Source organism: Aquaticitalea lipolytica (assembly GCF_014641635.1).
GTDB lineage: Bacteria > Bacteroidota > Bacteroidia > Flavobacteriales > Flavobacteriaceae > Aquaticitalea > Aquaticitalea lipolytica.
In genome coordinates this window covers 57,672-162,572 of record NZ_BMIC01000006.1, presented here as the reverse complement: position 1 = coordinate 162,572, position 104,901 = coordinate 57,672, and the positions used below count along the sequence as shown (strand labels likewise).

103 protein-coding genes and 1 tRNA gene are annotated in these 104,901 nt (G+C 32.3%); 69 read left to right on the top strand and 35 right to left on the bottom strand.

The features are described from left to right. Positions 1 to 116: 116 nt before the first annotated feature. Positions 117 to 1,259 carry an acyl-CoA dehydrogenase gene (locus tag IEW41_RS12735; RefSeq protein WP_188606753.1) on the bottom strand — a complete coding sequence of 381 codons (1,143 nt, stop codon included), beginning with the start codon at positions 1,257 to 1,259 and terminating at the stop codon, positions 117 to 119. Between the two features lie 91 nt (positions 1,260 to 1,350). Between IEW41_RS12735 and IEW41_RS12730 the strand changes: the two genes are divergently transcribed. The 8 genes from IEW41_RS12730 to IEW41_RS12695 all read left to right on the top strand — a co-directional run bounded on the left by IEW41_RS12730 (position 1,351) and on the right by IEW41_RS12695 (position 8,509). Beyond that, positions 1,351 to 2,415: an anhydro-N-acetylmuramic acid kinase gene (locus IEW41_RS12730; protein ID WP_188606752.1), complete on the top strand. Its 1,065-nt coding sequence runs from the start codon at positions 1,351 to 1,353 to the stop codon at positions 2,413 to 2,415. 66 nt (positions 2,416 to 2,481) lie between these two features. Then, complete coding sequence (locus IEW41_RS12725; protein ID WP_188606751.1) at positions 2,482 to 3,708, top strand: Glu/Leu/Phe/Val dehydrogenase dimerization domain-containing protein; 1,227 nt, start codon at positions 2,482 to 2,484, stop codon at positions 3,706 to 3,708. Between the two features lie 11 nt (positions 3,709 to 3,719). Beyond that, positions 3,720 to 5,114: a sodium:proton antiporter NhaD gene (gene nhaD, locus IEW41_RS12720; RefSeq protein WP_188606750.1), complete on the top strand. Its 1,395-nt coding sequence runs from the start codon at positions 3,720 to 3,722 to the stop codon at positions 5,112 to 5,114. Positions 5,115 to 5,171: 57 nt separating this feature from the next. Next, positions 5,172 to 5,867 carry a MotA/TolQ/ExbB proton channel family protein gene (locus IEW41_RS12715; RefSeq protein ID WP_188606749.1) on the top strand — a complete coding sequence of 232 codons (696 nt, stop codon included), beginning with the start codon at positions 5,172 to 5,174 and terminating at the stop codon, positions 5,865 to 5,867. Further along, positions 5,867 to 6,262 carry an ExbD/TolR family protein gene (locus IEW41_RS12710; RefSeq protein WP_188606748.1) on the top strand — a complete coding sequence of 132 codons (396 nt, stop codon included), beginning with the start codon at positions 5,867 to 5,869 and terminating at the stop codon, positions 6,260 to 6,262. The genes IEW41_RS12715 and IEW41_RS12710 overlap by 1 nt, the downstream gene beginning before the upstream one ends. 3 nt (positions 6,263 to 6,265) lie before the next feature. Continuing rightward, positions 6,266 to 7,153: an energy transducer TonB gene (locus IEW41_RS12705; protein ID WP_188606747.1), complete on the top strand. Its 888-nt coding sequence runs from the start codon at positions 6,266 to 6,268 to the stop codon at positions 7,151 to 7,153. After that, the gene (locus IEW41_RS12700) at positions 7,154 to 8,371 is read left to right on the top strand and encodes a bifunctional folylpolyglutamate synthase/dihydrofolate synthase (RefSeq protein WP_188606746.1); all 1,218 of its coding nucleotides are present in this window, start codon (positions 7,154 to 7,156) and stop codon (positions 8,369 to 8,371) included. Positions 8,372 to 8,434: 63 nt separating this feature from the next. Further along, positions 8,435 to 8,509, top strand: a tRNA-Val gene (locus tag IEW41_RS12695). Positions 8,510 to 8,579: 70 nt separating this feature from the next. Here the strand turns inward: IEW41_RS12695 and IEW41_RS12690 are convergent. Both IEW41_RS12690 and gldJ read right to left on the bottom strand, forming a co-directional pair. Further along, entirely contained in the window at positions 8,580 to 9,863 is a 1,284-nt protein-coding gene (locus IEW41_RS12690; RefSeq protein WP_188606745.1) for a UDP-N-acetylmuramoyl-tripeptide--D-alanyl-D-alanine ligase, read from the bottom strand. Between the two features lie 70 nt (positions 9,864 to 9,933). After that, positions 9,934 to 11,613, bottom strand: coding sequence for a gliding motility lipoprotein GldJ (gldJ, locus tag IEW41_RS12685; protein ID WP_188606744.1), 1,680 nt, complete (start codon positions 11,611 to 11,613; stop codon positions 9,934 to 9,936). 317 nt (positions 11,614 to 11,930) lie between these two features. Between gldJ and porU the strand changes: the two genes are divergently transcribed. The 7 genes from porU to IEW41_RS12650 all read left to right on the top strand — a co-directional run bounded on the left by porU (position 11,931) and on the right by IEW41_RS12650 (position 22,095). Next, on the top strand, positions 11,931 to 15,773 hold the full coding sequence (gene porU / locus IEW41_RS12680) for a type IX secretion system sortase PorU (RefSeq protein WP_188606743.1): 3,843 nt from the start codon (positions 11,931 to 11,933) through the stop codon (positions 15,771 to 15,773). Positions 15,774 to 15,837: 64 nt separating this feature from the next. Then, positions 15,838 to 17,037, top strand: a complete 1,200-nt coding sequence (porV, locus tag IEW41_RS12675) for a type IX secretion system outer membrane channel protein PorV (protein ID WP_188606742.1) — start codon at positions 15,838 to 15,840, stop codon at positions 17,035 to 17,037. 78 nt (positions 17,038 to 17,115) lie between these two features. Further along, positions 17,116 to 17,598, top strand: coding sequence for a cytidine deaminase (gene cdd / locus IEW41_RS12670; protein ID WP_188606741.1), 483 nt, complete (start codon positions 17,116 to 17,118; stop codon positions 17,596 to 17,598). An 89-nt stretch (positions 17,599 to 17,687) separates the two neighbouring features. Continuing rightward, positions 17,688 to 18,686: a pyruvate dehydrogenase (acetyl-transferring) E1 component subunit alpha gene (gene pdhA, locus IEW41_RS12665; protein ID WP_188606740.1), complete on the top strand. Its 999-nt coding sequence runs from the start codon at positions 17,688 to 17,690 to the stop codon at positions 18,684 to 18,686. Positions 18,687 to 18,689: 3 nt separating this feature from the next. Continuing rightward, positions 18,690 to 20,285 carry a pyruvate dehydrogenase complex dihydrolipoamide acetyltransferase gene (locus IEW41_RS12660; protein WP_188606739.1) on the top strand — a complete coding sequence of 532 codons (1,596 nt, stop codon included), beginning with the start codon at positions 18,690 to 18,692 and terminating at the stop codon, positions 20,283 to 20,285. Positions 20,286 to 20,393: 108 nt separating this feature from the next. Beyond that, positions 20,394 to 21,419, top strand: a complete 1,026-nt coding sequence (locus IEW41_RS12655) for a M28 family metallopeptidase (protein ID WP_229660222.1) — start codon at positions 20,394 to 20,396, stop codon at positions 21,417 to 21,419. Beyond that, positions 21,412 to 22,095, top strand: coding sequence for an SDR family NAD(P)-dependent oxidoreductase (locus IEW41_RS12650; RefSeq protein WP_188606738.1), 684 nt, complete (start codon positions 21,412 to 21,414; stop codon positions 22,093 to 22,095). Before IEW41_RS12655 ends, IEW41_RS12650 begins: the two co-directional genes overlap by 8 nt. A gap of 2 nt (positions 22,096 to 22,097) precedes the next feature. On the opposite strand, the gene IEW41_RS12645 is transcribed toward IEW41_RS12650, so the two are convergent. The 3 genes from IEW41_RS12645 to IEW41_RS12635 form a co-directional block, all read right to left on the bottom strand. Beyond that, positions 22,098 to 22,838 carry a class I SAM-dependent methyltransferase gene (locus tag IEW41_RS12645; protein WP_188606737.1) on the bottom strand — a complete coding sequence of 247 codons (741 nt, stop codon included), beginning with the start codon at positions 22,836 to 22,838 and terminating at the stop codon, positions 22,098 to 22,100. 9 nt (positions 22,839 to 22,847) lie between these two features. Next, positions 22,848 to 23,357: a DUF3124 domain-containing protein gene (locus IEW41_RS12640; protein ID WP_188606736.1), complete on the bottom strand. Its 510-nt coding sequence runs from the start codon at positions 23,355 to 23,357 to the stop codon at positions 22,848 to 22,850. A gap of 182 nt (positions 23,358 to 23,539) precedes the next feature. Beyond that, positions 23,540 to 24,838: a WG repeat-containing protein gene (locus IEW41_RS12635; protein WP_188606735.1), complete on the bottom strand. Its 1,299-nt coding sequence runs from the start codon at positions 24,836 to 24,838 to the stop codon at positions 23,540 to 23,542. A 162-nt stretch (positions 24,839 to 25,000) separates the two neighbouring features. Here IEW41_RS12635 and IEW41_RS12630 point away from each other — a divergent pair, with 162 nt between their 5' ends. The 3 genes from IEW41_RS12630 to IEW41_RS12620 all read left to right on the top strand — a co-directional run bounded on the left by IEW41_RS12630 (position 25,001) and on the right by IEW41_RS12620 (position 28,273). Continuing rightward, positions 25,001 to 25,600 (top strand): SprT-like domain-containing protein, encoded by a 600-nt coding sequence (locus IEW41_RS12630; RefSeq protein WP_188606734.1) that lies wholly within the window; start codon positions 25,001 to 25,003, stop codon positions 25,598 to 25,600. 124 nt (positions 25,601 to 25,724) lie between these two features. Beyond that, complete coding sequence (locus tag IEW41_RS12625) at positions 25,725 to 26,807, top strand: mannose-1-phosphate guanylyltransferase (protein ID WP_188606733.1); 1,083 nt, start codon at positions 25,725 to 25,727, stop codon at positions 26,805 to 26,807. Positions 26,808 to 26,809: 2 nt separating this feature from the next. After that, a complete protein-coding gene (locus IEW41_RS12620; protein WP_188606732.1) occupies positions 26,810 to 28,273 on the top strand; it encodes a DUF389 domain-containing protein in 1,464 nt (487 codons plus the stop codon). A 1-nt stretch (position 28,274) separates the two neighbouring features. Here the strand turns inward: IEW41_RS12620 and IEW41_RS12615 are convergent, their stop codons facing one another. Together IEW41_RS12615 and IEW41_RS12610 are read right to left on the bottom strand one after the other, a co-directional pair. Further along, positions 28,275 to 29,042: an ABC transporter ATP-binding protein gene (locus IEW41_RS12615; RefSeq protein ID WP_188606731.1), complete on the bottom strand. Its 768-nt coding sequence runs from the start codon at positions 29,040 to 29,042 to the stop codon at positions 28,275 to 28,277. Beyond that, positions 29,042 to 29,779: an MlaE family ABC transporter permease gene (locus IEW41_RS12610; protein ID WP_188606730.1), complete on the bottom strand. Its 738-nt coding sequence runs from the start codon at positions 29,777 to 29,779 to the stop codon at positions 29,042 to 29,044. The genes IEW41_RS12615 and IEW41_RS12610 overlap by 1 nt, the downstream gene beginning before the upstream one ends. Before the next feature lie 113 nt (positions 29,780 to 29,892). On the opposite strand from IEW41_RS12610, the gene pafA reads away from it, so the two are divergent. Further along, positions 29,893 to 31,575 (top strand): alkaline phosphatase PafA, encoded by a 1,683-nt coding sequence (pafA, locus tag IEW41_RS12605; RefSeq protein ID WP_188606729.1) that lies wholly within the window; start codon positions 29,893 to 29,895, stop codon positions 31,573 to 31,575. A gap of 1 nt (position 31,576) precedes the next feature. Continuing rightward, entirely contained in the window at positions 31,577 to 32,386 is an 810-nt protein-coding gene (locus IEW41_RS12600) for a DNA/RNA non-specific endonuclease (RefSeq protein WP_188606728.1), read from the top strand. On the opposite strand, the gene IEW41_RS12595 is transcribed toward IEW41_RS12600, so the two are convergent. The 4 genes from IEW41_RS12595 to gcvP form a co-directional block, all read right to left on the bottom strand. After that, complete coding sequence (locus IEW41_RS12595; RefSeq protein WP_188606727.1) at positions 32,379 to 33,227, bottom strand: glycosyltransferase family 2 protein; 849 nt, start codon at positions 33,225 to 33,227, stop codon at positions 32,379 to 32,381. The two genes, IEW41_RS12600 and IEW41_RS12595, sit on opposite strands and share 8 nt — an antisense overlap. 24 nt (positions 33,228 to 33,251) lie before the next feature. After that, the gene (locus IEW41_RS12590) at positions 33,252 to 33,773 is read right to left on the bottom strand and encodes a class I SAM-dependent methyltransferase (protein WP_188606756.1); all 522 of its coding nucleotides are present in this window, start codon (positions 33,771 to 33,773) and stop codon (positions 33,252 to 33,254) included. A gap of 2 nt (positions 33,774 to 33,775) precedes the next feature. Further along, entirely contained in the window at positions 33,776 to 34,834 is a 1,059-nt protein-coding gene (locus IEW41_RS12585) for a 3-oxoacyl-ACP synthase III family protein (protein WP_188606726.1), read from the bottom strand. 191 nt (positions 34,835 to 35,025) lie between these two features. After that, complete coding sequence (gcvP, locus tag IEW41_RS12580; protein ID WP_188606725.1) at positions 35,026 to 37,875, bottom strand: aminomethyl-transferring glycine dehydrogenase; 2,850 nt, start codon at positions 37,873 to 37,875, stop codon at positions 35,026 to 35,028. A 119-nt stretch (positions 37,876 to 37,994) separates the two neighbouring features. Here gcvP and IEW41_RS12575 point away from each other — a divergent pair, with 119 nt between their 5' ends. After that, a complete protein-coding gene (locus tag IEW41_RS12575; protein WP_188606724.1) occupies positions 37,995 to 38,825 on the top strand; it encodes a UbiA prenyltransferase family protein in 831 nt (276 codons plus the stop codon). On the opposite strand, the gene IEW41_RS12570 is transcribed toward IEW41_RS12575, so the two are convergent. The 5 genes from IEW41_RS12570 to IEW41_RS12550 all read right to left on the bottom strand — a co-directional run bounded on the left by IEW41_RS12570 (position 38,808) and on the right by IEW41_RS12550 (position 43,540). Then, the gene (locus IEW41_RS12570) at positions 38,808 to 39,065 is read right to left on the bottom strand and encodes a hypothetical protein (protein WP_188606723.1); all 258 of its coding nucleotides are present in this window, start codon (positions 39,063 to 39,065) and stop codon (positions 38,808 to 38,810) included. The two genes, IEW41_RS12575 and IEW41_RS12570, sit on opposite strands and share 18 nt — an antisense overlap. Positions 39,066 to 39,070: 5 nt before the next feature. Further along, positions 39,071 to 39,622: a sigma-70 family RNA polymerase sigma factor gene (locus IEW41_RS12565; protein WP_188606722.1), complete on the bottom strand. Its 552-nt coding sequence runs from the start codon at positions 39,620 to 39,622 to the stop codon at positions 39,071 to 39,073. 41 nt (positions 39,623 to 39,663) lie between these two features. Further along, entirely contained in the window at positions 39,664 to 41,697 is a 2,034-nt protein-coding gene (locus tag IEW41_RS12560) for a M3 family metallopeptidase (protein WP_188606721.1), read from the bottom strand. Between the two features lie 203 nt (positions 41,698 to 41,900). Further along, positions 41,901 to 42,383 carry a 5-(carboxyamino)imidazole ribonucleotide mutase gene (gene purE, locus IEW41_RS12555; protein ID WP_188606720.1) on the bottom strand — a complete coding sequence of 161 codons (483 nt, stop codon included), beginning with the start codon at positions 42,381 to 42,383 and terminating at the stop codon, positions 41,901 to 41,903. A gap of 2 nt (positions 42,384 to 42,385) precedes the next feature. Continuing rightward, positions 42,386 to 43,540, bottom strand: a complete 1,155-nt coding sequence (locus IEW41_RS12550; protein WP_188606719.1) for a 5-(carboxyamino)imidazole ribonucleotide synthase — start codon at positions 43,538 to 43,540, stop codon at positions 42,386 to 42,388. Positions 43,541 to 43,672: 132 nt separating this feature from the next. On the opposite strand from IEW41_RS12550, the gene IEW41_RS12545 reads away from it, so the two are divergent. The 3 genes from IEW41_RS12545 to IEW41_RS12535 all read left to right on the top strand — a co-directional run bounded on the left by IEW41_RS12545 (position 43,673) and on the right by IEW41_RS12535 (position 46,422). Beyond that, positions 43,673 to 44,782, top strand: coding sequence for an adenylate kinase (locus IEW41_RS12545; RefSeq protein WP_188606718.1), 1,110 nt, complete (start codon positions 43,673 to 43,675; stop codon positions 44,780 to 44,782). A 67-nt stretch (positions 44,783 to 44,849) separates the two neighbouring features. After that, positions 44,850 to 45,845, top strand: coding sequence for a GTPase ObgE (gene obgE / locus IEW41_RS12540; RefSeq protein ID WP_188606717.1), 996 nt, complete (start codon positions 44,850 to 44,852; stop codon positions 45,843 to 45,845). 52 nt (positions 45,846 to 45,897) lie between these two features. Beyond that, a complete protein-coding gene (locus IEW41_RS12535) occupies positions 45,898 to 46,422 on the top strand; it encodes a DUF4136 domain-containing protein (RefSeq protein WP_188606716.1) in 525 nt (174 codons plus the stop codon). Between the two features lie 34 nt (positions 46,423 to 46,456). Here IEW41_RS12535 and IEW41_RS12530 read toward each other — a convergent pair whose 3' ends face one another. Beyond that, on the bottom strand, positions 46,457 to 46,831 hold the full coding sequence (locus IEW41_RS12530; protein WP_188606715.1) for a DoxX family membrane protein: 375 nt from the start codon (positions 46,829 to 46,831) through the stop codon (positions 46,457 to 46,459). Between the two features lie 61 nt (positions 46,832 to 46,892). Then, the gene (locus tag IEW41_RS12525) at positions 46,893 to 52,955 is read right to left on the bottom strand and encodes an alpha-2-macroglobulin family protein (protein WP_188606714.1); all 6,063 of its coding nucleotides are present in this window, start codon (positions 52,953 to 52,955) and stop codon (positions 46,893 to 46,895) included. Positions 52,956 to 53,127: 172 nt separating this feature from the next. Here IEW41_RS12525 and IEW41_RS12520 point away from each other — a divergent pair, with 172 nt between their 5' ends. The 6 genes from IEW41_RS12520 (at position 53,128) to IEW41_RS12495 (ending at position 60,823) form a co-directional block, all read left to right on the top strand. Beyond that, positions 53,128 to 54,081, top strand: coding sequence for a tetratricopeptide repeat protein (locus tag IEW41_RS12520; RefSeq protein WP_188606713.1), 954 nt, complete (start codon positions 53,128 to 53,130; stop codon positions 54,079 to 54,081). 105 nt (positions 54,082 to 54,186) lie between these two features. After that, entirely contained in the window at positions 54,187 to 54,858 is a 672-nt protein-coding gene (locus tag IEW41_RS12515; RefSeq protein ID WP_188606712.1) for a TetR/AcrR family transcriptional regulator, read from the top strand. 1 nt (position 54,859) lies between these two features. Then, positions 54,860 to 56,527: a peptidase domain-containing ABC transporter gene (locus IEW41_RS12510; RefSeq protein ID WP_188606711.1), complete on the top strand. Its 1,668-nt coding sequence runs from the start codon at positions 54,860 to 54,862 to the stop codon at positions 56,525 to 56,527. Between the two features lie 2 nt (positions 56,528 to 56,529). Beyond that, positions 56,530 to 57,876 carry an HlyD family secretion protein gene (locus IEW41_RS12505; RefSeq protein WP_188606710.1) on the top strand — a complete coding sequence of 449 codons (1,347 nt, stop codon included), beginning with the start codon at positions 56,530 to 56,532 and terminating at the stop codon, positions 57,874 to 57,876. After that, positions 57,863 to 59,275 carry a TolC family protein gene (locus IEW41_RS12500; protein WP_188606709.1) on the top strand — a complete coding sequence of 471 codons (1,413 nt, stop codon included), beginning with the start codon at positions 57,863 to 57,865 and terminating at the stop codon, positions 59,273 to 59,275. Before IEW41_RS12505 ends, IEW41_RS12500 begins: the two co-directional genes overlap by 14 nt. Positions 59,276 to 59,467: 192 nt before the next feature. Continuing rightward, entirely contained in the window at positions 59,468 to 60,823 is a 1,356-nt protein-coding gene (locus tag IEW41_RS12495; RefSeq protein ID WP_188606708.1) for a UDP-N-acetylmuramate--L-alanine ligase, read from the top strand. A 10-nt stretch (positions 60,824 to 60,833) separates the two neighbouring features. On the opposite strand, the gene IEW41_RS12490 is transcribed toward IEW41_RS12495, so the two are convergent. The 7 genes from IEW41_RS12490 to IEW41_RS12460 form a co-directional block, all read right to left on the bottom strand. Further along, positions 60,834 to 61,196 (bottom strand): VOC family protein, encoded by a 363-nt coding sequence (locus IEW41_RS12490; protein ID WP_188606707.1) that lies wholly within the window; start codon positions 61,194 to 61,196, stop codon positions 60,834 to 60,836. Positions 61,197 to 61,287: 91 nt separating this feature from the next. Continuing rightward, positions 61,288 to 61,665 carry a hypothetical protein gene (locus IEW41_RS12485; protein ID WP_188606706.1) on the bottom strand — a complete coding sequence of 126 codons (378 nt, stop codon included), beginning with the start codon at positions 61,663 to 61,665 and terminating at the stop codon, positions 61,288 to 61,290. A 50-nt stretch (positions 61,666 to 61,715) separates the two neighbouring features. Beyond that, complete coding sequence (locus IEW41_RS12480; protein WP_188606705.1) at positions 61,716 to 62,603, bottom strand: dienelactone hydrolase family protein; 888 nt, start codon at positions 62,601 to 62,603, stop codon at positions 61,716 to 61,718. A 65-nt stretch (positions 62,604 to 62,668) separates the two neighbouring features. Then, positions 62,669 to 63,397 carry a hypothetical protein gene (locus tag IEW41_RS12475; RefSeq protein ID WP_188606704.1) on the bottom strand — a complete coding sequence of 243 codons (729 nt, stop codon included), beginning with the start codon at positions 63,395 to 63,397 and terminating at the stop codon, positions 62,669 to 62,671. Positions 63,398 to 63,577: 180 nt separating this feature from the next. Next, positions 63,578 to 63,787, bottom strand: coding sequence for a putative signal transducing protein (locus IEW41_RS12470; RefSeq protein WP_188606703.1), 210 nt, complete (start codon positions 63,785 to 63,787; stop codon positions 63,578 to 63,580). Positions 63,788 to 63,807: 20 nt separating this feature from the next. Further along, a complete protein-coding gene (locus IEW41_RS12465) occupies positions 63,808 to 64,404 on the bottom strand; it encodes an FMN-binding negative transcriptional regulator (RefSeq protein ID WP_188606702.1) in 597 nt (198 codons plus the stop codon). A 6-nt stretch (positions 64,405 to 64,410) separates the two neighbouring features. Then, positions 64,411 to 64,863, bottom strand: coding sequence for a DUF1569 domain-containing protein (locus tag IEW41_RS12460; RefSeq protein WP_188606701.1), 453 nt, complete (start codon positions 64,861 to 64,863; stop codon positions 64,411 to 64,413). 53 nt (positions 64,864 to 64,916) lie between these two features. On the opposite strand from IEW41_RS12460, the gene radC reads away from it, so the two are divergent. From radC to IEW41_RS12430, 6 genes are read left to right on the top strand one after another with little or no spacing between them, the layout of a single operon-like run. After that, complete coding sequence (gene radC, locus IEW41_RS12455) at positions 64,917 to 65,615, top strand: RadC family protein (RefSeq protein WP_188606700.1); 699 nt, start codon at positions 64,917 to 64,919, stop codon at positions 65,613 to 65,615. After that, complete coding sequence (locus tag IEW41_RS12450) at positions 65,615 to 66,919, top strand: polysaccharide deacetylase family protein (RefSeq protein ID WP_188606699.1); 1,305 nt, start codon at positions 65,615 to 65,617, stop codon at positions 66,917 to 66,919. The genes radC and IEW41_RS12450 overlap by 1 nt, the downstream gene beginning before the upstream one ends. Continuing rightward, on the top strand, positions 66,906 to 67,595 hold the full coding sequence (locus tag IEW41_RS12445) for a YjjG family noncanonical pyrimidine nucleotidase (protein WP_188606698.1): 690 nt from the start codon (positions 66,906 to 66,908) through the stop codon (positions 67,593 to 67,595). The genes IEW41_RS12450 and IEW41_RS12445 overlap by 14 nt, the downstream gene beginning before the upstream one ends. A 44-nt stretch (positions 67,596 to 67,639) precedes the next feature. Then, complete coding sequence (locus IEW41_RS12440; protein ID WP_188606697.1) at positions 67,640 to 68,200, top strand: hypothetical protein; 561 nt, start codon at positions 67,640 to 67,642, stop codon at positions 68,198 to 68,200. Between the two features lie 3 nt (positions 68,201 to 68,203). Beyond that, the gene (locus IEW41_RS12435) at positions 68,204 to 69,619 is read left to right on the top strand and encodes a DUF5723 family protein (protein WP_188606696.1); all 1,416 of its coding nucleotides are present in this window, start codon (positions 68,204 to 68,206) and stop codon (positions 69,617 to 69,619) included. Then, complete coding sequence (locus IEW41_RS12430) at positions 69,612 to 70,445, top strand: hypothetical protein (protein WP_188606695.1); 834 nt, start codon at positions 69,612 to 69,614, stop codon at positions 70,443 to 70,445. Before IEW41_RS12435 ends, IEW41_RS12430 begins: the two co-directional genes overlap by 8 nt. On the opposite strand, the gene IEW41_RS12425 is transcribed toward IEW41_RS12430, so the two are convergent. After that, on the bottom strand, positions 70,442 to 71,722 hold the full coding sequence (locus IEW41_RS12425) for a replication-associated recombination protein A (protein WP_188606694.1): 1,281 nt from the start codon (positions 71,720 to 71,722) through the stop codon (positions 70,442 to 70,444). The genes IEW41_RS12430 and IEW41_RS12425 overlap by 4 nt on opposite strands. An 87-nt stretch (positions 71,723 to 71,809) precedes the next feature. Here IEW41_RS12425 and IEW41_RS12420 point away from each other — a divergent pair, with 87 nt between their 5' ends. Then, entirely contained in the window at positions 71,810 to 72,544 is a 735-nt protein-coding gene (locus IEW41_RS12420; protein ID WP_188606693.1) for a rhomboid family intramembrane serine protease, read from the top strand. On the opposite strand, the gene rlmB is transcribed toward IEW41_RS12420, so the two are convergent. The 8 genes from rlmB to IEW41_RS12380 all read right to left on the bottom strand — a co-directional run bounded on the left by rlmB (position 72,541) and on the right by IEW41_RS12380 (position 87,526). Continuing rightward, positions 72,541 to 73,275 (bottom strand): 23S rRNA (guanosine(2251)-2'-O)-methyltransferase RlmB, encoded by a 735-nt coding sequence (gene rlmB, locus IEW41_RS12415; protein ID WP_188606692.1) that lies wholly within the window; start codon positions 73,273 to 73,275, stop codon positions 72,541 to 72,543. The two genes, IEW41_RS12420 and rlmB, sit on opposite strands and share 4 nt — an antisense overlap. A gap of 64 nt (positions 73,276 to 73,339) precedes the next feature. Then, on the bottom strand, positions 73,340 to 74,977 hold the full coding sequence (locus IEW41_RS12410; RefSeq protein WP_188606691.1) for an aryl-sulfate sulfotransferase: 1,638 nt from the start codon (positions 74,975 to 74,977) through the stop codon (positions 73,340 to 73,342). A 10-nt stretch (positions 74,978 to 74,987) separates the two neighbouring features. Next, positions 74,988 to 75,995, bottom strand: coding sequence for a DUF3179 domain-containing (seleno)protein (locus IEW41_RS12405; RefSeq protein WP_188606690.1), 1,008 nt, complete (start codon positions 75,993 to 75,995; stop codon positions 74,988 to 74,990). 110 nt (positions 75,996 to 76,105) lie between these two features. Continuing rightward, positions 76,106 to 77,539, bottom strand: a complete 1,434-nt coding sequence (locus IEW41_RS12400; protein WP_188606689.1) for a SusD/RagB family nutrient-binding outer membrane lipoprotein — start codon at positions 77,537 to 77,539, stop codon at positions 76,106 to 76,108. 12 nt (positions 77,540 to 77,551) lie between these two features. Continuing rightward, positions 77,552 to 80,809, bottom strand: a complete 3,258-nt coding sequence (locus IEW41_RS12395; RefSeq protein WP_188606688.1) for a SusC/RagA family TonB-linked outer membrane protein — start codon at positions 80,807 to 80,809, stop codon at positions 77,552 to 77,554. Between the two features lie 246 nt (positions 80,810 to 81,055). After that, on the bottom strand, positions 81,056 to 82,624 hold the full coding sequence (locus tag IEW41_RS12390) for a RagB/SusD family nutrient uptake outer membrane protein (RefSeq protein WP_188606687.1): 1,569 nt from the start codon (positions 82,622 to 82,624) through the stop codon (positions 81,056 to 81,058). Positions 82,625 to 82,634: 10 nt separating this feature from the next. Next, on the bottom strand, positions 82,635 to 85,739 hold the full coding sequence (locus tag IEW41_RS12385; RefSeq protein ID WP_188606686.1) for a SusC/RagA family TonB-linked outer membrane protein: 3,105 nt from the start codon (positions 85,737 to 85,739) through the stop codon (positions 82,635 to 82,637). Between the two features lie 98 nt (positions 85,740 to 85,837). Next, positions 85,838 to 87,526 carry a ShlB/FhaC/HecB family hemolysin secretion/activation protein gene (locus IEW41_RS12380; RefSeq protein ID WP_229660221.1) on the bottom strand — a complete coding sequence of 563 codons (1,689 nt, stop codon included), beginning with the start codon at positions 87,524 to 87,526 and terminating at the stop codon, positions 85,838 to 85,840. A gap of 175 nt (positions 87,527 to 87,701) precedes the next feature. Between IEW41_RS12380 and rpsL the strand changes: the two genes are divergently transcribed. The 32 genes from rpsL (at position 87,702) to rplQ (ending at position 104,845) form a co-directional block, all read left to right on the top strand. Next, entirely contained in the window at positions 87,702 to 88,076 is a 375-nt protein-coding gene (rpsL, locus tag IEW41_RS12375) for a 30S ribosomal protein S12 (RefSeq protein WP_188606684.1), read from the top strand. 23 nt (positions 88,077 to 88,099) lie between these two features. Beyond that, positions 88,100 to 88,576: a 30S ribosomal protein S7 gene (gene rpsG, locus IEW41_RS12370; protein ID WP_188606683.1), complete on the top strand. Its 477-nt coding sequence runs from the start codon at positions 88,100 to 88,102 to the stop codon at positions 88,574 to 88,576. 6 nt (positions 88,577 to 88,582) lie between these two features. Then, a complete protein-coding gene (gene fusA, locus IEW41_RS12365) occupies positions 88,583 to 90,709 on the top strand; it encodes an elongation factor G (protein WP_188606682.1) in 2,127 nt (708 codons plus the stop codon). Positions 90,710 to 90,720: 11 nt separating this feature from the next. Then, positions 90,721 to 91,026, top strand: coding sequence for a 30S ribosomal protein S10 (gene rpsJ / locus IEW41_RS12360; protein ID WP_019386266.1), 306 nt, complete (start codon positions 90,721 to 90,723; stop codon positions 91,024 to 91,026). A 122-nt stretch (positions 91,027 to 91,148) separates the two neighbouring features. Further along, positions 91,149 to 91,766: a 50S ribosomal protein L3 gene (gene rplC / locus IEW41_RS12355; RefSeq protein ID WP_188606681.1), complete on the top strand. Its 618-nt coding sequence runs from the start codon at positions 91,149 to 91,151 to the stop codon at positions 91,764 to 91,766. Continuing rightward, a complete protein-coding gene (gene rplD, locus IEW41_RS12350) occupies positions 91,766 to 92,395 on the top strand; it encodes a 50S ribosomal protein L4 (RefSeq protein ID WP_188606680.1) in 630 nt (209 codons plus the stop codon). Before rplC ends, rplD begins: the two co-directional genes overlap by 1 nt. Positions 92,396 to 92,402: 7 nt before the next feature. Next, positions 92,403 to 92,693 (top strand): 50S ribosomal protein L23, encoded by a 291-nt coding sequence (rplW, locus tag IEW41_RS12345; RefSeq protein ID WP_188606679.1) that lies wholly within the window; start codon positions 92,403 to 92,405, stop codon positions 92,691 to 92,693. Positions 92,694 to 92,703: 10 nt separating this feature from the next. Beyond that, on the top strand, positions 92,704 to 93,531 hold the full coding sequence (rplB, locus tag IEW41_RS12340; protein ID WP_188606678.1) for a 50S ribosomal protein L2: 828 nt from the start codon (positions 92,704 to 92,706) through the stop codon (positions 93,529 to 93,531). 10 nt (positions 93,532 to 93,541) lie between these two features. After that, entirely contained in the window at positions 93,542 to 93,820 is a 279-nt protein-coding gene (gene rpsS, locus IEW41_RS12335; protein ID WP_119029668.1) for a 30S ribosomal protein S19, read from the top strand. A gap of 8 nt (positions 93,821 to 93,828) precedes the next feature. Continuing rightward, complete coding sequence (rplV, locus tag IEW41_RS12330; protein WP_188606677.1) at positions 93,829 to 94,236, top strand: 50S ribosomal protein L22; 408 nt, start codon at positions 93,829 to 93,831, stop codon at positions 94,234 to 94,236. An 8-nt stretch (positions 94,237 to 94,244) separates the two neighbouring features. Next, positions 94,245 to 94,979: a 30S ribosomal protein S3 gene (gene rpsC, locus IEW41_RS12325; protein ID WP_188606676.1), complete on the top strand. Its 735-nt coding sequence runs from the start codon at positions 94,245 to 94,247 to the stop codon at positions 94,977 to 94,979. A 19-nt stretch (positions 94,980 to 94,998) separates the two neighbouring features. Next, the gene (gene rplP / locus IEW41_RS12320) at positions 94,999 to 95,424 is read left to right on the top strand and encodes a 50S ribosomal protein L16 (RefSeq protein WP_188606675.1); all 426 of its coding nucleotides are present in this window, start codon (positions 94,999 to 95,001) and stop codon (positions 95,422 to 95,424) included. An 11-nt stretch (positions 95,425 to 95,435) separates the two neighbouring features. Continuing rightward, positions 95,436 to 95,627, top strand: coding sequence for a 50S ribosomal protein L29 (rpmC, locus tag IEW41_RS12315; protein ID WP_188606674.1), 192 nt, complete (start codon positions 95,436 to 95,438; stop codon positions 95,625 to 95,627). Positions 95,628 to 95,644: 17 nt separating this feature from the next. After that, positions 95,645 to 95,902 carry a 30S ribosomal protein S17 gene (gene rpsQ / locus IEW41_RS12310; RefSeq protein ID WP_111659929.1) on the top strand — a complete coding sequence of 86 codons (258 nt, stop codon included), beginning with the start codon at positions 95,645 to 95,647 and terminating at the stop codon, positions 95,900 to 95,902. A 2-nt stretch (positions 95,903 to 95,904) separates the two neighbouring features. Next, the gene (rplN, locus tag IEW41_RS12305; protein WP_188606673.1) at positions 95,905 to 96,273 is read left to right on the top strand and encodes a 50S ribosomal protein L14; all 369 of its coding nucleotides are present in this window, start codon (positions 95,905 to 95,907) and stop codon (positions 96,271 to 96,273) included. 11 nt (positions 96,274 to 96,284) lie between these two features. Next, positions 96,285 to 96,596, top strand: a complete 312-nt coding sequence (gene rplX, locus IEW41_RS12300; RefSeq protein ID WP_188606672.1) for a 50S ribosomal protein L24 — start codon at positions 96,285 to 96,287, stop codon at positions 96,594 to 96,596. Between the two features lie 2 nt (positions 96,597 to 96,598). Then, positions 96,599 to 97,150: a 50S ribosomal protein L5 gene (gene rplE, locus IEW41_RS12295; protein ID WP_188606671.1), complete on the top strand. Its 552-nt coding sequence runs from the start codon at positions 96,599 to 96,601 to the stop codon at positions 97,148 to 97,150. A 3-nt stretch (positions 97,151 to 97,153) separates the two neighbouring features. Next, a complete protein-coding gene (gene rpsN, locus IEW41_RS12290) occupies positions 97,154 to 97,423 on the top strand; it encodes a 30S ribosomal protein S14 (protein ID WP_188606670.1) in 270 nt (89 codons plus the stop codon). A gap of 76 nt (positions 97,424 to 97,499) precedes the next feature. Continuing rightward, a complete protein-coding gene (rpsH, locus tag IEW41_RS12285) occupies positions 97,500 to 97,898 on the top strand; it encodes a 30S ribosomal protein S8 (RefSeq protein WP_188606669.1) in 399 nt (132 codons plus the stop codon). Positions 97,899 to 97,911: 13 nt separating this feature from the next. After that, a complete protein-coding gene (rplF, locus tag IEW41_RS12280; RefSeq protein ID WP_188606668.1) occupies positions 97,912 to 98,454 on the top strand; it encodes a 50S ribosomal protein L6 in 543 nt (180 codons plus the stop codon). A gap of 10 nt (positions 98,455 to 98,464) precedes the next feature. After that, entirely contained in the window at positions 98,465 to 98,821 is a 357-nt protein-coding gene (rplR, locus tag IEW41_RS12275; RefSeq protein ID WP_188606667.1) for a 50S ribosomal protein L18, read from the top strand. A gap of 6 nt (positions 98,822 to 98,827) precedes the next feature. Continuing rightward, a complete protein-coding gene (rpsE, locus tag IEW41_RS12270; RefSeq protein ID WP_188606666.1) occupies positions 98,828 to 99,352 on the top strand; it encodes a 30S ribosomal protein S5 in 525 nt (174 codons plus the stop codon). Positions 99,353 to 99,364: 12 nt separating this feature from the next. Further along, positions 99,365 to 99,547, top strand: coding sequence for a 50S ribosomal protein L30 (gene rpmD, locus IEW41_RS12265; RefSeq protein WP_283637157.1), 183 nt, complete (start codon positions 99,365 to 99,367; stop codon positions 99,545 to 99,547). A gap of 13 nt (positions 99,548 to 99,560) precedes the next feature. Beyond that, positions 99,561 to 100,013 (top strand): 50S ribosomal protein L15, encoded by a 453-nt coding sequence (gene rplO, locus IEW41_RS12260; protein WP_188606665.1) that lies wholly within the window; start codon positions 99,561 to 99,563, stop codon positions 100,011 to 100,013. A 13-nt stretch (positions 100,014 to 100,026) separates the two neighbouring features. Then, a complete protein-coding gene (secY, locus tag IEW41_RS12255; RefSeq protein ID WP_188606664.1) occupies positions 100,027 to 101,373 on the top strand; it encodes a preprotein translocase subunit SecY in 1,347 nt (448 codons plus the stop codon). A 7-nt stretch (positions 101,374 to 101,380) separates the two neighbouring features. Beyond that, positions 101,381 to 101,596 (top strand): translation initiation factor IF-1, encoded by a 216-nt coding sequence (gene infA / locus IEW41_RS12250; protein WP_027126052.1) that lies wholly within the window; start codon positions 101,381 to 101,383, stop codon positions 101,594 to 101,596. A gap of 11 nt (positions 101,597 to 101,607) precedes the next feature. Next, positions 101,608 to 101,724, top strand: a complete 117-nt coding sequence (gene ykgO, locus IEW41_RS12245) for a type B 50S ribosomal protein L36 (protein WP_008269159.1) — start codon at positions 101,608 to 101,610, stop codon at positions 101,722 to 101,724. Positions 101,725 to 101,726: 2 nt separating this feature from the next. Next, a complete protein-coding gene (gene rpsM / locus IEW41_RS12240) occupies positions 101,727 to 102,101 on the top strand; it encodes a 30S ribosomal protein S13 (RefSeq protein ID WP_188606663.1) in 375 nt (124 codons plus the stop codon). An 11-nt stretch (positions 102,102 to 102,112) separates the two neighbouring features. After that, positions 102,113 to 102,502 carry a 30S ribosomal protein S11 gene (gene rpsK, locus IEW41_RS12235; protein ID WP_188606662.1) on the top strand — a complete coding sequence of 130 codons (390 nt, stop codon included), beginning with the start codon at positions 102,113 to 102,115 and terminating at the stop codon, positions 102,500 to 102,502. Positions 102,503 to 102,674: 172 nt separating this feature from the next. Further along, positions 102,675 to 103,280 (top strand): 30S ribosomal protein S4, encoded by a 606-nt coding sequence (gene rpsD / locus IEW41_RS12230; RefSeq protein ID WP_188606661.1) that lies wholly within the window; start codon positions 102,675 to 102,677, stop codon positions 103,278 to 103,280. A 21-nt stretch (positions 103,281 to 103,301) separates the two neighbouring features. Next, a complete protein-coding gene (locus IEW41_RS12225) occupies positions 103,302 to 104,294 on the top strand; it encodes a DNA-directed RNA polymerase subunit alpha (protein ID WP_188606660.1) in 993 nt (330 codons plus the stop codon). 62 nt (positions 104,295 to 104,356) lie between these two features. Then, positions 104,357 to 104,845, top strand: a complete 489-nt coding sequence (gene rplQ / locus IEW41_RS12220; RefSeq protein WP_188606659.1) for a 50S ribosomal protein L17 — start codon at positions 104,357 to 104,359, stop codon at positions 104,843 to 104,845. The last annotated feature ends 56 nt before the right edge of the window (positions 104,846 to 104,901 follow it).

Here is a 104,901-nt window from a genome sequence, read left to right as displayed (position 1 = left end):
GCCCTTCATGTTTCCATGAAGGGCTTTTTGTTTTTAATCACACTCCAAATTTTAAACATAAAAAAATCCAACAATTATTATATTGTTGGATTTTTTTTACTTTATTAGGACTATAATTAGCCTTTAATCAAATTTCTTGAAATTACAATCTTCTGAATTTCAGAAGTACCTTCATAAATCTGTGTAATTTTTGCGTCACGCATTAGTCGCTCTACATGGTATTCTTTAACAAAACCATTACCACCATGAATTTGTACAGCTTCTACTGTATGAGTCATCGCAACTTTTGAAGCAAATAATTTAGCCATTGCACTTGAAACATCATAGTTGTTACCTTGATCTTTATCCCAAGCTGCTTTCATAACTAAATGCCTAGCAGCTTCAATATCAGTGTACATATCAGCTAGCTTAAATGCAATTGCTTGGTGATTGCAAATTTCAGTACCAAACGCTTTCCTTTCTTTACTATACTTTAAAGCAAGTTCATAAGCCCCAGAAGCTATACCTAATGCTTGTGAAGCAATACCAATTCGTCCACCAGAAAGTGTTTTCATTGCAAATTTAAAACCGAATCCATCTTCACCAATTCTATTAGCTTTAGGAACTTTAACATCATTAAATTGTAGTGTATGAGTATCACTTCCTCTAATGCCTAACTTATCTTCTTTTGGGCCGACATGAAAACCTGGAGTTCCTTTTTCTACAATAAATGCATTTATACCTCTGTGACCTTTGTCTTTGTCAGTTTGCGCTATTACTAAATAGACATCAGCTCTTCCTCCACTTGTAATCCAGTTTTTAGTACCATTAATAACATAATGGTCACCCATATCTATTGCAGTAGTTCTTTGAGATGTAGCATCACTACCAGCTTCTGGTTCACTTAAGCAAAATGCTCCAACAAACTCTCCAGTCGCTAATTTAGTTAAGTATTTTTGTTTTTGTTCTTCATTTCCATAGGCTTCAAGTCCATAACAAACTAAAGAGTTATTTACAGATACAATTACCGAAGCTGAAGCATCAACTTTAGATAATTCTTCCATTATTAATACATACGAAATGGCATCCATACCACTTCCTCCATATTTTGGATCGACCATAATACCCATAAAACCAAGATCTCCCATTTTTTTGACGAGTTCTTGTGGAAATTTTTGTTCGTTATCACGTTCTATAACGCCAGGAAGTAATTCTGTTTGTGCAAAATCGCGAGCTGCATCGCGAATCATGATATGTTCTTCTGTAAGACTAAAATCCATAGTTTGATTTTGTTGTTGATTTGATAAAAAATGATAGCAAAGATAGAGGTTTAATGGCATTTTTTCAAAACGAATTGCTATTTTTACTGATATGTTAAAAAATAGCTATAACGTTATAGGTGTCATGTCTGGAACATCGCTTGATGGCATTGATTTGGCGTATATTACCTTTACTCATAATAAAAAATGGGAATTTACTATTCATAAAGCAGAGACAGTTAAATATAGTCAGCAATGGCTTAAAAAACTAAAAAGTTTAGTTGCTTTGTCTATTTCTGAATTAAAAGTTTTAGATGACGATTATACGACTCATTTAAGTGAAATTATCAAAAAATTTATAGCAAAACACAATATTACAACCTTGGATGCAGTATGTTCTCATGGTCATACAGCATTGCATCGACCAGAAAATAGGTTAACTTATCAAATTGGTAACCTACCCAAAATTGCATTGATTACAAAACAAAAGGTTGTTTGTGATTTTAGAGTTGAAGATGTTGAACTTGGAGGTCAAGGTGCTCCATTGGTACCAATAGGAGATAGACTATTGTTTTCTGAATATGATTTTTGCTTGAATTTAGGAGGTTTTGCAAATATTTCCTCAGAGATTGATAATGAAAGGATTGCCTATGATATCTGTCCAGTTAATATTGTTTTAAATCATTATGTAAATAAGTTAGATTTGGATTATGATGACAAGGGCAAAATAGGATCTTCAGGAGAAATTAATATAGAACTATTGAATGATTTAAATTCATTAGAGTTTTATAAAAAGGAGCATCCAAAATCTTTAGGGTTAGAATGGGTTAAAACAGAAATATTTCCATTAGTAAACTCTTATAATCTTCAGGTTAATGATATTTTAAGAACACTAATTGAACACACTTCAATTCAAATAACAAAAGAAATTAATAAAAAAAGTAACGTAACAGTTTTAATAACTGGAGGAGGCGTTTACAACGATTTTTTAATTAAAAGTATTAAGGATAAGACTAAAAATGAGATTGTCATTCCAAATCAATTAATTATTGAGTTTAAAGAAGCATTGATTTTTGGGTTTCTAGGTGTTTTAAAATTACGAGATGAAGTCAACTGTTTAAGTAGTGTTACAGGAGCATTCAAAAATCATAGCTCAGGTAAAATATATATTCATTAAAATTATTAGAAAATTAATATTTAACGATTTTTAGTTTTTTATATTTGTTTCAGAATAACTAACTAGATGAAAGATTTACTTCAAAAGTACGAAGACAAAGAACCTGAAATTATTTTTAATTGGAAAGATCCTGAAACCGAAGCAGAAGGCTGGACAGTAATCAACTCATTACGAGGTGGAGCTGCTGGTGGTGGAACTCGTATGCGTAAAGGGCTTGATATGAATGAAGTTTTATCATTAGCCAAAACGATGGAAGTTAAGTTTACTGTTTCTGGACCTGCAATTGGTGGTGCAAAGTCTGGAATTAATTTTGATCCTCACGATCCAAGAAAAAAAGGCGTGTTAGAACGCTGGTATAAAGCAGTTTCACCATTACTTAAAAGTTATTATGGTACTGGTGGTGATTTGAATGTTGACGAGATTCATGAAGTAATTCCAATTACCGAAGAGAGTGGTGTTTGGCATCCACAAGAAGGTGTTTTCGAAGGTCATTTTAAGCCTACTCAAGCAGATAAAATTAATCGCATTGGTCAATTACGTCATGGTGTTATTAAAGTAATTGAAAACCCAAAATATTCTCCAGATGTTCGCCGAAAATATACAGTAGCCGATATGATTACTGGTTATGGTGTAGCAGAAGCTGCAAGACATTTTTATGACGTTCAAGGAGATTCAATAGTTGGTAAGCGAGCAATAGTTCAAGGTTTTGGTAATGTAGGTGCTGCTGCTGCTTTTTATTTATCGCAAATGGGAGCAAAGGTTGTTGGAATAATTGATATTGTTGGCGGATTAATTAAAGAAGAAGGCTTCACTTTTGAAGAAATCACTAACTTATACCTTAATAAAACCGGAAACACGCTTGTTAGTGATAATTTAATACCTTTTAATGTTATTAATGAAAAAATTTGGTCGTTAGAAACTGAAATATTCGCTCCCTGTGCAGCTTCAAGATTAATAACAAAACAACAAATAGATCAAATGATTGATACTGGTTTGGAAGTTATTTCATGTGGAGCTAATGTCCCTTTTGCAGATAAAGAGATTTTCTTTGGCCCTATAATGGAGTATACAGATAACAAAATCAGTTTAATTCCAGATTTTATTTCTAACTGTGGTATGGCAAGAGTGTTTGCATATTTTATGGAGCAAAAGGTACAAATGACAGATGATGCTATTTTTAGTGATACATCCAATAGAATAAAAGAAGCAATTAAAAAAGTATATAATAAAAATCAAACTAAAACAGGAGTAAGTGAGACAGCGTTTGAAATCGCTTTAAGTCAGCTTATTTAACATAAATATTTATGGAAACAGTAATTATATTAGTATTTGTAATAGGGTATTTAGCCATTACATTAGAGCACAGCATTAAAATTGACAAACTTATTCCTGCCTTAGTAATGATGGCAATAAGTTGGGCTCTTATTTCATTAGGATTAGAAACATTCCCACAATGGTTTGATTCAGCAAAGCATAGTTTATTAGAAGGATTTGGAGTAATGCCTCATGAAGAAAAGATGCATATAATGGAAGAAACATTATTACATCATTTAGGTAAAACTGCTGAAATTTTAGTTTTCCTTCTTGGAGCCATGACAATAGTTGAAATTATTGATTATTTTGATGGTTTTTCAACAATTAAAGGCTTTATAAAGACAAAGAGTAAGAAAAAAATACTTTGGATATTTTCAATTTTAGCATTCATTCTATCAGCAATAATAGATAATCTAACAGCTACAATTGTTTTAATATCTATACTACAAAAAATAGTAAAAGATAGAGATGTTCGTCTTTGGTATGCTGGTTTAATTATAATTGCGGCTAATGCAGGTGGAGCTTGGTCTCCTATAGGAGATGTAACTACAACAATGCTTTGGATAGGTAAAAAAGTATCAACAGATCACTTATTTGTTTACTTATTCTTACCGTCTTTAGTTTGTATGGCTATACCTTCATTTATTGCTTCATTTTTGCCTGTTTTCAAAGGAAAATTAGATATTGAAGAGAATGTAGATGATAAACCAAAAAGCAAATTTAGTTCTACAATGTTATATTTAGGACTTGGCGCAATAGTATCTGTGCCGATTTTTAAGACTATAACTCATTTGCCTCCATATGTAGGTATGATGTTAGCACTTGGCGTTGTAGCGATTTTTGCTGAATTATATAGTAGTTCAAAGTTTAGTTTAGCACAGTTCGATTCAGCAGAAAGTGATGCACATGCACATCATAGTCCTGTACATGCTTCTTTATCTAAAATTGAATTACCGAGTATATTATTTTTCTTAGGAATTTTAATGGCTGTTGCAGCACTTGAATCTTTAGGGATTTTGTTCGAATTTGCAACTGCTTTAAAAGAGGGTATGCCAATGTTAGGAACAGAGTTACATCATACAGGAGTCTCTGATTTAGTAATTTTACTTTTAGGTGTTGCATCTGCAGTAATTGATAATGTACCATTAGTAGCAGCAAGTTTAGGAATGTTTTCAGAGCCTATGGATAATGAACTTTGGCATTTTGTTGCTTATTCAGCTGGTACAGGAGGAAGTATGCTAATTATTGGTTCGGCAGCTGGTGTTGTCGCAATGGGAATGGAGAAAATAGATTTCTTTTGGTATTTGAAAAAAATCTCTTGGTTAGCCTTAATTGGGTTTTTAGCAGGCGCAGTTACATTTATGTTTACTAGAACAATATTTTAAAAGATATACTTAAGTTATTTTTTATACGTTAATACACTAATTAAACAAATTATAAATATGATATTACTGAGTAATATTCAAGATGGAGCAGAATTAGTTCCTGAAGGAGAATCTGTAGAAAAAACACTTTCTATTATCGAATTAATTGGTAGTGGTGGTACTGCAGGAATGATTATTATAGCCATCCTATTTGTGCTATTGTTTGTGGCCTTATATATTTATTTTGAGCGCATTTTTGCAATAAAAGCAGCATCAAAAATTGATGCAAATTTTATGAATCAAATTAAAGACCATGTGTCGCATGGTAAAATAGATTCAGCTCAATTATTATGTGCACAAGTAAATTCGCCAGTATCAAGGTTAATTAATAAAGGTATTACGAGAATTGGTAAACCTCTAGCTGATATAAATACAGCAATAGAAAACGCTGGTCGTCTAGAAGTTTATGAATTAGAAAAAAACGTTTCTGTTTTAGCAACAATTTCTGGCGTAGCTCCAATGATTGGGTTTCTTGGAACGGTTATTGGAATGATACTTTCTATATTTGAGATAGCTAATTCTGGTGGACAAATAGATATTAAGTTATTAGCTGACGGATTATATACAGCAATGACAACTACAGTTGGTGGACTTATAGTAGGTATTGTAGCATATATGGCATATAATCATTTAGTTGTAAAAACTGATAAAGTGATATACCAAATGGAAGCTAATTCGTTAGAGTTTTTAGACCATTTAAACGAGCCAATTTAATGAGAATTAGAGGAAGAAATAAAGTAACACCTGAGTTCAATATGTCGTCAATGACAGATATTGTATTCTTGTTATTGATATTTTTCATGTTGGCATCAACTTTGGTAACAACTAATGCAATAGACATATTGTTACCAAAAGCTAGTGGGAAAACTGAAAACAAAAAGTCAGTTGCAGTTAGTATAAAAGAAAATTTAACATACTATATAGATCAAAAAGTTGTTGGTGAAAGTATGTTAGAATCAGAATTAAAAACACTATTAGCTAATCAAGAAGAACCAACAATTGTTTTAAGAGCAGAAAAATCTGTAGCAGTAGAGCATGTTGTAAAAGTTATGGACATTGCTAATAGAAATAAATTTAAAGTTATTTTGGCAGTTAAGCCTAATGATTAAAAAATGAAATATTTAGAAACCATACATGAGCGAAATTCAGCAAAAATCACAACACTAATTGTGGTCATTTTGTTGTTGCTTTTATTTGTAGTTGGTCATAAATATATGGATCCACCATTAGAATATGGTGTTGCAGTAAATTTTGGAAATTCTGAAGTAGGTAGCGGAGATGTTCAACCCTTAGAGCCAATAAAATCTGAGCCGAGAGAAGTTATTGAAGAGCCTCAAGTTAAAGAATCTAAAGTTGAGCAAACAAAAGCCGAGCCTTCAAAATCTGAAAAAGCTGCTGAAAAAGTTTTAACTGAAGATAATGCTGAATCTATAGCCATAAAAAAACAAAAAGAAGCTGCTGATGCAAAAGCAAAAGCAGATGCAAAGGCTAAGTCAGATGCAGAACGAGTACAAAGAGAGAAAGAAGTAGCTGAAGCCAAAAAAAGACAAGAAGAAGCTGATAAAAAAGCAAAACTTGATGCCTTAATAAGTGGTGTAAAAAAATCGGATGGTAAAACAGCAGGAGGAGAAGGCCCTGATGGTAAGCCAGGTGATAAGGGCCAATTAGATGGAGATCCATATGCGCCAAGTTATTTTGGACAGCCAGGAACAGGAAGCGGAGGCAATGGTACTGGATATGGACTCAATGGACGAGGGAAGCCTACAAACGGTAAAGTTGTGCCAGATTGTAATGAAGAAGGTAGAGTAGTTGTTGAAATTCATGTAAATAGAGAAGGTAGAGTAGTTAATGCAATTCCTGGGAAAAAAGGAACCACAGGAGATTTGTGTTTATATGAAGCTGCAAAAAAAACAGCACTAACATATAAATGGCCTGCGGATTCCAAAGCACCAGTTACTCAAATAGGTTTTGTAAAAATTGATTTTAGTGTTACTCAATAAATGACTTACCAAGATACTGTCAACTGGATGTTTAAGCAGTTACCAATGTATCAAAGCCAAGGTAAAACTGCATACAAGGCCAATTTAGACAACACATTACTTTTAGCAAAACACCTAAACAATCCTGAAAATAAATTTAAAACCATTCATGTAGCAGGTACAAATGGAAAAGGGTCTACTAGTCATATGTTGGCTTCAATACTTCAAGAAGCAGGATATAAAGTAGGTTTGTATACTTCACCACATTTAAAAGACTTTAGAGAGCGTATAAAGATTAATGGCAAAGATGTGAGCAAACAATTTGTTATTGGCTTTATACATAAGCATAAGTCATTTTTTGAGGCAAACTCACTGTCATTTTTTGAAATGACTGTTGGAATGGCTTTCGATTATTTTTCAAGGAAAAAAGTAGATATAGCCATTATTGAAGTTGGTATGGGAGGACGATTAGATTCTACCAATATAATTACGCCTGAAGTATCAGTAATTACTAATATAGGATTAGATCATACACAATTTTTAGGAACGACATTAGAAGCTATCGCTGTTGAAAAGGGAGGAATCATAAAGCCTAACATTCCTGTCGTGATAGGTGAAACACAAACCGAGACACAATCTGTATTTAAAAGTTTGGCTAAAAAAAATCATTCAGAAATTTATTTTGCTGATCATAACATTGACAAAGTTTTTGAGTCTGACCTGAAAGGATTTTATCAACAAAGAAATATCAAAACTGTTCTCCAAACTATAAAAGTTGTCAACTCTAAGTCTTTAAAAATCTCAGATAAAAATTTAAAACAAGGATTGCTTAACGTTGTAAATAATACTGGATTAAAAGGGCGTTGGCAAATATTGCAGAATTCACCTAAAGTTATTTGTGATACAGCACATAATAAAGAAGGTTTAAAATATGTAATCAATCAGCTCTTAAATGAAAACTTTAACCAATTGCATATTGTTTTTGGAGTTGTAAATGACAAAGATGTAGACTCAATTTTTCCGTTACTACCAAAAGAAGCTATTTATTATTTTTGTAGGCCCAATTTGCCAAGAGGTTTAGATGCAACAAAATTACATGATGTTTTTGTCTCCAATGGCTTCAAAGGCAATGTGTATCAGAGTGTTGAAGAAGCTTTAAATAGTGCAAAACAATATGCAGTTACTGATGATTTAATTTATGTTGGTGGAAGTACTTTTGTTGTAGCAGAAATAATTTAATTTTTTTTAAAAAAACCTTTTGCGAAATGAAAAACTAATTTATATTTGCAGTCCAATAACGAAGGGCGATTAGCTCAGCTGGTTCAGAGCACCTCGTTTACACCGAGGGGGTCGGGGGTTCGAACCCCTCATCGCCCACTAATCTAAAAAAGTTCATACAAACGTATGAACTTTTTTTATTGTGTTAAATCAATGCTGTTTAAGTTGATTAAAGAAGTTCTAAAATGCGCTCAAGAGCCATTCCACGAGAACCTTTTATAAGTATAAATTTATTTTTTATTTGATTTAGTTGTAGTTCAGCTTTCAAATCATCAAAAGTCTCAAACTTTAATATAGAAGTAATATTTACTTTGGTTTTGTAAAAATTTTTACCAACTAAAAAGGTATTACCTATATTGTTCTTCTCAAGATAATTTACAATATTCTGGTGTTCTTCTTCAGCTGTTGATCCTAGCTCAAACATATCTCCCAAAAACAAAATTTTATAGTTTTTTTCCAATTGTTTAAAGTTTTCTAATGCTGCTAACATACTAGTTGGATTTGCGTTATACGCATCCATAATTATAGTATTACTACCTTTTTCTATTAGTTGCGACCTATTGTTTGTTGGTACATAACTTTCAATTGCAGAAACGATATTATTTAAATCTATTTTAAAGTAATTGCCTATAGCAATAGCAACAGCAATATTATTAAAGTTATATGTGCCTGCTAGATTGCTTTTAATTATTTTTTCTTTATATCTTATAGTTACAAAAGGTTGTGTGCTAACGAGTTCTATTACCGAATCGCTTGTAGAAGCTGTGCCAAATTTGTTTAAGTTATTATATTCTTCTGTCTGTTTTACTTGAGTTAAATCATTCTCATTAACAAAAATTAGTTTATTATGCTCTTTTAAATGATCATATAATTCTGACTTAGCTTTTATAACGCCTTCAATGCTTCCAAACCCTTCTATGTGAGCTTTTCCAAAGTTTGTTATCAATCCATAATCTGGTAAGGCTATATTGCTTAATAGCTCAATTTCCTTATGGTGATTTGCTCCCATCTCAATAATACCAATTTGAGTATCTTTAGTTAGTTTAAGAAGTGTTAAAGGGACTCCAATATGGTTGTTTAAATTTCCTTGTGTAGCTACAGTTTTAAATTGAGTCGATAAAACTGCATTTATCAACTCTTTAGTGGTTGTTTTTCCATTACTACCTGTTAATGCTATGATTGGAATATTTAACTGTTTTCTGTGGTATGTTGCAAGTTGTTGTAATGTTTTAAGTACATCACTCACGAGTAAATAATTTTTATTGATTGCATATTCTTTTTCATCAACAACACAATATTTGGCTCCTTCTTTTAAAGCTTTTTCTGCAAATGTATTACCATTAAAATTTTCACCTTTTAGTGCAAAAAACATACTGTTTTTTGTAATTTTTCTTGTGTCTGTACTTACTGAATCGCACTGCAGAAAGTAGTTGTAAATTTGATCTATACTCATAAAATAAATGTAATAAAAAAAGTCCCAACACAAAGGTTAGGACTTTTTTTATTTATTAAAAATTATAAAATTAATTTCTAGTCTTATTTTTTCCTTTTGATTTTGAACCAACTCTAGACATTGCACATCTAAATCCGATGTAGTCTGTTGCCATATCTTGTGGGAAATAACGACGTTGAGCTGGGTCAATCCAGTATTCTCTATCTTTCCAAGAACCACCTTTATAAACTCTAGCGTTATCATTAATTAATGATGTTCTTTCATTAGATTTATCATAATTTTTAATTAACGCTCCAGCAGAATCTCTTTCAATTTTATGCTTTGGTGAGTTATACATTTTACCTGTTTCACTATCTGTAACAGTTTCATCTTCATTGAAATTTCCACCAAATTGACGCGAAGAACGTTTGTCTCCATCTCTAAAGTTTCTATTATCACTAGAATCAAAATTTGTTCTTAAGTATGTTTCATTTTCATTAACAGGAACTTGGTGTATTTCTCCTGGTAAATTTCTTGGAACTATTTTACCGTTGCTAAGTGTATCGTAAACGATATCATCTGTAGTTACAACTTTTACAGTTCCATCATCATTAATTGCATTTTTAGTATAAACGTTTCCACGATAGTAGTTGAAATCGTTAAACTCATCATCAACAATTGGTCGATAAACATCGGCAACCCATTCTGCAACATTTCCTGCCATATCATATAAACCAAAATCGTTAGGCTCATAAGATTTTACTTCAGCAGTAATATCAGCACCATCATCAGACCATCCAGCGATTCCGCCATAATCCCCTTTACCTTGCTTAAAGTTTGCTAACTGATCTCCTTTGGTTTTTCTTTTTCCTGATCTTGTATAAGAACCACTCCAAGGATATTTTTTTCTTCCACGAATAGTATTGTAGCTTCTCAATTCACTTAATCCTAGAGCTGCATATTCCCATTCCGCTTCAGAAGGCAAACGATATTCTGGAGTTATAATACCAGATTCTCTTTTTGCATATACATTAATTTCTTCACCAGCTGCATTTGTTTGTGTTCTTCTTTTACCTCCATTTAATATTTCATCGTTTCCACCAAAAGTTTCAGTTGGAGCGTTAATATAAGTGTCAGTATTAAAGTTTGCATCAGCAGAAACATCTGTTATACGAGCATCTCTTTTTAAGTAACCAGCATCTTCTAAATAAAGTTCATTTACACGATCAGTTCTCCAATCAGCAAATTCAACAGCCTGAATCCAGCTAACACCAACAACAGGGTACTCACCATAACCTGGATGACGTAAGTAGTTTTCTGTCATCATTTCAGCGTAGCCTAAACGATTTCTCCAAACTAAAGTGTCAGGTAATGCGCCTTCGTATATTAATTTGAAATTTGGATCATCTGGAGGATAAACTCGTTTTAACCAATCTAAATATTCTAAATACATTTTATTGGTAACTTCGGTTTCATCCATGTAAAATGATTGTACGTGTTGCTGATTAGGAGAGTTATTCCAATCATGCATCACATCATCTTGTACTTTACCCATAGTAAATGTACCACCTTCAATAAAAACTAAACCAGGCGAAGTGGCTTGTTCTTTAAAATTCGTATTGTACTGAAAACCACCATTTTTGTCATTGATTTTCCATCCAGTAGCTCTGGAATCGTTCTTAGATGACGATGATCTTTTACAGCTAAACATTGCTAAAGATAGCATTAGGGCTAATAATATCCTTAGATTTAAGACGTTTTTCATATCCATACTTTTTAAGTAAGCTAGTTAAATTTAGAGACGCAATATAGTAATTATAGAAATATTAACAACATTTTTTTAATCTATTTTACAAAAAAAATTGCATTTCATCCTTTTTTTTATACATAACAACGGATTTTTAATCAGTTTATCGATGTAATTTGTTTCTCAATAACGGTTGAAAAAATCATTTATTGTTGTAATTTTGAATAAAAAATTGCAACCTTATAATAACCTAATATTGTTAACGTTATTTATACTGATGATTTAATATTAGTTTTTAGCCGCTTTATGACTATTTATTATAATAAAGATTGACCAAATTGATGAAAAAATACTCTCTTCTAATTACTCTTCTGTTTTTTTCTATTTGTTTTTCACAACAAAAGAGATTTGAAATCAATTGGAGTGGAACAACAATTTTAAAGACAGATTACTCAACTATTGAAGTGCCAACTTTTAATAAAGAGAATTTTAGTTTTGATGAAACTAAAGGTTTAACTTTCTTTTCAGAGTGGGAAGCAAATAGTGAAATTAATGAAAGTTCGGTTAATTTAAGTAATGTAAGTTATTCAGTTATTTCTGTTACTGAATTAAAAGGGTTGTCAATTAATACGATTCCTAATACTCCAAAAATTAAATTATCAAATACTAATGCAAGAGGCAAACGCTCTGTGTTTTTTGAATTAACACCTATTATTAATGATAATGGAGTATATAAAAAGATAACTTCTTTTACTGTTAATTATAATGCATCTTCAAACAGAAATGCTTTAGCTGCAGAGCCTCAGGCTATTGTTAATTCAGTACTAAGTTCTGGTCAATGGTATCGTTTTTATGTAGATAAAACAGGAGTATTTAGAATTTCAAAAAGTTTTTTAAATCAATTAGGTGCGAATACCAATGTTGACCCTCGAACTGTTAAAATATATGGTAATGGTGGAGCAATGTTACCAATGCCTAATTCAGTTAGCTACCCTTTAGACTTAACTGAAAATGCTATTAAGTTTGTAGGAGAAGAAGATGGTGTCTTTAATAATGAAGATTATATATTGTTTTATGCTGAAGGCCCAACAGGATATAATGCAGAGAGTATTACGAATATTAATGCTTACACAGACAAATCTTACTATTATGTAAATATAAGTAATGGCAATGGTAAACGAATTCAAAACATGGTTCAACCAAATCAAGCAGCAAATATTAACGTGAATACATTTCAAGATTATCAATTCTACGAAGTTGATGAGTTTAATATAGCAAAGCTTGGTAGACGTTGGTTTAGTGATAGATTTGATATAGAAAATGAAAAAGTATTTAGTTTTAGTTTTCCAAATTTAATAACAACAGAACCAGTTAGGTTAAGAGTACTTGCGGCAGCTACAGCAGACGTGCAAACTACAATGCAAGTAAAAGCTAATGGTAATGCGATTGGGACTTTAGCATTTCAGCCAATTAATGATTCTACATTAGCTAGTGGAAACTCTTTAGATAATAATATTACCGTTAATTCATCAGATATTGATGTTACTTTAACATACAATAATAATGGAAACCCTTCCTCACATGGCTATTTAGACTTTATTTCTTTAGAAGCTACTAGAAGTTTAAATTTTGAAGGAGATCAATTCATTTTTAAAAAAAATAGCATAGCAAGTTCTTCAGGAGTTGTTGAATATCAAATTTCTAATACATCAAATGTATCTGAAGTTTGGGATATTACAAATAAGTATGATGTAACAAATGTTATTAATTCTAATCAAAGTGCTACACTAAATTTTAAAGCAACCGCAGGAACATTAAGAAAGTATTTGGTTGTAACACCTTCAGATTATTACGTGCCATTAAGAGATGCTAATACCAGAGTTAATAATCAAAATATTAAGGGAACAATATTTAATAATGCCCAAGGACAATTTCAAGATGTTGACTACATAATTATTTCACCAAACAATTTTTTATCTCAAGCAGAAAGGTTAGCTCAAATTAATCGAGATCAGTATAATTTAAACGTTAAAGTTGTAACTCTAAATGAAATTTATACTGAATTTAGCTCTGGAAATCAAGATATTTCAGCCATTAGAAACCTTGTAAAATATGTATATGACAATGCAAGTGCTCCAGAAAACAGATTAAAATATTTATGTCTTTTTGGAGATGCTTCTTTTGATTATAAAAGTAGAATAAATAATAACACCAATATTGTTCCTGTATGGCATTCGTATAATAGTTTTAGTTTGACAAATTCTTTTGCTTCAGATGATTTCTTTGGAATGATGGACAGTAACGAAGGTAATATGGCAACTTCTAATAAATTAGATATAGCTGTTGGAAGAATTCTTGCAGAGACTCCTCAACGAGCAAAAGAGATGGTTGATAAAATTGATTTGTATTATCAAACAGGTTCATACGGAAGTTGGAGAAATAATTTTATTATCATTTCTGATGATGTAGATGAGCCTTATGAGGCTGTTTTACAACAGACCACAGATAATATAGCAAACGAAATAACGACAGAAAAGCCATTTTTAAATCCTATAAAAATACATGCAGATTCTTATCAGCAACAAGCATCAGCAAGTGGAGAAAGGTATCCAGCTGTAAACAAAGCTGTAAGAGATGCTATTGATGTTGGAGCATTGGTGATTAATTATTTTGGGCATGGAGGAGAAGATGGGCTTGCTCACGAGCGTATTTTCGATAAAAATGATTCTCAGGAAGTAAGCAATATATGTAAGTTTAATTGTTTTGTTACTGTTACTTGTGAGTATACTAAGTTTGATGATCCAACTCGTCCTACTGCAGGAGAATATTTGTATTGGAATAAACAAGGAGGATCTATAGGTCTTATAACAACAACTAGAGCAGTTTTTGTAAGTGTAGGAGTTTCTTTTAATATCGTTTTAGAACAATACCTTTTTGCTTATGGGTCAAACGAATATCCTTCTATGGCTGAGGCATTACGACTAACTAAAACACACTCATCAATTACTGGAATTGAACAAAAACTATTAGTGTTTTTTATAGGTGATCCAGCAATGAAGCTATCTTTTGCTAGGCCAAATATAAAACTTACTAAAATAAATGATGTGCCAATTGGGCAAAATAACGATGTTCTTGAAGCCTTAAGTAGAATAAAATTATCTGGAGAAGTTGTTGATGTTTCAGATAACCTATTATCAAATTATAATGGTGTATTAACAGCAACAATATTTGATAAAGAAATTGATAGACAAACATTAGGAAATGATGGAACCGTTCAAAATGGACAATATGTAATTATGAATTTTAAAACACTTGGCGAAGTTATTTTTAAAGGTCAAGCAACAATTACTAATGGTCAGTTTGATTTCGAGTTTGTTGTGCCTAGAGATATAGGTGTTCCAGTCGGGCCAGGTAAAGTGAGTTTTTATGCTAAAACAGAAAACCCATTACAAGACCAAGCAGGATCAAGTTTCGATATACAAGTTGGAGGCATTAACGAAAATGCAGAAGAAGATAATGTTGGGCCAGTTATTAACTTGTTTATGAATGATGAAAATTTTGTGTCAGGAGGAATTACGAATGAAGCGCCAACGCTTTTAGTAAAGCTGCAAGATGATAATGGTATTAACACAGCAAGTGGTATTGGTCATGATATTGTCGCCACTATTGATGGTGATGAAACAAATCCATACGTTTTAAATGATTATTATCAAGCTAATGTAGATGATTATACAAATGGAAAAGTCTCTTATGGATTCAGAGATTTAACACCAGGATTGCACACTTTAACATTAAAAGCTTGGGATGTATATAACAATTCATCAACCGCTGAAATACAGTTTATTGTACATGATAAAGATGAAGAATTAGTCATTAACAATGTATTAAACTACCCAAATCCGTTCATAAATTACACCGAATTTTGGTTTAATCACAATAGTTCAGAGCCTTTAGACGTTTCTATACAGATATTCACTGTTTCAGGAAAGTTGGTAAGAACCTTAAATGGTCAAACAACTGGAGGTATAAAATCAACCAGTAATTTATCTAAAGATATCGTTTGGGATGGAAGAGATGATTTTGGAGATAAAATAGGAAAAGGAGTTTATATTTATAAACTCAAAGTAAGGTCAAATCAGCTTAATAAACAGGTCGAAAAGATTCAAAAACTTGTAATACTATAATAAAAATTTATATTTGCTTAATAAATTAATGCCTCAAACGCACTAATTAGAACCCAAAAATTGTATGAAAAAATTAATTTTAACTCTTATCACATTAACAGTTTATAATATATCTACTGCACAAGAAACAATTATTTTTGATAATCAATCTTCAGTTATAACAACTGGAGTTCCTTTTTTACTTATTGCATCAGATGCACGTGCTGCTGGTATGGGAGATATGGGAGTTGCTACATCTGTAGATGCTTACTCACAACAATGGAATCAATCAAAATATGCGTTTTCTGAAGCTAAATCTGGTATTGGTGTTAGTTATACACCATATTTAAGTAAACTGGTGAATGATATTTTTCTTGGAAATGTAACCTATTTTAATAGACTTAATGAACGTAGTGCTTTTGCAGCAAGTTTTAAGTATTTTAGTTTAGGTGAAATAGGTATCGTGCAAGATGAATTTTCTGAAGAACTAATTGAAAAACCAAACGAACTTACAATAGACGCATCGTACTCTTTACGTTTGGCAGATCAATTCTCAATGGCTGTAGGTTTACGTTATTTACGTTCAGACCTTAGAATTCAAGCTGTCGATGCAAATGCTAGTGCAGCAAGTTCAATTGCTGTAGATATTTCTGGTTACTATCAAAGTGAAGAAAATGCTTACGATAGTTTTAATGGTCGTTGGAGAGCAGGTTTTGCAATTCAAAATTTAGGTCCAACAATTAAGTATGACGATGCTGGACGTGAGAACTTCTTACCAACAAACTTAAGACTTGGTGGTGGTTTCGATTTTATTTTTGATGATTATAATAAAGTAGCAGTTACTGCAGAGATTACTAAGCTATTAGTGCCATCACCTCCAATTTTAGGATTTGTTGATAATAATGATAATGGAACACAAGATAGTGATGAGCCAACTATAATTGTTGAAGGGCAATCTAATGATGTAAGCTTTATAAAAGGCGTATTCCAATCATTTGGTGATGCTCCAGGAGGATTCAGTGAAGAGCTTAAAGAATTTACTTGGGCTTTAGGAGCTGAATATCAATATGAAGATTCATTTGCATTTAGAGCAGGATATTTTAATGAAAGCGAAGAAAAAGGTGCACGTAAGTTTTTTGCTTTAGGAGCAGGATTTAAGTATACAACTATAAATATAGATATGTCGTATTTATTCTCAGCATCTAAAGTACAAAGCCCTTTAGAAAATACATTACGTTTTTCTCTAACCTTTAACTTTGGTGATGGAGAGTATGATGAATATTAGTAGTAATTAAAATAAGATATATAAAGACTATTGTTTTACTTAAAAGCAATAGTTTTTTTATCTAATACCATTTTTAAAATGAAGGAAGTAAAAATTGAGTCAACATTACTTGTATATGATAACTTTGATGAATTACCATCAGATGTTGCAATGTTGATGAGCAAAGCAATTGAAGTAAGGCAAAAAGCATATGCGCCTTACTCTAATTTTTATGTAGGTGCAGCAATATTGCTAGATAACGACGAAATAGTAACTGGTAATAATCAAGAAAATGCATCTTATCCATCTGGATTGTGTGCAGAACGAACAGCAATTTATTATGCTGGAGCTCAGTATCCTGATGCGAAAATTATCAGAATGGCATTAACAGCTGGCTCTAAATCTCACCAAACCCTAACTCCAATACCACCTTGTGGAGCTTGTCGTCAGGCTATTGCCGAATACGAAGTAAAGCAAGAATCTCCAATTGAGATTTATTTTATGGGAGAAACAGGCAAAGTAGTAATGTCAAATTCACTAGCTAATTTATTGCCTTTAGTTTTCGATAAGTCGTTTCTATAACGATTTCGTAGAAATTTTACGAATAACAGTTTTTTCATTAGTAACTAAAGTACTATTTTTGTTATTCGTTTACTAAACTAACGTTACCAATGCAAAAAATCACAAAGGAAGTATACCTTAAGTGGTATGAGGATATGTTATTCTGGAGAAAGTTTGAAGACAAACTTGCAGCTGTATATATTCAACAAAAAGTAAGAGGATTTCTTCACTTGTATAATGGTCAAGAAGCTGTATTAGCAGGAGCTTTACATGCTATGGATTTGACTAAAGATAAAATGATAACCGCTTATCGTAATCACGTACAACCAATAGGTATGGGAGTTGATCCTAGACGTGTTATGGCAGAGCTATATGGGAAAGCAACAGGAACTTCGCAAGGTCTTGGAGGTTCTATGCATATCTTCTCTAAAGAACACCGTTTTTATGGTGGTCATGGTATTGTTGGAGGTCAAATTCCACTAGGAGCTGGTATAGCTTTTGGAGACAAATATCATGGTAGCGATGCTGTTACCTTATGTTGTTTTGGTGATGGAGCTGCAAGACAAGGTTCTCTTCACGAAACTTTTAACCTAGCTATGCTTTGGAAACTTCCAGTAGTATTTGTTTGTGAAAACAATGGTTATGCTATGGGAACTTCTGTTGAGCGTACAGCAAACCATACAGATATCTGGAAACTTGGTTTAGGTTATGAAATGCCTTCAGGACCAGTAGATGGTATGAATCCTGTAAAAGTTGCAGAGGCGTTTGATGAAGCAATTCAAAGAGCACGTCGAGGTGATGGTCCAACTTTCCTAGAGTTAAAAACATACAGATATAGAGGTCACTCAATGAGTGATGCTCAACATTATAGAACTAAAGAAGAAGTTGCAGAATATCAAAAGATAGACCCAATTACTCAAGTAAAAGATATTTTGCTTGAAGAAAAGTATGCAACAGAAAAGGATATTGAAGTTATAGATAAGAGAGTAAAAGATTTAGTTTCTGAATGCGAAAAATTCGCTGAAGAATCTCCATATCCAGAACTTAATGTAATGTACGATGCAGTATATGAGCAAAAAGATTATCCGTTTATTCAACATAAAATATAAGCTATGGCAGAAATCATAAACATGCCTCGTTTGAGCGACACCATGGAAGAAGGAACTGTTGCTACTTGGTTGAAAAAAGTAGGAGACAAAGTTAGTGAAGGTGATATTCTTGCCGAAATTGAAACTGATAAAGCGACTATGGAGTTTGAATCGTTTCATGAAGGAACATTACTTCATATTGGTGTACAAGAAGGGGAGACTACAAAAGTTGATGAGCTTTTAGCAATTATAGGAAAAGAAGGAGAAGATATTTCTGCACTTTTAAAAGGAGCAGAATCTAAACCTAAAGCTGAAGAAAAAGAAGCTAAAGAAGAAACTAAAACTGAAACAACAACAAGCGTTGAGATTCCAAAAGGTGTAACTGTGGTTACTATGCCACGACTAAGTGACACTATGGAAGAAGGTACTGTAGCTACTTGGCTTAAAAAAATTGGTGATGAGGTTAGTGAAGGCGATATTCTTGCCGAAATAGAAACCGATAAAGCTACTATGGAGTTTGAATCGTTTCAGTCAGGAACTTTATTGCATATAGGATTACAAGAAGGAGAGTCGGCAAAAGTAGATTCACTTTTGGCTATTATTGGTCCAAAAGGAACTGATGTTTCTGCTATTGCAAAAAACTTTAAAATAGAAGGCGCTTCTGAAAAAACTGAAGAAACTCCTAAAGCTGAAACTAAAGTTGAAGCACCAAAACAAGAAACTACACCTAATGTAACGTCGAGCGTAGCCGAGACATCTTCAAACGGAAGAGTATTTGTGTCGCCATTAGCTAAAAAAATGGCTGAAGAAAAAGGCATTAATTTATCTCAGGTAAAAGGTAGTGGTGAGCATGGACGTATTGTAAAACGCGATATCGAAAACTTTACTCCTGGAGCTGTGTCAGCTGCTGCAGTTGGTAAATTTGTTCCATCAGGACAAGAAGATTTTGATGAGAAACCAAATTCTCAAATGCGTAAAGTAATTGCTAAACGTTTAGCAGAATCTAAATTTACTGCTCCACACTATTACTTAAATGTGGAGTTCGATATGGAAAATGCAATTGCTTTTAGAGAGCAATTCAACTCCATTCCAGATACTAAAATTTCATTCAACGATATGATTGTTAAAGCTTGTGCTTTAGCATTAAAACAGCATCCGCAAGTAAACTCACAATGGTTTGCAGATAAAATGCGATTAAATAATCATGTACATATTGGTGTTGCAGTTGCAGTTGAAGACGGTTTGGTAGTTCCTGTGGTTCGTTTTGCTAATGAGCAAAGTTTACCTCAAATTGGTGCTGCAGTAAAAGATTATGCTGGTAGAGCAAGAAACAAAAAACTAACACCTCAAGAAATGGAAGGTAGCACGTTTACGGTTTCTAATCTTGGTATGTTTGGTATTGAGAGTTTTACATCAATTATAAATCAACCAAATTCAGCAATTTTATCTGTTGGAGCCATAGTTGAAAAACCAGTGGTTAAAAAAGGTCAAATAGTTGTTGGTAATACTATGAAGTTGTGTTTAGCTTGCGACCATAGAACTGTTGATGGAGCTACTGGAGCTCAATTCCTTCAAACACTAAAAGGATATATTGAGAATCCTGTAACGATGTTAGTATAATAAATAAATTGTCATTCTGAACTTGTTTCAGAATCTATAGCAATATCAATCCTGCTTCACGAATTTGAAGCAGGATTTTTTTATCTTTAGGCTCTAATAAAATTATCTATGAAAAATATACTGCCTTTTTTTGTGTTACTACTTTTAGCAAGTTGTAAATCTTCAACTGTCGTTATGAATAATGACGACCCAAGTCAAAACATAATTCCTGAGCCATCTAAAAACGATGTTATTATGACATCTACTACTGAAACTAATACAAAAATGCTTGTATCAGCATCAGAGCTTAAAGACATCGTTACATATTTAGCATCAGATGAATTGCAAGGAAGAAACACAGGAACAGAAGGTATAGATAAGGCAGCAACGTATATTGAAAACAAACTAAAATCGTATAATGTTAAGCCGTATTTTGAAACCTATAGAGATAACTATTTAGCTAAAGGGAAAGATGCTTTTAATGTCATTGGTTTTGTTGAAGGTAACGATCCAGAATTAAAGAAAGAAGTTATTATACTTGGCGCACATTACGACCATATCGGATTTGGCAAAAAAGTTGAAGGCGACTCTATTGCTAATGGCGCAAATGACGATGCTACAGGTACAGCAGCAGTATTAGCTATGGCAAAATATTTTGCAGCTAAAAAGAATAATAAACGCAGTATACTATTTACGCTTTACTCTGGTGAGGAAATGGGCTTGTTAGGTTCTAAACATTTGGCACAACGTTTAAAAGACCTAAATGTTGATTTGTATACAATGATAAATTTTGAAATGATTGGCGTGCCAATGGTTGGTAAAGAGTACGATGCCTATTTTACTGGTTTCGATTTATCTAATATGGCACCAAAGCTTAATGAGTATGTCGATCATAGTTTATTAGGATTACTACCACAAGCTAAAGAATACCAATTGTTTTATCGTTCAGATAATTATCCGTTTTTTAAAGCGTTTAATAAGCCATGTCATGCTATATCAACTTTCGATTTTACAAATTATGATTATTACCATCATGTTGATGACGAAGCAGATAAAATGGATTATGAGTTTATGGCTACTTTGGTAAGTAAAATGATTCCAGCGTTTGAAGCTATGAGCAATACAGATACTAAAGAAATAAAAATGAATGAGTAAACATATTATTATTACAGGAACGAGTAGAGGTATAGGTTTTGAAATGGTTAAACAGCTTTCAAAACAAGGTCATCATATATTGGCTTTATCTCGTAACGAAGCTCCTGTAAAGGCTTTAAAACTTAAAAACGTTACTACATTTCCATTCGATTTGGGAGACGCTTATGCGTATAAAAAGGTTGAAGATTTTATTTCTAGCACATGGCATCATGTAGATGTTTTAATTAATAATGCTGGTATGTTGCTCAACAAACCATTTGCCGAAACTAATATTTCAGATTTTGAAGAGGTTTATAAAACCAATGTATTTGGCGTTGCCGAACTCACCAGAATTGTACTGCCTTTTATGCGAAAAGAAGGTCATGTGGTAACAATCAGTTCGATGGGAGGTGTTCAAGGTAGTATGAAATTCCCTGGATTAGCAGCCTATAGTTCTAGTAAAGGAGCAGTAGTTACGTTAACCGAACTCCTTGCAGAAGAATATAAAGACTCAGGTATTTCGTTTAATGTATTAGCACTTGGTGCAGTGCAAACCGAAATGTTAGAAGAAGCATTTCCAGGTTATAAAGCACCAACATCAGCTGTTGATATGGCAACTTATATTAGCAATTTTGCGCTTAACGGAAATAAATTTTATAACGGGAAATTACTTCAGGTGTCTAACTCAACACCTTAATATTAGGCTTTAGTACAAACTAAAATAGTTTCATATTCATCAAAACCATAATAGTTATCGGGTTGTTCAGTATATGTTTTTACATCAACTTTAAAACCAGTTTGCTCTAATCGACTTTGTAAACCAGCAACCGAGTAAATCCTTACATGGTCTTCTTGTCCAAAATGTTTAAGACGCTCAGCTTCTGCGGTTATTGAAAGGTTTTCATAAATGTCGCCATCTTTAAAAGGCGTTTGTATAATGCAATAACCGTTAGGTTTTAGTACTCTGTACAATTCGCTCATCGCTTTTTTATCATCTTCAATATGCTCTAAAATATGATAACACGTAATAAGGTTAAAGGTATTATCAGCAATATCTAAATTGGTAATATCATATTGCTTATCTGCTAAAAATGCATCAGTATAATCTGTACTAACATAATGTATTTTAGTATTGGCTTTAAATACGCGATACAAGTTTCGTGAAGGTGAAAAATCTAAATAATGAATGCCATCTTTTATAAATTCAGCATGTAATAATTGATGTAACCGTCTGCCTCTTGGCAAGCTTCCACAACTTGGGCAAAGAGTATCGTTGCTATCTAAACGTATAAAAGACTTTAAAGATTTTGAGCACACAGTACAACTATGCTTTTTCCCTTTGTAAAACAAATAGTGAACAGACCTAAAAGCAAGTTCGTTTTTAAATAAAAAATGTCTTGGTAGTATTGTTTTTAGCGCAGTTTTTAAACTTTTGTACATACAGTAATATTATCGTTTTACGCCTTGTGTGGTAAACGAAATACCTTGTTGACCTGAAGTAGATATCATAACAGCATCAAAAATTGGCTCATGGCCAGTATGTTTTAAAGCCCATTCAAAAATAAAATTGGCACCTGTACCACCATGAGTATCTTTTTCATCAATAACAATTTCTATAGTCTCTAGAGGTTTTAAAAAGATAGGAAAATCAAAATACGTACGCGTTAAATCGCCTTTAGTGTTGTAGTAATCACCACGAAGCATATAAATAGTGTCTGTAGAGCTAACATTACGTATGCTAGCGGTTACAGTAAGATTTATTGTTCTGTGCTCTGTAATACTATAAATTTCAGAGTACACAGCCAAATAACTACTACCTTTTATAAGGCTATCGCTATCTTTTAGGTTAATACTTCGTTTTTTCCAGTTTATTGGGTTTACCGAGCTTAACTCTTTTTCGTCTTGTTTGCAAGACGAAAAGCAGAATGCAATAACTAATATGTAAATAATGTTTTTCATTACTGCAAGTTAACTATTTTTTGGAGATTATTTTGAAGTTTCGTTAAACGGTCTTGTATAAGATTAGTTGCGTGTTTTAAGCACCAAATCTAGAAAATACAAACCGAATAGAAAATCCGCGAGGATTTTCGTAAGTAAGCTTGTACTAGTAAGAAATTATATATAGTATTGCCCAACGTTTTTTATTTCGCAAATCTTATTAAATTATCTCTATCGAGCCATAAATAGGGTTCTGAAATATTTTTAATTTCTTCTCCATTAGTATTTATGATAAATGAAATTCCATCTTTTTTTACAATTGCTTTATTTTCTTTAAAAGGTAGTGCGCTATCATATATTATTGGAATTATTATTTCATTTTTATTGTTTATGTAACCATATTTATCACCCTTTCTTACAGCAGCTAAACCATTATTGAAATCTCCCATAAAATTAAATTTATAATTAGGTTCAATTATCATTTCATTCTCTTTATTAATATAACCTGCTTTTCCATTTAGTATTACTAAAGCAAGCCCTTCATTAAAAAAACGAATTTTACTATATTCAAATGGTATAACAATTTCCTCTTTGGTGTTAATCATTCCATATTTGTTAGATTTTTTGGCTAAAAACAAACCATCTTTTAAATCACTTATATCTTCATATTCAATTGGAATTACGACTTTTCCTTGTTCATCTATTATGCCTGTTTTTCCATTATTTCTTACTCTCATATATTCATTTTGATAATATCCTGAAATTTCATCATAAATAGGATTTAGAATGATCTTTCCATTTGTGTCAATTAAGCCTTCTTTAAGTTGAATATGACCAGTTTTATTCAAAAACTCAACAAAAGTTCTACTGCCATTTTCAGTTATCATTGATTTGTTTTTCTCAACCTTTATGGAATCTAACATAAAGACTGCTTTATTGTCAATTATTGGTCTATAGCTAAAAGTTAAACTATCAGTAAAAATTTTTGTGCCATTTTCATCAATGTAATTCCATCTGCCATTTTCTTTTACAGATGCGTAGCCTTGATAAAAAGGAAATGCGTCTTCGTATTTTAAATCAATAATTATTTTGCCATTAGTATCAATAAAACCATACTTTTTTTCCTTAATGGCAATGCCTAAATTTCCTTTATACCAATATGTTGCATTGTATTCCGTAAATAAAGTTTCTTTACCATTTTCAAGTAATATTCCTGGAATTGAATCTTTTATGATATTCGATTTACCATTATAAAAATCTGATGCATAAGTGTATTTTGGCCCAATAATTTCTTTTCCTTTTGAATTTAGGAAACCATATTTCAGAGAGTCTTTTTTAGAAAACATAGACCTTTCAACCAAGTCAGTGTAATAGTCATTTGAATTTCCATTAAGGTTTGTCATTGTTCTTAAAAACTCCATTTTAAAAATGTCGTTTCCAACTTTTTTTTGTCCAAAAACATTAGCTGATATTATTAAAATAAGTAAGAATATTTTTTTCATAAGAAGCTTTTTTCAAATGTTGGGCAAATGTAACGATATGGATGGTTTCAATTATCTATATCGATAGTTAAACGAAGTTACCTTTTTAAATTCAAAAAAACTATACGTATTTCTACGTAATTTTTATCTAAAAACTAATTACAATTCTCTTATTTTTGTGGTATGCAACAAACGCTTAACGAATATATACCACAACCAGCAATTGCCTATGTTTTAGAGCTTTTAAAACATGATAATTTGGTTGTTAAAATAAAAAACGAACGCAAAACGCGTCATGGTGATTACCGAAAATTACCAAATGGCAAGCACCAAATTACTGTAAATGCTAATCTTAATCAGTATCGGTTTTTAATAACCCTTATACATGAGATTGCACATTTTGAGGCTTACAAAAATTATAATCGGTTTATAAAGCCACATGGTAAAGAGTGGAAACAAACGTTTCAGCATTTAATGTTGCCTGTTTTAAATCCAGAAGTGTTTCCTTTAGCGTTATTGCCACTTTTGGCTAAACACTTTAAAAATCCAAAAGCATCTAGCGATACAGATACGTCATTAGCCTTTGCATTAAAGCAATTTGACGAAGCTAACGATAAAACCTATGTTTTTGAAGTACCTTTGGGGCAAACCTTTAAATTATATAACGGAAGAGTTTTTAAAAAAGGGGTAAAACGCCGAACGCGTTATGAAGGAGTTGAGGTTGCATCAGGAAAGTTGTATCTTTTCAACCCAAACGCAGAAGTGGAATTATTAGAACAATAACTAAACTATTTACTTTGTCATGCTGAATTTATTTCAGCATCTTAATAAATCAGTAAATTTCCTTTTTAAAGGGATTAATAAAAAAGATTGTCACGACCAAAAGGTCTTGCACAACAGTAATAATATGAAAAATAAAAATTATTATGCCATATTAATGGCTGGAGGAGTAGGCTCACGTTTTTGGCCAGTAAGCACACAAGATTTTCCTAAACAATTTCATGATATGTTAGGTACTGGAGACACGCTTATTCAAAAAACGTTTCATCGCTTGGCAAACTTAATTCCTAAAGAAAATATATTTATCCTTACCAACGAGTTGTATAACGATTTGGTGTTTGAACAATTACCTGAAGTTACAAAACGACAAGTAGTTTTAGAGCCTGCAATGCGTAATACTGCACCTTGTATTTTGTATGCTGCACTAAAAATTCAGAAAGAAAACAAAGATGCTGTAATGATTGTGGCACCAAGTGACCACTGGATTGAAGATGAGCAAACATTTACTAATAACGTGCAACAAGCTTTCAATTTTTGTGCTACAAACAATGCATTAATGACGCTTGGTATTCAGCCAACCTTCCCAAATACTGGTTATGGTTATATTGAGTTTGACAAAGCATCAACCAACGCTATAAAGCCTGTGCATCAGTTTAGAGAAAAGCCAGATTATGAAACTGCAAAATCGTTTATTAAACAAGGTAATTTTTTGTGGAATGCTGGTATTTTTATGTGGAGCGTAAAGAGTGTTGTTGAAGCTTTTGAGAATAATCAACCAGAATTATTTAAACTGTTTGAAAAAGGTATTTCGGTGTATAATACTGATGCTGAAGACGATTTTATTGCTAAAAATTATCCTAATGCAGAAAACATTTCGGTAGATTATGCCATTATGGAAACCTCTAAAAATGTGTTTGTATTACCTGCAGAATTCGATTGGAACGACCTTGGTACTTGGGGAAGTTTATATGATAAATTAGATAAAGATGAAAGCGGAAATGCAGTTGTAAATGCAAGAACGCTTACTGAAGATGCTTCAGGAAATATGATTCGTACCAAAACCGATAAAATTGTGGTTGTTGATGGACTAAGCGATTATATTATTGTAGATAAAGATGAGGTTTTACTTATCTTTCCGAAAGAAAAGGAGCAGGATATTAAAAAAGTGCTTCAAAAAGTAAAGCAGAAGTTTGGTGAAAATTATGGTTAATTATGGAAGAAAATAAGGCTAATTCTTCGAGCGAAGAGACTATACAAGATAAAAAAGTAACTGAATCTAAAGACGCATTAAAAAAAGATGCAAAAGGATTAGTTGAAAGTACTAGAAAATTTTTAAGAGACCTTTTAGATTTTCGTCAAGACACAGATCGTGACGCTACAATTGAAGCGATTAAAAATGACATTCCTTTTAAAGGTGCAACTGCATGGATTTTAATTTTTGCTGTATTTATTGCCTCTATTGGTCTTAATGTAAGTTCGGCTGCTGTTGTAATTGGAGCCATGTTAATTTCTCCATTAATGGGACCAATACTTGGTGTTGGTATGTCGTTAGCCTTAAACGATATTGATACTTTAAAGCGTTCGTTAATTAACTTATTGGTAATGGTGTTATTGAGTTTAATAACAGCTTATTTATATTTTCAACTGTCACCATTAACAGAATTAACGCCAGAATTAGAAGCCAGAACAAAACCAACAATATTAGATGTGTTAGTCGCCATTTTTGGTGGTTTAGCACTTATTGTTGCCAGAACTAAAAAGGGAACAATTGCCTCAGTAATTTTTGGTGTTGCAATTGCTACTGCCTTAATGCCTCCTTTATGTACAGCAGGTTATGGTTTAGCAGTTGGTAATTTAGAGTTCTTTTTTGGTGCTATGTATTTGTTTACAATTAATACCATTTTTATTGCGCTATCTACATTTTTAGTGCTTAAAGTATTGCAGTTTCCTATGCTTAAATATGCTAACTCTGCAAAACGTAAGCGTATTGCTCGATTTGCTTCAATACTAGCAATTATTGTTATGATACCTGCAATTTGGACGTTTGTAAACGTGTTGAAAGAGAGTAATTTTAAGAAAGATGTAAAACAGTTTGTTTCGAGAGAACTTGATGCTTTGCCAAATGCTAATTACATAAAAAAACATGTAACGTATAATTACAATCCTGATGGAGTGTCTAGTATTGAACTTACAACATTTGGAGCTGATGAAATACCAGAATCTACAATTGCTGTTTTGCAAGATAGATGTACTGAGTATAGTTCGTTAGTTGGTGCAAAGCTTTTGGTAAATCAAGCTAAAAATAGAGGGATAAATAATTTAGAGTATATGGAAGAATTGCGCTCTAGAGATTCTTTAGATTTATTATCACAAGCCCAAAAAATAAGCTATTTAGAGGAGAAAGCATTAAAGCTATCTAAGATTGAAAGAAATCAAATTCCGTTTGAAGAATTATTAAACGAAGTAAAAATAAATTACGAAAACGTTGAACGCTTTTCATATTCAAGTCAATTAACCTCAAACTTTAGTAAAATTGATACACTAGCTGTGTTTTCTGTAAAGTGGAAAAACTCTGTAACAGATGAGGCTTTTATTGCAAAAGATAAAGATAAGATTGAGCGTTGGTTAAAAACAAGGCTGAAACTAGATACTTTGGTAGTTGAAATATTAAAGTAGTTTACTGCTTTTCTTCAAGATACATTTGGCGTACTTTTTTCATTAATTCTGAAGAGTACACAAAGTCTGTTACTGTTTCGTTATCTGTTTTAAAGATCGTTTCATTGCTGCCTTCCCAAGCTTTTAAACCATCTTTTAAAAACACAATTTTCTGACCAATTTCCATAACCGAATTCATATCGTGCGAATTAATCATTGTCGTGATATTATATTCTTGAGTAATTTCCTGAATAAGATTATCGATAACAATAGCAGTTTTTGGATCTAAACCAGAGTTTGGCTCGTCACAAAACAAATATTTAGGGTTGTTTACAATTGCTCTAGCTATAGCAACACGTTTTTGCATTCCACCAGAAGCTTCACTAGGCTTTTTTTTATGAGCATCGGCTAGGTTAACACGCTTTAATACAAAGTCTACTCGGTCTTCCATTTCACTTTTGCTTTGCTTTGTAAACATACGTAAAGGAAACATTACGTTTTCGGCAATTGTCATAGAATCAAATAGTGCGCTACCTTGAAAAACCATTCCCATTTCGGCTCTTAGTTCACGTTTATCGTCTGCAGATAATTCTGAATACACTTTTCCATCATAAGAAATAGTGCCTTGTTCTGGTGTAAATAATCCTAATAAACATTTTAAAAATACTGTTTTACCAGAGCCACTTTGCCCAATTATAAGATTAGTTTTTCCTTTTTCAAAAGTTGTACTAATACCTTTTAAAACTTTAATATCACCAAACGATTTATGTATTTCTTTTACTTCTACCATTAGCTTAACAACATTTGAGTTAATACATAATTTAATAAGATAATCATTACACTTGTCCAAACAAACGCTGTTGTACTAGCTTTACCAACCTCAAGTGCTCCACCTTTCATATAATAGCCATAAAAAGAAGGAATGGTTGCTAATAAAAAGGCAAATACAAAAGTTTTTATAAATGCATAAGTCATATGAAACGGAATAAAATCCATTTGCACACCAGTTATATAATCATCAAGAGTACTAAATCCTCCATAAACACAAGCTGCCATTCCGCCAATAATTCCTAAAAACATAGCGATTGAAATCACAAAAGGATACAACATCATGGCAATAAACTTAGGAAATACTAAATAGTTAATGGCGTTAATTCCCATAACTTCTAAAGCATCAATTTGTTCTGTTACACGCATTGTGCCTATACTAGAGGTTATAAATGAACCTACTTTACCAGCCATAATAATTGAAATAAAGGTAGGAGCAAACTCTAAAATAACCGATTGCCTAGTTGCAAAACCAACTAAGTATTTTGGAATTAAAGGGTTGCTAATGTTTAATGCGGTTTGTATGGTAACAACACCACCAACGAAAAAAGATATAAAAGCCACAATACCCAGTGAGCCAATAACCAAATCATCAATATCTTTAAAAATTAAACCACGCATCACAGACCATTTAGTAGGCTTGCGAAACATTTCTTTAATCATTAAAAAATAAGCACCAATATTATGTAGATACGACATAGTAAATTTTGTAACTGCTAAAGTAAAAAAAACTAACACGTTTTTAACCCAAATTTAAAATTATGATTCTTTTAAAAGCTGTATTTTTGTGTTTTCAATTATAATCTACATTAATGAAGCAGTTTTTTTCAATTTTAGTTTTATTTATTTTAGTGTTATCATGCAAGGCTCAACAAGAGGTTGCTACTTCTTCAAACACTAATTCTACTAATATAAACACACAGCCAAAATTGGTTGTAGGTATTGTTGTAGACCAAATGCGATACGATTATTTAACACGCTTTTATAGCAAATATGGTGAAGGTGGATTTAAACGTATGATAAATGAAGGTTTTAATTGCAAAAACAATCATTTTAATTATGTGCCAACTAAAACTGGTCCAGGCCATGCGTCAATTTTTACTGGAACAACTCCAAAATATCATGGTATAATTGGTAATGATTGGTATGATAAGACATTAAAAAAGCAAGTGTATTGTGCAGAAGATAATAACTACGCTTCAGTTGGGACTACTAGCGATGCAGGACAAATGTCTCCAAGTAGAATGCTATCAACTACATTTGGAGATGAGAACAGATTATTTACTCAAATGAGAGGTAAAACAATAGGTATTTCAATTAAAGATAGAGGTGCAACTTTACCTGCTGGTCATACAGCTAATGCAGCTTATTGGTTCGATTTCGAGAATAATGGAAGTGGCAATTGGATAACAAGTACATTTTACATGAACGATTTGCCTAAATGGGTAAAAGATTTTAATAGCTCAGATATTACTGAGTCTTATTTTAAAGTATGGAATACACTTTATGATATTAATACATACACTGAAAGTGGAAGTGATTTAAATTCATTTGAAGAAATTTTTAAAGGAAAAGAAACGGCTACATTTCCTTATGATTTACAAAGTTTAAAAGACAAGAATGATAATTTTAAAATTATTGCCGAATCAGCTTTTGGTAACGATTTAACTACAGACTTTGTTTTAGCAGCTATAGATGGTGAACAATTAGGGCAAGATGATTTTACTGATGTTTTAACAATTAGCTATTCTAGTCCAGATAAAGTTGGTCATATTTTTGGACCTAACTCAAAAGAAGTTGAAGATACCTACTTGCGTTTAGATTTAGAATTAGAAAGATTATTTAAAGCTCTCGATGCGAAAGTAGGAGCAGGTAATTACACCGTATTTTTAACAGCTGATCATGCTGCTCCAGATGCATTAGAATATATGAAATCTGTAAAAATACCTTCTGGATTTTTTGATGAAAGTAAAATGCAAAATGAGTTGAATGACTATTTAAAAACTAAATATGGAATTACAAAGGGTATTGTTAGCAGAATTAATAATCAATTGTTTTTTGACTATCAATTATTTGAAGAAAAGCAACTGGATTTACAAGCTATAAAAATTGAGCTAGCAAAAAAATTATTAAATTATGATTTAATTGATAAAGTTTATGTCACATCTGCTATTAATCAATTTGAAAATAATTCAGGTGTTTTGGAAACGTTATTAGCAAACGGACACAATCAAAAGCGTTCTGGTGACATCTTATTTGTGTTTGAACCTTATGTTCTTAAAGATACACCATGGAATAGATTAGGAACAGACCATGGTACTGCACAAAATTACGACACTCATGTTCCATTATTATTTTTTGGAAAAGGAATTAGAAAAGGAGAAACTTTACAAAAAACTGAAATTACTGATATCGCTCCAACTATTTCTGCATTATTAGGAATTAGCTTTCCAAATGGAGCTATTGGTCAACCATTAGATTTTGTATTAGATTAATTTGAATAAAAAAAGTATATACTCAATTATTGTTGTCCTCATTGTTTTAGGAGTCTATGGCTATGAGCACTTTTTAAAAGAAAAAGAGGTTGCAGTAATTGTTGAAAAAGGCGAACAAGTAAAAACTAATACTAACGAATTTTTTTTACCAACGTCAACTACAGGGCAAGTTATTCATCATGAAGGATACTCATTGTCTTATAGCGAACCACATGAGCAGGCAGAATGGGTAGCTTACGAATTGAAGAAATCTCATTTATCGAACTCTAATTTTAAACGTCCTTATTTTGAAATTGATAAAGCTGTAAAAACAGGAGCTGCAAGTTGGAGAAACTATAAAAATTCAGGTTACGATAGAGGGCATTTGTGTCCTGCTGGAGATAAAAAGTATAGTCAAGCAGCTCATGATGAAACGTTTTTAACAAGTAATATAAGTCCGCAAGACCACGACTTCAATTCAGGTATTTGGAATACTTTAGAACAAAAAGTACGCTATTGGGCAAGCAAGTATGATGGCGTTTTTGTAGTTACAGGTGGTGTTTTAAAAGGCGATTTAAAAACAATAGGAGAAGAACACGTAGCTGTACCTAATGCTTTTTATAAAATTATTTTAGATAACAATAATGGTAGTACTAAAATGGTTGCATTTTTAATGCCTCATAAACCATCTGACTTGCCATTATATAAGTTTGTAGTAAGTGTCGATTCAATTGAAAAATTAACAGGAATAGATTTCTTCCCTGAATTAGATGACGCAATTGAAAACGATTTAGAATCTAAAAGCGATTATAAAGGTTGGAGTTTTAACTAAATTTATTTAGCATACCTTTCCAGCGAAGTTGTCTAATAAATAGACCTTGTTCTTTTGTAACTAAAAACTCAAGCTTATTCTGTTTTGCTTTAAAAAAACCAGTCATATAATCTTTAAATAAGCTAAAGCTACCTTTTTTATAGGCCAATTTTAAAGCAGAAATAAGTGTGATTGTAAATCCATAACGCATTTTGTACATCGCTTCACCTTGAAGATATTTTGAGGCTTTATTATAACTTATGCCTGTTGGTTTTAGGTGTTTAACATGTAGCGTTTCGTCAGTTAAAATATTCCAACCATAAAATTTAGCTAATAATTCGTCAACAGTATCCCAACCCATTGAAGGTTTTAGTTTGTCTATTTGAAGAAAGCAATCTTTTCGATAAGATTTTAAAGCACCACGAATATGATCTTTTCGAGTTAAATTTTCTAAAACCCAATCACCATTGTTTTGTATATAGCAAAAGCCACTTGCCATTCCTAGTTTTGGATTAGAGTTGTAATGTTTTGAAAGTTGTTCTAAATAATTTGAAGGAAAAATTAAATCGGCATCAAACTTACAAATCACATCAAAGCTATCATCTAAAGTTTCGTAGCCTTTATAAAAGGCATTAATTATTTTTGAACCTGGTAAATGCTCATTTGAAGACACATTGTTTACAAGTGTTACCCACGTATATTTTTTTGAAAAGTCTTCAATAATGGTTTTTGTTTTGTCTGTAGAATTATCATTAACGACAACAACTTTTTTGGGCAATAATGATTGATTTGCCAACGACTCTAGAGTTTGACCAATAGAATCTTGTTCGTTATGTGCAGGAATGATGATGTAGAAATTCAAAATTGAAACTTTAAAACTTCAAAGTTAAACTCTTTCGGCATATACTATATAATATCTTGGAGTAAACCATCGTAAAATTGGTCTGACACCTATTTTTTTTGTTGGATTGGTCCATTTTTCTCGAGCTTTAATTTTCCAACCTGCTTTTTCAAGAAGCCAATCAAATTGCCAATCTTCAAACTCATGATAATGTCTGTCTCGCATATCAGTTTTGCTTCTGTAAGCCGAAGAAAACCATAATTTTAAAGGTACACTAGCTACTAGCTTATCAGATTTAATTGATTTTAAAACTGTAAACGGAGAGAGTAGGTGTTCAAAAATTTCAAACGCTGTTACGACTTCTGTATTAGAATTAGAAATTGAACTTGTGTCAATATCTAAATCTTCACCTTTAGTATTCTCAACAGCATAACCTTGTTGCTTCATAATTTCAGAAAAAGGATTAGAGACACCTAAATCTAAAATAGAAGCATTTTCAGAAACATGCTTTTTTAAAAATTCAATTGTTTTTTTATAGCGTTTGTTTGGGTAAGTGCCTTCGTACATCATTAATATTTATAAACAATAGCATTGATATGCATACCAGCACCTACACTTGCAAACATAACGACGTCGCCTTTGTTTACATGCTGATCTTTAATTTTATCATTTATAACTAAATCATATAAAGTAGGAATTGTAGCAACCGAACTATTACCTAATTCTTGAATACTCATAGGCATTATGCCTTCTGGTATTTCTTCATCATATAATTTGTAGAATCGTTTTAAAATAGCTTCATCCATTTTTTCATTAGCTTGATGAATGAATATTTTTTTAATGTCTTTTATGTTTACACCACTTTTATCAAGACAATCTTTCATTGCTAGAGGTACATTGCTTAAAGCAAATTCGTAAATTTTACGACCATCCATTTTTATGTATCGTGTATCTGGACACAATTCTTTATTATTAGAGTTTCCGAAAAACAAATAATAAGCTTCATCATAAGTAAAACTTGCAGTTTCATGAGCTAAAATTCCTCCATCACCATCAGTTGCTTCAACAATTGTTGCGCCAGCACCATCACTATAAATCATTGAGTCTCTATCATGCTTGTCGACAACTCTAGATAAAGTTTCTGTACCAATAACTAAACATTTTTTGGCAAGTCCAGCTTTTATAAAAGCATTTGCTTGTATAACGCCTTCAACCCAACCAGGACAGCCAAACAAAATATCGTAAGCAACACATTTTGGGTTTTTAATACGTAAACTGTGTTTAATACGTGACGCTAAACAAGGTAAAATATCACTCTGGATAGTATTATGTTTTACATCGCCAAAATTATGAGCTACAATAATATAATCTAACTCTTCACGATTTATGTTTGCATCTTCTATTGCCTTTTCGGCCGCAAAAAAGCCTAAATCTGATGAGGTTAGATGGTCATAAGCATATCTTCTTTCATCAATTCCAGTAATCGCCTTAAACTTTTGAATAATCACTTCATTAGGATGTGTAAGCGTTGAACCATCAGTGTTTAAGAATTGATGTTGATGAAAATTCTCGTTTTTTTCTATACTAGTAGGAATGTAACTTCCAGTCCCTGTGATTTTGATTGCCATTGCTATTAAATTTAATTCGATTCTCTAAAATACTTAATATTCGTTTTGATTATGTTGATTTTGAAGACTATTTGCTTAATATTATCAAATTGTTAAAAAATCTCTTTTAAATTAATCAAAATGCAATAAAAAAGCCTTCTTTTTAAAACATAAAAAGAAGGCTTTTATCAAAAATTTATTCTAGTCTGGAATTAAGCGTCCATATATTCTTCAATTGGAGCACAAGTACAGATTAAATTTCTGTCACCATAAGCATCATCAACACGTCTTACAGATGGCCAAAATTTATTATCTTGAACATAGCTTAAAGGATATGCAGCAGCCTCACGAGTGTAAGGAAAATTCCAATCATTTGCAGTTAACATTGCTAATGTGTGAGGTGCATTTTTAAGAACATTATTGTCTTCGTCTTTTGATGCATTATCAATTTCTTTTCTAATAGAAAGCATAGCATCACAAAAACGATCCATTTCTTCCATACTTTCGCTTTCTGTTGGCTCTATCATTAAAGTTCCAGCAACTGGAAAAGAAACTGTAGGAGCATGGAAACCATAATCCATTAAACGTTTAGCAATGTCAGTTACTTCAATACCGTTTTCTTTAAAAGGACGACAATCTACAATCATTTCGTGAGCAGCACGACCTCTTTCACCTGAATACAACGTATCGAACTGACCTTGTAAGCGTTGTTTTATATAGTTTGCATTTAATATTGCCACTTTAGTCGCTTGTGTTAAGCCTTCAGCACCTAACATTGTGATATAACCATAAGAAATTAAACATGCTAAAGCAGAACCAAAAGGTGCAGCAGAGATAGCAGTTATGGCTTGATTTCCGCCTGTTTTTATAACAGGATTTCCTGGTAAAAATGGTACTAATTGTTTTGCAACACAAATTGGTCCAACACCTGGTCCACCACCTCCATGAGGAATAGCAAAGGTTTTATGAAGGTTAAGGTGACAAACATCAGCTCCAATATTTCCAGGATTTGTAAGTCCTACTTGAGCATTCATATTAGCACCATCCATATATACTTGTCCACCATTATCATGGATTATTTGAGTAATTTCTCTAATGGCAGATTCGTAAACACCATGAGTTGAAGGATATGTTACCATTAAGCATGATAAATTATCTTTATGTAATAGTGCTTTTTCGCGTAAATCGTCAACATCAATATTTCCTTCTTCGGTAGATTTAGTTACTACAACTTTCATTCCAGCCATAACAGCACTCGCAGGATTTGTTCCGTGAGCAGACGAAGGAATTAAGCAAATATCTCTATGATGATCACCACGTGATTCATGATACGCCTTTATAACCATTAAACCAGCATACTCACCTTGAGCTCCAGAGTTTGGTTGTAAAGATGTGGCAGCAAAACCAGTAATTTCAGTTAATTGGTCTTCTAATTTTTTTAATACAATTTGATAACCTTCAGCTTGCTCAATTGGACAAAAAGGATGCATTGTTCCCCAATTTGACCAACTTAATGGTAACATTTCCGCAGCTGCATTAAGTTTCATTGTACATGAGCCTAATGAAATCATTGAGTGATTTAAAGATAAATCTTTACGCTCCAGCATTTTTATGTAACGCATTAATTCAGTTTCAGAATGATGTTTATTAAACACATCAAGCGTTAAAAATTCTGATTGACGTTGTAATGATTGAGCTATTTGAGTTGTTTCTTCTAATGAAGAAATATTAACTGTGTTTTTTTGAGCTGCTTTTGCAAAAATTGCTACAATTTCATTGGCATCTTTTAAAGATGTCGTTTGGTTGATTGAAATTGTTACAGTATCTGCATTTGGATAATAGAAATTGACTTCGTGGCTTTCAGCTATCTGTTTTATTTTCTCAGCATTAGCTTCAACTTTTAATGTGTCAAAAAATGAAGCATTTGTCTGCTTGTATCCTAATTGACTTAATGCTTTTGCAACACTAGATGCAGTTTGATGAACTTTATCAGCAATAAATTGAAGTCCTTTTGGTCCATGATATACTGCATACATACCAGCCATTACAGCTAATAACACTTGTGCAGTACAGATGTTTGAAGTCGCTTTATCTCGTTTTATATGTTGTTCACGAGTTTGTAATGCCATACGTAAAGCTCTGTTACCATTCATGTCTTTAGTAACACCAATAATACGACCAGGAATATCACGCTTGTAAGTTTCTTTAGTAGCAAAATAGGCTGCATGTGGTCCTCCATAACCCATCGGGATTCCAAAACGTTGTGTAGTACCTACAACCACATCAGCTCCAAATTTACCAGGAGCTTCTAATTTTACTAAGCTTAATATATCTGCAGCAACTGCAACTTTTATTTGATTGTCATTAGCTTTCTTAATGAATGATTTTATATCACTTACTAATCCGTCTTTACCAGGATATTGAAGTATTGCTCCAAAAAATTCTGATGAAAAATCAAAAGTGTCTTCGCTTCCAACAACTAATTCAACTCCTATTGGATTTGCTCTAGTTTGTAAAAGAGATAAGGTTTGAGGTAAAATAGCATCAGATACAAAAAATTTATTGACATTATTTTTCTTCTGATCTCTTTCTCTAACAGCAAATAATAAGCTCATAGCTTCTGCAGCAGCAGTACTTTCGTCTAAAAGTGATGCATTGGCAATTTCCATTCCTGTTAGGTCTGTAACCATAGTTTGGAAATTTAATAATGCTTCTAAACGACCTTGAGCAATTTCTGCTTGATAAGGAGTATATGCTGTATACCAACCTGGATTTTCTAAAATGTTACGCTGAATAACAGCAGGAACAATGGTTGGATGATACCCTAAACCGATATATGATTTGAATACTTTGTTTTTCTTTGATAATTCATGAATATGATTTAAGTATTCATATTCAGTCATTGGTTCATCTAAATTCAATCCGTTTTTTAAACGAATATCATCTGGAATTGTTTCATAAATAAGTTGGTCTAAACTGTCAACACCAATTGTTTTTAGCATTTGGTTTTGGTCGTTTTCATCAGGACCAATATGACGAAGTGCGAAAGCATTTGTATTCATTAAAATAAAGTTGTGTTTTGTGGCGCAAAATTACGTAAATATTGAAGAATTTTGGTTAACAAAAACTAAAGTTTTTAACCAATTCGCACTCTTATTAACACATTGCTTACTTTTGTATAATGAAGTATTTAAAGTCTGTTTTCGATTTTTATATCAACAGCAGTATTCACGTTGCTTTAGCTGTGTTTTGCTTAGCGTGGATTACACTTTTAGAGTTTGATATTGATTTTGATAAGACCCTTTTATATTTTATATTTTTTGCGTCTATAACAGGATATAATTTTGTTAAGTACTTTGGAATAGCAAAATTTCATCATCGAAGTCTTGCAAAATGGCTTCAGGTTATACAAGCATTCTCTTTTATGTGTTTTGTAATTATGTGCTATTTAGCATTACAGTTACAATTTAAGACATTGCTTTTTATTGCTGCTTTTTGTGTTTTAACATTTTTGTATGCAATTCCTTTTTTGCCTAAATATTTATTTATGGATTCTCAAAAAAACTTAAGAAGTATAGGAGGATTAAAAGTATATGTTATTGCTTTAGTTTGGGCAGGTGTAACAGTTATCTTGCCATTAATTAACGTAGAGCACAATATTAATACAGATGTTACTTTAACATTAATACAGAGATTTATTGTTGTTATAATTTTAATGTTACCTTTTGAGATACGAGACCTTCAATTTGATAGTTTGAAACTGGCTACAATACCTCAAAAAATAGGCATTAAAAAAACAAAAACAATAGGTGTTTTATTAGGAATGTTATTTTTCTTTTTAGAATTTTTTAAAGATGAATTGAGTCCGATACAAATTACTGTATCACTAATTATTACAATTGTGATGCTTTTGCTTTTAGTTTTTGCAAGAGTAAATCAAGGAAGGTATTATAGCTCTTTTTGGGTTGAAGGTATCCCGATTTTTTGGTTGTTATTAATCTTGATTTTTTAATTGATGCTTAAGCTGTTCATGTAGCTCCTGACGTTCATTTTGTTTTAAACACTGCACATTAGAAGATTTAATAGCTTCAGTTAGCTTTTTGTTTTTCTTTACATATGCTCTTGTAATACGACACCAAGTGTATCGTAAATTCAATTTTATCTTTTCCCATAAAGTTGCTTCATTATACTGTGCTCTATCACAAATAAGCTTGGCTTCTTCACATGATATGAAAAGTAGATTTTTTTTCATTTTAATTAAAACCAGTTTTTTTCCATACATTCAGCCATTGATATTCTGGCTCTATGTATAATTACCCATAGGTTAGACGCAGTGATATTTAATTCATTACAAATTGTTTCTGTTTCTAAACCTTCAATAGTTTTCATTCTAAATACTGTTGCTTGTTTTTCTGGTAATTTGCTTAAACAATCATAAATAGCATCACCAAGTTCGGTATTTTCAATTACATCTTCGGCTGTTTTGTCAAAAGGATCAGCAACACGTTCTTCTAACCAATCGCCTTCGTTTTCATCAGCTGAATAACTCATTCTAACTTCGGCTTTTCCTTTGTTAGAGTTTATTTTTCTATAATAATCAATAATTTTTCGCTTTAAAATTGAAATTAGCCATGTACGTTCGCTTGCTTCACCCTTAAAGTTTTTCATTGATTTTAAACCAGCAAAAAAAGCATCCTGAACAAGATCCTTGGCAATCTCTCTATCATTTACTCGTGAAATAGTATAATTAAAGAGATAGTCAGAATACAAGTCTATCCATTTATTGGGATTTATTTGATGGTTAGGCATTTTCTGTTTTAGCAATTTATTTCAAAAATACTGTAAAAATTTTAACTTTCAATCAATCCTGCTCTTTTCAATAAAGCATCTGGTTTTGGCTCTTTACCTCTAAAGCGTTTGTATAAAACCATTGGGTCTTCTGTTCCGCCTTGCGACAATACATTGTCTTTAAATTTTTTGGCAACAGAAGAATTAAAAATACCTTCTTCTTTAAAAAATTCAAAAGCATCTGCATCAAGCACTTCAGCCCATTTATAGCTATAGTAACCTGAAGAATAACCACCTTGAAAAATATGAGAAAACGAAGTGCTCATACAATTTTCTTCAACATCTGGAAATAATTGAGTGTCTTTAAAAGCATTGAATTCGTGTGATTTTACATCTTTAATTGAAGTAGGATCAACACCATGCCAGCTCATATCTAATAAACCAAAGCTTAACTGACGCAATGTTTGCATACCTTCATGAAAAGTTGATGATTCTTTTATTTTTGATACTAATTCCATAGGAATTAATTCTCCTGTTTCATAATGTGTAGCAAACAACTCTAAAGCTTCTTTTTCGTAACACCAGTTTTCTAACACTTGGCTTGGTAACTCTACAAAATCCCAATACACACTTGTGCCAGATAAGCTTGGGTAAGTTGTGTTGGCTAGCATGCCATGAAGTGCATGTCCAAACTCATGAAACAGAGTTGTAACTTCATTAAATGTTAGTAATGAAGGTTTACTTTTTGTTGGTTTTGTAAAATTGCAAACTATAGAAATGTGTGGTCTGTCATTAACACCATTTTTTATACTTTGAGATTTAAAAGACGTCATCCATGCGCCATTACGCTTTCCTGGTCTTGGGAAAAAATCGGCATAAAAAACTGAAACCAAATCTCCATTTCCATTTGTTACTTTATAGGTTAGTACATCATCATGGTATTTGTCAATGCTAGTAATGGTTTCAAAATGTAAATCGTATAGCTTATTAGCAACACTAAACACACCGTTTATTACATTTTCTAGCTTAAAATATGGTTTTAGTTTTTCGTCATCTATATTAAATAACTTCTGTTTTAGCTTTTCTGCATAATATGCAGAATCCCATTTTTCTAGTTGCTCAATACCATCTAAATCTTTAGCAAACTTTTGAAGTTGAGAAAATTCTTGTTGTGCAGCAGGTTTAGCTTTTTCAAGTAATTCGTTTAAAAATGCTTCAACTTTTTGAGGTGTTTTAGCCATACGTTCTTCTAAAACAAAATGCGCATGTGTTTTGTAGCCTAATAATTGAGCACGTTCAAAACGAAGTTTAGCAATATTTAAAACATTAGTTTGGTTATCTAAAGCATTACCTTTAAATGCTTTCTTACCTGCAGCTATAGCAAGTTTTTTTCTTAACTCTCTATTATCAGCATAAGTCATAAACGGAATATAACTTGGATAATCTAAAGTAAATAACCAGCCTTCTTTGTCTTTTGATTCTGCTAATTGATGTGCTGCTTCTATGGTTCCTTCTGGTAAACCTGCTAAATCTTTCTCATCTGTTATTAGCATTTCAAAATTGTTAGTTTCTGCTAATACATTTTCACCAAATTTTAATTTTAGTTTGCTTAATTCTTTATCAATTTCACGTAATTTTTTCTTTTTATCTTCTGATAGATTTGCACCATTACGAGAAAAACTTTTGTATTTTTTGTCTAGAAGCGTTTTCTGTTCAGTAGTTAAATCTAAATCATCTTTTGTATCATAAACCGCTTTTACACGTTTAAATAAATCTTCATTTAAACGAATATCATTACTAAATTCTGATAGCAAAGGCGAAACATCTTGTGCTATTTTTTGAATAGTGTCATTAGTTTCAGCAGAATTCAGATTAAAGAAAATACTAGAAATTCTATCTAATTCATGCCCAGAAAAATCTAATGCTTCAATAGTATTGCTAAAGCTTGGTAATTCTGTATTATTTACAATTGCATCAATTTCAGCTTTAGCTTTTTCAATGGCAATTTTAAATGCATCGAGAAAATGCTCGTCTTTAATTTTTGAAAAAGGAGCTGTATTATAAGGTGTATTAAAAGGACTGTTAAGGATATTCATTTTTTTATGCGATGTAAACTTTTACGTTGTAAAGTGTGATAAAATTCTTACTATATAATTGATTTTCTGATAATTAACTTAATTTTTACGTATATTTTGAAATATATTATTATTTTTGCCGAAGATTATATAGAAGTGTCCGTATAAGACTCTGATAAATAATTGATTAATAGCTTTAAAACCTCGACGTAAGTCGGGGTTTTTTAAATTAAATCTTTTGAGGATTCAATAACTTTAGCTTTTAAACCTTCTTTATAAACAATTATTTTGTCTAAAACACATTGGTCTGAACTACCAATAATTTGAGCAGCTAAAATTCCAGCATTTTTTGCGCCATTTAAAGCTACAGTAGCTACAGGAACTCCTCCAGGCATTTGTAATATTGAAAGTACAGAATCCCAACCATCAATAGAGTTGCTACTTTTTACAGGAACTCCAATTACAGGTAATGGTGTTAGTGAGGCAATCATTCCAGGTAAATGCGCAGCTCCACCAGCTCCAGCTATAATAACTGAAAAACCTCTTGTATGAGCATTTTTACCATAATCAAACATTTTTTCAGGTGTACGATGTGCTGAAACAATATCTACTTCAACAACGATATCAAACCCTTTTAAAATATCTATAGCTTCTTGCATTACTGGGAGGTCACTTTTGCTTCCCATAATAATTCCAACTTTACTCATAATTATTCACTTATAACTTTAATAGTATTCTTCACTGTTTCTGCAACTTTTCGCGCTTCGTTTAAATTTTCATTTACAATGGTTACATGTCCCATTTTGCGAAATGGTCTTGTTTGTTTTTTACCATAAATATGAGGTGTTACACCATTCATATCCATTATGGTTTCAATGTTTTTATATAACACGTTTCCATTATAGCCTTCAGCTCCAACCAAATTTACCATAATTCCTGCAACTTTACTATCTGTATTTCCTAAAGGTAAATTTAAAATAGCTCTTAAATGTTGTTCAAATTGTGAAGTATAACTTGCTTCAATAGTTTGGTGACCAGAATTGTGTGGTCTTGGAGCAACTTCGTTTACTAATATTTCATCATCTTTTGTTTGAAACATTTCAACAGCCAATAAGCCAACATGGTTAAAAGCATTTGACACTTTTAAAGCAATGTCTTGAGCCTTTTTGGCAACTTCTTTATCAATTCGCGCAGGACAAATAACATATTCTACTTGGTTGGCTTCTGGATGAAACTCCATTTCAACAACAGGATATGTTTTTATATCACCTTTTACATTTCGGCTAACTATTACTGCGAGTTCATTTTTAAAAGGAATCATAGCTTCAGCAATGCACTCTGTATTTGGTAAATCTTTTAAGTCATCAATTGTTCTAACAACTTTTACACCATTTCCATCATAGCCAAATTGTGCACTTTTCCATACAAATGGGAATTGTAATCCTCCGTTTGATATTGCGTCTTCAATTTCTGAAGTATATGCAAAACGAGAAAATGCTGCAGTTGGGATGTTGTGGTCTAAATAAAATAATTTTTGAGTGGCTTTATTTTGAATTGTTCGGAGTGTTTTTGAAGATGGATATACTTTAATACCTTCTTTTTCTAAAGTTTCAAGTGCATCAACATTAACATTCTCAATTTCAAAAGTTAATACATCTACTTTTTTTCCGAACTCATAAACGGTTTTGTAGTCTAATAAATCACCTTTATAAAATTCGTTACAGGCAATTTTGCAAGGTGCTTCATCACTAGCATCTAATACGCAAGTATAAATATCAAACTTTCTGGTTTCATTAAGCAACATTTTACCTAATTGTCCACCACCAAGAATACCAAGTTTAAAATTTGAAGAAAAATAGCTCATTTTTTGTTGCAGATTCTTTTGGTTTCTGCAAAAATACATTTAAAAATACAACTCTATATAAAAATCGTAAATCAAAAATGGGTATTACTTAATCTATTGATTATCTTTGCCACTTTAAAAATTATTAGAACATTGATTAAGCTTCACGATTTATACTTTAAACCATTTATTTCTGAAAAAGAAATTGAACAAACAGTTCAGAGAATGGCAATTGAAGTTGCTAAAGATTTGAAAGATGAAATTCCAGTATTTATTGGAATTTTAAATGGCTCATTTATGTTTGTTAGTGATTTTGTAAAAAAATATCCAAAGCCTTGTGAAGTAACCTTTATCAAGCTTGCTTCTTACGAAGGTGTAAAATCAACAGAAGACATACAGCGCTTAATTGGTTTGACACAAGATTTAACTGGGAGAACAGTAGTAATCCTTGAAGATATTATCGATTCTGGTAATACTTTAGAAGAGGTTCATCGCATTTTTAGAAATGAAAACGTAAAAGAACTTAAAATTGCAACACTGTTTTACAAGCCTGAAGCTTATAAAAAAGATTACAAGCTACATTACGTTGGTATGAAAATACCTAATAAATTTATAGTTGGTTACGGATTAGATTTTGACGGATTAGGAAGAGATTTACCTGAAATATACCAATTAAAAACAACACAACACATGACAAATTTAGTGCTATTTGGACCTCCAGGAGCAGGAAAAGGGACACAAGCCAACTTTTTAAAAGAAAAATATAATTTAGTGCATATTTCTACAGGAGATGTGTTTCGTTACAATATAAAAAATGAAACAGCTTTAGGAATGTTAGCTAAGTCGTATATGGATAAAGGGCAATTGGTTCCAGACCAAGTTACTATTGACATGTTAAATGCTGAAGTTGAGAAAAATGCTGATGCTAAAGGATTTATTTTTGATGGATTTCCTCGTACAAATGCACAAGCAAAAGCATTAGATGTACTACTTAATGAAAAAGATTCAGAAATAAACGCAATGATTGCTTTAGAGGTTGATGATGAGGTGTTAGTTAAACGATTATTAGAAAGAGGTAAAACTAGCGGAAGACCAGATGATGCCGATGAAAGCATCATCAGAAATAGAATAAAAGAATACTACAATAAAACAGCAATACTTAAAGACTACTATTCAGCACAAAACAAATATTATGGAGTTGACGGTGTTGGAAGTATCGATCAAATTACAGAACGATTAAGCGCTGTTATAGATAAGTTATAGTAACTTTTCTAATTCAATAAATGATAAAGATTTTCCGCTTTCTCGGAAACGAAAAAATAACTACACGATGACTGAAGGGAATTTTGTTGACTATGTAAAAATGTATGTTACTTCTGGAAATGGAGGAAAAGGATCAATGCATTTACATCGCGAAAAGTTTGTTACCAAAGGAGGACCAGATGGAGGTGATGGAGGACGAGGAGGTCATGTGATTATTAGAGGAAACGAAAACCTTTGGACATTACTACACTTAAAATTTAAAAAGCATGTGCAAGCTGGTCATGGAGAACATGGTAGTAAAAGCAGAAGCACAGGTGCTGATGGTCAAGACGAGTACATAGATGTGCCTTTAGGAACTGTGGTTAGAGATGCTGAATCAAATGATATACTTTTTGAGATTACAGAGCATAACCAAGAAAAAATTGTAGTAGAAGGTGGAATGGGAGGCTTAGGAAACTGGCATTTTAGAACTTCTACCAACCAAACACCACGATACGCTCAACCTGGAATACCAAAGCAAGAAAAAGAAATCTTAATGGAACTTAAGGTTTTAGCTGATGTTGGTTTAGTTGGGTTCCCAAATGCAGGTAAATCAACACTTTTATCTGTTATTACTTCTGCAAAACCAAAAATTGCAGATTATGAGTTTACAACCTTAAAGCCTAATTTGGGAATTGTTCAATATCGCGATTTTCAAACTTTTGTTATGGCAGATATTCCTGGAATTATTGAAGGAGCTGCTGAAGGTAAAGGCCTTGGGCACTATTTTTTACGTCATATAGAGCGTAACTCAATCCTTTTATTTCTTATTCCTGCTGATGCTAAAGACATAAAAAAGCAATACGATATTCTGTTAGATGAATTACGTCGTTATAATCCTGAAATGCTAGATAAAGACCGACTTATTGCTATTTCAAAATGTGATATGTTAGACGATGAACTTAAAGCAGAACTCAAAGTAGAGCTAGATAAAGAGCTTCCTATAGATTATATGTTTATTTCTTCAGTAGCACAACAAGGTATAACTGAGTTAAAAGATAAACTCTGGAAAATGCTTAACTAAACAGCATTTTATATTGGCTTTAATTTTTTCATTATCTTTAAAATAAAAAGCCATGAAATCATTTATAACAATACTATTATTGGTGCTAGTTGTTTCTTGCGCACCAATTTATGTTAATTACGATTACGAAAAAACAGCAGATTTTTCTACTTACAAAACCTACAATTATTATTCACAAATGGAAACGGGTTTAAGTGAGTTAGACACCAAACGATTTATTGATGCTTTGAACTTAAAAATGCAGGCAATAGGGCTTTCAATTTCAGATACTCCAGACTTTTACGTAGATATAAAAACTAATGAATTTCATGGCGCACAACGTAATAATGTTGGTTTAGGTGTTGGTGGAGGTGGAGGAAATGTTGGAGGAGGCATTTCAATAGGAATACCAATTGGCCAATCAAACATCAATCGTCAAATTACTCTAGATTTTGTTGATGAAAATAAAGCAGGTTTGTTTTGGCAAGCTGTAAGTGAAAGTTCATACAACCCAAACGCAAGTCCAGAGCAACGTGAAAAACAAATGAAAGCCATTGTAGAAAAGGTGTTGTCTAAATATCCACCAAAAAAGAAATAAAAAAAAAGGCTTCAAATGTGAAGCCTTTTTTGTTTTATACAGCAAGTAAATCTTTATACTTGTCTCTGTAAGCATAAAGCATTACAATATTTAAAACTAATAAAATTAGTGCTCCTGCAATATCTGAAGGGCTTAAATAGATGTGAAAAAGTACAGCGTTTATAGAAACACTCATTAAAATGATAGCCATTAAAGCTCCATATTTATTAAAAATAAACGTTAAGCCAGCCAACAACTCTACTGCTCCAACAAGGTACAATGTTTTTGTTGACATTAGCGCTGTCATATAATTCATTACAGCTTCTGGTAAATTTTCTGGAGCTGGAATGAAATTAAAAAACTTGTTTGCACCAAAAATGGCAATTAAAATTCCGAAAACAATTCGGATAATAGTTAATGCTTTATTCATAATTTTAAATGTATTAGTTAGTGAATTAAATTTATGAAAAAAACAAATCCGTTTAACGAAATTAATCAACCTTCACTCTAATGCCTTCACTATGACTGCTAAATTCTGGAGCATACATACTTTGAATGGTTGTAATACCATTACTCATATTTCCAGCATTATTTACTCTTAAATCATACTCAAAAACATAAATCCCTTTTGGTAAATAGTCAAAAAAGAAGTTGGTTGAAGCATCTTTAGTTGCTTCATAATAACCTAATCCATCTTGCCATTTGTATTGAGACAGAACATTAATTGGTTCAAAACCTGCAGCACGCATATCTTTCATGTGGATAAACTCCATATCTCTATCACTGCGTAATTCAATACGAACTCTTACCAAGTCACCAACTTTTAAAGCAGTAGCTTCTGTGATTTCTGAAATTTGTTCACCTTTATCTGTATTCGTTTTAAGGAATAATTTTTTCTTCAGTTTTAAAGGAGTTTCAGCAGAGGTTATCTTATCTAAATCTTCAAAATATTGCCAATACAAACTTCCCCAAGCAATTCCATTACCTTTTTTAGTCAGCTTTACTGTTGCCATTTCAGGTTTAATTTCTGAAGAATTCCATGATGTTTTATAATAACCTGTTCCAGCCTCAACTTTTACATTATCTAATTTTGAAGGTTCTATGTTTTTGTTTCCAACCAAAACATCAACTGCATCTGTAACACTTAACCAATCACTTCCTTGAAGCAATAAGGCATATACAGCTTCGGTAGTTGCTTTTGTGGTTTTCCAGCTATTGGTTTGTTTGTTTTTAAGCAACCATATTTTTAGGTTATCTACAGTTTTGGTGTCATTTTCAATTTCTGAAAACGCTTCAATCATTAAAGCTTGGGTTTCAATTGGCGCTTGGTACCAATACCATGAACTTGTGTTTTCCTTCCAGTACATACCTAACTCGTCATTAGTGATGCTATTCTCTTTTAATGATTTTAAGATTTTGGCAGCTGTTTTTTTATCTCCCATTCTGTACATTACTAAAGCCATCAATCCTTTTGAGTACAATGGTTTATTTAGCCAATATTTTTTAATTTGTGAATGATAGTAATCAATCACTTCTTTAACTTCTTTAGATGTTTTAGTATCTGACATAAAGCTTCGCATATACATAAACTGAAGTTGTGTTGAGCTTAAATGGTCTTTACTTAAATCGGCTTTTACATTGTATTTTTTAATGTCTTTATATTCTTGAACAAATTCATCATCAAGATAGGCAATCGCTTTGTTTACCATTTGTGATGTCTCAATTTTTCCAGATGCATTAGTAAGATGATTTAAATGTGTAAAACCTGTGATGATATGTTGTGTAATGTAACGGTTTGGTCGTCCACCTTCAAACCAAGGCCAAGCACCATTGCTCATTTGGTTGTTTTCTAATTTGCGTTTTGCTGATTGTAATTCATTATTCATTTTGTTTAAATCGAATAATAGAGCGATGCGTTTTTTCTGTTCGGTTTCAGATTGTGCGTCATGTAACCAAGGTGTTTCTTGAATAAGAATGCTTTTTAACTCTTCATTTTTTTCTAGATTGCTAATTAATGCGTCTGTGTTTTTCCATTGGTTGAACACTTCTTGAATCCTCGGATTGCTATTCGCAATATGACTAGCTAAGGCATTAGCATAAAATCGTGAAAAGGTTTGCTCGTTACATTCATAAGGATATTCCATCAAATAAGGCAAAGCTTGCACAGCATACCAAGCAGGATTAGAAGTCATCTCTAATGTTAATTTATGATGCTTTAACGTTGTTGAGGTATTTGTTTTTAGCTTATCTAATGTAAACGTTCTTGTTTCGTTAGAGCGAATCCACATTGGTAGTGTTTCAGTTACTAGCATTCTGTTGGTTAGAACTGGTAATGCATTTTGCTCACCATCACTAAAATCACCCGATTTGGCTATGATTTTATACTGAACAGCATCAACATCATCTGGAATGGTTAAATTCCAAGATACTTGTGTGTTGCCTTTAGCGTCGACAGAAAAGGTCTCGACTGAGCTCGACATGACAAGTACTTGTGAGATGTCTTTTCCAGTCATCGCATCAGTCAATTCTAATTTTGCTTGACCTAATAATTGTTTATCTGTAAGGTTTGCAATTTTTGTGCTTATGGTAATTTGATCACCTTGACGTAAAAAACGTGGTGCATTTGGTATGACCATTAGCTCTTTTTGAGTGACAGTTTCTAATGTTTTTGTTGCACTTTCCAAGGTTTTGGTATGAGCTAACAACTGCAATTTCCATTTGGTTAATGCTTCTGGAGTTGTAAAATTAAAACTCACATTACCTTCAGCATCTGTTTGTAATTGTGGGAAGAAAAAAGCTGTTTCTTGAAGGTTTTTACGGATTGTTACATTGTCAAAGGGTTCTTCTTTTTTAGTGATTTCAGAAGTAATTTTTCCACCACTTTCTTCATCTCTTGAATTAAAGACTAATGCTTTTTTGCTTTCTGAAATGTATCCAACAGAATCATCCATAACAGCAGACACTTCCATCATTTCGTCTTCGACTACCATAACTCCTGCTGCTCTTCCTCTAATAGATTTACTGAAATACTGCATACCATCGTCAAAATAAAACCCAAACCAATTCAGTTGGTCATAATTTTGAGTAGGATAACTAAAATAGCGTTGGTCATCGTTATAAACTCTAAAGTTGCTTGTGCCAAAGCTTCGGTTGGCGTTTCGTCTGCTATACGAATTGTACGTAGACTTGTATAAAGGGTTGAAACTCCAACTGTGTGGTGTAAATTGGTCTAAAGATGCATCGTACATACTTGCTAATAGTTCAGCGCTAACTTTGTCGCCTTTTGGACCTTTAACTTTAAAGCTCCAAGTTTCATCAGTACCTGGTTGTAGTTTATCTCTGAATGTTGTGGTTTCTATCTCTAAATCGGTTTTAGGATAAGGAACCGAAATGAGTTCGGTACCAGATTGAAACGTATTATAAACAGCACAACTATAATGAACAGCAAAGCTACCAACATCATCTTTATTTACAGGAATGGCTATCGTTTTTTTGTTATTGCTTAATGGAATGATATAGGTATTGATGATTTTTTGGTCTTTTTCAATATCGACAGTAATAGTTATGTTTTCTGCTGCACTACCAAAAGTTAAAATTACATTCTCACCAGTTTTGTAGTTAGATTTATCAGTTGTAACGCTAAATAATTGATGGTCTGCAAGTATATTGTCGTTATCGCTATATAAGCTAGTTTTGACTTCGTCTTTAACGAGTTGACCAAACTTATCTTTGCTCTCCAGTACAATAACATATTGCCCAGACTCCCATTTTTTAATATTACCAAGTTCTAATGCTTTAGATTTAGAGGTGTCGAAATTTTGCTCTAATACCAGTTTACCTTTTTCCCAAGTGTCTGCATTGTGCTCATCATCATAAGCTTCATAAGGGAATAAGCGTTTGAACTCCTCTTTAGTCATCGATTTGTAATCTGGAGCAGACCAAGGACGTGGACGTAATGCTGATTGTGGAGCAATAAGTTTGTATATTTTTGTGGTTCCTGTAGCTGGTACAAATTCTCCATTTAGGTTTTTAGTATCGATAGACAATTTATGGTCCTTTTTTGTTTTGTCTAACTGATTTGCTACTGTGATGTTTGCTGTTAAAGCATGATAGCCAACATTTACAACCGTTGTAGCACTTCGGGTTTCGCCATTAACATCTGTAACATCTGCAGTAATTTCATAATTAAAAATTGGCAATGAGGTTTTATCAACACTTTCATCTGGAATGGCTTTAAACGTTACTTCAAAATTACCAGAAGCATCAGTTATCGTTTCGCCATGTGCGATTTCCTGTGGTTCACTATTAAACCAAGGTCTGTACCAATAGTACCAACTTGGGTATTGTACCTTACGATGTACACGATATACCACTTTAGCATCAGTAATATTACTTCTTGTATAAGCCAATGCATTTCCTTTTACTGTAACCGAATCGTTAACCTTGAACGTTTCTGTAACAGGATTAAATTTGGTTTCAAATTTTGGACGTTTATATTCTTCAACCGAAAAGTTTGAATGTGCATAAAAGCTTATATTTTTAGAATGCAACTCAATATTAAACTGTCCTGTAAGTCCACTATTTGGTAGAATGAACTCACTAGCAATAGAACCAAATTCATTGGTTTTAAGTTCTGTTTTTTTAAGTTCTTCACCATTAACATCATATAGTGTAGCTTCAATCAATTCGTTTGGCATTACTGAAGATGCACCTTCTTTAGTTGACATAACAATACCTTTAAAGTAAACCACTTGTCCAGGTCTGTAAATACTTCTGTCGGTAAACAAAAACGCATTACATATTGTGCTATTAGTATTATCATTTCTGTTATAATAACCATTGATGTAGTAATTATCGAAATTAGCAGTTTCGCCATTATATTTTACTTCTACATCAATGTTATAATATCTGTTATTAGATTTTTCAAATTCTATTTCACCTTTTTTATTAGCTACTAAATTTTTGGTTTCGTAATTGCCATTGTAGTTAGTTTGATAAGTGATTTTTACTTGCGCTCCAACCAAAGGTTGACCATTATTTCGGTTTATAACTTGAAAAATTTCCTTTTCATAACTAGTATTAGCCACTAATGCAATAGTTGTAACTTGTATTGTTTTATAGGCAAAGCTGTTTTTTTCATTGCCATAATTGGCAAAAATCACATAATGACCATTGTCTAATTTAGGTAGAACAATTTCTGTAGAATGGCTTTGGTAGTCGTTCTCGTTACGTAAATTACTTTGCCATTCTTTAGCAACCTTAAGTTTTTTAAAAAATGCTAATTGCTCATCTTGTCTGTAAGTTTTATTTAAAGCTTCGCGCTGACTATCAGAGATATGATATACTTTAAATTGTAAAGCTTCAATGTTAGTATAATTAATTAAAATCAATGCGTTTTGCTGAGTTGGTAATGTGTTTTCGGCTGTTAATTGTAAATTAGATTGTAGTATTTGAGATTTTAAAACTTTACATTTTTCTGCACCTTTACTATTAGGATATTGACTTATAACAGTATTACAAATGTCGAGTGCATCTTTAATTTCCCAACGAGGTTTTATATTAGTTTTTGGATTGTAGTTTTGACCTTGTTGTCTGTAAATAGAAGCAATTTCAAAATCGTATAAAGCAGAAACATCAACTTTAGCGCTTTTCCATCGTTTGCTTTCAGCTTTTAATGTTTCAAGTAATAATGCTTCTTTATTCTCTAAGGTGGTGTTTTGTGATACAAATTGAAGACGTTCAATATCTACATCAACAAAAGCATAGGGTGATGCATCAGTTGAATGAAACCTTAGTAAACTTTTATAAATCTTTAAAGCGTGTAATTGTAATGAAGTAGAATCTTTAGATTCGATATTTAATACAGAAAATGTTGAGCCATCACTTAAAAAATCTGGATTATCAATTTCAAATTTATAAGCAGGTTGTGTGATACTATTTTCGTCAGTTTTATAAAACTGTAAAGCATTATGGTTTAGTAAATCAAAAAGCGTAGGTCTGTAAATTTTTGAATCTTTTTGTTCATGAATAATAGCTTTATAATCATCTAATTTAGTGGTTTGAAGTATTAGACCATTCTCTAAAGAGTTTTGAAAATGTAAATGAATCACATTAAATAAAGTCTGTAAATCCCAAGTTCTAAAATCATCAGCATCTACTTTATTTTCTGTATTTGTTCTATTATAAAATTGATATCTGTTTTGCTCAAAATATTGCCAATATAAAGTGGCCAACATGTTTTCTAATACATTTTTTGTTGGTGTTTCGCTAGTTTTTATTTCAGCTCTAAAATCGTTTATAATCTTAAGTTGTGCATCTTCCTCCAAAACTAAAGCGTACTTGCTTTTGTATAGCAAAGCCTTTATAATTTGAGGTGTATTATTCTCCTTTTTTGCTTGATCTGTGATCTGCTGAACTATATCTAAAGCAGATTTAGGTAGTCCTTCGGTTTCAAGCTTTTCAACTTTTTTCCAAAGGCTACTGTAGTCGTTAGACTGAGCATTAGAGAAATTAGCAAAGAGTATAATCATCAAAACTGTTATAAAATATTTCATATTAATCAATTTTTTAAGCAATATAAACGCATACTTTCGTTTATAAAACTACCAATGAGTGAAAGCCCATTTTGGTATAGTGAAAGTAAGAATTTTATAAGTAAACGCTTATCTTTGAAATCAAAAATAATACCAATAGAACCATTTTATTATTTTTTTCGTAATTATTAATATGAAGTATTTATATCTATTTTTAATTTGTCCATTATTTACTTTTAGTCAGTCTAAAATTGTCGAAGCTGAACAGCTAATTGCTAAAAAGCAGTTTTCAAAAGCTGAGCAAGTTATGATTACTTATGTGGCTCAAAATCCTAATGATTTAAAAGGAATTGAATTGCTTGGTGATACTTATGGTCATCAAAAAAAGTGGGATAATGCTATTACTAACTACAAAAAACTTGTTGATACCAAACCAGATATAGCCAATTACCATTACAAATATGGTGGTGCTTTAGGTATGAAAGCACTATCGGTAAATAAACTAAAAGCAGTAGGTATTATTGGAGATGCAAAGGAGGCCTTTTTAAAAGCAGCCGAATTAGATCCAAAGCATATAGATACACGTTGGGCTTTAGTAGAATTATATATGCAATTACCAGGTATAATTGGAGGCAGTAAAAGTAAATCGTTAAAGTATGCTAACGAGCTAGAAAACCTTTCAAAGGTAGATGGTTACTTGGCTAAAGGTTATATTTACGAATATGATAACGAGCCAGAGTTAGCAGAAAAATATTATAAGTTAGCTATTAAAGAAGGAGGCTCGCTTACGTGCTATGAAAAGCTAACGACGCTCTATGAAAACCAAAAACAACCACAAAAAGCCATAGCTAATATTCAAGAAGCACAAGACAAACACAAACGCAATGCATTGCATTACCAAATAGGCAAAGTGGCTGCCGAATATAATATTGAATTAACTAAAGGTGAAGAGTGTTTGCATACTTACATTAAAAATTATTCGGCTGCAGATGGTGTGCCAAAAGCATGGGCAAATTACAGATTAGCCCAAATTTATAAGCATAAAAAAAACAAAACCGAAGCTCTAAAATATATCGATTTGGCTATTGCCGAACTTCCAGATATCAAACCTTTTAAAGAAGAGAAGAAGGTTATTCAATCATTGTAAATACTTTAATACTTTTAAATTTTTGTTAATTTTTGAACAATAATGATAAATTCATTTTTATAATTAATAGTAATACTATTATATTTGCAATCAAAATAATCAAATATGATAAATTTACTTTCAAATTTAAAAATAGCGGTTCCAGACAAGATCTTTATTAAAGATCCTGAATCATCTGAATTAGGTAAAAAAATTATTGAGCATAGCATAATATTAATTGATGATATTGGCTTTGATAGTTTTACATTTAAAAAGCTTGGTGTTAAAATAGAAAGTAATGAAAGTTCTATTTATCGTTATTTTGAAAGTAAGCATAAGTTATTACTGTACTTAACTTCCTGGTATTGGGCTTGGATTGAATACCAATTGGTGTTTGCTACTCACAATATGCCTGATGCTAAAGAACAACTGTCTAAAGCTATTGAAATTGTAACACGTAACATAGAACAAGACACAGCATTTACACATGTTAATGAGGTAGTACTTAATCGCATAGTAATTAATGAATACTCTAAATCATACCTTACTAAAGAGGTTGATATAGAAAACAAAGAAGGCTATTTTGTGGTTTACAAAAGGCTAGTTTCACGCATTGGTGAGATGATTCTTAAAGTGAATCCAAATTACACATACTCTGCAAGTTTGGCAAGTACAATTATTGAAGGTGCATTACATCAGCATTTCCTAAAAAGCCATTTTAAATCAATTACAGATTGTCATGGCACTATAACACCTTCAGAATTTTTTAAACATCTTACTTTTAAAGCATTATCATAATATGAGTAATCACACATTAACACCATGGCAAAGGCTTATTGGGCTATTGCAATTAGAAAAACGAGCTGTATTACAAGTATTTTATTATGCTATTTTTTCTGGTTTTTTATCATTATCGCTTCCTTTAGGGATACAGGCAATTATTAATCTCATACAAGGTGCACAAATTACTACATCTTGGGTCTTATTAGTTGTACTTGTAACCTTAGGAGTAGTTTTTGTAGGTATTTTACAACTTATGCAAATGCGTATTATTGAAACTATACAGCAGCGTATTTTTACACGTGCATCATTTGAGTTTACCTTTCGTTTTCCTAAAATAAAAATGGAAGAACTTCGTAAATATTATCCGCCAGAATTGGCAAATCGTTTTTTTGATACACTAACTGTTCAAAAAGGATTAGCAAAAATATTAGTAGATGTTCCAACAGCATTATTGCAAATTTTGTTTGCCTTAATCTTGTTAGCATTTTACCATCCGTTTTTTATTGTCTTTGGCGTTTTGTTGTTAATTCTTATCTACATAGTTTTCAAGTTTACAGCAAAAAAAGGGATGGAAACTAGCCTTGAAGAGTCTAAAAACAAATATAAAGTAGCACATTGGATTCAAGAAGTAGCTAGAGCAGTTATTAGCTTTAAACTATCAGGAAAAACAAATTTAGCACTTGATAAGAATGATATTTTAGTTACTAAATATTTAGAAGCTCGTGAAAGCCATTTTAGGGTTTTGGCTATTCAATTTATTCAAATGGTTGGCTTTAAAGTAATAGTTACAGCTGGACTTTTAATTATTGGAGGTGCTTTAGTGCTTAATCAAGAAATGAATATTGGTCAATTTGTTGCAGCCGAGATTATTATTCTGTTAGTTATAAACTCTGTTGAAAAACTGATTACTGGGTTAGATTCTTTATATGATGTGTTAACTTCTTTAGAAAAGATTGGTCAAGTTGTGGATAAAGAATTAGAAGAACAGACAGGAGAACAGCCATCTTTTGATAACGATTTTAATATAGAATTAGAAAATGTTACATACAGTGTAAGTAACAAGGATAAACCTATTTTAAAAGATATAAATCTAACGATAGAGGCTAAAAAGCGTGTGTTAATTCAGGGAGAAAGTGGTTCAGGTAAATCGACTTTGTTAAGAGTTTTAGCAGGAATTATTATGCCTACAACAGGAAAAGTATTTGTAAATAATTCATCATTAAGTACAATTCATCTTAATTATTATCGTGCTAATGTAGGTCTATCCTTATCTGAAGAAACACCTTTTGAAGGAACTTTAAGAGATAATATTACGTTTAGTGATTCAAGTATTTCAGATGAAGATGTGTTTAATGCTGTGGAAAAAGTAGGGCTAATCAATTATGTAAAACAACAACCAAAGGGTCTGCAAACAATGATTTATCCTGAAGGAAAAAGAATGTCCTATACAGTTGCAAAAAAAATAATTCTAGCAAGAGCTATTGTTAAGAAACCTAAACTATTGATTTTGGAAGATCCATTAGATCAATTTGAAGAGCAAGAAGCACTACAAATTATGAACTTTCTTGTAAAACCAGAACATCCATGGACACTTATTGTAGTGAGTTCTCATAAACGATGGGAAAAAACATGCCAAGAGTTTATACAGCTTAAGCAAGGAACAATGTCAATTATAAGTAATTAATTATGCTAAATATATCTCATAATCAGCTCAATAAAAAATTCGATTTTTCTGCTTATAAGTCAGGACAAAAAGTATTTCATAATAATTACTACAAGTATTTCAATAGGTTTTTATTAGCTTTTGCAATCTTTGGTTTTGTACTTCTATTTATGCCATGGACTCAAAACATTAATGCCAAAGGACAGGTCACAACTTTAAAGCCAGATCAACGACCACAAACTATACAATCACCAATTCCTGGTCGAATTGAAAAATGGTTTGTACAAGAAGGGGATTTTGTAAAAAAAGGTGATACTATTTTAGAAATATCAGAAATAAAAAGTGATTATTTCGACCCCAATTTAATAGAACGTACTGGACAGCAAATTGAAGCAAAAGCGTCTTCAGTAACCTCTTATGGTGAAAAAGTAAAAGCTTTAGAGCGACAAGTATCAGCCTTATCTACTGAAGCTGTTTTAAAGTTGCAACAAGCTGAAAATAAATATATTCAATCTCAACTTAAGGTAAAAAGTGATAGTATAGATTTGGAAGCCGCTCGTACTAATTTAGACATTGCTCAACGTCAGTACGAAAGAACAGTTGCTTTACAACAAGAAGGACTGAAAGCAGTTAAAGATGTTGAAGAAAAACGCTTAAAGTTACAAGAAACTCAAGCAAAAGTTATTTCACAGGAAAATAATTTTTTAGCAAGCAAGAATGAAGTTATTAATGCTAGAGTAGAAATATCTTCAGTACGTGCTTCATTTAATGATAAAATTTCTAAAGCGCAAAGCGATAAATTTACAGCTCAATCGAGTCAGTTAGATACCGAGGCACAAGTTAGTAAACTAGAAAATGCGTATTCTAATTATGAGATGCGAAATAAACTACGCTATATCACTGCGCCACAAAATGGCTATATAAATAAAGCAATAAGAGGAGGTATTGGAGAAACCTTTAAAGAAGGAGAGAGATTGCTTGGTATAATGCCATCAGATTATGATTTAGCAGTAGAAACCTTTGTAGAACCAATAGATTTACCATTACTCTATATAAATGCCAAAGTGCGTGTGCAATTTGATGGGTGGCCAGCTATAGTTTTTAGTGGTTGGCCAAATGTATCATACGGAACTTATGGAGCAAAAGTCGTAGCTATCGAAAATTTTATAAGCGATAATGGTAAATATAGAGTTTTATTAGCGCCAGACAAAACAGATGTACCATGGCCAAAAGCCATAAGAGTAGGTTCTGGTGCTTATACAATGACTTTGCTGGACGATGTGCCAGTTTGGTATGAACTGTGGCGTAAAATTAACGGATTTCCACCTAATTATTATCAACCTCAATCTAATGTCAATGACAAAAAATAAGTTAGTTTTTACCATTTTTTGTATACTTTTTATAAGTAATACTTTATGGAGTCAGTCTTTAGATAATACTGTTCTTCGTTTTGATGAGTACTTGGGCTATGTAAAAAGATATCATCCTATTGTAAAACAAGCCGAATTGATTGTTGACGAAGGTCAAGCAAAACTTATGAAGGCAAGAGGAGGCTTTGACCCAAAAGTTGAAGTAGATTATGATAGAAAAATATTTAGTGGTTATGAGTATTATGATAAATTAAATGCAACATTCAAAATTCCAACATGGTATGGTATTGAGTTAAAAGGAACTTTTGAAGAGTCTGATGGTGTTTACCTCAATCCAGAAAACAACCTTCCAGATAAGGGGTTGTATAGTGCAGGTGTGTCTTTTTCAGTAGGAGAAGGGTTGTGGATAAATCAACGAATGGCATCGTTAAAGCAAGCAAAATTATTTAGAGAACAAGTTAAAGCCGATCGTGATATTTTAGTCAATACCATTCTTTATGAAGCAGCTTTAGTTTATTTTAATTGGTTGAAGGCCTATAACGAAACCTTAATATATCAAGATTTTTTAGGTAATGCACAAATGCGATTTAAAGGTGTTAAGCAAAATGTTGAAGCAGGAGAGATGGCAGCAATAGATTCTATTGAAGCAAGAATTGTTGTTAACGATCGTAAACTAAATCTTGAAAAATCAAGAGTTGAACTTATGAAAGCCAAACTAGAGCTATCTAATTTTTTATGGCTTAATAACAATATCCCAGTAGAATTACAAGACATAGTTATTCCTGATGTAGAAAGCGAACTTGTTATAGATACTACATTGAATATAGATGCTTTGTTATTAGTAACAAATAATTTAGACACTCATCCAAAATTAAAGTCACTTGACTATAAATATGAAAGTTTAGATATTGAAAGACGCTTAAAAGCTAATCAGTTATTACCAACCATTGATTTGCAATACAATTTTTTAACCACAACACCAGATATTGCCAATTCCTTCAATGCTGATAATTATAAAAGCGGAGTGAATATTAGTGTGCCTTTGTTTTTAAGAAAAGAACGTGGCGAACTCAAATTAGCTAAAGTGAAACTTCAAGACACCGATTACGAACGTATAAGTACAAAGCTCACTTTAAAAAATAAAATAATAGCAATTCAAAACGAACTTCAATCCTTTGAACTTCAAAATGAATTAACCGAAAATGTAATAACAGATTATGAGCAACTGGTATCAGCTGAAGAACGACGTTTCTTTGTTGGTGAAAGTTCTTTGTTTTTAGTAAATAGCCGCGAAAGTAAACTCATAGATTCCAAGTTAAAAGCAGTAGAACTTCAAAATAAATTTTTTAAAACCAAAGCATTATTATTTAATAATCTAGTTATAACACCAGGTTTTTAGTAATTCTAAATTTTTAATTTATGGCGTTAACTTTATCCTGAAAACAAGTTCAGGATAAACGTCGCGCTTTCGTTACTCGCTCTTTTCAAGGAGCTCAAACAAACCACTCAATCGCTAACGCAAAAACTTAAGTATTTGCACTATGCCTTTCCAACATCTATTATTATATTTACCATCAATTATAAGCAACTCATGAATGTACATTTTATAGCTATAGGAGGAAGTGCAATGCATAATCTCGCTTTAGCATTACACAACAAAGGATATAAGGTAACAGGAAGTGATGATGAGATTTTTGAACCATCAAAATCACGATTAGCAAATAAAGGCTTATTGCCAGAAAGCTATGGCTGGTTTCCAGAAAAAATAAACACATTTATCGATGCAATTGTTTTGGGTATGCATGCCAAAGCCGATAACCCAGAGTTGGTAAAAGCACAAGAGTTAGGCTTAAAAATTTATAGCTATCCAGAGTTTTTGTACGAGCAATCCAAACATAAAACACGAGTAGTTATTGGAGGAAGTCATGGTAAAACAACTATAACTTCTATGATACTTCATGTGATGCACTATCACGATAGAGATGTCGATTATATGGTTGGTGCGCAGTTAGAAGGTTTTGATGTGATGGTAAAACTTACCGAAAAGAACGATTTTATCGTGTTGGAAGGTGATGAGTATTTAAGTTCGCCAATAGACAGACGACCAAAATTTCATTTATACAAACCAAATATTGCACTGTTAAGTGGTATTGCTTGGGATCATATTAATGTGTTTCCAACCTATGAAAACTATGTAGAGCAATTCAGTATTTTTATTGATAGTATTGTAAAAGGAGGAAGCATTACCTATAATGAAGAAGATTTAGAAGTTAAAAGAGTTGTGGACGCTTCAGAAAACACCATTCGTAAACTACCATACCAAACACCAGAGTATACAGTTGAAAACGGACAGACACTTTTAGAAACACCAGAAGGACCTTTGCCAATAGAGGTTTTTGGGAAACATAACCTCAATAATCTTGCAGGAGCAAAATGGATTTGCCAACATATGGGAATTGATGAAGACGATTTTTATGAAGCTATAGCAACCTTTAAAGGCGCAAGCAAACGTTTGGAAAAGATTGCAGAAGGCAAATTAAGTGTAGCCTATAAAGATTTTGCACATTCGCCAAGTAAAGTTGAAGCTACTACAAATGCAGTAAAAGAACAGTATGCTAACCGAACGTTAGTGGCTTGTTTAGAATTACATACCTATAGTAGTTTAAATGCCGAGTTTTTAAAAGAATATAAAGGCGCATTAGATGCAGCAGATGTTGCAGTGGTTTTTTACTCACCTCATGCAGTAGAAATTAAAAAACTGGAAGAAGTTACTCATGAGCAAATTGCCACAGCTTTTGAGCGTGACGATTTAATTATTTACACAAATCCAGACGATTTTAAACAGTTTTTGTTTTCACAAAATTTCGATAATAAAGCCTTATTACTGATGAGTTCAGGGAATTATGGAGGGTTGAATTTTGATGAGGTTAAAGGGTTGATAAAGTAAAAATTCTATTTTATTTAAACTCTCCAAAATGCCACAAAATCCCTGAAGGGTCGTGTAAAAAACATTCATTTCCCCAATCTAGATATTTTATAGGCACGAGTCTTACATTTGAATATTTTGATGGTAAATCTAAAGCTACAAGTTCATCCCAAAAACGATGTACATTTTCAACTTCCATGAATATCATTGTATTGTCAACCCATTCTTTAGCATAATAATCTTGTAAGTAAAAAGATAGATTTCCGCTATGAAATACAGATAAATTGTGCGACAATACACTTTCTGTAAAACCAAGATCGCTATAAAATTTACGTGATAAGTTGAAGTCTTTCGATCCAATAAATGGCCTTATGGATTTTCCGTTGTGTTGCATAGGTTTATTTTAATATAAAGGATGCGATAAGTTGTCAAAATATGCAAAAGCATCTATTATAGATTCAAGTTGTTCAATTTGTACTGAAAAATTAATTAATTTTCTCATCTACTATTAAAAGTCCTAACTCCTTAATCAATCGATCTTTTTTCTCATTTAACTCTTTTAAATATAAATAGTCCTGCAATTTCCATCCAAAGTGAAATATGACAATAAATACAGTGTAAAGTGAACCTATAATCAGTGATACTTGCCAATATTCTGCCTCCATGATTATGAGGATGCTTTTACCTTTAAAATCAGATTCTCCAAGACCTTGAGCTGGTATTGCCAACGAGAGCAGTACGCCAAGAGCCACAATCTTCCATAAGTTCTTCACGACATAACCTTCATGTTTATGAACATCTTCTATTTGTCGCAAAGTGGACAACAGGACTTTCTTTTTATAATATGTTTGGTCGTTTTCCAAGAGTATTTAAATGTCAACGGTTTGAGACTGTGTTACATTTGCAGAAATAACTAAACAAGCTTTTCCTTAAAAAAAGCTATTGTACGTTGCCAAGCTAAATCGGCTGCAGCTTTATCATATCGAGGTGTTGTGTTGTTATGAAACCCATGATTTACTCCTGGGTAAAAGTGTGCAGTATGCTCAATATTATTAGCTTTAAGAACAGCTTCAAAAGCAGGCCAACCTTCATTTACTCGAGTGTCTAATTCGGCAAAATGAAGTAATAATGGGCTTTTTATAATTGCAGCTTCTTCATCGGTTGGCTGACCACCATAGAAAGGTACTGCTGCTTTAAGCTCTGGCACTTTTACAGCCATCATATTGGAAACCCAACCACCAAAACAAAATCCAACTACACCTATGTTTCCGTTACAATCTTTATGATTTTTAAGATAATTAAAAGCAGCTATAAAATCTTCTAGCATTTCATTTCTATCTCTTTCTCTTTGCATTGTTCTACCATCATCATCATTACCAGGATAACCACCTAAAGGAGATAAAGCATCAGGTGCAAGACTTATAAATCCGTCTAAAGCAGTACGTCTACCAACATCTTCGATATAAGGGTTTAAACCTCTGTTTTCATGTACCACTACAACTCCTGGTAGTTTGCCATCGATGTTTTTTGGAGTAGATAACAGACCTTTTATTGTTCCACCACCTTTTGGAGATTCATAAGTTATATAATCAGACTCTAATTGCGGATGATCTTTTGCTACCAAAATAGTATCAATATAATTAGGCGACATAAAACTTAAGAGTGAACCAACTGTTATGCCACCAATAGCATAAAGCGATAGTTTTTCAACAAACTCGCGACGGTTTAATTTGTTATGTGCATAATCATCATAAAGGTCAAAAACTTCCTGACTAATATCTTCTTTCTTAAGTGGTTTCATGATAACGGTTTATTATGCTAATAAAATTACATAATTTTTATAAACATTGAGTACAAGAAGTATTATTACTTTATGAAGGTTTTTAAGAAGGTTTGCATAGTTTCCCATTTGCCCAAAGGTTCAAGAAAGCATGTAAAAACAATTACAAAGATTGCAATGTAGGTAGCTGGATGTTTAATTTTTTTGTATTTCCAAGCAGCTAATAATAACATTGCCATAATAGCGCCTTGAGTAATAAATAGAGGAGCCATAATATCGATATTAGGAAATTCATCTATATAAATCCATATTTGGACATTCCCAACACCTCTAGCCAAAGCTGGCATCATTATTAAAAACACAGTAGATATGAGCCACCAAGCATGATCTTCTAGTTTTTTTCTTTGAATAATGCTCATTATGACCGCATATCCAAATGCAGTTATCATAACAATTTCAACAACAATAACACCATAAAAAAACCAAGATTGAAAGGGTCCAAAATCTTCAGGAAACATTAAAGCATTTTCGGCTGATACTATATCTCGTTGAAGCATACTCAATGCAGTTATGCAAACTCCACCAGCTAAAAACATTCCTATAATGCCGTTGGTGCGATGTTTTGTTAGATGACCATGAGTTGCAAAGTAAGGCTGAATAACTAGATAAAAGTACCATATTGAACCAGTAACATAATGTATATGAACAGACCAAGCATTATCTGTAAAATCACCCCAATAATCGTAAAATATGCCTAATTGCATAACAAGCATTGGAATGAGCATCCAAAGATGTAAACTTTTATACTTGTCCATAGAGTTCAAGTTTAATCATTCAAGACAAATAATTATTACAGATGGTTAATTGGTAACCTGTTGTATTTTAATCTGTTAAAATAAAAATAGTCTTTTTTTTGGATGATAAACTATACCAAGTATGTAAAAAAAGTAACCAATAATAGGCCGATTCTGACCAACTACTAAAAAATAAGATATTTAATACTTTAATGATTTTAAAACGGCTAAAGCAGAAACTTCATTTTTACTTTCAACATAAATTTGAATTTCGTCAAATAGTCCAACATAAGAAGAATCAGATTTATCTAGTTCATAAAACTCTATGTCTGCACTTTCTAAAGCATTTTTAAATCCCATAGCCTGTACTTGTGAAGTTCCTGAAAAGACTTTTTTTCTATTTGTTTCCATAATAATATTTCTTTTAGGTGTTAAAATACTCTATCTAAAAATTCCTTTATACTTTCTTGGTTTGCACGTACTAATTCTGCTCTTGCTTGGCGAATGTCTTTTGGGTGTTTATCTTGTGAAAGTTTAAATTTACCTTCCCAATCATTTATAGTGATTTCAAACATTTTTATATAGTCTAAAGCACCTTCCATTCTAGGATTGTCTGGTTCTAAAACATACTTATGGTCTGGTTGTTCTAAAAACTCTGTCATTGTAATTAATGATTGTTTTAAAGCATCTTTGCTCTCAATAGCTTTTACAGTGCCTTTTAGGTGCACTTTTATATAGTTCCATGTTGGTAACTGAGTAGTTGTATAAACACTAGGCGATATATAACATTGTGGTCCAGAAAATAAAATGGTTATTGGGTTATTGTCTTTTAATAAATTAGCCTGCGGATTATAAATATCGATATGACCAATAAGCTTACCATCTTCTTCACGATATATTAGAGGTAAATGAGTTACAAAAGGGTCATTGTTTTGTACAGAAATAACTGTAGCTAATGGATAAGTTTTTATCACATCTATCATGTGATTTTTATCGTAATCTTGGTGATGTTTTGGTGGATAATTCATAAAATTTTATACGCCAAATTGTCTTAAATGATGATCTAAATGTTTGTATTGCATTTTACCCCATTGCTCAGTGTTAAATTCACCAAAAAAAGGATGTTTTGGCCAATGCAAGTTGAGGTCTTTTTTATTAAACTCATTAATAGCTTCAATGAGTTTTTGTTGTTCCTCTGCAAAAGGTTTTGCTTCTTCAACTCTAAAGTCTTTAACCGTTGGAATATTAGGCTTCCAAAGTTTATCATTATACATGTGAGTTTTATATAATTTAAATAGTATTTTCTTCACAAAACCTGGTTTTTCAGTAAATGTAAGTCTACCATTAGCAACCTCTAATGGACGTTGGCAGTGGTTTAGCATCTGGTTAACATCCATTTTTCCCCAAAGTGGTTGATGGTTCGGATTAAGAGTTTTTATGCGTTGTAAAACCTCTTGATGTGTTTTAGTATCAAATAAAGTTTGCATAGTATTACTATTAATTAATTGGTTCTGAAATTTACAATTTTTATCTTTAACGCATGTCAGAAAAACAACCTTCTTTTTCTATAAAAAATTGGTCTCAAGACGATCAACCTCGTGAAAAATTACTCTACAAAGGAAAAGCAACTCTAAGTGATGCAGAACTAGTTGCTATTTTAATTGGTTCTGGTAGTAGAGAGGAAAGCGCTGTAGAGCTATGTAAACGTATTCTAGCAAGTGTTGATAATAACTTAAGTGCATTAGGTAAATTGTCTATAAAACAACTAATGGAATTTAAAGGGATAGGTGAAGCTAAAGCAGTAACAATTGTTGCAGCGTTAGAGTTGGGTAGAAGGAGAAGAGGAGAAGAAGCTTTAGAACAGAAAAAAATAACATCTAGCACATCGGTTTTTGAATTAATGCAACCCATTATTGGAGAACTGCCTCATGAAGAATTTTGGATTATCTACATGAATAACTCTAATAAAGTAATACAGAAAAACCAATTAAGTAAAGGTGGTATTACTGGTACTTTGGTAGATGTAAGGTTGGCTCTTAAAACAGCAATTGAAGTTGGTGCTGTAGGCTTAATTTTGGCTCATAATCATCCTTCAGGAACATTAAAACCTAGTCAAGCAGATAAACAAATTACTCAAAAATTAAAAATTGCTGGCGAAAGTTTAGATATTAAAGTATTAGACCATTTAATCATAACAGAAAAAGCATACTTTAGCTTTGCAGACGAAAACTTAATTTAGTGCTTTTAGTTTATACACATAAAATAACACCAAGACTTACTTATGCATTTAAGCATATATGCACACGTATTTTAGGAATTCCTGTTAAGTTTACTACTACTATCGAAGATTTTATTACTCACGATAGTATGAAGATGTCCTACACTAAACAACCTTTAAGTAATGAGGTTTTTGTAAGAAGTAACGAGTTGCTTTTTGAGATTGGATTGTCTGATATAGACATAAATGTACATGACTGGGATGATACTAAATGCTTTTTTAATACTTCAGAAAAAAGTAGTCTACCATACGATATTTTTGCTGCGTCATTTTATTTGCTAAGCAGATATGAAGAGTATTTGCCACACGTAAAAGATGAGTATGGACGTTTTTTAGCTTCAGAAAGCTTGGCTCTTAAAAATAAATTTTTACATCAGCCAGTAATAGATATTTGGGCTTATAAGTTTAAAGCTATTTTGCAAGCTCAATTTCCAGATTATAATTTTCCTCAAAAACAGTATAGTATTCAACCTGTAATAGATGTTCCAATGGCATATTACTTTAAGCAAAAAGGTGTTATGCGAACTATTGGTGGAACTTTTAATGATCTTTTAGAACTAAAAATTAGAAGATTGTTCCAGCGTTATTTGACCATTTTTGGATTTCGTCGCGATCCTTACGATACATTTAAGTGGATTATTAATAAGCAGAAGCAAACAAAAACAAAGTTTATAGTTTTCTTTTTAATTGGTGATTACTCTACATTCGATAAGAATATTAATGTGAATAAAAAACGATTTATATCACTTATTAAATCGGTTTCAGATTACTGTAAAGTAGGATTAAAGGCGTCCTTTTTTGCGTTAGAAGATATTAATATTCTTAAAAAAGAAAAGCTAAAATTAGAGTCTATTACTAATTACGAATTAGAAGCATCTAGGCATTCATTTTCTAAATTAAATATTCCTGAATCGTATAGAAATTTAGTTGAACTAGAAGTAAAGCAAGACTTTACAATGGGCTACATTAATCACACAGGGTTTAGAGCTGGTACATGTACACCTTTTCAATTTTACGATTTAGATTACGAAGTGCAAACACCATTGCAAATTAATTCGTTTCATTGTATCGATTATGCATTTTTAAAAAAACATTCGCTTTTAGATAAAAGGCAAGAACTGGAACAACTCATTTATGAGGTAAAAAAAGTGAATGGAACATTTACACCAATATTTCATAACTATACCTTTGGTGATGAAGACCGATGGAAAGGATTTAAAAAATTATTTACTTTAATATTAGATTCAGCTCATGAAAATAAATAATCTTAAGCATATATTTTTTGATTTAGATCATACACTTTGGGATTTTGATAAAAATTCTGCTTTAACTTTTGATAAAATCTTTAAACTTCATAATGTTAATGTGGATATTAAGAGTTTCTTGAATGTTTATGAGCCTATAAACTTAAACTATTGGAGACTTTATAGAAATGAGGAAATTGAGAAAGAAAATTTACGTTATGGAAGACTAAAAGATTCATTTGATGAGTTGAGTTTTAAAATTGACGATGAACTTATTTACTTACTTTCAGAAGAATATATAGTTCATCTCACAACTTTTAATCATCTTTTTGATGGTACAATTGAAATTTTAGAATACTTACAATCTAAATACGAATTGCATATAATTACAAATGGTTTTGATGAAGCTCAATATAAAAAGATGAGGTCTTCACAAATAACACATTATTTTAAAACCGTTACAAATGCAGAATTGGCAGGAGTTAAAAAGCCAAACCCAATAATTTTTGATTATGCATTAAAAGCTGCAAAAGCAAAACCAAATGAGAGTATTATGATTGGTGATAGCCTTGAAGCAGATGTTTTAGGAGCATTAAATGTTGGTTATGATGCAATTTTTTTTAATTACCGAAATGATGAAGTCGAGCCTCACATAAAGCAAGTAAAAGAATTATCTCAATTAAAAATGTATCTTTAATATACTTTTAAAAGATTGAAAGCGTTTTAACCTAAAATGCAATTATGATTAAACAAAACATCATAAAAATTAGCTTGATAGCTTTAGTTTTAGTGTCATTAACCTCGTGTGTAAGCGATGTAGATTTTGATCAAGCCGAAGACATAATGCCTTCACCAACATTAGAATCTAATCTAATTTATTCAACACTTATAGCTCCAAATTTTATTGACCAACAAATACAGTTAGAAGCAGCAATGGTTTCTGATACAACACGTTTAGAAGTTATAAGTTCTGATTTTTTTGTGGACCAATTAGCAAAAGCGAATCTTAGTTTTAAGTTTACAAACAGTATTCAAAGAGATTTTTTAGTTGATTTTGAATTTTTAAATGATACCAATGAGCTACGTTATCATGTTCAGATTTTAGTGCATTCAGGTGTTGTTACTAACCCAATATTATCAGAAACTACAGTCCTTATTGATGAACCAGAAATTACAACCTTTAAAGAAGCTACAAAATTAGTTTATAAAATTTCACTTCCACCAAGCACTTCGCCAATTGGTCCAAATAGTCAAGGGCAATTAGACTTGCAATCTAAGGCAACGCTTTATTTCGAACTATAGCCTATGAAGTATAGAATAGCATATATTCTTTTACTTATAGCAAGCTCTGTTTACTCGCAAAACAAGCAAATTTTATATGATTTTACTGATTTACCACAAGTTCTAATTCAAAACCCAGGAGCAAAAGTGAGTTTCGATAAACACTTTGGAATTCCATTATTTTCACAGTTTCATTTTAATGCTGGGAGTTCTGGAGTATCTGTTCACGATATATTTTCTGATGATGGTCAAGATATTAATGATAAAATTAGAGATGCCATTTTTTCTATGAGTAACCACGATTTTATGACTGTTAATCAACAGTTAGAAATTATTAATGGAGGTTGGCGAAAAAATGAAACCACCTATTTTACTTATGGAATGTATGAGGAGTTAGATTTTATTTCGTATTTCCCCAAAGATGTTGCAATATTAGCATGGGAAGGTAATGCCAATTATATAAACAAATCGTTTAATTTGGCTGATGTTAGTTTTAAAGGCGAATTAATTTCTGTTTTACACTTTGGTATTAATAAACAAGTAAACAAAAAGCTAACTTTTGGAGTTAGAGGGAAGTTATATTCGAGTGTTTTTAATATTCATAGCGTCAATAATAAAGGCACATTTACTACAAGAGTTAGTAATACAGAGAATAATTATTATGAACACGTATTACAGAATTTAGATGGTACGCTTCATACATCTGGCTTATCATCACTTTTAGATGATGAAAATTCTGATGCTAGTAAAGACATAAAAAAGATAATTCCGCGATTTTTTTTTAGTGGAAACTTTGGTTTTGGAGTTGATTTAGGTTTTACTATTCAAGCTAACGAACAGACAACAATAACAGCAAGTATGTTAGATTTTGGTGCTATTTTTCATTCTAAAGAAGTTGAAAACTATCATTTAAATGGAAGCTATACATTTGAAGGTATTGAGCTTGTTTTTCCACCTATAATTAATAATGAAGGCACTACGCCATATTGGCAAAATTTTGAAGAAGAATTGGATGGGAATATAAATATAGATACTCTACAAAATAGTTATGTTACTTGGCGGTCAACAAAATTTAATGCATCTTATAAGTATTCATTTGGAGAAAAAGGTGGTAATGATTGTAACTGTTTAAATACATCTAATGACGAATATCAGAATGCAGTAGGAGTTCAGTTATTTTCAATGTTTAGGCCAAAACGCCCACAATTTGCAGCAACAGTATTTTATTACAGACGATTATATGATGCTCTACGCTTAAAATTAACATACACTGTTGATGATTATTCGTTTACTAATGTAGGCTTAGGAATGTCTGCACATTTGGGTAAAATAAACTTATATGGAATGGTTGATAATTTATTACAAATGCAAAATATTTCTAAAGCACAAAGTGTATCTTTACAACTAGGAATAAACTTAATTTTCGACAGTAATGACTAAAGTGTTTTTTATAATTTCGTTTCTATTTATTTTATCATTTAATGCGTTTTCACAAGAAAACATTAATGATTATAAATATGTAATAATACCTAATCAGTACAGTTTTGTAAGTAGTCCAGACCAATATCAATTAAACTCTTTAACTAAATTTTTATTCGATAAGTACGGTTATACTGCCTTTTTACAAAGTGAGGAACTTCCACAAGATTTGCGTAATAATAGATGTTTAGCTTTATATGTTGATGTAAAAAAATTATCTGCATTTTTAAAAACTAAATTACAAATAGAACTTAAAAACTGTGATGGTGTTCTAGTTAGTTTATCAAAAGAAGGTGAAACTAGAGAGAAAGAGTACTCAAAAGCATACAATTTGGCTTTAAGAGATGCATTTGAAACATATCAAAGTTTTAATTATAAGTACAAACCAAGCGACAAAAATTTAGCTAAAGAATCGACTTCAGTTGTTAATACAAATAATGAGGCTGAAATTGAACGTTTACAGGAAGAGCTTAAATTATTAAAAGAAGAAAAGAATATTGTTGAAGTAGTTATTTCTGAGGAAAAGTCAAAAAAAGTTGAACCAATCATACAAGAAGTTAAAGTAAAAGAAGATAACCTAAGTTTGTACGCTCAAGCAATTAATAATGGTTTTCAAGTAGTAGATAGCACACCAAAAGTGGTTATGATTTTATTACAAACTTCAAAAGAAAATACTTTTATTGTGAAAGGAGAAAATGCAATAGTTTATGAAGAAGATGGGTTTTGGTATATCTCTAAAAACGATGGTGTAAAAGTATCTGTTGAGCGATTAGATATTAAGTTTTAATAACCATATTTTTCTTTCCAACGCATTTTTAAAAACTCTCGTTGTGCTTGTTCACGCTGATTGTTACCTGGATTATAAAGTGTAGTGTTTTTTATTTCATCAGGCATAAACTCGTGTGCGGCAAAATTATTTTCATAATTATGAGCATATTGGTAATTATCTCCATAACCGAGTTCTTTCATTAATTTTGTTGGTGCATTCCTAATTGATAATGGTACAGATAAATCTCCAGTATCTTTAACCAATTGAAGTGCTTTTGCAATGGCTTCGTAAGCAGCATTGCTTTTTGGCGAAGTTGCTAAATAAGTTGCACACTGACTTAGTATTATTCGCGATTCTGGGTTACCAATTACAGATACTGCTTGAAACGTATTGTTTGCAATTACTAATGCTGTTGGGTTAGCATTGCCAATATCTTCGCTAGCAAGAATAAGTAAGCGTCTAGCAATAAATTTTACATCTTCACCACCTTCAATCATTCTAGCTAAATAATATACAGCTGCATTTGGATCACTACCTCTAATCGACTTTATAAATGCCGAAATAATATCGTAATGTTGTTCACCAGTTTTGTCATAACGCACAGTATTACTTTGTACTTTTTGTAAAACAGCTTCATTTGTTATAATTATCTTTTCATCATCATTATAAGAAGTGATAATTAATTCAAAAATATTAAGCAATTTTCGAGCATCACCACCTGACAATTTTATTAAAGCATCAGTTTCTTTAAGGTTAACCTTTCGTTTAGAGATAATTTCGTCATCATTTACAGCTCTGTTTAAAAGAGCTTCTAAGTCTTTCTTTTCAAAAGAATTTAGTACATAAACCTGACAACGAGAGAGTAGTGCCGAAATAACTTCAAAACTCGGATTCTCAGTAGTAGCTCCAATTAAAGTAACCCAACCTTTTTCAACTGCTTCTAACAATGAATCTTGTTGCGATTTACTAAAACGATGAATCTCATCAATAAACAAAATGGGGTTTTTTGTTGTAAACAAACCACCACCTTGTTTTGCCTTTTCTATAACATCTCGAATATCTTTTACACCAGAATTAATAGCACTCAATGCATAAAATGGCCTGTTAGATTCGTTTGCTATAATATTTGCAAGAGTTGTTTTTCCAGTACCTGGAGGTCCCCAAAATATCATTGATGGAATTACATCTTGTTTAATATGCTGAGTTAATACGCCTTTATCACCAACCAAATGATCTTGGCTTAAGTAATCTATTAATTGTTTTGGTCGTAAACGTTCTGCTAAAGGTGCATTCATAATGTAAAATTACAAAATATGATGTGACAATATTTCATAAAACACATATTTGGTTAACTATTTGAATAGAATATTTTAAATTTAGCTATGAACAATCAACAACAGTTTAGATATTCAACAGGAGTAATTGCATATCCAGTTTTTTTTGTGATGCTTATTTGGGTTGTATTCTGGTTACAAGTTCGCTTTTTACCAGAAATAAAAAGTTTTGGTATTTATCCTCAAACATTTGAAGGATTAAGAGGTGTAATTTTTAGCCCTTTTATTCATGGAGATATAGAGCATATTTATCATAATACTATTCCGTTGTTTGTGTTAACAATGGCTTTGTTTTATTTCTATCGAGATATAGCTTGGAAAGTTCTGTTTTACGGAATTTTACTTTCTGGATTAATAACCTGGTATATTGGTAGGCCAGCAAATCATATTGGAGCTAGCGGATTGATTTATGTATTAGTAAGTTTTATTTTTTTTAAAGGAGTTTTTGCTAAGCATTATCGTTTGGTAGCATTGTCTTTATTAATGGTTTTTTTATACGGAAGTATGATATGGTATGTTTTTCCAGTAAAAGAAGGAATGTCTTGGGAAGGCCATTTAGGAGGTTTAATAACAGGAATTATTTTCTCTTTGATTTTTAGAAAAACTATTGCAAAACCTGAAAAGTATTATTGGCAAGAACCAAATTATAATGAAGAGAACGATCCTTTTTTAAAACATTTTGATAAAGATGGTAATTTTATTGAACACTTAGAAGCTGAAACTAACCCAGAGTCTGAAGAATTACCTGAAATAACATATCATTACAAAAAAGAAGATGATTAGAGACGTTGTCTGACCACTTCATACAAAAAAGCACCACAAGCTACAGAAACATTTAAAGATTCAATATCACCTAGTATTGGTAGCTTTGCTTTTTCATCAACCACTTTTAAAATAGAAGGGTTTATACCCTTGCCTTCAGAACCCATAATAATTGCACATGGCTCTGTAAACGAAACATCATATAAATTTTTATCAGATTTTTCGGTTGCAGCAACAACTTTAATACCTGAAGCTTGCATATAAAAAACAGCATCTTTTATATGATCAACTTTACAAATTGGAATTTTAAAAATAGCACCAGCACTAGTTTTAACTGTATCTCCATTTACAGGAGCGCCACCTTTTTTCTGAATAATAATACCAGACACTCCAGTACACTCAGCAGTTCTTATTATTGCACCAAAGTTACGTACATCACTCAATTGGTCTAATAATAAAAACAAAGGTGTTTTTCCAGAGTCAATTACAGATGCTACTAGTTCTTCTAAAGAATAAAAAGTTATAGGTGCAATTTGAGCCACAACACCTTGGTGATTCATTTTGGTAAGTCTATTCAGTTTTTCCACAGGAACGTATGAAGAGTTTAATCTCTCTTTATGTAATAGTTGTTCAAGTTCTGTAAAAAGCTCGCCTTTTAGACCTTTTTGTAAAAAAATTTTGTCAATGTTTTCACCAGATTTTACAGCTTCAATAACAGCTCTTATTCCAAAAATTGTAGTTTCTTTTTCCATGTGTCAAAGGTATAAAAAAACCATCCTATAAAATAAGATGGTTGCAAAATGTATGGTTTTATTTTTATTGCTTAATTATTTTTCTAACTGTACTTAAATTTCCAGAATATATTTTAATAATATAAATACCAGATTTATAATCATTCAAATAAATTTTATTTGAATTTTGGATAGAATTTATTTTCGCACCTAGCATATTATAAACTTCAATTTTATCAATAATTGAATTTGATGAAATTTCCACTGAAGTTGATGTAGGGTTTGGGTACACTTTTAGATTCGAAAACGTGTGATCATCTATACTTAAAATATCACAATTACTTAAATCTGGATTTTGTTCTATAGGGTTACCTGGAGTTAAATCTCTTCCGTTAAAAGCTGCATAATCTGGAGCATATTTAATAGCTCTAAAAACAGTATTTGCAAAATTTTCAGGATTATCTCCTTGCGTTAATATTCCTTCAGCACTTGAAGGATTTATATATTCCCAAACAATATTTTCAGACGCATCAATTTCAAAAAAATAACCAGAATCGCCATCACAAATCAAAGTATTACCATTAGGTAATCGTTGAGCACTAGACAATATTCTTGAGAAAAAATTGATTGGATCAACTGGGTTTGTATAAGTATAATCTGGGCTATTTGGACCATATGCAGTGTTTTGAGTATACATATAAAAACCTGGTGAATCAGTAGGTGGATCTAATATAAATACTTCAGAAAAACTTGGTGTTCTACTAAACCCATTATTAAAGAGTATTAATTTTCCTGCATCTGCTAATCCATTAGGTATCCAATGAGGATAATGTTGACCAAAAAGCTTTTGATCATTTTGATCACCTTGTCTATAAGCTTGCGGATTTCCCCAACGATATAAAAAATCACCACCTTTATTATATATTCCTCCAGATGATGTTGCTGCTTCCGCAGTCGAAGTAGAGTGATCAATAATATATATTTCGTTCATATGTCTAGAACTTAAAACAATTTGATCTAAATCTGCATTATACTGAATAGAATTAACGTGTAGCCAATTATTAATTCCACTCAATGAACCTAGAAAATTAATATCTAAAAGTTGAGGGTTACTCTCCACCGAACCGAAATTGTCTTTTGATCCATCAAAATCTTGTATTAAATGGTCTTTTATATTCCATTCCCAAACGATATTTGCACTATTATTACCTACTGGTTGTATTTCAACTATTTGCTCATTAAATAAATTACCATCCACTAAATTTGCAGGATTTCTTCCAGCTTGAACTGCTTCAGCATTAGTCATAATAGTCGCTGCTAAAACTAAAATATTACCATTTGGTAATGGGTAAATGTCATGATGTTGTACCATTGTTGAGTTGGAATAATTATATTCCCATAATAAGTTTCCATCCCAGTCATATTTTTCTATTCTTCCACCTGTACCTCCAAATGCAATGTTTGTGTTCTCAATTTTACATGCTCTAAGTAAAGAGCCATCTTCAAGTAGATATACTGCATTTCCTGGTGGAAAAGAGCTAGACCATTGGTTAACAACTTCTCCACAGTTGTTTACTAGATATGTTTCAGTTTGCGATGTAAAAAGAGTATAACCATTAAATGAATTTGTATTATTTTTTAATACGCCAATAGTGTTTTGTGAAAGTGATGAAACTGTTGTAAAAAGAAATGTAACGAAATAGAAAAGTAATTTTTGTTTCATTAAATGTGTATTAATTATAATTGTTTTGATTCTCAAAAAAATCATCCCAAGCCCATTGAGCTGCAAAGTATGATTTTGGACTGTTTAGCTTCTGGCCTGTATTTGGGCCTTCAATAGCAAATCCAAATAAATCCCATTTATTACCATAATTATCACTTAAGATTAAAGGGAATTCAGATTCATCCAGAGCTGTAAAACTAAAACCAGTTGGAATATAAAATGAATTTATAAAGACTTTGTTTTTGCTGCCTACAATGATAGTATTTTTATTATTTATTGTTGCATATTCCGTGTTAACAAAATTTAAAAAAGTGTTAAAATCAAATAAATGTACTGTGTCGTTTAAAACATGTTCATTTATTATTCCATACTTATTATTAAAGTTTAAAGGAGTATTTGAATTGTTACAATTACCACAATTGTTTATGTTTTCATGGTTAAAAACTAATGCATTTGGAAAATGATTTTTTACAATACTCCAAGCAGTTTCAACTATGTTATAGGTTTTAAGTTCTATATCTTTATCATCACCTCTTACAATGTTAGTTGACATTTGAGACCAATAACTATTCGTTTCAATATCCATTGGCACTAGGTTATTTTTATATAAGTAACCAGAAGCTTTTAAGTTAACTATTGTATTATTGCTTATACTTCTGTCAAAACAAATTGCACTTTGTGTTAATGGACAATATGTTAGAGCTAAAAAATCATTTTCAAAGTTTAGATTTATTACCTCGTAATAATTTGTATAGTCGTATGGGAATACATAAACCTGATTATTTATTTTTAATAATGCCAGCTTAGAGTTGTCGTTCAAATAGTTTAAGGCTTCTATGCTTGGTACTGAATTAAAAGTAGGATTATCTATATATGGAAAAAATGAGATTCCACCTCCAATATCACTTTCTGCTACACACCATACTGATGTCGCGGAGTCTTGATTAGTATTTAAATTATTACTGTCTTTTGCACAATTAAAAAGAATTAAACATAAAACTAGATAGACGGTTTTCATTTTGGTTGATTTATAGTTGATTTTAATGTCGTTTTTTTTAATTAATACTTACAAAAAAACCCCATAAGTAATTACTTATGAGGTTTTTGTATTTAAATTAAATGGTTGTTTTAGTTAACGTCCCAGAATAATTTAGTTGTTTGATTATCACCACCAATTGCTGTTGAAGCAGCAGACCAGTTAGCTTCATTTAAGTTTTGCTCGTCTATTGGGTATGTATATCTAGTTGGAACTGGAAGACCAGAAACAGCAGGTAAGTTGAATGCTGGAGTGTCGTACATTCTCCATGCTGTCCAAGCTTCAAAACCTCTGTTGTACATTGCTAACCACATTTGGTTACCAATTTTTTGTCTCCAAGTACCAGGAGCAGTAGCATATGCTACATCAAGATCAGTTAAGTAAGTTCCAATTGGAGCTCCCCAATAATCAAATGATGCTGTAATAGCTGCATTATAAAAACCTGCTGCTGCTGCTGGAGTTCCAGAAAAAGAACGCTCAGCTGCATCAGCTAAATAAAATGAAACTTCAGCATAGTCCATAAGAACACCTGGGAAAGTTGGCTCATGTAAAACCACTCCAATATGAGTGTAGTTAGGGAAACTGTTATTTTCTCCATAAGGTCCACCTACAAAAACACCTGCACCTAAATTTTCATCAAAATAGTAAGGTCTTCTTGGATCATCAAGATTGTTCATGAAATCTACTAAAGTGTTAGCAGCAACGAAATCTGAACGACCAGATTGTACTAAATCAACCCATAATGGATTAGTATTAGGAGTAGAACCTTCGTAAGCTAATAATGCATTATCAGCATTTGACGTAAATACACCACCAGCAACTGCTGCTTGAACAGTAGATTGCGCTAACGCTTGCATACTAGGTACATCAGAAATACGATTACCTAATCTTAATAATAATGAGTTAGCAAATTTATTCCATTTTGCAACATCACCACCATAGATTTTATCTGCACTTCCAAAGCCTTCATTTGTTAAGTCAGCTCTTGCAGCAGTTAATCTTGAGATTAAGTCTGCATAAATAGTAGCTGCGTCATCAAACTCAGGTAAAACATGTTCAGCTGGGTTCAATGCTTGAGTGTATGGGATATTACCAAATGAGTCAACTAATTGTTGCCATGTATAAACTGCTATTACTTCAATTTGAGCAGCTCTAGCAGCTTTTTCAGCAGCAGTTAACTCGCCATCAGCCATAACATTTGCTTTAGCTGTTTTAAGGTCTAATAATACATCTCTGTATAATTCAGACCAATGGTTATCAGGAATACTTCTTGTAGTGAAGTCATAATTTGCCTCATCTACATAAGTAGTTTCTGTCCAGTGTTGACCTAGCATTTTGTAAATATTTCTATTCACATTCGTGCTTGCCATTTGATCGAACAAACTCTTTACAGCAGCATTATATAAGAAATCAGCTGATACTTGAGTTGGATTCTTTGGGTCTCTATTTAAATCTTCATATTGAGCATCAGATTGACAAGATGCTAATAGAACTAAAGAGAATACTGTTAATATTATTTTTTTCATAATTTATTTTTTTTAAAACTGTAATTTAATACTTGCTCCAACTTCTCTCATAGAAGGATAAGATCCAGAATGGTATCCTTGAACGTTACCTGAACTTAAACCAGCTTCTGGATCAGCATAAGGTACACTTTTGTCAATAATCCATAAGTTTCTACCAATTAAAGAAACAGATGCAGAAGTGAAAGGAAGTTTATCTAATAACTTAGAATCGAATTTATAAGTTAAGCTAGCTTCACGTAATTTAACAAAACCTGCATCATAAACGTGTTGACTGTTTGCAGCTCTAGCGTAACCCCAAGGGTTAGCATATATATTAGCATTAGCTCTTACAGCATTTGGAGTACCATCAGGTGCAACACCTGGTAAAATAATACCTCCTGTATCAGCACCATAGTTTCCTGGAGTACCAGTTACTACATTTCTTACAGGATTTCCTAATTCGTTAGTGCCTGCAGTAAAGTCATATAAACCTGTTGCATAACCATACCAAGTATCTAAAGAGAATACATCTCCACCTTTTTGCATATCAATTAAGAAACCTAAACTAAAGTTTTTATAAGTTAAAGTATTGTAAACTCCACCTTTCCAATCAGCATTGATATCTCCAATAACATTATTATTGTTACCAGTAATTTGGTATTGACCAATTCTTGATGCTGAACCAGTTTGATTAACAATTGGTTGACCATTTGCATGACGTACTAAATCTGTACCTCTAATAGTACCATAAGGTTGACCAGGCGTAGCATTAATTGAAATACCACCTTGGAAAGATGCTAATTGAAGGTTGTCAATTCCGTTTAATAATTCAACAACTAAACTTTCATTTTTAGCCCAGTTTACAGTTACATCCCATTGGAAATCTGTAGTTTTTACTGGAGTAAGGTTTAATTGTACTTCCCATCCTTTGTTTTCAATAGTACCTGCATTTAAGAAAGCAGAAGTATAACCTGTTGAAGTTGATAATGGAATACTTGTAATTTGATCTTCGTTTCTTGTGTTATAGTAAGATACGTCAAAACCAAAACGACGATCAACAAATGACATTTCTAAACCAACCTCCCAGTTTTTTTGAGTTTCTGGTTTTAAGTTCTCATTATTTTGAGCTCCTGGGTTAGAAGCAATACCTGTTCCACTAAATGGAGTACCAATACCAAAAGTATTAAATACTCTATACGGAGCAGTATCAGAACCTACGGTTGCATAGTTTCCTCTTACTTTACCAAATGTTAACCATTTAGCATCAATAAATTTTGAGAAAATTAAACTTCCTGTAATAGAATAGTAGTCATAAGTGTTTTCTGATTTTGGTAAAGAAGATGAACGGTCAACTCTATAAGTACCTTCTAAATAAGCGAAGTTATCATATCCTAAACTTGCACGACCATAAATACCATCAACCATTTTAACAGCGTCAAACTCAGTTGGAGCATTAATTGGACTCACACTATTAGATAAAGAGTATAATCCAGCTAAGTTTAATCCACCATTTGTTGCAGCAAAAATACTACTCCAAGTGTTTCTTCTTAAACTACCACCTAGGTTACCATCTAAATTTAATTTGTCAGTTAAGTTTTTATTGAAACTTAAAATAACATCATAGTTGTACTCAGCTACATTATTATTATATCTTGAGTATTGAGATACATTTGCACTTCCAACATTAGTTCTTTCTTCTTGTAGTTCTGAATATGTGTCAAAAGTAAATCTACCCATTACGCTTAACCAATCATTTACTTCATAGTCTAAAGCAAAATTACCAAAGTATCTGCTACGTGTGTCAGTTTCGTAATTTTCGTAGAATGTCCAATAAGGGTTATCTGAATAAATTGGTGATAAATCGAATGCCGAGTTAGTGTTCCAAGTAATGTTTTCACGAGTTAAGAAATACGCTTGCTTTTGCTCTTCAAGGTCAACGTTCATTTGAAACCATTGTCTGAATTGCTGCATAACGTTATTTGAATCATAACCTGTTCCGTAACGACCTTTACCATCTGTTTTAGTAAAAGTAAAAGTTGTTGAAGCAGTTAATTTTTCAGTTAAGTCATGAGAACCAGAGAAATTAATTGTATTTCTTTTAATACTACTATTTGGTAAACCACCTTCTTGTAATAAGTTAGTTACTGCTAATCTGAAAGTACTTTTATCAGTACCACCATCTAAAGCAACTGAATTTACAGCTGTTGTAGCAGTTTTCCATACTGAGTTTGGATCATTTGCACCTGCTACCCATGGAGTTGCAATTTGGTATCCTGGTAATTGTGGATAAATTGAATTCCATTGGTAAACTAATAATGTTGGGTCAAATTCAGCTCCATAAGAAGCATCTTCAGTAAAAGGAGTTGTTAAGTCATCAATTCCGTCACCATTTACATCAGCTAAACCGAAGTAACCTGTTGCATCATCATAATAAGGGCCATAACCAGCACCATATTTTTTTTGGTAAACAGGAAGGGTTTCTTTATCTGCGTTTCCTAGTGTTAAACTAGATGTAACAGTTACACCAATACCTTTTTTTGCAGATCCTTTTTTAGTTGTAATCATTACAACACCATTAGATGCACGAGAACCATAAAGTGCAGTTGCCGCAGCACCTTTTAACACGTTTATAGATTCAATATCGTCAGGGTTGATATCTGATGCAGCATTACCATAATCGTAACCACCTCTACCAGATCTTTGATTGCTTGAGTTTGAGTTTCCATTATTAACTGGAATTCCATCAATAACAAATAACGCTTGGTTATCTCCTAAAACAGAACTGTTACCTCTGATTACAACGTTTGTTGAACCACCCAAAGTACCTGTTGATTTAATATCAAGACCAGCTACTTTACCAGATAATGAATTCACAAAATTAGAACTTTTTACATTAGATACAGCATCACCTTTTACTTCTTGTGTTGCATAACCTAATGCTTTCTTTTCTCTTTTAATACCTAAGGCAGTTACTACCACTTCATCAAGTACCGATGCATCTTCTTGCATTGTTACATTGATAGAATTAGAAGAACCTACGGTAACTTCTTGGGTTTTAAGCCCTAAATAAGAAAAAGATAAAACATCACCAGACTTTGCATTGATAGAATATTTTCCATCAAAATCAGTTTGGGTTCCATTTGTAGTACCTTTTACTAAAATGTTAACTCCTGGGAGAGGAAGACCAGATACATCTGATACCGTTCCAGAAATTGTTTTGTCTTGTGCAAATGTAAATTGCACAACTAACGCTAGTAATAGCGTTAAAATTCCACTAAACTTTGTTTTCATATTTAAATTAATTTGAATTAGCCTGCTTCAAAAGTCATAATAAAAAGTTAATAAAACAATAATATTTACTTAAAATTTCAATTTTTAAATCCAAAACCATTTAATAATGAACTGTTAGAATTTTTGTGTTTGATTAAATTGGTGTCTGTTATTAGTAATTTAAAGTTTGGTTTTCAGATAGGTATGAATAAAAAAACAGCGTACAATCTGTACGCTGTTTTACTATTAAATGGCTAATATGTTTTTTTACCAACCAGGGTTTTGTTGTGTAGCTAAAGTTGGATTAGCATTTAGTTCAACCTGAGGTATTGGCCATAAGAATTTAAAGTCAGATGAAGGAACAGCTGCTACTCCATAAGGACCTGGGTAAGGAGTTCCTAATGTAAATGTTGATGCAGCTGGGTTTCCATTTGCAACTTTTTGTGGGATTCCATCTATAGGATGTAAATTATCACCTTGCAATCTATGGATGTCTGACCATCTTCTACCTTCCATTAAAAACTCAATTCTGCGTTCTTTTAAGATAGCACCAACCATTGTAGATGGTGTGATAAAAGATGCTGCAGTATATGCTTGAGTTGTTGGGTTTGCTAATGAACGGTTTCTTACTTGATTTAGTTTTGCTAAAGCATTTGGTAAATCTGGTGTAGTTTGTCTAGCATAAGCTTCAGCCATGTTTAATAATACTTCTGCATATCTAATTATAGGAGAAGCGTCAGTGTAATTTACGCCATCTTTATACTTTAGAGTATATTTTCTTCCGCTTACAGTAAATACCATTCCTGTACCAACATTAGTTGAGGTTGAGTTGTCTTCTCTACGCTTGTCGTCTGTTAACCAGCTTGGATCTCTCCAAATTATTGGACTAATACAAACCAATCTTCTTCTATTATATTGAGAAGCTAAAGCTGCATTAACTCCAGGGTTTTGTGTAGCTGCTTGTAATATAGAAAAGATTGATTCTGTATTGCTGTAGCTATCAATAAATGGTCCGTTTGGTGATGCTGTAAGAGTGTATAAGCCATTTAATTTGTTACCTTCAAAAATAACATTATCCCAATCTCTCATGTGTAAATAAACTCTTGTTTTAAATGCTATAGCAGCATTTTTTGAAGCTTTAGTTAAAGTTGTATTTGTGATTTGTGTTTCAGCATCATTTAAATCAGTTAATACCTTTTGATAGCATTCAGCTACAGTATTACGACCAACTAAAATTTCAGAATCAATTTCACCTTGAGTATCAACTCCAACTGTTCTATAAGGGATACCTGGATGACCAGCGCCAGCTGAAAAATTATATGGTCTTGCAAAATAACTAAGTAGCTCAAAATGAGTGATTGCGCGTAAAAATTTTGCTTGCCCAATATAGTTGTCTCCAACAGCAGGAGTTATAATGCCAGCTGTTACTGCTTTAGATACTCCTTCTATGACTAAATTACATCTGTTTATAAGTCTGTAACCATCAATCCAATAGTAAACATTGTTTGCTGTTGTAGCATCATATGTTGCTGTATAAGTTAATTGGTAAAAGGTAGCTGTATTAACTACGTCTTCACCTCTACAATCACCTTGTTGTACAAATGCAGCGCCCCAAACATATCCTCTACCTCCATTTGGAGCAGTTGAGTTATATTGACCAATAGCAGCTGCGTTATACATTCCGTTAACAGAGCTTTCAATTAATGAAGGAGATGAAAACGCATCATCTAATGAAATATTGTTAACAGGACTTAGATCTAAAATACTTTCTTCTGAACATGAGACCATTCCGGTTCCAATAACAGAAATAATTAAAAATTTGAATATATTTTTCATTTTATAAAAATTATAAGTTAACATTTAATCCGAATGATAAGACTTTTGCTCTTGGCGTTCCATTTAAATCTACACCTCCAGATTCCATTTCAGGATTTAAACCTTGGTAATCAGTTATAGTTAAAATGTTTTGTGCTTGTACATAAAGTCTAACCATATCAACTCTTAATTTTTCAGATAAAGATTTTGGTAATTTATAACCAAGTGTAATATTATCTAGGCTTATAAAGTCTCCATCTTCTAAAAATCGACTTGTAGCATGACCAGTTAGATTGGTAAATGTATTACTACTTGCATAAAGTCTTGGGGTTATACCATCACCTGGATTGTCAACACTTTGCCATCTACCTAAAATCTCTGTACTATTGTTATTTAAATTTTGAGTTACTAAATCTCTGCGAGTAGAGTTAAATATTTTATTACCACCACTAAAACGGAACATGAAAGTAAAGTCAAAATCATTGAATTTTAGTGAGTTAATTACTGATCCGTAGTATTTTGGTAAAGTGTTTCCAAGAATAACTTTGTCATCAGCTGCACTTAATGATGATGCAGTAGATAAGTCTGTTGGGTTGTTAGGGTCAAATACAAAATATGATGTTGTATCTAAATTTCCTTGTACTAAAGAGCCATCAGCCTTAAAGTATACTGGATTTCCATTAGCAGGATTTACTCCCCAATATTTATAACCATATATAGAGTTGATAGATTCACCTTCTCTAATTATTAAATTTTGATTGATGTTAACATCAGAAAATGTACCACCTAGTATATCTTGCCCATCAGGAATGTTTGTTACTTCATTCTTGTCTAGAGTTAAATTAGCAGTAATATTCCAGCTAAAGTTGTCTTTTTCAATTGCATTATAATTTAATGAGAACTCATAGCCTTTGTTATACATAGAGCCAATGTTCTTTTTAATTCTATTAGAAGGAACTCCTAAAGACGGAGCTACAGGTACGTCTAAAATTAACCCATCGATATCATTATTGTAGTAGTCAAAAGATAGTCTGATTTTATTATTTAATAATGATAAATCAACTCCGTAATCTGTCTTCTTACTTGTTTCCCAAAGTAATTGGTCGTTACCAAATTGAGTGAAAGCAATACCATTTAATGTACCGTAAGGAGAAGCAGATGTTAGTCCTAAATATGGGTAGCTTCCAATTTCTGTATTACCTACTTCAGAATAAGAACCTCTCAATTTAAATTCGTTAATTGTAGAGTTTAGCGAACTAAAAAACTCTTCATTAGCAATATTCCATCCAGCAGAATAACCAGTAAAGTTGTTCCATCTGTTTGCTTCGCTTAATTTAGAAATACCATCACGTCTTACAGATCCTTGTAAATAATATCTTTGTTTGTAGTTGTAGCTTAAACGCCCAACATAAGATATTATACCATTTTCTGTAACGCTTCCTCCAGAAGTTTGCGTTGCATAAGCTCCAGTCACTAGATTATTATTATAAAACTCATCTAATAAATCTGTACCTGTACCAAAAAACGATTGATTTCTTTCTTTTTGATATTCAACTACTCCTGTTGCATTTACATTGTGTGCATTGTTAAATGATTTATCATAAGTAAGAATATTTTGAATGTTCCATCTTAATAGATCTGTATTATCATTTTGTAACCTACCATTAGAGCCTCTACCATCACCATGAACTGGACTATAGTATAAGAAACCTGATGTTAACGGGTTGTCAACACTAGCTTGAAATCTATAAGTTAAATCCTTATTAAATTTAACTGAAGCAAACGTGTTAATTATTGTTCTGTTAATTTTAGATTGAAATTTATTATTTGCCAACACATAAGCAATGTTTGAAATATTATCTCCAACTGCATCTGTATTATCCCATTGCCCAACAACAGTGTTATCTGCAGAAATGTTGTAACCTGTAGGGTGATTAGGGTTGTAAATAGGAGTATTTGGTAATTGTCTTATTGCATTAAAAATGTTTCCTGATAATGAATTTCTACCAGTGTTTAAGCCATTATATTCTGTTCTAGTTAAGGCTATATTACCACCTAAAGACAACCATTTGTTTACTTCATGTTCAACATTTGCTCTAATTGTGTAACGCTTCATATCATTAGCAACTGCAACACCTTCTTGGTCTGTATATCCCATAGATAGGAAATATTTTGTGCTTTCAGTTCCTCCATTTAATGATAAGCTATGATCTATTTGTAAAGCGCTTGAGTTTAGTACGGCTTTTTGCCAATCGGTATCAAATTCACTTCCAATAGCCCATTCTGCTTGACCTCTATTAGTTCTTTTTTCATTAGCAATAACTAAAAAGTCAGAAGTTTTTAATAAATCAAAAGTCTTAATTGCAGAAGCAAATCCAGTAGTGTTATTGTAGCTAACTTTCATTGTTCCTTTTTTTCCTTTTTTAGTTGTAATTAAGATTACACCATTTGCTGCCCTAGAACCATAAATAGCAGTTGCAGCACCATCTTTTAAAATGTCATAAGATTCAATATCATTTGGGTTTATGTCCCCTAGAGCATTTGTTGAAGCATAACCTCCAACATCACCAGAATAAATAGGCATACCATCAACTACAATCAATGGAGAAGTTCCTGATCCTATTGAGGCAATACCTCTAATTCTAATTCTTGGTGCTTCACCAATGATACCGTTGTTTGTAGTAACTTGAACACCAGCAGCTCTACCAGCTATTTGACTTTCAAAACTTGGTGTTACTAAGCCAGCTAAATCACCACCAGAAATACTAGCAATAGACCCAGTTACTTCTTTCTTTTTTTGCACACCATAACCAACAACAACAACTTCATCTAATACAGATGCATCTTCAGCCATTGTTACGTTAATTGTATTTGATGTAGCAACTTTAATATCTTGGGTTTTTAGCCCTAAATAAGTAAAAATTAAAACATCTCCTGTGTTCGCTTTAATGGAGTATTTTCCATCAAAATCAGTTTGAGTACCAGTAGCAGTACCTTTAACTTGAATGTTAACCCCAGGAAGAGTTAAGCCTGATTCATCAGTAACAGTCCCTGAAATTGTCTTTTCTTGTGCAAAAGATACCTGCACAACAAACGCTAATAATAGCGTAAGAATCACATTAAACTTTGTTTTCATATTTGAGTTAGTTTGAATTATTCGCGGCAAATGTGAAAAATAAAAACAAATAAAACAATAGGTAATGTGAAATAGTTAAAAATTTAACAATATAAATGTTAAAATTTTGCGATTAAGCTAATATGTATTTTTGAATCTGAAATTTTAAACGACTGATTTTCAGTCTTTCCACTTGAATAATTGAGTTTAAACAATCCAGCTTTTGTGAGTAGTCCAAAACCAAAGCCAAAACCAAAAAGTTTTCCTTTTTTGTCAAATAGCTCATTTTCGTAATAAGCTGCATCAATAACCGAATGAATATATAGATTATTACTGACCTTGTAACGATACTCTGTGTTAATTACGCCAAATAAATTTGCAGTCAAGCTGTTTTCTTCAAAACCTCTTATTGAATTTATACCTCCAAAACGTAGAAGTTCATTTTCAAGATACGTGTCAGATTTTAAGTAGCCACTAGTAATCTGAGTAAAAATGCTATTGCTGTCATTCAAATTAAAAATTTTAAACGAATTTATAGCTAGTGAGTTTTGAGATTCTTTGATATCATCAAAAGTGCGATTGCCAAAACCAGTAGTAATATCAAACTGAAAATTTATGGGAAAAAGTAAATTATAACGCTGCCTCTTGGTGTGTAAATAATTCAGAGTATAAAAAGATGACTTGTAATCATTAATACTTAATATATTATTGTCTAATAAGTTTGTTGATGTAGTAGATAATATGCCAGCAGAAACTGAGTTTTTAGGACTAATTATATAATCTAGTTTTCCTGATTGTGAAACCGTAACAAATGAAGAATCTTTTTTGAAAATATTTAAACTTAATTCAACTCCAATTGGAGAACCTAATAAATAAGGGAGTTTAGCTTTTACATCAAAAGTTTTTTGTTGACTTTCATCACTTTTATATAATAATCTAAATGACTCTCCATAGTTTAAATTGTTTACAAGATTTAAGTTTAAGTAGCCATCAAATTCTATTTTATTAGTTTCAGTATTAGTTCCAAATCCTAAAAACCCATCAAAGGCATTGCTTTTGGTTTTTTCTACATATATATATAATAAGGTAGAGTCTTTAGTAAATAAAACTTCGGGTTCCTTAATTTGACTTGCAAATTGTAGGTCTTCCAAATCTGACATTTTTTCTTTAATTGTCTTTAAATTGAATAGTTGTTTGTTTCTAATTTTAAGATAACGTTTCACATATGATTTTGGAAACTTGTCATAACCCTTAATAATAATAGTATCTATTGTTCTTTGGGGTTGTTCTGTAATTTGTAGCTCAGCGTACAAAGTGCCCTCATTTTCTTTTTTAATGTTTGATAGCTGCAGTGTTGAAAAAGGATCTCCTTGATTTGAAATTTCAGAATTCAATAATTGAAGCGTTTTTTCTAATGTGTTAAAATCTGTTTCAAAATAATTCTCCTTTACGGTGTTAGATACTAGTTTTAAAATGTTTCTATTAATTGAAGGGCCAAAATATATTTTAATTGTTTTGTAGTAATGATTCAAATGATAACTTGCAATATAAGATGAGTCATTCTTTTTTTCTATACTTAATAACCCACTTTCAATATAACCTAGTTTTAATAATTTTTCTTTAATATCTATTACTTCTTTTTCAAGTGATGCAAAATCCTCAAAGTTTTTAATATAATATAATGAGTCAATAATTTTAGTTTCATTTTCTGTCTTGCCCTTGGCAGAAAGAGACAAGGATTGAGAGTAAAGTTGTGAAGTAGATAACAACCAAAATCCAATTAAAAAAAGAAAGATTTTTAAAGGCATATAAAGCATTAATAGTTTTCAAAGCTAACGGAAAATTTGGACTAAAAATATGCCCAATGTTAAATAATTCATCAAACTTTTGAAAATTAATCATTTTACATTTGAAAAACTGAAATTTATTTCTACCTTTGCAGCCCTCAAATGCGAGGAGTAAATATAAATTATATAGAAATATATGCCAACAATTTCACAATTAGTACGAATAGGAAGAGCCAAAATAACCAAGAAGAGTAAATCGGCTGCTTTAGATTCATGTCCTCAAAGACGTGGGGTTTGTACACGTGTTTACACAACGACACCAAAAAAACCTAACTCTGCAATGCGTAAAGTAGCAAGGGTTAGATTAACAAATGGTAATGAAGTAAATGCATACATCCCAGGAGAAGGTCATAATTTACAAGAGCACTCGATAGTATTGGTTAGAGGTGGAAGGGTAAAAGATTTACCAGGAGTTAGATATCACATCGTTCGTGGTGCCTTAGACACAGCAGGTGTTGCAGGTAGAACACAACGTAGATCTAAGTATGGTGCAAAACGCCCTAAAAAGTAATTAAAAAACTTTAAGAAGAAGACATGAGAAAAAGAGCAGCGAAAAAAAGACCGCTTTTACCAGATCCACGTTTTAACGATCAGTTAGTAACTCGTTTCGTTAATATGATGATGTGGGATGGAAAGAAGTCGGTAGCGTTCAAAGTATTCTATGATGCAATTGATATTGTAGAATCAAAAAAGACTGACGACGAAAAAACAGCTTTAGAAACTTGGAAAGATGCCTTGTCTAACGTTATGCCTCACGTAGAAGTACGTAGTCGTAGAGTTGGTGGAGCTACATTTCAAATTCCAATGCAAATTCGTCCAGATCGTAAAGTATCTACAGCTATGAAATGGTTGATTAGTTACTCACGTAAAAGAAATGAAAAATCTATGCCAGCAAAACTTGCTGCTGAAATTTTAGCTGCGGCTAAAGAAGAAGGAGCGGCAGTTAAAAAACGTATGGATACTCACAAAATGGCGGAAGCTAATAAAGCATTCTCACACTTTAGATTTTAATTTAAGATGGCAAGAGATTTAAAATATACAAGAAATATAGGTATTGCTGCTCATATTGATGCAGGAAAAACAACAACTACAGAGCGTATATTGTTCTACACAGGTGTGTCTCACAAAATTGGTGAGGTTCATGATGGAGCAGCAACAATGGACTGGATGGAGCAAGAGCAAGAAAGAGGTATTACAATTACATCTGCTGCTACAACTTGTGAATGGGTTTTTCCTCGTGTAAATGGAGAGCCAACACCTGATTCTATGGGTTATCACTTTAATATTATCGATACTCCTGGTCACGTTGATTTCACGGTAGAAGTAAACCGTTCTTTACGTGTATTAGATGGATTGGTATTCTTATTTAGTGCTGTTGATGGTGTTGAACCTCAATCAGAAACTAACTGGAGATTAGCTGATAACTACAAAGTACCTAGAATTGGTTTCGTAAATAAAATGGACCGTCAAGGTTCTAACTTTTTAGAAGTTAACAAGCAGGTAAAAGAAATGTTGGGCTCTAATGCAGTGCCTATTGTTTTACCTATTGGTGATGAAATCGATTTTAAAGGTGTTGTAGATTTAGTAAAAAACAGAGCTATTATCTGGCATGATGAAACTTTAGGTGCAACTTTTGATGTTGTTGATATTCCTGAAGAATTAAAAGCAGAAGCAAAACAATATAGAGCTTTATTAATTGAAGAAGTAGCAAGTTACGATGAAAATCTTCTTGAGAAATTCATGGAAGATGAAGATTCAATTACTGAAGATGAAATACACACAGCATTAAGAGCTGCTGTTATGGATATGGCTATCATACCTATGATTTGTGGATCTTCATTCAAAAACAAAGGTGTTCAATTCTTATTAGATGCAGTTTGTAGATATTTACCTTCTCCTTTAGATAAAGAGGCGATTGTAGGTGTTAATCCAGATACTGAGAAAGAAGAAAAAAGAAAGCCTTCTGTTGATGAGCCGTTTGCTGCATTAGCATTTAAAATTGCTACTGATCCTTTCGTTGGTCGTTTAGCATTCTTTAGAGCATACTCTGGTCGTTTAGATGCTGGTTCTTATGTATTGAATAATCGTTCAGGAAATAAAGAACGTATCTCTCGTATCTACCAAATGCATGCTAATAAGCAAAATGCAATTGACTTTATTGAAGCTGGAGATATTGGAGCTGCTGTAGGATTTAAATCTATCAAAACAGGAGATACATTATCAGATGAAAAACATCCAATTGTTTTAGAAAGTATGAACTTCCCTGATCCAGTAATTGGTATTGCGGTTGAGCCTAAAACAAAAGCAGATGTCGATAAATTAGGTATGTCTTTAGCAAAATTAGCTGAAGAAGATCCAACGTTTACAGTTAGAACAGATGAGGCTTCAGGTCAGACGATTATTTCTGGTATGGGTGAGCTTCACTTAGATATTATTGTTGATCGTTTACGTCGTGAGTTTAAAGTAGAGGTAAACCAAGGCCAACCTCAAGTAGAGTACAAAGAAGCTATCACAAGAACAGCACAACATAGAGAAGTTTACAAAAAACAATCTGGTGGACGTGGTAAGTTTGCTGATATTGTGTTCACATTAGAGCCTGCTGAAGAAGGAAAAACTGGATTAGAGTTTGTTTCTGAAATTAAAGGTGGTAACGTTCCTAAAGAATTTATCCCTTCAATTGAAAAAGGATTTAAAATGGCTATGATTAATGGTCCATTAGCAGGATATGAGGTAGATGCTATGAAAGTGACTCTAACTGATGGTTCTTACCATGATGTGGATTCTGATCAATTATCATTCGAATTGGCTGCAAAATTAGGATTTAAAGCTGCTGCAAAAGCTGCAAAAGCTGTAATCATGGAGCCAATTATGAAATTAGAAGTGTTAACTCCTGAAGAAAACATGGGAGATATTGTAGGAGACCTTAACCGTCGTCGTGGTCAAGTTAATGACATGGGAGATAGAGCAGGTTCAAAAGTTGTTAAGGCACATGTGCCATTATCTGAAATGTTTGGTTATGTTACTTCATTACGTACATTATCATCAGGTAGAGCAACATCAACAATGGAATTTTCACATTATGCTGAAACACCTTCTAATATATCAGAAGAAGTTATTAAAGCAGCTAAAGGCGTTGAAGCTTAAAATTTAAGAAAATGAGTCAAAAAATCAGAATAAAACTAAAATCATACGATCATAATTTAGTAGACAAATCTGCTGATAAGATTGTTAAAACGGTAAAAAGTACTGGAGCAGTAGTAACTGGGCCAATTCCATTACCAACTAATAAAAAGATTTTTACAGTATTACGTTCACCACACGTAAACAAAAAATCAAGAGAGCAATTTCAATTAAGTTCTTACAAAAGATTACTTGATATCTATAGCTCATCATCAAAAACAATTGATGCCTTGATGAAACTTGAATTACCAAGTGGAGTAGAAGTAGAGATCAAAGTATAGTTAGATCAAACATGTCCTTAACGATGGTTAAGGAAAAACGGTAAAAATACAATTCAGGGTTGAAACGTATTTTGACCCTGAATTTTTTTAAATAAGTAGTATTAATAATTAAATAATAATTTATGTCTGGGTTAATTGGAAAAAAAATCGGTATGACCAGCATCTACGATGAAAACGGGAAAAATATTCCTTGTACAGTAATCGAAGCTGGACCATGTATCGTTACCCAAGTCAGAACCGAAGAGGTTGACGGGTATAGTGCTCTTCAACTTGGTTTCGATGACAAGACAGAGAAAAGCACCACAAAAGCTGAAGCAGGTCATGCTAAAAAAGCTGGTACTTCTGTTAAAAGAAAAGTCGTTGAATTCCAAGGATTTGGAGAAGGTTACAAATTAGGTGATGCCATCACTGTAGAACATTTCATCGAAGGTGAGTTTGTTGACATTGCAGGGACATCTAAAGGAAAAGGATTCCAAGGGGTTGTAAAACGTCATGGTTTTGGTGGAGTTGGTCAAGCTACGCATGGTCAGCACAACCGTTTAAGAGCTCCAGGTTCTATTGGTGCAGCTTCATATCCAGCGAGAGTATTCAAAGGAATGAAAATGGCAGGAAGAATGGGTGGCGAAAGAGTGAATGTTGAAAATTTAAGAGTATATAAAGTGGTTCCAGAAAAGAACTTACTTGTTGTTAAAGGATGTGTTCCTGGTCACAAAAACTCTTATGTAATTATTCAAAAATAATGAAAGTAGCAGTTGTAGATTTAAACGGAAAAGACACAGGTAGAAAGATTGAACTTTCTAAAGATGTGTTTGCTATAGAGCCAAATAATCATGCAGTTTACTTAGATGTTAAGCAATATCTTGCTAACCAACGTCAGGGAACTCATAAGGCTAAAGAAAGAGCAGAAATTGCAGGTAGTACACGTAAGATAAAAAAGCAAAAAGGAACAGGTACTGCAAGAGCAGGATCTATCAAGTCTGGTGTATTTAAAGGTGGAGGACGTATGTTCGGACCTAGACCTAGAAATTATAGTTTCAAATTGAATAAAAACCTAAAACGTTTAGCGCGTAAATCAGCTTTAACAATGAAAGCTAATGACAATGCAATCGTTGTTTTAGAAGACTTCAATTTTGATACACCAAAAACTAAAAATTTCACTAATGTGTTGAAAGCTTTAGGAGTTGAGAATAAAAAATCTTTGTTTGTGTTGGGTGCTTCAAATAATAATGTATATTTGTCGTCACGTAATTTGAAAGGGTCTGAAGTTGTAATGAACTCAGAATTAAGCACTTACAAAATTTTAAACGCAAATAAATTAGTCCTTTTAGAGAGTTCTTTAGAAGGAATTGAATCGAATTTAAGTAAATAAGGAAACCATGAGTATCTTAATTAAACCTATAATCACTGAAAAAGCGTCAGCTAATAGCGAAGTAAACAATTGTTTTAGCTTCGAAGTGAATACAAAGGCGAACAAGGTAGAAATCAAAAAAGCAGTTGAAGCTGCTTATGGAGTTTCTGTTGAAAAAGTTCGTACTATAAATGTCCGTCCAGATAGAAGAACTCGTCATACAAAGACAGGTATTCAACATGGTAAAACAAATGCTGTTAAAAAAGCAATTGTACAACTGGCGGAAGGTGAATCTATTGATTTATACAGTAACATGTAATTAGACAAAAATGTCAGTAAGAAAATTAAAACCGATCACATCAGCGCAGCGATTTAGAGTAGTAAATGGATTTGACGCCATCACTACTGATAAGCCGGAAAAGAGTTTACTTGTTCCGAACAAACGCTCTGGTGGTAGAAACAGTCAAGGAAAAATGACCATGCGCTATATAGGTGGAGGTCATAAAAGAAAGTATCGTATTATTGATTTTAAACGTAACAAAGCTGGTATTCCTGCTGAAGTTGCTTCAATTCAATACGATCCAAACAGAACAGCATTTATCGCTTTATTGAATTATCAAGATGGTGAAAAACGTTACATCATTGCTCAAAATGGTTTACAAGTTGGGCAAAATGTAGTTTCAGGAACTACAGATGTTGCTCCAGAAATTGGAAATGCAATGCCTTTAAGTCAAATACCTCTTGGTACTATTATATCTTGTATTGAATTGCGTCCTGGACAAGGTGCAATTATGGCAAGAAGTGCTGGAGCTTTTGCTCAATTAATGGCAAGAGATGGAAAATTTGCAACCGTGAAATTGCCTTCAGGTGAAACACGTTTAATACTAGCAGATTGTTTGGCTACAATTGGTGTAGTATCTAACTCAGATCATCAATTACTTGTATCTGGTAAAGCAGGTAGAAGCAGATGGTTAGGAAGAAGACCAAGAGTAAGACCAGTAGTTATGAACCCAGTCGATCACCCAATGGGTGGTGGAGAAGGTAAATCTTCTGGAGGTCATCCAAGATCTAGAAAAGGTATTCCAGCTAAAGGTTATAGAACACGTTCTAAAACGAAAGCTAGTAATAAGTATATTGTAGAACGTAGAAAGAAATAATTGAGATAATATGGCACGTTCATTAAAAAAAGGACCTTACATCCATTATAAATTAGACAAAAAAGTTGCTGAAAATGTAGCTGCTAACAAAAAAACAGTTATCAAAACTTGGTCAAGAGCATCAATGATAACTCCAGACTTTGTTGGACAAACAATTGCAGTACACAATGGTCGTCAATTTGTACCAGTTTACGTAACTGAAAACATGGTAGGTCACAAATTAGGAGAATTTTCACCAACAAGATCGTTCAGAGGTCATGCAGGTGCTAAAAATAAAGGTAAAAAATAAGTAGAGCTATGGGAAGTCGTAAAAAACAAATGGCAGACGCTATTAAGGAAGAAAGAAAGCACGTTGCTTTTGCAAAGCTTAATAACTGTCCTACTTCACCAAGAAAAATGCGTTTAGTTGCAGACTTGGTTAGAGGACAAAAAGCTGAAACAGCTCTTAATATTCTTAAGTTTAGCCCAAAAGAAGCATCACGTCGTTTAGAAAAATTATTGCTTTCAGCAATTTCTAACTGGCAAGCAAAAAACGAAGATGCAAGTATTGAAGACGCTGAATTGGTAGTGAAAGAGATTAGAGTAGATGGTGGCGCAATGTTAAAAAGATTACGTCCAGCACCTCAAGGTCGCGCACACAGAATTAGAAAACGTTCTAACCACGTAACAATCGTAGTTGGAGCTAACAATAACACACAAGCTTAAATAGAGATATGGGACAAAAGACAAATCCAATCGGAAATCGTTTAGGAATTATCAGAGGATGGGAATCTAACTGGTATGGTGGCAATGATTATGGAGATAAACTTGCTGAAGACGATAAGATTAGAAAATACGTTCACGCTCGTTTATCAAAAGCTAGTGTGTCTAGAGTAATTATTGAGCGTACGCTTAAACTTGTAACCGTTACTATCACTACTGCAAGACCTGGTATTATTATTGGGAAAGGTGGTCAAGAGGTAGACAAGTTAAAAGAAGAGCTTAAGAAAATTACAGATAAGGAAGTTCAATTGAACATCTTCGAAATTAAGAGACCTGAGCTAGATGCGTTTTTAGTAGGATCAAGTGTTGCTCGTCAAATTGAGAATCGTATTTCTTACAGACGTGCAATTAAAATGGCAATTGCTGCTACTATGCGTATGAATGCAGAAGGAATCAAAATTCAAATTAGTGGTCGTTTGAATGGTGCTGAGATGGCACGTTCTGAGCACTACAAAGAAGGAAGAATTCCATTATCAACATTCAGAGCCGATATTGACTATGCTTTAGTTGAGGCACATACTACTTATGGTAGATTGGGTATCAAAGTATGGATTATGAAAGGTGAAGTTTATGGTAAAAGAGAATTATCTCCACTTGTAGGTTTATCAAAAAAACAACAAGGTGGTAAAGGAAACTCTGATGCGCCAAGACGTGGTGGGAATAATAAATCTCGTCGCAGAAAGTAATTTTTAAAGACAAAGAAAAATGTTACAACCTAGAAAAACAAAATTCCGTAAGGTCCAAAAAGGACGTATGAAAGGAAATTCTGAGAGAGGCCATGAGCTTTCTAACGGAATGTTCGGAATAAAATCGGTACATGAAAAAGGTATGTTTTTAACATCTCGTCAAATTGAAGCAGCTCGTATTGCAGCTACACGTTATATGAAAAGAGAAGGGCAATTATGGATTAAAATATTTCCAGATAAGCCTATTACAAAAAAGCCTCTTGAAGTACGTATGGGTAAAGGTAAAGGTGCTGTAGAATATTGGGTAGCAGTAGTTAAACCAGGAAGAATCATGTTTGAAGTTGGAGGAGTGCCTTTAGAAGTAGCTAAAGAAGCATTACGTTTAGCAGCTCAAAAACTACCTGTAAAAACGAAGTTCCTAATCGCAAGAGATTACGAAGCTTAATATAAGATATTATGAAGCAATCAGAAATTACACAGCTTTCTACAGCTGAATTACAAGAAAAATTAGGTGACACTAAAAAGAGTTATGCTGATCTTAAATTAGCTCACGCAATCTCTCCTTTAGAAAATCCAATTCAATTACGCAACGTAAGACGTAGTGTAGCTAGAATGGCAACCGAGTTAACTAAAAGAGAAATACAATAATTGTATTCCGCTGAAAGATGGAAAAAAGAAATTTAAGAAAAGAACGTATAGGAATTGTTACAAGTAACAAAATGCAGAAATCTATTGTGGTTTCTGAAGTGAAAAAAGTAAAACACCCTATGTATGGAAAATTCGTGTTAAAAACGAAAAAATACGTTGCACACGATGAGACAAATGACTGTAACATTGGAGATACAGTAAAGATCATGGAAACAAGACCTTTATCTAAATCTAAATGTTGGAGATTAGTAGAAATAATTGAAAGAGCGAAGTAATTATGTTACAACAAGAATCAAGATTAAAAGTCGCAGATAACACTGGAGCAAAGGAAGTTTTAACTATCCGTGTTCTAGGTGGTACTAAAAGAAGATATGCTTCTGTAGGTGATAAAATAGTTGTTTCTGTAAAAGATGCAACTCCTAACGGTAACATCAAAAAAGGAGCTGTTTCTACAGCTGTGGTTGTACGTACTGTAAAAGAAGTAAGACGTCCAGACGGATCTTATATAAGATTTGACGATAACGCTTGTGTACTTTTAAATCCGCAAGGAGAAATGAGAGGAACACGTGTTTTTGGACCTGTAGCTAGAGAACTTCGTGATAAGCAATTCATGAAAATTGTATCATTAGCACCTGAAGTGCTTTAATGACTAATAAGATGACAAAGTTTAAAATAAAATCAGGCGATACAGTACAAGTAATTTCTGGAGACCATAAAGGGACTGAAGGAAAAGTACTTAAGGTATTGAAAGATAAAAACAAAGCAATCGTTGAAGGTGTAAACATGGTTAAGAAACATACTAAACCAAGTGCACAAAGCCCTCAAGGTGGCATTGTAGAGAAAGAAGCGGCTATCCATATGTCAAATTTATCATTATTAACTGGTAAAGGAGAAACTACAAGAGTAGGTTATAAAATGGAAGGTGATAAAAAAGTGAGATTTTCTAAAAAATCAAATGAAGTAATTTAGTTATGGCTTACACTCCAAGATTAAAACAAGAGTACAAGGACAAAGTAGTTACTGCTCTTACAGAAGAATTCGGATATAAAAATGTAATGCAAGTTCCTAAACTTAAAAAGATAGTAATATCTAAAGGAGTAGGTGCTGCAGTTGCCGATAAAAAATTAGTAGACCATGCCGTTGACGAATTGACTAAAATTTCTGGTCAAAAAGCAGTAGCAACACTATCTAAAAAAGATATCGCAACATTCAAGTTACGTAAAGGTATGCCAATTGGAGCTCGTGTAACCTTAAGAGGTGAGCAAATGTATGAATTTTTAGACCGTTTGGTTACTTCAGCATTACCACGAGTAAGAGATTTTAATGGTATTAAAGCTACAGGATTTGATGGTAGAGGTAATTACACTTTAGGTGTTACAGAGCAAATTATATTTCCAGAAATAGATATAGATAAAGTTAATTCTATCTCAGGTATGGACATATCATTTGTAACATCTGCTGAAACAGATAAAGAAGCAAAATCGTTATTAACAGAATTGGGTTTACCTTTTCAAAAGAACTAAGATATGGCTAAAGAATCAATGAAAGCCCGTGAGGTGAAAAGAGCAAAAACGGTTGCAAAGTACGCTGAAAAACGTAAAGCTTTAAAAGAAGCTGGAGATTATGAAGGGCTACAAAAGTTACCTAAAAATGCTTCTCCTGTTCGTATGCACAACAGATGTAAGTTAACTGGAAGACCTAGAGGGTATGTTCGTACTTTTGGAATTTCTCGTGTTATGTTACGTGAAATGGCAAACCAAGGATTAATACCAGGAGTTAAAAAAGCTAGCTGGTAAAAAATAATTATAAATTGGTTGAAGGTTCAATTCCTAGAGCAGGAAATTTGAAAACCACTACCGCAAATTAATATAAATGAATACAGATCCAATCGCAGATTATCTAACTAGAGTTAGAAACGCAGTAAAGGCCAACCATAGAGTTGTTGAAATTCCTGCTTCAAATCTGAAAAAAGAAATTACTAAAATATTATTCAATCAAGGATATATTTTAAGTTACAAGTTTGATGATTCTTCAGTACAAGGAACAATAAAAATTGCTCTTAAGTACAATAAAGAAACAAAAGAACCAGTAATCAAGAAAATTCAAAGAGTAAGTAAACCAGGTTTACGTAAGTATGCAGGTGCCAATGAAATGCCAAGAATTCTTAATGGACTTGGAATTGCAATTGTGTCAACATCTCACGGTGTTATGACAGGAAAACAAGCGCATAGAGAAAATGTTGGTGGCGAATTATTATGCTACGTTTACTAATAAAGAGGAAGATATGTCAAGAATAGGAAAAAATCCAGTAGCTATCCCTCAAGGAGTTACTATAGACGTTAAAGATAATGTAATTACTGTAAAAGGTAAATTAGGAGAATTATCTCAAGAATTCTCTAACGTTGAAATTACTGTTGAAGAAGGTAATGTTACAGTTAACCGTAATTCAGACAGTAAAGATGATAGAGCAAAACACGGTCTTTACAGATCGTTAGTAAAAAATATGATAGAAGGTGTGTCTAAAGGATGGACTAAAGAATTAGAATTGGTTGGAGTAGGTTATAGAGCTACTAACCAAGGACAAAAATTAGACATGGCATTAGGTTTTTCACACAATATCATTATGGATATTGCATCTGAAGTTAAAGTGGAAACAGTTTCTGAAAAAGGAAAAAATCCAATTATAAAATTAACTTCTCATGACAAACAATTGGTTGGACAAGTTGCAGCTAAAATCCGTGATTTTAGAAGACCAGAGCCTTACAAAGGAAAAGGAATTAAGTTTGTAGGTGAAGTATTAAGAAGAAAAGCAGGTAAATCAGCATAATAGTTTAGTTATGGCATTGACAAAGAACGAAAAAAGATTAAGAATTAAAAGCAGAATACGTAAAGTAGTTTCAGGAACTGAAGCAAGACCACGTTTAGCTGTTTATAGAAGCAATAAAGAAATTTATGCTCAAATTATTGATGATGTAACTGGTAAAACTATTATAGCAGCATCTTCAAGAGATAAAGACATTACTTCTGCTAAAGGTACTAAATCAGAAATAGCTACACTAGTTGGTAAAGCTATTGCTGAAAGAGCTATTAAAGCAGGTGTAGATACTATTTCTTTTGATAGAGGTGGATATCAATATCATGGAAGAGTAAAATCATTAGCAGAAGGTGCTAGAGAAGGAGGACTTAAATTCTAAGACATTATGTATCAAAAATATAAAAACGCAGAGTTAGTAAAACCAAGTGGACTAGATCTTAAAGACCGTTTAGTTGGAGTACAAAGAGTTACTAAAGTAACTAAAGGAGGTAGAGCATTTGGCTTTTCTGCTATAGTTGTTGTAGGAGACGAAGCAGGTGTAGTAGGTCACGGTTTAGGAAAATCTAAAGACGTAGCAACAGCAATTGCAAAAGCAATTGAAGACGCTAAGAAAAATTTAGTAAGAATTCCTATTATCAAAAAGACATTACCACACGAGCAAAAAGGGAAATTTGGTGGAGCAAGAGTAAACATCATTCCAGCAGCAGCAGGAACAGGAGTTATTGCTGGTGGAGCTGTGAGAACAGTTTTAGAAGCAGTTGGAGTACATGATGTATTATCAAAATCACAAGGTTCTTCTAACCCTCATAACGTAGTAAAAGCAACTTTTGATGCTTTATTACAATTAAGAGATGCAAATTCTGTTGCTAGAGAAAGAGGAATTTCACTTGAAAAAGTATTTAACGGTTAATCTATAACGATAATGGGAAAGATTAAAGTAACAAAAGTAAAAAGTGATATCAAACGCACTTCAACTCAAAAAAGAACATTAGAGTCTTTAGGTTTACGTAAAATGAACCAATCAGTTGTGCATGATAACACACCAAGTATTCTTGGAATGATTAGTAAAGTTCAACATTTAGTTTCTGTTGAAGAGACAAAATAATACAGCATAAGTAATGGATTTAAGTAATTTAAAACCGGCTGAAGGGTCAGTAAAAAATCAAGGCAAAAGAATTGGTAGAGGACAAGGTTCTGGTAAAGGTGGTACTGCAACTCGTGGTCACAAAGGAGCTAAATCTCGTTCTGGATATTCTAAAAAAGTAGGATTTGAAGGAGGACAAATGCCTCTTCAAAGACGTGTGCCAAAGTTTGGATTTACAAATATTAACCGTGTAGAATATCAAGGTGTTAATCTTGATAAATTACAACAATTGGTTGATGAGAAAAAAATAAAAGACACAGTAGATTTTGAAACGCTTATTGGATTAGGTGTTGTAACTAAAAATGACTTAGTAAAAGTATTAGGTCGTGGAGAGTTAAAATCAAAATTAAAAGTAACTGCTCATAAATTTACTGCTTCAGCAAAAGCTGCTATCGAAGCTGCAGGAGGAGAAGCTATAACTTTATAAGACCAATTAGAGGATGAAATTTATAGAGACTTTAAAAAATGTTTGGAAAATAACAGAACTAAAAGACAGAATCATGCTTACGCTTGGTTTGCTTTTAGTTTATCGTTTTGGTGCTCAAGTAGTTTTACCTGGTATTGACGCAAGTCAGTTAGAAGTTTTGGCAAGTAATACAGATCAAGGCTTACTAGGCCTATTAAATGCTTTTACTGGTGGAGCTTTTGCAAATGCATCAGTGTTTGCATTAGGTATTATGCCTTACATTTCAGCTTCAATTGTTGTTCAATTAATGGGAATCGCGATTCCTTATCTTCAAAAATTACAAAAAGATGGAGAGAGTGGTCGTAAAAAAATAAACCAAATTACACGTTGGTTAACTATTGCTATATGTTTGGTACAAGCACCAGGATATCTAGCAAGTTTACCAACATTAGGAATTCCAACTTCAGCATTTTTATTAGGAACAGGAGGAATGTTCTATTTCTCTTCAATTGTTATCCTAGTAACTGGATGTGTTTTTGCAATGTGGTTAGGTGAGAAAATAACTGACAAAGGTATTGGTAATGGTATTTCATTATTAATTATGGTTGGTATTATAGCTCGTATGCCTGCATCATTTGTTCAAAATTATGCTTCTAGAATTGAAGGTGGTGGTAATGGAGGATTAATGATGGTGTTAATTGAGATTGTTATATGGTTTGTAATCATATTAGCATCAATTATGTTAGTAATGGCAGTTCGTAAGATTGCTGTTCAATACGCACGTCGAACAGCTTCAGGTGGTTACGAGAAAAATGTATTTGGATCACGTCAATTTTTACCATTAAAATTGAATGCTTCAGGAGTTATGCCAATTATCTTTGCACAGGCAATTATGTTTGTACCAAGTTTAATAGGTAAATCTTTTGGGACAAGTGATGCAGGTCAATGGATGCAAACACAATTTTCTGATATTTTTGGGTTTTGGTACAATGTAGTATTTGCATTATTGATTATAATATTTACATATTTCTATACTGCAATTACAGTTCCAACCAATAAAATGGCTGATGATTTAAAAAGAAGCGGAGGTTTTATTCCTGGTATCAGACCTGGAACTGAAACATCTGAATATTTAGATAAAATAATGTCACAAATTACGTTACCAGGTTCAATATTTTTAGCACTTATCGCTGTGTTCCCAGCAATAGTGGAAAGAATAATGGGTGTGCAACAAGGTTGGGCATTATTCTTTGGTGGTACATCACTACTAATTATGGTAGGTGTTGCAATAGATACCATGCAACAAGTAAATTCATATTTGTTGAACAAACACTATGATGGCTTAATGAAAACCGGTAAAAATAGAAAGGCAGTAGCTTAATATTATTATGGCAAAACAAGCAGCAATAGAACAAGACGGATCAATAATTGAAGCATTATCAAATGCCATGTTTCGTGTTGAATTAGAAAATGGACATATTGTAACAGCGCATATATCTGGTAAAATGCGTATGCACTATATTAAATTATTACCAGGAGATAAAGTAAAATTAGAAATGAGCCCTTACGATTTATCTAAGGCTCGAATAACTTATAGATACTAATACAAAAACAGATGAAAGTTAGAGCATCAGTTAAAAAAAGAAGTGCTGATTGTAAATTAGTACGACGAAAAGGAAGACTTTACGTAATTAACAAAAAGAATCCTAGATTCAAACAAAGACAAGGATAATTATGGCAAGAATTGCAGGTGTAGATATACCAAAACAGAAAAGAGGAGTAATCTCCTTAACTTACATCTATGGAATAGGTGCAAGCAGAGCAAAAGAAATTTTAGCTAACGCTAAAGTTGATGAAAACACTAAAGTTCAAGATTGGACAGATGACGAAATAAGCAATATTCGTGAAGCTGTTGGGTCTTATACTATTGAAGGTGAACTTCGTTCAGAAATTCAATTAAACATCAAACGTTTAATGGATATTGGATGTTACAGAGGTATTCGTCATAGAGCAGGACTTCCATTAAGAGGTCAACGCACTAAAAACAACTCTAGAACAAGAAAAGGTAGAAGAAAAACAGTTGCTAACAAGAAAAAAGCAACTAAATAATAATTAGTAATATGGCAAAGTCAAGTACTAAAGTTAAAAAACGTAAAGTCATTGTTGACTCAATTGGAGAAGCTCACATTGCAGCATCATTTAACAACATCATTATCTCTTTAACAAATAAAAAAGGAGATGTTGTTTCATGGTCATCAGCTGGAAAAATGGGTTTTAGAGGTTCAAAAAAGAACACTCCTTATGCTGCACAATTAGCTGCTGAAGATGCTGCTGGTGTTGCAAGAGAAGCAGGGCTTAAAAAAGTAAAAGTATACGTTAAAGGTCCAGGTAATGGTAGAGAGTCTGCTATTCGTTCAATTCATAATGCAGGTATAGAAGTATCAGAAATTATTGATGTTACTCCACTACCTCATAATGGTTGTCGCCCACCAAAACGTAGAAGAGTATAATTTATATAATATAAAGAATTAATATCAGCTATTTTTAATAGTTGATATTAACTTTTTATGTGTAAATTTGCAAACTGAAAAAATAAACAAGTATCAATTAGAGAGATCAACGTTTGTCGGAGGATAAGATTAAGACCTTAATTCACAAACACTCTCAAAAAACAATTAAGAAATGGCAAGATATACTGGTCCTAAAACTAAAATAGCACGTAAATTCGGTGAAGCTATTTATGGAGATGATAAAGCTTTCGAAAAAAGAAACTATCCTCCAGGACAACATGGTGCAAACAAGCGTCGTGGTAAACAATCTGAATACGCAATCCAATTAATGGAAAAGCAAAAAGCAAAATACACTTATGGTGTATTAGAGCGTCAATTCAGAAACATGTTCAAAAAAGCAACAGCTGCTCCTGGTATTACAGGTGAGGTATTATTACAACTTTGTGAGTCTCGTTTAGATAACGTTGTTTACAGAATGGGAATCTCTCCTTCACGTAGTGGAGCAAGACAATTAGTGTCTCACAGACATATCACAGTAAATGGTGAAATTGTAAACATACCATCTTACCAATTAAAAGCTGGTGATGTTGTTGCTGTTAGAGAAAAATCTAAATCATTAGAAGCTATTCAAAATTCACTTGCTAACTCTAGTAGTGTGTATGAATGGATTACTTGGAATAACGATACAAAACAAGGAACTTATGTTTCTGTTCCGGCGAGAGTTCAAATTCCAGAAAATATCAACGAACAATTTATCGTCGAATTATACTCTAAATAATAACTAGATACAAAACGCAATATGGCAATATTAAATTTTCAAAAGCCCGACAAAGTAATCATGATTGATTCAACTGAGTTTGAAGGTAAATTTGAATTTAGACCTTTAGAACCAGGTTATGGATTAACAGTAGGTAATGCTTTAAGAAGAGTTTTGTTATCTTCTTTAGAAGGATTTGCAATTACATCAGTTAGAATTGAAGGTGTTGATCACGAATTTTCTACAATTGCTGGAGTAGTTGAAGATGTTACAGAAATTATTTTGAACTTAAAACAAGTTAACTTTAAGCGTCAAATAGACGAAATTGATAACGAAACGGTTACAATTTCAATTTCTGGACAAAACCAAATTACTGCTGGAGATTTTCAAAAATTCATTTCAGGGTTTCAAGTATTAAACAAAGACTTAGTGATTTGTAACTTAGACCCTAAAGTAAGTATTAATATGGAGCTTACAATTGAAAAAGGTAGAGGATACGTTCCTGCTGAAGAAAATAAAAAAGCTTCTGCACCAATGGGAACAATCTTTACAGATTCAATTTACACTCCTATTAAGAATGTAAAATATACTATTGAAAACTTCCGTGTTGAACAAAAAACTGACTACGAAAAATTAGTTTTTGAAATCATCACAGACGGATCAATAGCTCCAAAAGATGCTTTAACAGAAGCAGCTAAAATATTAATTCACCACTTCATGTTATTCTCTGATGAGCGTATTACTTTAGAAGCTGATGAAATTGCTCAAACAGAAACTTATGATGAAGAATCACTTCACATGAGACAACTATTGAAAACTAAATTAGTTGATATGGATCTTTCTGTACGTGCATTAAACTGTTTAAAAGCTGCAGAAGTAGATACATTAGGAGACTTAGTATCTTTCAACAAAAACGATTTAATGAAATTCAGAAACTTCGGTAAAAAATCATTAACTGAACTAGAAGAGCTAGTAAATGTTAAAGGATTGAATTTCGGAATGGATTTAAGCAAATACAAATTAGATAAAGATTAATCACTTCATATTTTGCTCCTCAATAGTGGGTTGCAGCAAGATGAAGGTTATAAACAAATGTCATGAGACACGGAAAAAAAATAAACCATTTAGGTCGTAAAACAGCTCACAGAAAGTCAATGTTGGCTAATATGGCTTGTTCTTTAATAGAGCACAAGCGTATCAACACTACTGTAGCTAAAGCAAAAGCTTTAAAGCAATTTGTTGAGCCAATGATTACAAAATCTAAAGAAGATACAACTCATAACAGACGTATCGTTATGTCTAGATTAAGACAGAAAGACGCTGTTACTGAATTGTTTAGAGATGTAGCTGTAAAAGTTGCTGATCGTCCAGGAGGATACACACGTATCATTAAACTTGGAAATCGTTTAGGTGATAACGCTGATATGGCAATGATCGAATTAGTAGATTACAATGAAATCTACAATGCAGACAAGCAACCTAAAAAGAAAACAACTCGTAGAGGTCGTTCTAAAAAAGCTGATGCAGCAGCTCCTGCAGCTCCAGCTGTAGAATCTAAAAAAGCTTCAAACGAGGAAGAAGAATAAATGAGAGTACATTTATAAATATAAAAAGGATAAACAATTTTAGTTTATCCTTTTTT

Bases quoted from the DNA above. Each gene is read 5' to 3' on its own strand.
- IEW41_RS12385 (WP_188606686.1), bottom strand. From the start codon at position 85,739: ATGAAAACAAAGTTTAATGTGATTCTTACGCTATTATTAGCGTTTGTT.
- IEW41_RS12515 (WP_188606712.1), top strand. From the start codon at position 54,187: ATGATAAATTTACTTTCAAATTTAAAAATAGCGGTTCCAGACAAGATC.
- porV (WP_188606742.1), top strand. From the start codon at position 15,838: ATGAAAAAATTAATTTTAACTCTTATCACATTAACAGTTTATAATATA.
- rpsG (WP_188606683.1), top strand. From the start codon at position 88,100: ATGAGAAAAAGAGCAGCGAAAAAAAGACCGCTTTTACCAGATCCACGT.
- porU (WP_188606743.1), top strand. From the start codon at position 11,931: ATGAAAAAATACTCTCTTCTAATTACTCTTCTGTTTTTTTCTATTTGT.
- rpmC (WP_188606674.1), top strand. From the start codon at position 95,436: ATGAAGCAATCAGAAATTACACAGCTTTCTACAGCTGAATTACAAGAA.
- IEW41_RS12690 (WP_188606745.1), bottom strand. From the start codon at position 9,863: ATGAGTATAGATCAAATTTACAACTACTTTCTGCAGTGCGATTCAGTA.
- secY (WP_188606664.1), top strand. From the start codon at position 100,027: ATGAAATTTATAGAGACTTTAAAAAATGTTTGGAAAATAACAGAACTA.
- IEW41_RS12405 (WP_188606690.1), bottom strand. From the start codon at position 75,995: ATGAAAACCGTCTATCTAGTTTTATGTTTAATTCTTTTTAATTGTGCA.
- IEW41_RS12625 (WP_188606733.1), top strand. From the start codon at position 25,725: ATGAAAAATAAAAATTATTATGCCATATTAATGGCTGGAGGAGTAGGC.
- rplW (WP_188606679.1), top strand. From the start codon at position 92,403: ATGAGTATCTTAATTAAACCTATAATCACTGAAAAAGCGTCAGCTAAT.
- fusA (WP_188606682.1), top strand. From the start codon at position 88,583: ATGGCAAGAGATTTAAAATATACAAGAAATATAGGTATTGCTGCTCAT.
- IEW41_RS12430 (WP_188606695.1), top strand. From the start codon at position 69,612: ATGACTAAAGTGTTTTTTATAATTTCGTTTCTATTTATTTTATCATTT.
- rplN (WP_188606673.1), top strand. From the start codon at position 95,905: ATGTTACAACAAGAATCAAGATTAAAAGTCGCAGATAACACTGGAGCA.
- IEW41_RS12420 (WP_188606693.1), top strand. From the start codon at position 71,810: ATGAACAATCAACAACAGTTTAGATATTCAACAGGAGTAATTGCATAT.
- IEW41_RS12445 (WP_188606698.1), top strand. From the start codon at position 66,906: ATGAAAATAAATAATCTTAAGCATATATTTTTTGATTTAGATCATACA.
- rpsH (WP_188606669.1), top strand. From the start codon at position 97,500: ATGAATACAGATCCAATCGCAGATTATCTAACTAGAGTTAGAAACGCA.
- rpsL (WP_188606684.1), top strand. From the start codon at position 87,702: ATGCCAACAATTTCACAATTAGTACGAATAGGAAGAGCCAAAATAACC.
- IEW41_RS12435 (WP_188606696.1), top strand. From the start codon at position 68,204: ATGAAGTATAGAATAGCATATATTCTTTTACTTATAGCAAGCTCTGTT.
- IEW41_RS12575 (WP_188606724.1), top strand. From the start codon at position 37,995: ATGAAGTATTTAAAGTCTGTTTTCGATTTTTATATCAACAGCAGTATT.
- gldJ (WP_188606744.1), bottom strand. From the start codon at position 11,613: ATGGATATGAAAAACGTCTTAAATCTAAGGATATTATTAGCCCTAATG.
- rplE (WP_188606671.1), top strand. From the start codon at position 96,599: ATGGCTTACACTCCAAGATTAAAACAAGAGTACAAGGACAAAGTAGTT.
- nhaD (WP_188606750.1), top strand. From the start codon at position 3,720: ATGGAAACAGTAATTATATTAGTATTTGTAATAGGGTATTTAGCCATT.
- IEW41_RS12225 (WP_188606660.1), top strand. From the start codon at position 103,302: ATGGCAATATTAAATTTTCAAAAGCCCGACAAAGTAATCATGATTGAT.
- IEW41_RS12465 (WP_188606702.1), bottom strand. From the start codon at position 64,404: ATGAATTATCCACCAAAACATCACCAAGATTACGATAAAAATCACATG.
- IEW41_RS12565 (WP_188606722.1), bottom strand. From the start codon at position 39,622: ATGCCTAACCATCAAATAAATCCCAATAAATGGATAGACTTGTATTCT.
- IEW41_RS12525 (WP_188606714.1), bottom strand. From the start codon at position 52,955: ATGAAATATTTTATAACAGTTTTGATGATTATACTCTTTGCTAATTTC.
- rpsQ (WP_111659929.1), top strand. From the start codon at position 95,645: ATGGAAAAAAGAAATTTAAGAAAAGAACGTATAGGAATTGTTACAAGT.
- IEW41_RS12400 (WP_188606689.1), bottom strand. From the start codon at position 77,539: ATGAAAAAAATAATATTAACAGTATTCTCTTTAGTTCTATTAGCATCT.
- rplB (WP_188606678.1), top strand. From the start codon at position 92,704: ATGTCAGTAAGAAAATTAAAACCGATCACATCAGCGCAGCGATTTAGA.
- IEW41_RS12425 (WP_188606694.1), bottom strand. From the start codon at position 71,722: ATGAATGCACCTTTAGCAGAACGTTTACGACCAAAACAATTAATAGAT.
- rpsC (WP_188606676.1), top strand. From the start codon at position 94,245: ATGGGACAAAAGACAAATCCAATCGGAAATCGTTTAGGAATTATCAGA.
- IEW41_RS12725 (WP_188606751.1), top strand. From the start codon at position 2,482: ATGAAAGATTTACTTCAAAAGTACGAAGACAAAGAACCTGAAATTATT.
- pafA (WP_188606729.1), top strand. From the start codon at position 29,893: ATGAAGCAGTTTTTTTCAATTTTAGTTTTATTTATTTTAGTGTTATCA.
- rplD (WP_188606680.1), top strand. From the start codon at position 91,766: ATGAAAGTAGCAGTTGTAGATTTAAACGGAAAAGACACAGGTAGAAAG.
- IEW41_RS12735 (WP_188606753.1), bottom strand. From the start codon at position 1,259: ATGGATTTTAGTCTTACAGAAGAACATATCATGATTCGCGATGCAGCT.
- IEW41_RS12585 (WP_188606726.1), bottom strand. From the start codon at position 34,834: ATGGCAATCAAAATCACAGGGACTGGAAGTTACATTCCTACTAGTATA.
- IEW41_RS12395 (WP_188606688.1), bottom strand. From the start codon at position 80,809: ATGAAAACAAAGTTTAGTGGAATTTTAACGCTATTACTAGCGTTAGTT.
- gcvP (WP_188606725.1), bottom strand. From the start codon at position 37,875: ATGAATACAAATGCTTTCGCACTTCGTCATATTGGTCCTGATGAAAAC.
- rpsK (WP_188606662.1), top strand. From the start codon at position 102,113: ATGGCAAAGTCAAGTACTAAAGTTAAAAAACGTAAAGTCATTGTTGAC.
- cdd (WP_188606741.1), top strand. From the start codon at position 17,116: ATGAAGGAAGTAAAAATTGAGTCAACATTACTTGTATATGATAACTTT.
- IEW41_RS12500 (WP_188606709.1), top strand. From the start codon at position 57,863: ATGACAAAAAATAAGTTAGTTTTTACCATTTTTTGTATACTTTTTATA.
- infA (WP_027126052.1), top strand. From the start codon at position 101,381: ATGGCAAAACAAGCAGCAATAGAACAAGACGGATCAATAATTGAAGCA.
- IEW41_RS12715 (WP_188606749.1), top strand. From the start codon at position 5,172: ATGATATTACTGAGTAATATTCAAGATGGAGCAGAATTAGTTCCTGAA.
- IEW41_RS12615 (WP_188606731.1), bottom strand. From the start codon at position 29,042: ATGGTAGAAGTAAAAGAAATACATAAATCGTTTGGTGATATTAAAGTT.
- IEW41_RS12480 (WP_188606705.1), bottom strand. From the start codon at position 62,603: ATGAAACCACTTAAGAAAGAAGATATTAGTCAGGAAGTTTTTGACCTT.
- radC (WP_188606700.1), top strand. From the start codon at position 64,917: ATGTCAGAAAAACAACCTTCTTTTTCTATAAAAAATTGGTCTCAAGAC.
- rlmB (WP_188606692.1), bottom strand. From the start codon at position 73,275: ATGGAAAAAGAAACTACAATTTTTGGAATAAGAGCTGTTATTGAAGCT.
- pdhA (WP_188606740.1), top strand. From the start codon at position 17,688: ATGCAAAAAATCACAAAGGAAGTATACCTTAAGTGGTATGAGGATATG.
- IEW41_RS12380 (WP_229660221.1), bottom strand. From the start codon at position 87,526: ATGCCTTTAAAAATCTTTCTTTTTTTAATTGGATTTTGGTTGTTATCT.
- IEW41_RS12510 (WP_188606711.1), top strand. From the start codon at position 54,860: ATGAGTAATCACACATTAACACCATGGCAAAGGCTTATTGGGCTATTG.
- IEW41_RS12650 (WP_188606738.1), top strand. From the start codon at position 21,412: ATGAGTAAACATATTATTATTACAGGAACGAGTAGAGGTATAGGTTTT.
- IEW41_RS12410 (WP_188606691.1), bottom strand. From the start codon at position 74,977: ATGAAACAAAAATTACTTTTCTATTTCGTTACATTTCTTTTTACAACA.
- rplQ (WP_188606659.1), top strand. From the start codon at position 104,357: ATGAGACACGGAAAAAAAATAAACCATTTAGGTCGTAAAACAGCTCAC.
- obgE (WP_188606717.1), top strand. From the start codon at position 44,850: ATGACTGAAGGGAATTTTGTTGACTATGTAAAAATGTATGTTACTTCT.
- IEW41_RS12530 (WP_188606715.1), bottom strand. From the start codon at position 46,831: ATGAATAAAGCATTAACTATTATCCGAATTGTTTTCGGAATTTTAATT.
- rpsN (WP_188606670.1), top strand. From the start codon at position 97,154: ATGGCTAAAGAATCAATGAAAGCCCGTGAGGTGAAAAGAGCAAAAACG.
- IEW41_RS12640 (WP_188606736.1), bottom strand. From the start codon at position 23,357: ATGAAAAACATTATTTACATATTAGTTATTGCATTCTGCTTTTCGTCT.
- IEW41_RS12505 (WP_188606710.1), top strand. From the start codon at position 56,530: ATGCTAAATATATCTCATAATCAGCTCAATAAAAAATTCGATTTTTCT.
- IEW41_RS12490 (WP_188606707.1), bottom strand. From the start codon at position 61,196: ATGCAACACAACGGAAAATCCATAAGGCCATTTATTGGATCGAAAGAC.
- IEW41_RS12460 (WP_188606701.1), bottom strand. From the start codon at position 64,863: ATGCAAACTTTATTTGATACTAAAACACATCAAGAGGTTTTACAACGC.
- IEW41_RS12660 (WP_188606739.1), top strand. From the start codon at position 18,690: ATGGCAGAAATCATAAACATGCCTCGTTTGAGCGACACCATGGAAGAA.
- ykgO (WP_008269159.1), top strand. From the start codon at position 101,608: ATGAAAGTTAGAGCATCAGTTAAAAAAAGAAGTGCTGATTGTAAATTA.
- rplO (WP_188606665.1), top strand. From the start codon at position 99,561: ATGGATTTAAGTAATTTAAAACCGGCTGAAGGGTCAGTAAAAAATCAA.
- IEW41_RS12470 (WP_188606703.1), bottom strand. From the start codon at position 63,787: ATGGAAACAAATAGAAAAAAAGTCTTTTCAGGAACTTCACAAGTACAG.
- rpmD (WP_283637157.1), top strand. From the start codon at position 99,365: ATGGGAAAGATTAAAGTAACAAAAGTAAAAAGTGATATCAAACGCACT.
- IEW41_RS12560 (WP_188606721.1), bottom strand. From the start codon at position 41,697: ATGAATATCCTTAACAGTCCTTTTAATACACCTTATAATACAGCTCCT.
- rplV (WP_188606677.1), top strand. From the start codon at position 93,829: ATGGGAAGTCGTAAAAAACAAATGGCAGACGCTATTAAGGAAGAAAGA.
- rpsJ (WP_019386266.1), top strand. From the start codon at position 90,721: ATGAGTCAAAAAATCAGAATAAAACTAAAATCATACGATCATAATTTA.
- IEW41_RS12440 (WP_188606697.1), top strand. From the start codon at position 67,640: ATGATTAAACAAAACATCATAAAAATTAGCTTGATAGCTTTAGTTTTA.
- IEW41_RS12590 (WP_188606756.1), bottom strand. From the start codon at position 33,773: ATGTACGAAGGCACTTACCCAAACAAACGCTATAAAAAAACAATTGAA.
- IEW41_RS12535 (WP_188606716.1), top strand. From the start codon at position 45,898: ATGAAATCATTTATAACAATACTATTATTGGTGCTAGTTGTTTCTTGC.
- IEW41_RS12495 (WP_188606708.1), top strand. From the start codon at position 59,468: ATGAATGTACATTTTATAGCTATAGGAGGAAGTGCAATGCATAATCTC.
- rpsM (WP_188606663.1), top strand. From the start codon at position 101,727: ATGGCAAGAATTGCAGGTGTAGATATACCAAAACAGAAAAGAGGAGTA.
- IEW41_RS12700 (WP_188606746.1), top strand. From the start codon at position 7,154: ATGACTTACCAAGATACTGTCAACTGGATGTTTAAGCAGTTACCAATG.
- rpsE (WP_188606666.1), top strand. From the start codon at position 98,828: ATGTATCAAAAATATAAAAACGCAGAGTTAGTAAAACCAAGTGGACTA.
- IEW41_RS12655 (WP_229660222.1), top strand. From the start codon at position 20,394: ATGAAAAATATACTGCCTTTTTTTGTGTTACTACTTTTAGCAAGTTGT.
- rplX (WP_188606672.1), top strand. From the start codon at position 96,285: ATGACAAAGTTTAAAATAAAATCAGGCGATACAGTACAAGTAATTTCT.
- IEW41_RS12730 (WP_188606752.1), top strand. From the start codon at position 1,351: ATGTTAAAAAATAGCTATAACGTTATAGGTGTCATGTCTGGAACATCG.
- rpsD (WP_188606661.1), top strand. From the start codon at position 102,675: ATGGCAAGATATACTGGTCCTAAAACTAAAATAGCACGTAAATTCGGT.
- IEW41_RS12620 (WP_188606732.1), top strand. From the start codon at position 26,810: ATGGAAGAAAATAAGGCTAATTCTTCGAGCGAAGAGACTATACAAGAT.
- IEW41_RS12630 (WP_188606734.1), top strand. From the start codon at position 25,001: ATGCAACAAACGCTTAACGAATATATACCACAACCAGCAATTGCCTAT.
- IEW41_RS12635 (WP_188606735.1), bottom strand. From the start codon at position 24,838: ATGAAAAAAATATTCTTACTTATTTTAATAATATCAGCTAATGTTTTT.
- rpsS (WP_119029668.1), top strand. From the start codon at position 93,542: ATGGCACGTTCATTAAAAAAAGGACCTTACATCCATTATAAATTAGAC.
- rplR (WP_188606667.1), top strand. From the start codon at position 98,465: ATGGCATTGACAAAGAACGAAAAAAGATTAAGAATTAAAAGCAGAATA.
- IEW41_RS12390 (WP_188606687.1), bottom strand. From the start codon at position 82,624: ATGAAAAATATATTCAAATTTTTAATTATTTCTGTTATTGGAACCGGA.
- IEW41_RS12645 (WP_188606737.1), bottom strand. From the start codon at position 22,838: ATGTACAAAAGTTTAAAAACTGCGCTAAAAACAATACTACCAAGACAT.
- IEW41_RS12705 (WP_188606747.1), top strand. From the start codon at position 6,266: ATGAAATATTTAGAAACCATACATGAGCGAAATTCAGCAAAAATCACA.
- rplF (WP_188606668.1), top strand. From the start codon at position 97,912: ATGTCAAGAATAGGAAAAAATCCAGTAGCTATCCCTCAAGGAGTTACT.
- rplP (WP_188606675.1), top strand. From the start codon at position 94,999: ATGTTACAACCTAGAAAAACAAAATTCCGTAAGGTCCAAAAAGGACGT.
- purE (WP_188606720.1), bottom strand. From the start codon at position 42,383: ATGAGTAAAGTTGGAATTATTATGGGAAGCAAAAGTGACCTCCCAGTA.
- IEW41_RS12610 (WP_188606730.1), bottom strand. From the start codon at position 29,779: ATGTCGTATCTACATAATATTGGTGCTTATTTTTTAATGATTAAAGAA.
- IEW41_RS12475 (WP_188606704.1), bottom strand. From the start codon at position 63,397: ATGGACAAGTATAAAAGTTTACATCTTTGGATGCTCATTCCAATGCTT.
- IEW41_RS12710 (WP_188606748.1), top strand. From the start codon at position 5,867: ATGAGAATTAGAGGAAGAAATAAAGTAACACCTGAGTTCAATATGTCG.
- rplC (WP_188606681.1), top strand. From the start codon at position 91,149: ATGTCTGGGTTAATTGGAAAAAAAATCGGTATGACCAGCATCTACGAT.
- IEW41_RS12550 (WP_188606719.1), bottom strand. From the start codon at position 43,540: ATGAGCTATTTTTCTTCAAATTTTAAACTTGGTATTCTTGGTGGTGGA.
- IEW41_RS12570 (WP_188606723.1), bottom strand. From the start codon at position 39,065: ATGAAAAAAAATCTACTTTTCATATCATGTGAAGAAGCCAAGCTTATT.
- IEW41_RS12520 (WP_188606713.1), top strand. From the start codon at position 53,128: ATGAAGTATTTATATCTATTTTTAATTTGTCCATTATTTACTTTTAGT.